113 protein-coding genes, 2 tRNA genes and 4 pseudogenes (1 of these 119 cut by a window edge) are annotated in these 110,764 nt (G+C 70.6%); 64 read left to right on the top strand and 55 right to left on the bottom strand.

Going from position 1 to position 110,764, the window contains the following annotated elements; all coding sequences use genetic code 11:
• On the top strand, window positions 1-1,162 hold the 3' end of the coding sequence (locus tag ABT294_RS06975) for an AfsR/SARP family transcriptional regulator (RefSeq protein ID WP_350804113.1). It extends 2,129 nt beyond the left edge of the window; only the last 1,162 of its 3,291 coding nucleotides appear in the window; its start codon lies off the left edge, out of view; it ends in the stop codon at window positions 1,160-1,162.
• A 37-nt stretch (window positions 1,163-1,199) separates the two neighbouring features.
• Here the strand turns inward: ABT294_RS06975 and ABT294_RS06970 are convergent, their stop codons facing one another.
• On the bottom strand, window positions 1,200-1,919 hold the full coding sequence (locus tag ABT294_RS06970) for a GbsR/MarR family transcriptional regulator (RefSeq protein ID WP_350804112.1): 720 nt from the start codon (window positions 1,917-1,919) through the stop codon (window positions 1,200-1,202).
• A gap of 401 nt (window positions 1,920-2,320) precedes the next feature.
• Between ABT294_RS06970 and ABT294_RS06965 the strand changes: the two genes are divergently transcribed.
• From ABT294_RS06965 to ABT294_RS06905, 13 genes and pseudogenes are all read left to right on the top strand, one after another.
• Window positions 2,321-3,148 carry an oxidoreductase gene (locus tag ABT294_RS06965; protein ID WP_350804111.1) on the top strand — a complete coding sequence of 276 codons (828 nt, stop codon included), beginning with the start codon at window positions 2,321-2,323 and terminating at the stop codon, window positions 3,146-3,148.
• Between the two features lie 43 nt (window positions 3,149-3,191).
• The gene (locus ABT294_RS06960; protein WP_350804110.1) at window positions 3,192-4,085 is read left to right on the top strand and encodes an ABC transporter ATP-binding protein; all 894 of its coding nucleotides are present in this window, start codon (window positions 3,192-3,194) and stop codon (window positions 4,083-4,085) included.
• Window positions 4,082-5,707, top strand: a complete 1,626-nt coding sequence (locus ABT294_RS06955; protein WP_350804108.1) for an ABC transporter permease — start codon at window positions 4,082-4,084, stop codon at window positions 5,705-5,707. The genes ABT294_RS06960 and ABT294_RS06955 overlap by 4 nt, the downstream gene beginning before the upstream one ends.
• Window positions 5,691-5,864, top strand: a pseudogene (locus ABT294_RS06950) (aldo/keto reductase); the annotation flags it as partial. The gene ABT294_RS06955 and the pseudogene ABT294_RS06950, both read left to right, overlap by 17 nt.
• A gap of 331 nt (window positions 5,865-6,195) precedes the next feature.
• Window positions 6,196-6,531: a hypothetical protein gene (locus ABT294_RS06945; protein WP_350804107.1), complete on the top strand. Its 336-nt coding sequence runs from the start codon at window positions 6,196-6,198 to the stop codon at window positions 6,529-6,531.
• Window positions 6,532-7,244: 713 nt separating this feature from the next.
• Window positions 7,245-7,952, top strand: a complete 708-nt coding sequence (locus ABT294_RS06940) for an SdpI family protein (protein WP_350804105.1) — start codon at window positions 7,245-7,247, stop codon at window positions 7,950-7,952.
• Window positions 7,953-8,037: 85 nt separating this feature from the next.
• Entirely contained in the window at window positions 8,038-8,835 is a 798-nt protein-coding gene (locus ABT294_RS06935) for a SigE family RNA polymerase sigma factor (protein ID WP_350804104.1), read from the top strand.
• Between the two features lie 2 nt (window positions 8,836-8,837).
• Window positions 8,838-9,692, top strand: a complete 855-nt coding sequence (locus tag ABT294_RS06930) for a hypothetical protein (RefSeq protein ID WP_350804103.1) — start codon at window positions 8,838-8,840, stop codon at window positions 9,690-9,692.
• Window positions 9,679-10,200: a DUF3995 domain-containing protein gene (locus tag ABT294_RS06925; protein WP_350804102.1), complete on the top strand. Its 522-nt coding sequence runs from the start codon at window positions 9,679-9,681 to the stop codon at window positions 10,198-10,200. The genes ABT294_RS06930 and ABT294_RS06925 overlap by 14 nt, the downstream gene beginning before the upstream one ends.
• A gap of 123 nt (window positions 10,201-10,323) precedes the next feature.
• Window positions 10,324-10,776 carry a GNAT family N-acetyltransferase gene (locus ABT294_RS06920; RefSeq protein WP_350804100.1) on the top strand — a complete coding sequence of 151 codons (453 nt, stop codon included), beginning with the start codon at window positions 10,324-10,326 and terminating at the stop codon, window positions 10,774-10,776.
• Between the two features lie 54 nt (window positions 10,777-10,830).
• Entirely contained in the window at window positions 10,831-13,188 is a 2,358-nt protein-coding gene (locus ABT294_RS06915) for an ATP-binding protein (protein WP_350804099.1), read from the top strand.
• Window positions 13,189-13,419: 231 nt separating this feature from the next.
• Complete coding sequence (locus ABT294_RS06910; RefSeq protein WP_350804098.1) at window positions 13,420-13,767, top strand: VOC family protein; 348 nt, start codon at window positions 13,420-13,422, stop codon at window positions 13,765-13,767.
• A 371-nt stretch (window positions 13,768-14,138) separates the two neighbouring features.
• The gene (locus tag ABT294_RS06905) at window positions 14,139-14,486 is read left to right on the top strand and encodes a DoxX family protein (protein ID WP_350804097.1); all 348 of its coding nucleotides are present in this window, start codon (window positions 14,139-14,141) and stop codon (window positions 14,484-14,486) included.
• A gap of 43 nt (window positions 14,487-14,529) precedes the next feature.
• Here ABT294_RS06905 and ABT294_RS06900 read toward each other — a convergent pair whose 3' ends face one another.
• From ABT294_RS06900 to ABT294_RS06885, 4 genes are all read right to left on the bottom strand, one after another.
• Window positions 14,530-16,485 (bottom strand): outer membrane protein assembly factor BamB family protein, encoded by a 1,956-nt coding sequence (locus tag ABT294_RS06900; protein WP_350804096.1) that lies wholly within the window; start codon window positions 16,483-16,485, stop codon window positions 14,530-14,532.
• 112 nt (window positions 16,486-16,597) lie between these two features.
• Complete coding sequence (locus ABT294_RS06895) at window positions 16,598-17,074, bottom strand: TIGR03618 family F420-dependent PPOX class oxidoreductase (protein ID WP_350804095.1); 477 nt, start codon at window positions 17,072-17,074, stop codon at window positions 16,598-16,600.
• 29 nt (window positions 17,075-17,103) lie between these two features.
• Window positions 17,104-18,555 (bottom strand): DHA2 family efflux MFS transporter permease subunit, encoded by a 1,452-nt coding sequence (locus ABT294_RS06890; RefSeq protein ID WP_350804094.1) that lies wholly within the window; start codon window positions 18,553-18,555, stop codon window positions 17,104-17,106.
• Between the two features lie 74 nt (window positions 18,556-18,629).
• On the bottom strand, window positions 18,630-19,118 hold the full coding sequence (locus ABT294_RS06885) for a MarR family winged helix-turn-helix transcriptional regulator (protein WP_350804093.1): 489 nt from the start codon (window positions 19,116-19,118) through the stop codon (window positions 18,630-18,632).
• Window positions 19,119-19,232: 114 nt separating this feature from the next.
• Between ABT294_RS06885 and ABT294_RS06880 the strand changes: the two genes are divergently transcribed.
• Window positions 19,233-19,769 carry a TetR/AcrR family transcriptional regulator gene (locus ABT294_RS06880; RefSeq protein WP_350804091.1) on the top strand — a complete coding sequence of 179 codons (537 nt, stop codon included), beginning with the start codon at window positions 19,233-19,235 and terminating at the stop codon, window positions 19,767-19,769.
• Window positions 19,770-19,780: 11 nt separating this feature from the next.
• Window positions 19,781-20,137 (top strand): hypothetical protein, encoded by a 357-nt coding sequence (locus tag ABT294_RS06875; RefSeq protein ID WP_350804090.1) that lies wholly within the window; start codon window positions 19,781-19,783, stop codon window positions 20,135-20,137.
• A 23-nt stretch (window positions 20,138-20,160) separates the two neighbouring features.
• Here the strand turns inward: ABT294_RS06875 and ABT294_RS06870 are convergent, their stop codons facing one another.
• The 7 genes from ABT294_RS06870 to ABT294_RS06840 all read right to left on the bottom strand — a co-directional run bounded on the left by ABT294_RS06870 (window position 20,161) and on the right by ABT294_RS06840 (window position 28,027).
• Window positions 20,161-20,835, bottom strand: a complete 675-nt coding sequence (locus ABT294_RS06870; RefSeq protein ID WP_350804089.1) for a hypothetical protein — start codon at window positions 20,833-20,835, stop codon at window positions 20,161-20,163.
• Window positions 20,836-20,941: 106 nt separating this feature from the next.
• A complete protein-coding gene (locus ABT294_RS06865; RefSeq protein ID WP_350804087.1) occupies window positions 20,942-22,366 on the bottom strand; it encodes a DJ-1/PfpI family protein in 1,425 nt (474 codons plus the stop codon).
• A gap of 12 nt (window positions 22,367-22,378) precedes the next feature.
• Window positions 22,379-23,341, bottom strand: a complete 963-nt coding sequence (locus ABT294_RS06860) for a GlxA family transcriptional regulator (protein ID WP_350804086.1) — start codon at window positions 23,339-23,341, stop codon at window positions 22,379-22,381.
• Between the two features lie 162 nt (window positions 23,342-23,503).
• A complete protein-coding gene (locus ABT294_RS06855) occupies window positions 23,504-25,351 on the bottom strand; it encodes a serine hydrolase domain-containing protein (RefSeq protein ID WP_350804085.1) in 1,848 nt (615 codons plus the stop codon).
• 146 nt (window positions 25,352-25,497) lie between these two features.
• Complete coding sequence (locus ABT294_RS06850) at window positions 25,498-25,893, bottom strand: hypothetical protein (RefSeq protein ID WP_350804082.1); 396 nt, start codon at window positions 25,891-25,893, stop codon at window positions 25,498-25,500.
• A 167-nt stretch (window positions 25,894-26,060) separates the two neighbouring features.
• Window positions 26,061-27,728, bottom strand: coding sequence for a CDGSH iron-sulfur domain-containing protein (locus tag ABT294_RS06845; protein WP_350804081.1), 1,668 nt, complete (start codon window positions 27,726-27,728; stop codon window positions 26,061-26,063).
• The gene (locus tag ABT294_RS06840; protein WP_350804080.1) at window positions 27,725-28,027 is read right to left on the bottom strand and encodes an antibiotic biosynthesis monooxygenase family protein; all 303 of its coding nucleotides are present in this window, start codon (window positions 28,025-28,027) and stop codon (window positions 27,725-27,727) included. The genes ABT294_RS06845 and ABT294_RS06840 overlap by 4 nt, the downstream gene beginning before the upstream one ends.
• A gap of 66 nt (window positions 28,028-28,093) precedes the next feature.
• Here ABT294_RS06840 and ABT294_RS06835 point away from each other — a divergent pair, with 66 nt between their 5' ends.
• Both ABT294_RS06835 and ABT294_RS06830 read left to right on the top strand, forming a co-directional pair.
• Window positions 28,094-28,684 (top strand): TetR/AcrR family transcriptional regulator, encoded by a 591-nt coding sequence (locus ABT294_RS06835; protein ID WP_350804079.1) that lies wholly within the window; start codon window positions 28,094-28,096, stop codon window positions 28,682-28,684.
• A pseudogene (locus ABT294_RS06830) lies at window positions 28,642-29,127 on the top strand (class I SAM-dependent methyltransferase); the annotation flags it as partial. The gene ABT294_RS06835 and the pseudogene ABT294_RS06830, both read left to right, overlap by 43 nt.
• Before the next feature lie 381 nt (window positions 29,128-29,508).
• On the opposite strand, the gene ABT294_RS06825 reads toward ABT294_RS06830, so the two are convergent.
• On the bottom strand, window positions 29,509-29,988 hold the full coding sequence (locus tag ABT294_RS06825) for a GNAT family N-acetyltransferase (RefSeq protein WP_350804077.1): 480 nt from the start codon (window positions 29,986-29,988) through the stop codon (window positions 29,509-29,511).
• A gap of 257 nt (window positions 29,989-30,245) precedes the next feature.
• Between ABT294_RS06825 and ABT294_RS06820 the strand changes: the two genes are divergently transcribed.
• Both ABT294_RS06820 and ABT294_RS06815 read left to right on the top strand, forming a co-directional pair.
• Complete coding sequence (locus ABT294_RS06820; protein ID WP_350804075.1) at window positions 30,246-30,767, top strand: flavoprotein; 522 nt, start codon at window positions 30,246-30,248, stop codon at window positions 30,765-30,767.
• A gap of 126 nt (window positions 30,768-30,893) precedes the next feature.
• Entirely contained in the window at window positions 30,894-31,574 is a 681-nt protein-coding gene (locus ABT294_RS06815; protein WP_350804074.1) for a flavin reductase family protein, read from the top strand.
• Here ABT294_RS06815 and ABT294_RS06810 read toward each other — a convergent pair.
• Complete coding sequence (locus tag ABT294_RS06810) at window positions 31,523-32,065, bottom strand: NUDIX domain-containing protein (RefSeq protein WP_350804073.1); 543 nt, start codon at window positions 32,063-32,065, stop codon at window positions 31,523-31,525. The genes ABT294_RS06815 and ABT294_RS06810 overlap by 52 nt on opposite strands.
• Window positions 32,066-32,139: 74 nt before the next feature.
• On the opposite strand from ABT294_RS06810, the gene ABT294_RS06805 reads away from it, so the two are divergent.
• Window positions 32,140-33,249, top strand: coding sequence for a calcium:cation antiporter (locus tag ABT294_RS06805; RefSeq protein ID WP_350804071.1), 1,110 nt, complete (start codon window positions 32,140-32,142; stop codon window positions 33,247-33,249).
• Window positions 33,250-33,321: 72 nt separating this feature from the next.
• Here ABT294_RS06805 and ABT294_RS06800 read toward each other — a convergent pair whose 3' ends face one another.
• Both ABT294_RS06800 and ABT294_RS06795 read right to left on the bottom strand, forming a co-directional pair.
• Window positions 33,322-34,071, bottom strand: a complete 750-nt coding sequence (locus ABT294_RS06800) for an ABC transporter permease (RefSeq protein WP_350804070.1) — start codon at window positions 34,069-34,071, stop codon at window positions 33,322-33,324.
• Window positions 34,052-34,993, bottom strand: coding sequence for an ATP-binding cassette domain-containing protein (locus ABT294_RS06795; RefSeq protein ID WP_350804069.1), 942 nt, complete (start codon window positions 34,991-34,993; stop codon window positions 34,052-34,054). The genes ABT294_RS06800 and ABT294_RS06795 overlap by 20 nt, the downstream gene beginning before the upstream one ends.
• A 489-nt stretch (window positions 34,994-35,482) precedes the next feature.
• Between ABT294_RS06795 and ABT294_RS06790 the strand changes: the two genes are divergently transcribed.
• Window positions 35,483-36,484, top strand: a complete 1,002-nt coding sequence (locus tag ABT294_RS06790; RefSeq protein WP_350804067.1) for a GH25 family lysozyme — start codon at window positions 35,483-35,485, stop codon at window positions 36,482-36,484.
• 42 nt (window positions 36,485-36,526) lie between these two features.
• Entirely contained in the window at window positions 36,527-37,063 is a 537-nt protein-coding gene (locus tag ABT294_RS06785) for a C40 family peptidase (protein WP_350804066.1), read from the top strand.
• 47 nt (window positions 37,064-37,110) lie between these two features.
• On the opposite strand, the gene ABT294_RS06780 is transcribed toward ABT294_RS06785, so the two are convergent.
• Window positions 37,111-37,263 carry a hypothetical protein gene (locus ABT294_RS06780; protein ID WP_350804065.1) on the bottom strand — a complete coding sequence of 51 codons (153 nt, stop codon included), beginning with the start codon at window positions 37,261-37,263 and terminating at the stop codon, window positions 37,111-37,113.
• A 175-nt stretch (window positions 37,264-37,438) separates the two neighbouring features.
• Here ABT294_RS06780 and ABT294_RS06775 point away from each other — a divergent pair, with 175 nt between their 5' ends.
• From ABT294_RS06775 to ABT294_RS06735, 9 genes are all read left to right on the top strand, one after another.
• Window positions 37,439-37,669: a transposase gene (locus tag ABT294_RS06775; RefSeq protein WP_350804064.1), complete on the top strand. Its 231-nt coding sequence runs from the start codon at window positions 37,439-37,441 to the stop codon at window positions 37,667-37,669.
• Between the two features lie 39 nt (window positions 37,670-37,708).
• A tRNA-Thr gene (locus tag ABT294_RS06770) sits at window positions 37,709-37,781 on the top strand.
• A gap of 174 nt (window positions 37,782-37,955) precedes the next feature.
• Window positions 37,956-38,029 (top strand) — tRNA-Met (locus ABT294_RS06765).
• A 71-nt stretch (window positions 38,030-38,100) separates the two neighbouring features.
• Window positions 38,101-38,265: a 50S ribosomal protein L33 gene (gene rpmG, locus ABT294_RS06760; protein WP_019632658.1), complete on the top strand. Its 165-nt coding sequence runs from the start codon at window positions 38,101-38,103 to the stop codon at window positions 38,263-38,265.
• 180 nt (window positions 38,266-38,445) lie between these two features.
• Window positions 38,446-38,895, top strand: a complete 450-nt coding sequence (locus ABT294_RS06755) for a MaoC family dehydratase N-terminal domain-containing protein (RefSeq protein WP_350804062.1) — start codon at window positions 38,446-38,448, stop codon at window positions 38,893-38,895.
• A gap of 1 nt (window position 38,896) precedes the next feature.
• Window positions 38,897-39,325 carry a MaoC family dehydratase gene (locus tag ABT294_RS06750; RefSeq protein ID WP_350804061.1) on the top strand — a complete coding sequence of 143 codons (429 nt, stop codon included), beginning with the start codon at window positions 38,897-38,899 and terminating at the stop codon, window positions 39,323-39,325.
• A 116-nt stretch (window positions 39,326-39,441) separates the two neighbouring features.
• Window positions 39,442-40,473 (top strand): UDP-N-acetylmuramate dehydrogenase, encoded by a 1,032-nt coding sequence (locus tag ABT294_RS06745; RefSeq protein WP_350804058.1) that lies wholly within the window; start codon window positions 39,442-39,444, stop codon window positions 40,471-40,473.
• Window positions 40,474-40,716: 243 nt separating this feature from the next.
• Window positions 40,717-41,283, top strand: coding sequence for a TMEM165/GDT1 family protein (locus ABT294_RS06740; protein ID WP_350804057.1), 567 nt, complete (start codon window positions 40,717-40,719; stop codon window positions 41,281-41,283).
• 179 nt (window positions 41,284-41,462) lie between these two features.
• Window positions 41,463-42,689, top strand: a complete 1,227-nt coding sequence (locus ABT294_RS06735) for an RNA-guided endonuclease InsQ/TnpB family protein (protein WP_350804056.1) — start codon at window positions 41,463-41,465, stop codon at window positions 42,687-42,689.
• Between the two features lie 13 nt (window positions 42,690-42,702).
• On the opposite strand, the gene ABT294_RS06730 is transcribed toward ABT294_RS06735, so the two are convergent.
• A complete protein-coding gene (locus ABT294_RS06730; RefSeq protein WP_350804054.1) occupies window positions 42,703-45,558 on the bottom strand; it encodes an ATP-binding protein in 2,856 nt (951 codons plus the stop codon).
• A 101-nt stretch (window positions 45,559-45,659) separates the two neighbouring features.
• A complete protein-coding gene (locus tag ABT294_RS06725) occupies window positions 45,660-45,806 on the bottom strand; it encodes a hypothetical protein (RefSeq protein ID WP_350804053.1) in 147 nt (48 codons plus the stop codon).
• Between the two features lie 465 nt (window positions 45,807-46,271).
• Between ABT294_RS06725 and deoC the strand changes: the two genes are divergently transcribed.
• The 3 genes from deoC to ABT294_RS06710 all read left to right on the top strand — a co-directional run bounded on the left by deoC (window position 46,272) and on the right by ABT294_RS06710 (window position 49,657).
• Complete coding sequence (gene deoC, locus ABT294_RS06720) at window positions 46,272-47,201, top strand: deoxyribose-phosphate aldolase (RefSeq protein ID WP_350804052.1); 930 nt, start codon at window positions 46,272-46,274, stop codon at window positions 47,199-47,201.
• A gap of 3 nt (window positions 47,202-47,204) precedes the next feature.
• On the top strand, window positions 47,205-48,632 hold the full coding sequence (locus ABT294_RS06715; RefSeq protein WP_350804051.1) for an aldehyde dehydrogenase family protein: 1,428 nt from the start codon (window positions 47,205-47,207) through the stop codon (window positions 48,630-48,632).
• A 179-nt stretch (window positions 48,633-48,811) separates the two neighbouring features.
• Window positions 48,812-49,657, top strand: a complete 846-nt coding sequence (locus tag ABT294_RS06710) for an aldehyde dehydrogenase family protein (protein ID WP_350804050.1) — start codon at window positions 48,812-48,814, stop codon at window positions 49,655-49,657.
• Window positions 49,658-49,701: 44 nt separating this feature from the next.
• On the opposite strand, the gene ABT294_RS06705 is transcribed toward ABT294_RS06710, so the two are convergent.
• Window positions 49,702-51,141, bottom strand: coding sequence for an amidase (locus ABT294_RS06705; RefSeq protein ID WP_350804049.1), 1,440 nt, complete (start codon window positions 51,139-51,141; stop codon window positions 49,702-49,704).
• A 211-nt stretch (window positions 51,142-51,352) separates the two neighbouring features.
• Here ABT294_RS06705 and ABT294_RS06700 point away from each other — a divergent pair, with 211 nt between their 5' ends.
• Window positions 51,353-52,525, top strand: a complete 1,173-nt coding sequence (locus tag ABT294_RS06700; protein WP_350804048.1) for a threonine synthase — start codon at window positions 51,353-51,355, stop codon at window positions 52,523-52,525.
• A 19-nt stretch (window positions 52,526-52,544) separates the two neighbouring features.
• Here ABT294_RS06700 and ABT294_RS06695 read toward each other — a convergent pair whose 3' ends face one another.
• From ABT294_RS06695 to ABT294_RS06685, 3 genes are read right to left on the bottom strand one after another with little or no spacing between them, the layout of a single operon-like run.
• On the bottom strand, window positions 52,545-53,225 hold the full coding sequence (locus ABT294_RS06695; protein ID WP_350804047.1) for a hypothetical protein: 681 nt from the start codon (window positions 53,223-53,225) through the stop codon (window positions 52,545-52,547).
• Window positions 53,222-55,642, bottom strand: coding sequence for an ATP-dependent helicase HrpB (hrpB, locus tag ABT294_RS06690; RefSeq protein ID WP_350804046.1), 2,421 nt, complete (start codon window positions 55,640-55,642; stop codon window positions 53,222-53,224). Before hrpB ends, ABT294_RS06695 begins: the two co-directional genes overlap by 4 nt.
• Window positions 55,629-55,946, bottom strand: coding sequence for an ArsR/SmtB family transcription factor (locus tag ABT294_RS06685; RefSeq protein WP_350804045.1), 318 nt, complete (start codon window positions 55,944-55,946; stop codon window positions 55,629-55,631). Before ABT294_RS06685 ends, hrpB begins: the two co-directional genes overlap by 14 nt.
• 91 nt (window positions 55,947-56,037) lie before the next feature.
• On the opposite strand from ABT294_RS06685, the gene ABT294_RS06680 reads away from it, so the two are divergent.
• Window positions 56,038-57,198, top strand: a complete 1,161-nt coding sequence (locus ABT294_RS06680) for an MFS transporter (protein WP_350804044.1) — start codon at window positions 56,038-56,040, stop codon at window positions 57,196-57,198.
• Between the two features lie 48 nt (window positions 57,199-57,246).
• Window positions 57,247-57,627, top strand: coding sequence for a hypothetical protein (locus ABT294_RS06675; RefSeq protein WP_350804043.1), 381 nt, complete (start codon window positions 57,247-57,249; stop codon window positions 57,625-57,627).
• A 2-nt stretch (window positions 57,628-57,629) separates the two neighbouring features.
• Here the strand turns inward: ABT294_RS06675 and ABT294_RS06670 are convergent, their stop codons facing one another.
• Together ABT294_RS06670 and ABT294_RS06665 are read right to left on the bottom strand one after the other, a co-directional pair.
• Window positions 57,630-58,460, bottom strand: coding sequence for an undecaprenyl-diphosphate phosphatase (locus ABT294_RS06670; RefSeq protein WP_350804042.1), 831 nt, complete (start codon window positions 58,458-58,460; stop codon window positions 57,630-57,632).
• Window positions 58,461-58,558: 98 nt separating this feature from the next.
• On the bottom strand, window positions 58,559-59,371 hold the full coding sequence (locus ABT294_RS06665; RefSeq protein ID WP_350804041.1) for an NAD(P)H-binding protein: 813 nt from the start codon (window positions 59,369-59,371) through the stop codon (window positions 58,559-58,561).
• A gap of 74 nt (window positions 59,372-59,445) precedes the next feature.
• On the opposite strand from ABT294_RS06665, the gene ABT294_RS06660 reads away from it, so the two are divergent.
• The 4 genes from ABT294_RS06660 to lipB all read left to right on the top strand — a co-directional run bounded on the left by ABT294_RS06660 (window position 59,446) and on the right by lipB (window position 61,826).
• A complete protein-coding gene (locus tag ABT294_RS06660; RefSeq protein WP_350804040.1) occupies window positions 59,446-60,366 on the top strand; it encodes an AraC family transcriptional regulator in 921 nt (306 codons plus the stop codon).
• Window positions 60,363-60,878, top strand: coding sequence for an HAD domain-containing protein (locus ABT294_RS06655; RefSeq protein WP_350804038.1), 516 nt, complete (start codon window positions 60,363-60,365; stop codon window positions 60,876-60,878). The genes ABT294_RS06660 and ABT294_RS06655 overlap by 4 nt, the downstream gene beginning before the upstream one ends.
• A gap of 61 nt (window positions 60,879-60,939) precedes the next feature.
• Window positions 60,940-61,122 (top strand): PspC domain-containing protein, encoded by a 183-nt coding sequence (locus ABT294_RS06650; RefSeq protein WP_350804037.1) that lies wholly within the window; start codon window positions 60,940-60,942, stop codon window positions 61,120-61,122.
• Between the two features lie 59 nt (window positions 61,123-61,181).
• Window positions 61,182-61,826 (top strand): lipoyl(octanoyl) transferase LipB, encoded by a 645-nt coding sequence (gene lipB / locus ABT294_RS06645; protein WP_350804036.1) that lies wholly within the window; start codon window positions 61,182-61,184, stop codon window positions 61,824-61,826.
• On the opposite strand, the gene ABT294_RS06640 is transcribed toward lipB, so the two are convergent.
• The 4 genes from ABT294_RS06640 to ABT294_RS06625 all read right to left on the bottom strand — a co-directional run bounded on the left by ABT294_RS06640 (window position 61,823) and on the right by ABT294_RS06625 (window position 65,204).
• Window positions 61,823-63,358 (bottom strand): amino acid permease, encoded by a 1,536-nt coding sequence (locus ABT294_RS06640; RefSeq protein WP_350804035.1) that lies wholly within the window; start codon window positions 63,356-63,358, stop codon window positions 61,823-61,825. The genes lipB and ABT294_RS06640 overlap by 4 nt on opposite strands.
• A gap of 122 nt (window positions 63,359-63,480) precedes the next feature.
• Complete coding sequence (locus tag ABT294_RS06635) at window positions 63,481-64,023, bottom strand: type 1 glutamine amidotransferase domain-containing protein (RefSeq protein WP_350804034.1); 543 nt, start codon at window positions 64,021-64,023, stop codon at window positions 63,481-63,483.
• A gap of 71 nt (window positions 64,024-64,094) precedes the next feature.
• Window positions 64,095-64,724, bottom strand: coding sequence for a Pr6Pr family membrane protein (locus ABT294_RS06630; protein WP_350804033.1), 630 nt, complete (start codon window positions 64,722-64,724; stop codon window positions 64,095-64,097).
• Between the two features lie 126 nt (window positions 64,725-64,850).
• The gene (locus ABT294_RS06625; protein ID WP_350804032.1) at window positions 64,851-65,204 is read right to left on the bottom strand and encodes a ribosomal maturation YjgA family protein; all 354 of its coding nucleotides are present in this window, start codon (window positions 65,202-65,204) and stop codon (window positions 64,851-64,853) included.
• 306 nt (window positions 65,205-65,510) lie between these two features.
• Between ABT294_RS06625 and ABT294_RS06620 the strand changes: the two genes are divergently transcribed.
• The 6 genes from ABT294_RS06620 to ABT294_RS06595 all read left to right on the top strand — a co-directional run bounded on the left by ABT294_RS06620 (window position 65,511) and on the right by ABT294_RS06595 (window position 72,984).
• On the top strand, window positions 65,511-67,151 hold the full coding sequence (locus tag ABT294_RS06620) for an ABC-F family ATP-binding cassette domain-containing protein (RefSeq protein WP_350804031.1): 1,641 nt from the start codon (window positions 65,511-65,513) through the stop codon (window positions 67,149-67,151).
• Window positions 67,152-67,270: 119 nt separating this feature from the next.
• Window positions 67,271-69,082 carry an ABC transporter substrate-binding protein gene (locus ABT294_RS06615; protein ID WP_350804030.1) on the top strand — a complete coding sequence of 604 codons (1,812 nt, stop codon included), beginning with the start codon at window positions 67,271-67,273 and terminating at the stop codon, window positions 69,080-69,082.
• Window positions 69,079-70,134, top strand: a complete 1,056-nt coding sequence (locus ABT294_RS06610) for an ABC transporter permease (RefSeq protein WP_350804029.1) — start codon at window positions 69,079-69,081, stop codon at window positions 70,132-70,134. Before ABT294_RS06615 ends, ABT294_RS06610 begins: the two co-directional genes overlap by 4 nt.
• A complete protein-coding gene (locus ABT294_RS06605; protein WP_350804028.1) occupies window positions 70,131-71,012 on the top strand; it encodes an ABC transporter permease in 882 nt (293 codons plus the stop codon). The genes ABT294_RS06610 and ABT294_RS06605 overlap by 4 nt, the downstream gene beginning before the upstream one ends.
• The gene (locus ABT294_RS06600) at window positions 71,009-71,983 is read left to right on the top strand and encodes an ABC transporter ATP-binding protein (protein ID WP_350804027.1); all 975 of its coding nucleotides are present in this window, start codon (window positions 71,009-71,011) and stop codon (window positions 71,981-71,983) included. Before ABT294_RS06605 ends, ABT294_RS06600 begins: the two co-directional genes overlap by 4 nt.
• Entirely contained in the window at window positions 71,980-72,984 is a 1,005-nt protein-coding gene (locus ABT294_RS06595; RefSeq protein ID WP_502911974.1) for an ABC transporter ATP-binding protein, read from the top strand. The genes ABT294_RS06600 and ABT294_RS06595 overlap by 4 nt, the downstream gene beginning before the upstream one ends.
• A 47-nt stretch (window positions 72,985-73,031) precedes the next feature.
• Here ABT294_RS06595 and ABT294_RS06590 read toward each other — a convergent pair whose 3' ends face one another.
• The gene (locus ABT294_RS06590) at window positions 73,032-73,856 is read right to left on the bottom strand and encodes an NmrA family NAD(P)-binding protein (protein WP_350804026.1); all 825 of its coding nucleotides are present in this window, start codon (window positions 73,854-73,856) and stop codon (window positions 73,032-73,034) included.
• Window positions 73,857-74,011: 155 nt separating this feature from the next.
• Between ABT294_RS06590 and ABT294_RS06585 the strand changes: the two genes are divergently transcribed.
• Window positions 74,012-74,875 (top strand): hypothetical protein, encoded by an 864-nt coding sequence (locus ABT294_RS06585; RefSeq protein ID WP_350804025.1) that lies wholly within the window; start codon window positions 74,012-74,014, stop codon window positions 74,873-74,875.
• Window positions 74,872-75,462: a hypothetical protein gene (locus ABT294_RS06580; RefSeq protein ID WP_350804024.1), complete on the top strand. Its 591-nt coding sequence runs from the start codon at window positions 74,872-74,874 to the stop codon at window positions 75,460-75,462. Before ABT294_RS06585 ends, ABT294_RS06580 begins: the two co-directional genes overlap by 4 nt.
• Here the strand turns inward: ABT294_RS06580 and ABT294_RS06575 are convergent.
• Window positions 75,440-77,035, bottom strand: coding sequence for an amidohydrolase (locus tag ABT294_RS06575; protein ID WP_350804022.1), 1,596 nt, complete (start codon window positions 77,033-77,035; stop codon window positions 75,440-75,442). The genes ABT294_RS06580 and ABT294_RS06575 overlap by 23 nt on opposite strands.
• A 51-nt stretch (window positions 77,036-77,086) precedes the next feature.
• Between ABT294_RS06575 and ABT294_RS06570 the strand changes: the two are divergent.
• Window positions 77,087-77,623 (top strand): annotated as a pseudogene (locus ABT294_RS06570) (TetR/AcrR family transcriptional regulator); the annotation flags it as partial.
• A 30-nt stretch (window positions 77,624-77,653) separates the two neighbouring features.
• On the opposite strand, the gene ABT294_RS06565 reads toward ABT294_RS06570, so the two are convergent.
• Window positions 77,654-78,847, bottom strand: coding sequence for an FAD-dependent monooxygenase (locus ABT294_RS06565; RefSeq protein WP_350804021.1), 1,194 nt, complete (start codon window positions 78,845-78,847; stop codon window positions 77,654-77,656).
• 60 nt (window positions 78,848-78,907) lie between these two features.
• Between ABT294_RS06565 and ABT294_RS06560 the strand changes: the two genes are divergently transcribed.
• The gene (locus ABT294_RS06560) at window positions 78,908-79,474 is read left to right on the top strand and encodes a TetR/AcrR family transcriptional regulator (protein ID WP_350804020.1); all 567 of its coding nucleotides are present in this window, start codon (window positions 78,908-78,910) and stop codon (window positions 79,472-79,474) included.
• Between the two features lie 106 nt (window positions 79,475-79,580).
• Here the strand turns inward: ABT294_RS06560 and ABT294_RS06555 are convergent, their stop codons facing one another.
• Both ABT294_RS06555 and ABT294_RS06550 read right to left on the bottom strand, forming a co-directional pair.
• Window positions 79,581-80,546, bottom strand: a complete 966-nt coding sequence (locus tag ABT294_RS06555; protein WP_350804019.1) for a CU044_5270 family protein — start codon at window positions 80,544-80,546, stop codon at window positions 79,581-79,583.
• Window positions 80,546-81,193 (bottom strand): RNA polymerase sigma factor, encoded by a 648-nt coding sequence (locus ABT294_RS06550; protein ID WP_350804018.1) that lies wholly within the window; start codon window positions 81,191-81,193, stop codon window positions 80,546-80,548. The genes ABT294_RS06555 and ABT294_RS06550 overlap by 1 nt, the downstream gene beginning before the upstream one ends.
• 322 nt (window positions 81,194-81,515) lie before the next feature.
• On the opposite strand from ABT294_RS06550, the gene ABT294_RS06545 reads away from it, so the two are divergent.
• From ABT294_RS06545 to ABT294_RS06535, 3 genes are read left to right on the top strand one after another with little or no spacing between them, the layout of a single operon-like run.
• A complete protein-coding gene (locus tag ABT294_RS06545) occupies window positions 81,516-81,836 on the top strand; it encodes a hypothetical protein (protein ID WP_350804017.1) in 321 nt (106 codons plus the stop codon).
• The gene (locus tag ABT294_RS06540; protein WP_350804016.1) at window positions 81,833-82,423 is read left to right on the top strand and encodes an RNA polymerase sigma factor; all 591 of its coding nucleotides are present in this window, start codon (window positions 81,833-81,835) and stop codon (window positions 82,421-82,423) included. The genes ABT294_RS06545 and ABT294_RS06540 overlap by 4 nt, the downstream gene beginning before the upstream one ends.
• The gene (locus ABT294_RS06535; RefSeq protein ID WP_350804015.1) at window positions 82,420-83,442 is read left to right on the top strand and encodes a CU044_5270 family protein; all 1,023 of its coding nucleotides are present in this window, start codon (window positions 82,420-82,422) and stop codon (window positions 83,440-83,442) included. Before ABT294_RS06540 ends, ABT294_RS06535 begins: the two co-directional genes overlap by 4 nt.
• Window positions 83,443-83,622: 180 nt before the next feature.
• Here the strand turns inward: ABT294_RS06535 and ABT294_RS06530 are convergent, their stop codons facing one another.
• Genes ABT294_RS06530 through ABT294_RS06520 form a run of 3 tightly spaced genes read right to left on the bottom strand, consistent with a single transcriptional unit; the run spans window position 83,623 to window position 85,236 of the window.
• Window positions 83,623-84,261, bottom strand: coding sequence for a maleylpyruvate isomerase N-terminal domain-containing protein (locus ABT294_RS06530; protein ID WP_350804014.1), 639 nt, complete (start codon window positions 84,259-84,261; stop codon window positions 83,623-83,625).
• Between the two features lie 19 nt (window positions 84,262-84,280).
• Window positions 84,281-84,595: a DMT family transporter gene (locus tag ABT294_RS06525; RefSeq protein WP_350804013.1), complete on the bottom strand. Its 315-nt coding sequence runs from the start codon at window positions 84,593-84,595 to the stop codon at window positions 84,281-84,283.
• Window positions 84,592-85,236: an FMN-dependent NADH-azoreductase gene (locus tag ABT294_RS06520; protein ID WP_350804012.1), complete on the bottom strand. Its 645-nt coding sequence runs from the start codon at window positions 85,234-85,236 to the stop codon at window positions 84,592-84,594. The genes ABT294_RS06525 and ABT294_RS06520 overlap by 4 nt, the downstream gene beginning before the upstream one ends.
• Before the next feature lie 75 nt (window positions 85,237-85,311).
• On the opposite strand from ABT294_RS06520, the gene ABT294_RS06515 reads away from it, so the two are divergent.
• Window positions 85,312-85,857, top strand: a complete 546-nt coding sequence (locus ABT294_RS06515; RefSeq protein ID WP_350804011.1) for a TetR/AcrR family transcriptional regulator — start codon at window positions 85,312-85,314, stop codon at window positions 85,855-85,857.
• Window positions 85,858-85,903: 46 nt separating this feature from the next.
• On the opposite strand, the gene ABT294_RS06510 is transcribed toward ABT294_RS06515, so the two are convergent.
• From ABT294_RS06510 to ABT294_RS06490, 5 genes are all read right to left on the bottom strand, one after another.
• Window positions 85,904-86,632 (bottom strand): nucleotidyltransferase domain-containing protein, encoded by a 729-nt coding sequence (locus tag ABT294_RS06510; protein WP_350804010.1) that lies wholly within the window; start codon window positions 86,630-86,632, stop codon window positions 85,904-85,906.
• Window positions 86,633-86,831: 199 nt separating this feature from the next.
• The gene (locus ABT294_RS06505) at window positions 86,832-87,605 is read right to left on the bottom strand and encodes an SDR family NAD(P)-dependent oxidoreductase (RefSeq protein WP_350804009.1); all 774 of its coding nucleotides are present in this window, start codon (window positions 87,603-87,605) and stop codon (window positions 86,832-86,834) included.
• A 94-nt stretch (window positions 87,606-87,699) separates the two neighbouring features.
• Window positions 87,700-88,638 carry a ribose-phosphate diphosphokinase gene (locus ABT294_RS06500; RefSeq protein WP_350804008.1) on the bottom strand — a complete coding sequence of 313 codons (939 nt, stop codon included), beginning with the start codon at window positions 88,636-88,638 and terminating at the stop codon, window positions 87,700-87,702.
• An 18-nt stretch (window positions 88,639-88,656) separates the two neighbouring features.
• On the bottom strand, window positions 88,657-89,118 hold the full coding sequence (locus ABT294_RS06495) for a GNAT family N-acetyltransferase (protein ID WP_350804006.1): 462 nt from the start codon (window positions 89,116-89,118) through the stop codon (window positions 88,657-88,659).
• Complete coding sequence (locus tag ABT294_RS06490; protein WP_350804005.1) at window positions 89,115-89,744, bottom strand: HAD family hydrolase; 630 nt, start codon at window positions 89,742-89,744, stop codon at window positions 89,115-89,117. The genes ABT294_RS06495 and ABT294_RS06490 overlap by 4 nt, the downstream gene beginning before the upstream one ends.
• A gap of 156 nt (window positions 89,745-89,900) precedes the next feature.
• Between ABT294_RS06490 and ABT294_RS06485 the strand changes: the two genes are divergently transcribed.
• Window positions 89,901-91,709: an alkyl/aryl-sulfatase gene (locus ABT294_RS06485; protein WP_350804003.1), complete on the top strand. Its 1,809-nt coding sequence runs from the start codon at window positions 89,901-89,903 to the stop codon at window positions 91,707-91,709.
• 14 nt (window positions 91,710-91,723) lie between these two features.
• Here the strand turns inward: ABT294_RS06485 and ABT294_RS06480 are convergent, their stop codons facing one another.
• Window positions 91,724-93,118: a purine-cytosine permease family protein gene (locus tag ABT294_RS06480; RefSeq protein WP_350804001.1), complete on the bottom strand. Its 1,395-nt coding sequence runs from the start codon at window positions 93,116-93,118 to the stop codon at window positions 91,724-91,726.
• Between the two features lie 188 nt (window positions 93,119-93,306).
• Here ABT294_RS06480 and ABT294_RS06475 point away from each other — a divergent pair, with 188 nt between their 5' ends.
• On the top strand, window positions 93,307-94,692 hold the full coding sequence (locus tag ABT294_RS06475; protein WP_350803999.1) for a sensor histidine kinase: 1,386 nt from the start codon (window positions 93,307-93,309) through the stop codon (window positions 94,690-94,692).
• Here the strand turns inward: ABT294_RS06475 and ABT294_RS06470 are convergent.
• Together ABT294_RS06470 and ABT294_RS06465 are read right to left on the bottom strand one after the other, a co-directional pair.
• The gene (locus ABT294_RS06470) at window positions 94,679-95,611 is read right to left on the bottom strand and encodes a DUF5996 family protein (RefSeq protein ID WP_350803997.1); all 933 of its coding nucleotides are present in this window, start codon (window positions 95,609-95,611) and stop codon (window positions 94,679-94,681) included. The two genes, ABT294_RS06475 and ABT294_RS06470, sit on opposite strands and share 14 nt — an antisense overlap.
• A gap of 174 nt (window positions 95,612-95,785) precedes the next feature.
• Window positions 95,786-95,983 (bottom strand): hypothetical protein, encoded by a 198-nt coding sequence (locus ABT294_RS06465; RefSeq protein ID WP_350803995.1) that lies wholly within the window; start codon window positions 95,981-95,983, stop codon window positions 95,786-95,788.
• A gap of 10 nt (window positions 95,984-95,993) precedes the next feature.
• Between ABT294_RS06465 and ABT294_RS06460 the strand changes: the two genes are divergently transcribed.
• The gene (locus tag ABT294_RS06460) at window positions 95,994-97,073 is read left to right on the top strand and encodes an MFS transporter (RefSeq protein WP_350803994.1); all 1,080 of its coding nucleotides are present in this window, start codon (window positions 95,994-95,996) and stop codon (window positions 97,071-97,073) included.
• A gap of 14 nt (window positions 97,074-97,087) precedes the next feature.
• On the opposite strand, the gene ABT294_RS06455 is transcribed toward ABT294_RS06460, so the two are convergent.
• From ABT294_RS06455 to ABT294_RS06435, 5 genes are read right to left on the bottom strand one after another with little or no spacing between them, the layout of a single operon-like run.
• Window positions 97,088-98,032, bottom strand: a complete 945-nt coding sequence (locus tag ABT294_RS06455) for a DNA polymerase domain-containing protein (RefSeq protein ID WP_350803993.1) — start codon at window positions 98,030-98,032, stop codon at window positions 97,088-97,090.
• A gap of 47 nt (window positions 98,033-98,079) precedes the next feature.
• Window positions 98,080-99,207, bottom strand: a complete 1,128-nt coding sequence (locus ABT294_RS06450; RefSeq protein ID WP_350803991.1) for a substrate-binding domain-containing protein — start codon at window positions 99,205-99,207, stop codon at window positions 98,080-98,082.
• Window positions 99,204-100,247: an ABC transporter permease gene (locus ABT294_RS06445; RefSeq protein ID WP_350803990.1), complete on the bottom strand. Its 1,044-nt coding sequence runs from the start codon at window positions 100,245-100,247 to the stop codon at window positions 99,204-99,206. The genes ABT294_RS06450 and ABT294_RS06445 overlap by 4 nt, the downstream gene beginning before the upstream one ends.
• Window positions 100,247-101,731, bottom strand: coding sequence for a sugar ABC transporter ATP-binding protein (locus ABT294_RS06440; RefSeq protein WP_350803989.1), 1,485 nt, complete (start codon window positions 101,729-101,731; stop codon window positions 100,247-100,249). Before ABT294_RS06440 ends, ABT294_RS06445 begins: the two co-directional genes overlap by 1 nt.
• Window positions 101,728-104,058: an ATP-binding protein gene (locus ABT294_RS06435; RefSeq protein WP_350803988.1), complete on the bottom strand. Its 2,331-nt coding sequence runs from the start codon at window positions 104,056-104,058 to the stop codon at window positions 101,728-101,730. The genes ABT294_RS06440 and ABT294_RS06435 overlap by 4 nt, the downstream gene beginning before the upstream one ends.
• A 206-nt stretch (window positions 104,059-104,264) precedes the next feature.
• On the opposite strand from ABT294_RS06435, the gene ABT294_RS06430 reads away from it, so the two are divergent.
• Entirely contained in the window at window positions 104,265-104,459 is a 195-nt protein-coding gene (locus tag ABT294_RS06430; RefSeq protein ID WP_350803987.1) for a DUF5999 family protein, read from the top strand.
• On the top strand, window positions 104,456-104,977 hold the full coding sequence (locus tag ABT294_RS06425; protein WP_350803986.1) for an ATP-binding protein: 522 nt from the start codon (window positions 104,456-104,458) through the stop codon (window positions 104,975-104,977). The genes ABT294_RS06430 and ABT294_RS06425 overlap by 4 nt, the downstream gene beginning before the upstream one ends.
• Window positions 104,978-105,078: 101 nt before the next feature.
• Here the strand turns inward: ABT294_RS06425 and ABT294_RS06420 are convergent, their stop codons facing one another.
• Window positions 105,079-107,181: an ATP-binding protein gene (locus ABT294_RS06420; protein ID WP_350803985.1), complete on the bottom strand. Its 2,103-nt coding sequence runs from the start codon at window positions 107,179-107,181 to the stop codon at window positions 105,079-105,081.
• A gap of 336 nt (window positions 107,182-107,517) precedes the next feature.
• Window positions 107,518-108,099, bottom strand: coding sequence for an RDD family protein (locus ABT294_RS06415; protein WP_350803983.1), 582 nt, complete (start codon window positions 108,097-108,099; stop codon window positions 107,518-107,520).
• Window positions 108,100-108,400: 301 nt separating this feature from the next.
• On the opposite strand from ABT294_RS06415, the gene ABT294_RS06410 reads away from it, so the two are divergent.
• The gene (locus ABT294_RS06410; RefSeq protein ID WP_350803981.1) at window positions 108,401-108,541 is read left to right on the top strand and encodes a hypothetical protein; all 141 of its coding nucleotides are present in this window, start codon (window positions 108,401-108,403) and stop codon (window positions 108,539-108,541) included.
• 109 nt (window positions 108,542-108,650) lie between these two features.
• On the opposite strand, the gene ABT294_RS50815 is transcribed toward ABT294_RS06410, so the two are convergent.
• Together ABT294_RS50815 and ABT294_RS06400 are read right to left on the bottom strand one after the other, a co-directional pair.
• A complete protein-coding gene (locus ABT294_RS50815; protein WP_502911973.1) occupies window positions 108,651-108,824 on the bottom strand; it encodes a hypothetical protein in 174 nt (57 codons plus the stop codon).
• A 34-nt stretch (window positions 108,825-108,858) separates the two neighbouring features.
• A complete protein-coding gene (locus ABT294_RS06400; protein WP_350803980.1) occupies window positions 108,859-109,113 on the bottom strand; it encodes a hypothetical protein in 255 nt (84 codons plus the stop codon).
• A gap of 107 nt (window positions 109,114-109,220) precedes the next feature.
• On the opposite strand from ABT294_RS06400, the gene ABT294_RS06395 reads away from it, so the two are divergent.
• The gene (locus tag ABT294_RS06395) at window positions 109,221-110,000 is read left to right on the top strand and encodes an alpha/beta fold hydrolase (RefSeq protein WP_350803979.1); all 780 of its coding nucleotides are present in this window, start codon (window positions 109,221-109,223) and stop codon (window positions 109,998-110,000) included.
• 1 nt (window position 110,001) lies between these two features.
• Here the strand turns inward: ABT294_RS06395 and ABT294_RS06390 are convergent, their stop codons facing one another.
• Entirely contained in the window at window positions 110,002-110,403 is a 402-nt protein-coding gene (locus ABT294_RS06390; protein WP_350803977.1) for a hypothetical protein, read from the bottom strand.
• A 238-nt stretch (window positions 110,404-110,641) separates the two neighbouring features.
• Here ABT294_RS06390 and ABT294_RS06385 point away from each other — a divergent pair.
• Window positions 110,642-110,764, top strand: a pseudogene (locus ABT294_RS06385) (helix-turn-helix domain-containing protein); the annotation flags it as partial.

Here is a 110,764-nt window from a genome sequence, read left to right as displayed (position 1 = left end):
GCAGCACGACATCGCCGAGGGGATGCTGCTGTTCAACACCATCGCCACCCATGGCGCGCTGGTCGACGACTCGACCAAGGAGCGGCGCGAGGAGCTCTGGGCGCTTGCCGACCGGCTGCTGAGCCATCCGGAGTCGCCGGGCTTCGGCGGCGCGCTGACCGCGGTCGGGCTGGCCTGCCTGGAAGAGATCGAGGCGTCGCCGACGAGCATCCAGCGGCTGGTCGACGGGCCGGACGTGTGGCTGGCCGGGCTGGCGCGCATGTTCCGGGCCCAGTTCGCCGAGAACGAGGGGCACCTCGACCCGGTTCGCGGCGACGTGACCGCCGCCCTGGAATGCTTCGCCCAGGCGGGCGACCGCTGGGGCCTGGCCAGGGCGCTGCCGCTGCGCGCGCTGCTGCGGCAGTACGACGGCGATCTCGACGGCGCGCTGGCCGACCTGAACGAGGCCAAACGGCTGGCCCGCGAGTTCGGGTCGCTCAGCCTCAGCGACGAGATCTTCATCGACCTGCGCCTGATCGATCTGCACGTGCGGCTCGGCGAGACCGCGGGGGCGGCCGAGATGATCGCCGCGACCCGGGAGCGCGTGCTGCGCTCGGCGTCGCCCGGGATGGCGGTCCTGCTCGACGCGCGGGAGGCCGGCCTGGAGGTGCGGCTCGGTGACCTGGACCGGGCGCGCGAGCTCATCGAGTCGGCCGAGGCCGGGCTGTCCGAGCAACGCCCGTTCGACGGCGGGCAGGCGCTGGTCGGCGCGGTGCGGGGCGCGCTCTGTCTCGAACTCGGCGACGGGCCGGGCGCCGAGGAGGCGCTGCGCCGGGCGTACGCGGCGGGGGTTGCCAGCAAGGACATGCCGATCGTGGCGACGGTGGCGGTGACCGTGGCCGGCCTCGCCGCGTGGTACGGGCGGCACCGGGACGTGGCGGTCATACTCGGCGCGGCGGCCCGCCTACGGGGCGCCCACGACCGCACCGACCCGCAGGTCCGCACGCTGAGTGGCCGCGGCCGGGCCGCGCTCGGCGACGAGCGCTTCGCCGAGGCGTACGAGATCGGCTGGCAACTGGCCGCGCTGGCGGCCCTGACCCGGGCCGATCCGGCACGGCTGCGCCGTACGGCGGACAGCGCCGCACCTCCCGAGCCGGGCGGCGCCCAGGCGGGACGGGCGTAAGCCCGCAGCGCGAGGTCGACGCTCTGCTCCGCGTGGACTACCGCGGTCGGGGCGTAACGTCCCCGGCGTCGGAGAAGGTTTGCCGGTAGTGTTCGGCCGCCTGGGCCATGTCGGCGCTGATGAGGTCGAAGAACCGGCTCGCGGTCTGGAGCCGGATGCCGGCCGGGGTGCGGGCGCCGAGGACGTCGACGCCTTCCCGGACGGTGTCGGCCCACAGCGTCATCGACCGCATGCCCACCAACCACGCCCGGTACCAGACGTCAGCGTCGATGCTGTACCGCTCACGCCGATTGTCGCGCTCGCGCTTGACGAGCCCCACGTGCTCGAGCCATTTGACGCCCTTGGAGATCGACGCGGGGCTGACACGTAGCCGCTCGGTCAGGTCGGCGACGGTCATGTCGCCTGTATCGCTGGTGAACAGGGCGGCCATCACCCTGGCCGCCATCGTCGGTACCCCGCCGAACCTCTCGGTGAGTCTCTCCTCGAGTTCCCGTACCGCTCGGGGGTCGCGCCCGTCGGCATCCGCGGTGGGCGGCGAACCCGATGGCGGATGCGGCCGGCGGCGGGCGCGCCATCCGGTCGCCTGTTGTGCCCGGGCAGCGTGGTAGCCGTGCGGGCCGCCGTTGCGCGCGATCTCGCGGCCGATGGTCGATCTCGGCCGCCCCAGGCGACGGGCGATCTCCGCATAGCTGAGCCCCTCCGTCAGTCCTTCGGCGATCTTGCGGCGGTCCTCGTACGTCAGGTGGCCACCCGGCATGCGTCCTCCCGGCACTCGCGTTCACGCCCGCACAAGTATGCGTCCAGGCGTACGTGAACGCGACAGGCGGCAGGAGTCTGTTGCATTTGCGGGCACCGTCGTTGCGCCAATTATGCCGCTCTGGCCTGCGACAACGACGTTCGCAACTTGCCGAATTCTCAAACGCATCCGTAGCGTTTCCCCGTGCGTGAACGATGGCCGTTCACGCGGAGAGAACCGACATGCCCAGTCACATCCCGCACCCACGCTGCTGGCCGAGCGCAGCACGGAGTGCCCCTTCAATCCTCCTTCAGGACTCGCGCAGTTTCGCGAAGAGAGCCCGCTGAGCCGTCTACGGCGTCCACCGGCTCCCGCTCACCTGGGACGCGTAAACGACATCGAATCTCAAGGAGACCCCTGACATGACTGCCAAGATTTGCCTCGTCACCGGCGCCTCATCCGGCATCGGCCACGCCACCGCACTCGAGCTCCTGCGCGCAGGACACATCGTGTACGGCGCGGCGCGGCGGGTGCACATGATGGAGGCGATCCGCGAAGCGGGAGGTCACGCCCTGCCGATGGACGTGACCAAGGAAGAAGACCTCCAGCGGGTCGTCCATACCGTCCTGGACGAACACCAGCGGATCGACGTCCTGGTGAACAACGCGGGAGCCGTCGTGCACGGCGCGGTCGAGGACACGCCGCTGGAGATGGCGCGAGACGAGTTCGAGGTCAACGTGTTCGCGCCGGCCCGGCTGGTCCAGCTGGTCCTGCCGCAGATGCGCGAGCAGCGATCGGGCACGATCGTCAACGTGTCGTCGATCGGCGGCGAGATCGCCCTGCCGCTCGGCGCCTGGTACTACGCCTCCAAGCACGCCCTGGAGGCGTTCTCCGACACGCTCCGCATGGAGACCCGGCAGTTCGGCATCGACGTCGTCGTCATCCAGCCGGGCATCATCAAGACCGATTTCGAGGCCGGGACCGCGCGGCAACTGCGGGAGATCTCCGGAAGCGGGGCCTACCGGCAGATGGCCGAGGCCATGGCAGGCGCTGCCGAGGCGCCGGTGGGCCACCAGAGCGACCAGGCCACAGACCCCGGCGTCGTCGCGACGGCGATCCGGCAGGCCATCGAGTCGGACCGGCCGGAGACCCGCTACGTCGTGGGCTGGCAGGCCGAGGCTCTCCTGCAGCTCAACAGGTCCCTCCCAGACCGCGAATTCGACGCACGGATCACCGGCTCGCTCAACTGAGCGGGCCGCCGTGCCCAACAAGACCCGCAATTCGGAGAAACCCATGACTCCCGCAATCGCCATTTCCGGGCTCGTCAAGGCCTACGGGCCGGCACGCGCCCTCAACGGGCTGGACCTCACCGTGAACACCGGAGAGGTGCACGGCTTCCTCGGCCCGAACGGGGCGGGCAAGAGCACCACCATCCGCATCCTGCTGGGCCTGATCCGGGCCACCTCCGGCAGCGCCAGGTTGCTGGGCGGCGACCCCTGGGCCGACGCCGTCACGTTGCACCGGCGGCTGGCGTACGTGCCGGGCGATGTCGAGCTGTGGCCCAACCTCACCGGAGGCGAGGCCATCGACGTGCTCGGCCGGCTGCGCGGCGGGCTCGACAACCAGCGCAAGAGCGAGCTGATCGAGCGGTTCGAACTCGATCCGAAGAAGAAGGCGCGGACCTACTCCAAGGGCAACCGCCAGAAGGTCGCCCTCGTCGCCGCCCTCTCCGCCGACGTGGAGCTGCTGATCCTCGACGAACCCACGAGTGGGCTGGACCCGCTGATGGAGGCGGTGTTCCAGCAGGTCGTCGCCGAAGCCAAAGCCGCCGGCCGGACCATCCTGCTGTCCAGTCACATCCTCGCCCAGGTCGAGACCCTCGCCGACCGGATCACCATCATCCGGGACGGAAAGGTCGTGGAGTCGGGGACGCTGGCGCAGATGCGGCACCTGACCCGGACGACGGTCGTGGCCGACACCGCCACCCCGGTCACCGGCCTCGACCAGCTGCCCGGCATCCACAACGCGAAGGTCGAGGGCGGAAGCGTGCGGTTCGGCGTGGACGCCGAACACCTCGACGCCGCCATCCGGCACCTCACCACATTCGGCATCGACTCGCTGGTCAGCCACCCGCCGACGCTCGAGGAGCTCATGCTCCGGCACTACGCGCACAAGGAGGCGGCATGACCACCACGGTTTCCCCGGCGCGCAGCCGTACCGGATCGAGACCGGCGAGCAGCCACCTGACCGGCACCGGCGCCATGGTACGGCTGGCGCTGCGCCGCGACCGGATCAAGCTCACCCTCTGGCTGGTCGCCATCACGGCCCTCGTCCCACGCTTCTACTACGCCGCCGTGAACGCGGTCGTCCCGACGCCTGAGGCGCTGGCCGAAGCCTCGCAGATGATCCGCGCCTCCTTCATGAGAGTGCTCGGCGGCCCCCTGTTCGGCGAGGTCACCACGCAGAGCTACTTCCTCGCCGCCTACTGGGTCGAGTTCCTGCTGGCCGCCGCGATCATGAACTTGATGCTCATGACCCGGCACACCCGGGCGGAAGAGCAGACCGGCCGGGCCGAACTCATCCGAGCGGCCGTCGTGGGCCGGCACGCCCAGCTCACCGGGGCGCTGATCGTCGCCGTGATCAGCAACGCCGCGCTCGCGGTTCTCACCACGGCCGCGACGATCAGCATCGGGTTCCCCGCCGGCAGCGCACTGCTGTTCGGCGCCTCCCTCGCCGCGGTCGGGCTGCTGTTCGCCGGTGTCACCGCGGTCACCGCCCAGGTCACCGAGCACCCCAGAGGCGCCAACGGGCTCGCGGGCATCGTGCTCTTCACCGCGTGGCTGCTTCGCGGCGCGGGAGCGATGCAGAGCCAGGAGGGCGGTCCGCTGTTCTGGCTGTCGCCGATCGGCTGGTCACAGCAGACCCGGGTGCTGGCCGGCGAGCGCTGGTGGCCGCTCGGCCTGTCTGTTCTGCTCGCCGGGCTGCTGATCGCGGGCGCCTACTCCCTGGCGAGCCGCCGGGATCTCGGCGCCTCCCTGGTGGTCCCGCGTCCCGGCCGGGGCTCGGCGCCTTCCTGGCTGCGCTCGCCGTTCACCCTCGCTCTGAGGCTCCAACAGGCGGCCATCCTCGGGTGGGGAGCCGCGTTCCTGGCCATCGGCCTCATCCTGGGCGCCATGACCGGGGGCATGGAGACCACCAATCTCCCCATCTTCTCCGCCGATGCGGACTTCGGGCGGGCCTGGATCAGCCTCATGGTGTTCACCGGGTCCCTCTACACCGGCGTCTTCGCGGTCCTGTCGGTCATCCGGCTCCGGGTGGAGGAGGTGCGCGGCCGTATCGGTTCGGTGCTGGCAGGGCCGACCGGCAGAGCCACGTGGTACTGGTCGTCCCTGCTGGTCACCGCGCTCGCCGTGGTCGTCCTACCGGTGGTGTACGGCACCGCGCTCGGCGTCGGCGCCGCCCTGTCGACCGGCGAACCCGGCCTCGTGGGAGAGGTCGTCTGGGCGAGCCTGATCCGCGCCCCGGAGGTGCTGGTGCTGCTCGCCATCCCCGCCGCGCTGCTCGGACTCGCCCCGCGGGCCATGAACGCGGCCTGGGCCGTGCTCGTGTACAGCGGGTTCATGCAGGTCCTGGGGTCCTACATGAACCTGCCGGGGTGGCTGGTGAACACGTCGGTGCTGTCCCACCTTCCCTGGCACCCGCTGGGGACCTTCGCCCCGGTGGCCACGCTGGTGCTGACGGTGCTCGCCGCGGCGCTGGCGCTCTTCGGCCTGTACGGCCTGCGCCGCCGCGATCTCGCCTCAGGCTAGGCCGGCTCTGGGGATCTCCTCCGCTCAGGTCGCGCTCGCCTGGACCCGGTCACACCGCCGGTGGGTCCATCCCATCCTCGGCGCCCGCCGCCTCGACCAGATCACCGACCCCCTCGCCGCCGTCGACATCGAACTGCCCGATTCGGCGGTACGGCGTCTCGACGAGGTGAGCTCGATCGAACCCGGCTTCCCCTACGACTTCCTGGACTCCACCGCCGAGTTCGCCTACGGCCCGAACGGCCGGCGCACAGACCCGCGCTGACACCTGCTCCACCGCAGGTCGGGCCGTTCGCTTCCTGGCGTCGGCCCCCTTCCGGCAGGCCGGGCAGCTCTCGCCGGCGCGGCTCTGGAGCGTCCTCACGGACGTCGCCGGCTGCGCTCGGCGAGAGATCTTTCTCGTCGCCCTGACTCTTGGTCGATCGTTCTTTACTGTTACCCTCTCACGGAGCTCTGGGGGGTTTGCCCCAAGAATCGACTGAGGGAGAGCTATGCGTACGAAGCTGTTCGTTGCCGCCCTGATCGCCGGGATGGCCACGACGGTTGTCAACGCCCCCGCCGCGAACGCGGACTCGCGCCTGGGATGTGTCACCCACAAGGTCACCATCAAGGGCAGCGACAAGATCCTCAAGGTGCACAACGGCTGCGCCGGGCGGGTCAAGGCCAATGTCCACCAGTCCATGAGCGACTCCGGCTACAAGGAGATCGCCCGTGGCACGACCTATACCTTCCGCGGCGGCAAGTGGCATTACGTCTGCGGCCTGAAGATCTACTACAAGGGCACCCGCTACTACAACAAGATCAGCGGCAACCTCGGCGACTGCTAGGGAACCGGCCCTGCCGCTGATCGGGCAACGGCTCGATCCCGCCCGCCGCTTGCCACGGCTGCCCTCGCCTGGCTACGGCGAGAGATCAAAAGATCATTCCGGTAGGCGCTCTGCACCTTTGGCAGCGGAGATGGGCGGCCTCAGGCTCCGCGAGGTGATCGCGGCAGGCCTGGGGTAGTCGGTGGTTGAGGTGGGCCGGCTCTTCCCGGCGGGGGGAGTGTCCGCAGGAGCGCAGACCTCATGATCCGGCCTACGCGACCCTGCCACACCAACCGAGAGGCCCTTCACCAGCGGAAACGCGATGAGGGGCCTCTCGCGTCGCGTCCGGCCATCCACGGCGAATACGCAGCCAGAGGCTTCCCGGATGCGCCGCCCTTTCGTGTGCGGGTACGTGGCCTGGGCATCGGTGTCGATCAAGATGCCGGGGTACGGGAGGCGCCGCAGGGCCGGCCACGGCGGGTCGCGCGCATGACTTTCGTCATGGTGGCGGGGCTCACGGGACATGACTCGTCTGTGTCGGACGGGGGTATCTCGCCTCGGCCGTCCGAATCTAGGGTCAGAACGACAGCTACCAGGAGCCCGCGCGACGGGAGCGGCGCAGGTCAGAGGTCGTGAGGTGCTGCGCGTTCCTAGGGAGCGCGACCGGTGGAGTGCCTCGGCTTCGCCGAGCCCGCCCTGTCCCGGCCGTCACGCGTGATGGTGGAGGAGGCCCGATGGACAAGGCAGATGAGAACCGTCAGGAGATGGCCGACGTCTCGGCCGTTCGCCCGCCCTGGGCGGGCATCGTCGTCTCTGTTCTGTGCACCATCGCCATGATCGCCATCGCCTGGGCGGTCTGGGACTCGTTGCCGGAGATCGTGACGACTCGGAAGGCGACCGCGACCCGTCCGGGCCTCGACATGCCACGGCTCGTCGTGGCGGGCGCGTTGCCCGTGACCCTGGTCATCATCGGGGCGGCGGTGGCGGGCGAGAGCGTCCTCTTGAGGCGACTGCGCCACCGGATCAACCCCCTACTGGTGGCTTCTCCGAGGTCGCGGGCCAGGTCGGTGAACCTCCTGTTCGTCATGCTCCCCCTGCTGTTCGTCGTACTCCAGACAGGCATTCTCCTCAGGACGGCCGGTTACGACGTCCCCTTGGAGAAGGCCGTCGCGGTCGGCCTCGGCGTGCTGCTGATCGCGGTCGGCAACCTGCTCCCCAAGATCAGCCCGTCACGGATTCCCGCAGGCGCGGCCGGACACCTGGTGCTCGCCTGGCAGCGGTCCCAGCGCGCCGGTGGGCTCGTCATGATGCTCCTGGGCGGCGCCTGCGCGGTGGGGGCCTTCTTCTTCCCGCCCCTGATCGTGGCCGTGGCCTCGGCGTTCGCCGTCACGGCGACCTACCTGCTGATGGCCCTGCTCACCGCGATGAGGATGCGCCCATAGCGCGCCCGCCGGCCAGAGGTACCCGGCGCCCGGCCTAAGGAGTGGGGGACGCAACCTTCCGCCCTGCTCGTGTGTCCTTGGAGGGGTGGAGGATCCGCAGAACGGCTGGACGTCGTTCGAATCATTCGTGGCCACGCGCCTGACGGCGCTGTATCGCTACGCCATGGTCCTGACCGGGGACCGGCACGACGCCGAGGACCTGGTTCAGGAGGCGCTCACCCGGACGGGGGTGCGCTGGCGCAGGGTCGTGCGGGTCAGCGGTGGCACGGTCGTCGGCATGGATCCCTGGTCGCGCCCCTGGGCGGCCAAGGGCTGCGCCAAGGGGGCGACGGTGGGCGGTGAGGCCGACGAGCCTGTCGCGTTCAGCTATCCCGACGTGTTCGTGGTCGATCCCCACAAGGCTGACGGGCTGCGTCAGATCGACGTGGACTCCGGCAGCGTGGTCGCCGAGCGCCCGCTGCCCGAGGGGGTGGGCGTGCGCCCGGCCGGGGCGCAGCGGTGGCAGCTCTGGCTGGCCGCGGCCAACCGTGACACGTTCGCCTGGGTAGTGGACAGCGTGCTCAGGACGGCGGACCGCGCCACCTGGCAGGTCACCGAGGCCAGGCGCGGGCTCCCCACGGCCACCGAGCTGAACTGGGGCGGCCGGATGGAGTCCACCGGGGAGAAGATCGACATGCACCCCCATCTGTACGGGTCGTTGACGATGGGCAACCGGCTCATCGCGTACTCGGCGGTCGACCTCGTTGCGGAGACCGGTTGGCGGTCCGTGGTCTACGACCCGCGCAGCGGCCAGTCGTTCGAGCTGCGGGGCCTCGTCTACGCGGCCGGTGACTGGCTGGTGTGGCCCGACGGCGCGTCCTACCGCCTCGCGCGGGTCCGCTGACCTTGCGGCGACCGTGGACGGTGGGGGCGGCGTTCGCGCTGGTGGTTGCCCCCACCGCGGTCAACCTGGCGGACGGCGGGCTGACCTGGATCTGGACCCCGTCACTGCCCGACCCCGTGCTGCACGCGGTCGCGGAGGCCGGGCTGCTGGACGCGTGGCTGGTGCTCGACCTGCTCGCCGCGTCGGGCGTCCCGGGCGGGCTCGCGGTGGTGGCGCTGGCGGCACGTCGTCCGGCCGCCGCCGCTGCCCTGTTCGCGGTGGTCGCGGTGGTCAGCCTGGCCTTCGGACCGTCGCTCTGGTACGGCCTGACCTACGCGACCGCGCTGGTGCTCCCCGTTATGGGGGAGGCGCCTCACTCTCTTTCGGGAAGTGGTGCCCGGTGTGCGGTGGCTAGCGTCGCAGCCATGGTTGACTTCGCTCGCCCACGGCGCTGGCCGGCGTACGCGGTGGCGGTGCTGTTCCTCGGGTACGCCGCGGGGAAGGCCGCCTTCGCGTTGCAGGCCCGGCTCGGGTTCCCGGGCGGCCCGCCCGTGTCGGCCGCCGAGACCGAAAACTACTTCCTGGACGCGGCCACGGCGCAGTGGTTCGCGACCGCGTCCGGCGTGTTGGGTGCGTGCGTCGCCATCGTCACGGTCACGGCGGTGGGGCGCAGGGTGCCGAGAACGTTGATGCTGCTCGTGCTGGCCGGGATGCTGCTGGCGGTCGGCGGCGGCGCGGGCATCATGATCGTGGACGGGTTCGTCGGCATCGGTGTCGGCTGGCGCTGGTACCACGCGGTTCTCGGGATGGTCGTGATCGGGCTGTTCCTGGAGATGGTCCGGTCCTACGCGGTGGTGACGAAACGTGCCGCGGCCTGATCGGGCGCGGGCGGGCGCGTACGGGGCGGTGATGTGCGCCCTGGCCTACGGGTCGATGAAGCTCGCGCAGGCGCTGGGGGCCAATGCGCTGGCCGACAAGGACCCGCTGCCCTCGCCGCTGCGCGAACGGCTGCTCGCACGTGACCCGCTGTTCGTGACGAGCCACTGGGTGCTGGCAGGCGCCGCGGTGGTCGGTGTCATCGTCGCGCTGGCCACCGTGCGGTCCTGGGGTGCGGCCGTCCCGCGCCGGCTGCTGCTCGCGATCACCTGGACGCTGGGGATTTTCATGATCGCCCGGTCTGTTGGAGTGCTGGGGTTCGGCTTCGTCGGTGACGCGCTGGTGCTGACAGGGGTCCGCCCGGCTCCGGTCGAGCAGGCCGCGCTCGCTCGCGACCTGGCGCGCTGGGATCTGCTGCTATGGTCGCCGTTCTTCCTGCTCTGGGGCTCGTGCTGGACGATGGCGGGCCGGCGGCTCGCCAGGCGCGGCCATCCCGCAGGCCCTGCCTGATGTGGTCGCCCCTTTTGCCGCAGAAGTGGCCATACCAGGGCAGACCACTCGTCCCTAGGCTGTGGCACCCGACCCCCTCGACCGTGGCCGGGAGGGCAGCACGGCACCGCCAGGAGAAACCACATGATCAGCATTTCCAAGCTTCTTCCGTCCGACAGGGCCGTCTGGGAGGAGCTGTTCCGCGGGTACATCGACTTCTACCAGCGCACCGAGCCGGACGCGATGTACGAGCGGGCCTGGCAGGAGTTCCAGGCGGACACGCGCCTGCACGCCCTCGGGGCGCGGCTGGACGGCCGGCTGGTGGGCATCACCCATTTCCTCACCCACGGCAGCACGTCGGCGCCCGACACCGACGTCTGCTACCTACAGGACCTGTTCACCGCCTCGCACGTGCGCGGCAAGGGCGTGGGCCGGGCGCTGATCGAGGCCGTGACCGAATGGGCCCGTGACCGCGGCTGCTACCGGGTCTACTGGAACACCCAGGAGTCGAACGAGACCGCACGCCGCCTGTACGACAAGGTCGCCGACAACCACGGCTTCATCAAGTACCAGATCGAGCTGCCCCGCCCGTCCTGACGCCGAGGACGCCGGCATTTGCCCCGCTGACGTGCGGTATTTAGCCTTGATGTCATGCGCGCATCGACGTCGGCGCAGCACGGGGGTAACCTTCCCGCCGAGTTGACAAGCTTCGTCGGCCGCCGCCGCGAGGTGGCCGAGGTCAAGCGATTGCTGTCCGCGTCGCGCCTGGTGACCTTGACCGGTGTGGGCGGCGCGGGCAAGACGCGGTTGTCCTTGCGGGTGGCGGCCGACGTGCGCCGGGCGTTCTCCGACGGCGTGTGGTACGTGGAACTGGCCGCCCTTGAGGACCAGGCTCTGCTGACGCACACGATCGCGACGGCCCTCGGTGTGCACGACCGCACGGCGCGCTTGCAGGTGCCGGTGCTCGTGGAGTACCTCCAGAGCAAGCAACTGCTGCTGGTTCTGGACAACTGCGAGCATCTGTGCGCCGCGTGTGCGGCGCTCGCGGAAACGTTGCTGCGTGCGACTCCGAATCTGCGGATCCTGGCCACCAGCCGGCAGGCTCTGGGACTGGCCTGCGAGCAGACCTTTCATGTGCCGACCCTGTCGGTCCCGGACGCCGATCAGTTGCCGCCCTGGGAAGCTCTCACTCAGTACGAAGCGGTGAGCCTGTTCGAGGATCGAGCAGCGGCCGTGTACTCGACGTTCAGGCTCACGCCAACCAACTTCGCCACGGTTGTTCGGGTGTGCCAGCAGGTGGACGGCATCCCGCTGGCGATCGAACTGGCGGCGGTACGGGTGCGCGCCTTGTCGCTCGACGAGATCCTCGAACGACTCCAAGACCGTTACCGGCTGCTTACTGTGGGCAATCGGGCGGCCCTTCCCCGGCACCAGACGCTGCGGGCAATGATCGACTGGAGCATGGACCTGTGTTCGGAGCAGGAGCGCCTGCTCTGGGCGCGGTTGTCAATATTCTCGGGGGGCTTCGACCTGCATGCCGCCGAGGCGGTCTGCGCGGGTGACGGCATCAGCGCCGACTCGATCGTCGATCTGGTCGCCTCCCTGGTTGACAAGTCGATCCTGAACATCGAGGAGCACGAAGGGCGGGTGCGCTACCGACTTCTGGAGACGATCCGCCAGTACGGCCAGGATCGGCTGCGGGAGTCCGGCGACGCACAGGCGTTGCACCTACGTCACCGGGACTACTTCGGGCATCTGGTCGAGCAGGCATGGGCGGAGTGGTTCGGTTCGGATCAGGAGCAGTGGCTGCGGAGCCTGCTGTGCGAGCACAGCAACATCCGGGTCGCTCTCGAATACTGCTTCACTGAGCCCGGCGAAGCCGATTACGGACTGAGGATCGCCGGCGCGCTCTGGTACTTCTGGATCGCTACTGGGCTGACGAGTGAGGGACGCCGCTGGCTGGATCGGGGGCTGCGGTTGGCTACCGAACCGAGCGCGTCGCGGGCTCAGGCACTCTGGGTCGACGGCTACCTGTGCATCCTGCAAGAGGACGTCGCGTCCGCCCAATCCATGATCGTGGACTGTCGGCGCCACGGCGAGCAGCTGACCGACGCGCATGCCCTGGCCTGGGCCACCCAGCTCGCCGGGATGACCGCCATGTCGAACGGCGACCTGGTCGAGGCCCACCACCTGCTCGAGGACGCCTTGGCACGGCACACAGCCAACGGAGACCTCATCGGCGCCCTCGACGACCGCTTCTACCTCGTGGCCGTCGCCGCGTTGTCGGACGACTACCACGAGGCGGCCACCGTGTGTGACGAGGCTCTGGCGCTGTGCGCCGCCCACGGCGAACGTTGGTTCAAGTCCTACATGCTCTGGGACCTCGGCCTCGTGGCCTGGCAGATGGGCGATCGTCGACGGGCCGCGGCGTCGGTGCGCGACGCCCTGTGTCTGGCCAGAGTGTTCAACGAACAGTGGGCCATCGGCTTCTGCGTCGAAATGCTGGCCTGGATCGCCGAAGCCGATGGCCAGCATCATCGCGCCGCGCGGTTGCTCGGCGGAGCCGAAAGCATCTGGCAGCGTGTCGGGGCCCCGCTGTTCGGCATGCGCCACCTGAACAGCCGCCACGACGAATGCGTCGAAGTGCTGCGCGACGCACTCGGCGAGCGCACATTCGAGACCCAACTGCGCCATGGCGCCCAGCTGGCGCTCGACCAGGTCATCGCCTGCGCCCTCAAGGAGCGGGAGAACCGCATGCCGGAGCCCGGCGCTCGCCCGGACCTGACGCCGCAGCTCACACGGCGGGAGAACGACGTCGCGAACCTGATCGCCCAGGGTCTCAGCAACAAGGAGATCGCCGCAAAGCTGGTGATCGCGCTGCGCACGGCCGAGGGACACGTCGAGCGCATCCTCTGCAAGCTCGGCTTCACCTCACGCGCGCAGATCGCCGTGTGGGTGGTCGAGTATCGGGATTCCGCAGCCCCCGCCAGCCCGACTGCCCCCGAATGACCCCGGAACGCGGAGCCGAGCCTGATATCTCGGCCGATGATCACCAGGTCGAGCTCTCGAAGGCGGTCGGGGTCGACGATGAGATCGATTTCAACGATCCTCCCTGTGGTCTTCGAACCGGTCGATCAGAAGTTCGGGTTCGTTCATCCGTCACATTCCTCAGCGGAGTCGGGTCATAGCCAATGACCCCACCGGCCCGGTGGATGTGACCAGCGACACAAGGAGAACCTCATGACCGAGGGCATCAAGACGATCATCTATCCGGTCAAGGACCTCGCCACGGCCAAGGCCCTGTACGGGCAGCTGTCGGGAGTGGACCCGTACATGGACCAGCCCTACTACGTCGGATTCAACGTGGCCGGGCAGGACGTCGGCCTCGACCCCCACGGCCACGACAAGGGCATGACCGGCCCCGTCGCGTACTGGCACGTGGAGGACGTCCAGGCGAGCCTGCAGGCACTCCTGGAGGCCGGCGCCGAACAGCTGCAGGACGTCAAGGACGTCGGCGGAGGCAAGCTGATCGCCTCCGTCAGGGACGCGGACGGCAACGTCATCGGCCTCATCCAACCGGCCCGGTAACCGGACCGAAGAGCGGCAGCGCACGACGGACCGAGACCTCCGCCGCCACCTGGCCACCGTGACGTCCCAGGGCGTCGCCCACGGTCGCCGAAGCCCCTGCCCTCTGCGCCCCAGCGCCCCCGCCCAGCTCCGCTCGCACAGATCGTGACCGGCACAACGGGTCCAGCCGCCAACGTGTGCGCTGGACCCGTTCGCCACCCGTGCGCCCCGGACGGCGGTCGCGCCGTCCGGGGCCTCCGAGGGGAGCGAACGGGTCCACCGCTGGGTCACAGGCCGGTCGGGAAGCCGCGCATCGTGAACGCATCGCGGAGCTATCAACCGGGGCTCGCAGGATTGGTGTCACAGGAAAGCGCCAGCTAGGGAGTGTCCCCATGTCCACCACCGCCACCATCGTCACCGTCCTGGCCGCCCTCTGGGTGGGCTTCTCCGCCTACTCCCTCCTTCGCCGCGCCGAGTGGGTCGTGAAGCCGCTGATGGACTACGGCGTCCCCCGCTCGTGGTGGACCTGGCTCGGCGCAGCCAAGGCCGCAGGGTCCGCGGGCCTGTTGGTCGGCCTGTTCGTGCCGGTCGTCGGCGTCCTGGCCGGTATCGGCCTGGTGCTGTACTTCGCCGGAGCCGTCGTCACCGTGCTCCGGGCGCGCTCGTACTCGACCGTCGCCTTCCCCCTGCTGTACATGGGCCCGGTGATCGCCGCCTTGGTGCTGGGATACATCGCCTGACAGCAGCGCGGTTTCTACCAGGGGGCGCTGATCGTCCGGTGCCTTACGGCGTCACCACGGGGCAGCTCGGGTCGAGCCGCACCTTGGCCAGCTCCCGTCCGACGAGGGTCCAGGCGTTGAACGAGCCGGGCTCGAAGTGCAGCTGCGGGTTGGTGTACCACTCGTCGCCCAGCCCCGTGGCCAGCTGCTTGGCTTCGCTGCCCAGCTCGTAGGCGTTGCCGCCGCCGAAGAACGTCTGGGCGAAGACGCGATCCCGGTGGACGGTCAGCTCGCCGTAGCCGGAGAGGGTGCCCCGGTGCTTGATGGTCCTGGTGGCCAGGTCGAGCGCGATCCAGGTGCCGGAGTCGCGCTTGTAGACCGCGTACAGCAGGCCGTCGTGCACCTTGATGTCCTGGAAGGTGCGGTGGTCCGGGATCGGGTCGGTCTGCCAGAGCACCTTGCGCGTCTTCAGGTCGAACGCGGCTATGGAGGCCGCGGTCTTCGTCGGGGTGCCGCCGCCCCCGCCGAGCACGTCACCGCCGAGGTAGACGACGCCGTTGGCCGAATCCAGGCTGAGGCTCATCAGGCTCTCGTCAGGGATGACGCCCTCGTCGACGTCCATCTCCCCGGTGTCGGGGTCCACGATCGACAGTGCGCCGTTGAGCTTGGCGCCGAGCGGGGCGGAGGCGACCAGGAGCTTGTCGGTGACCGGGTCGTACTCGATGTCCCACGGACGCTGCTGGCCATGGCCCAGGTATCCGAGGCTGCGCAACCGGTCGGTCCTGATGTCGATCTCGAGGACCTGGCCGCTGGGGTAGATGGCCGCGTAGATCTTGTTGCCCCGCCGTACCAGGTCCTTGGGCTCGCCCGGCACCCGGAACCGGCGCTTGCCGCCGGTGCGCAGGTCACGGACCTCCATCGAGAAGTGGCCGCCGATGTAGACCGCCCGGTTGGGCACCAGCAGCATGCTCTGCGGGCGCTCCGGTCCTGAGGGCAGGCCGATGTCGATCAGGTCGAAGAAGCGCGCGGCGCCCGTCGAGAGGTCCAGGCGCCACATGCCGCCGCTGCCCGAGAAGCCGACCAGCGTGCCGTCGTCGGTGAGTGCGAGCCTCCTGGTCTCGTCGCCTTCGGAGGGCGGGTCCGCCACCTTGGTGACTCCGCTGTCGCCGGTGCGGTAACGGTAGACCGCGCCGTCGGGACGCGAGGTGCCGTAGACCGTGCCGTCGGCCGCCTCCGTGAGCGCGTCCAACTGGACGGCCTCGACCTTCTTCAGATCGGTGCCGTCCTTGCGGACGTCGATGATGGTCGAGCCGCTGACGGCGAGCACGCGGTCGCCGTGGTCGGCCACCACCCCGATGCCGGTCGGGCCCTGGGCCAGCTCCCTGACCTTCCCGTCGGCCCGGTTGATCGCCATGAGCTTGCCCTTGTCGAGCAGCCCCGCGTACACGGTGGTGGCGTCCGCGGCGACCGCTCTGACGTAGCGCTCACCTGGTGCGAGCACGCCGAAGTTCCGCGCCGCGCCGGTGGCCGGGTCGTACTCCCACACCTTGCCGTCGGGGTAGGTGCCCGCGTACAGCTTGCCGTCCGGGGCCGCCGCGAGACTCCAGACGAAGCCGCCTTTGCGGCCGAAGGAGTACAGGCGTTCGACCTTGCCCGTCGCCGGGTCGAAGCGGTAGAGGTCGGGAACCGGGTAGGTGCCGACGTAGACCTTGCCGCCGGACACCGCCGTCGCCCAGCCGCCCTCCGGCTCGCCGTCCGCCGGGCCGTCCGGGAGGGGCGCGGTGCGGACGACCTTGTCCGTGGCCAGGTCGATCTCGGCCAGGACCGGCGGCTTGAGCCCGCGAGTGACCACGTAGGCGTGGCCCTCGTGTACGGCGGCGCCGACGATCGCCCCGGTGACAGAGGCCGGGCCGAACCGCTCGTAGCCAGGGCCGTCGCAGTTCACCGGAGCCGCCGCCGCGGGCCCGGCGATGAGACAGGTGATCAACGGTGCCAGGGCGAGCAGACGCAGTCGAGACACGGCCACCTCCAGACTCTTCACTCTATTTGGGTCACGACCGTAATCTTCAACAGATCGTATCGTCAACGCTCTCTTCGGATTATGGTCGCGTCCGGTATGTCCGCGGTGATGCTCAAGGGATGTCCAGGGCCGTCCCGTACAGGTGTGAGACGGCGATGGTGATCACGACCCGCTGGTCGGCGACCATCTGCTCGAGGAAGGCGGCCTCGTCGGCGGGGTCGTCGAAGCCGGGCGTCAGGGCCAGCAACCGGTGTCCGACGGCGTCGCCGGGGACACGGCTCGGCTCGGACACCTCGGCCAGCCCTTCGGCGACGGCGTAGGACCATGGGTTGGGGCCGCTGACGTGCAGGGTGGCGCGGGGATTGTCGCGCAGGTGCCGGGCCTTGATCCGGCCGGCGGTGGTGGAGATCCGCAGCAGACGCTCACCGGGGCTCCAGCTGTACGCGACGGTCGACAGGTGAGGGTGGCCGCCGCGCTTCAGGCTGGCCAGCACGCCGAACTTCTGCTCGGAGAGCAGCTGCGACAGTTCCTGCTCGCCCAGGGAACGGGGGGCGGGGCCGGATCCGGGCTTGTTCGCGCTGGTGCGCATTTTCTGCTCTTTCCTCGTAGTAAGGGCTGTCAGGCGACGGGCTCGGGCTGCGGCTCTTCGAGCCGGTCGGCGGAGGTGGGCCGGGCCGGGCGCAGCATGGTGAAGGCGACGACGAAGGCGGCGATCAGCAGCCCGGCGCCGACCGTGAAGGCCAGGTGGTAGCCGCCGGTCAGCGCTTCGGCCCGGCCGCTGCCGCCCGCCAGCAGGCCCTTGGTGCGGGAGGCGGCCAGGGTGGACAGCACCGCGACGCCGGCGGCCATGCCGATCTGCTGGGTGGTGTTGAACAGCCCGGAGGCCAGTCCCGCGTCCTGCTCGCCGGCTCCTGACATGCCGAGCGTGGTCAGCGAGGGCAGGGCCAGCCCGAAGCCCGCGGCGAGCAGCATCACCGGCAGCAGGTCGGTGAGGTAGTCGGCGTGCACCGGCACGCGGGCGAGCAGCGCCAGGACGCCCACCAGGAGCACCAGCCCGGCCAGCAGGACGGCCCGCTCGCCGAAGCGGGCGGACAGCCGGGCCGAGACGCCCAGCGACACCACGCCGATGACCACCGCTGCCGGGAGCATGGCGAGGCCGGTGCCTGTGGCGCCGTAGCCGAGGACGTTCTGCAGGTAGAGGGCGACGAGGATCTGGAAGGAGAACAGCGCGGCGACCATCAGGATCTGCACCAGGTTGGCCCCGGAGACGTTGCGCGAGCGCAGGATCCGCAGCGGCATGAGCGGGGTCGGGGCGGTGGCCTGACGGGCGACGAACGCGGCGAGCAGGACGACGGCCAGAGCGCCGAGGCCGAGGGTGTGCGGGGAGGTCCAGCCGTACTCCTCGACCTTGACGACGGTGTAGATGCCGAGCATCAGTCCGGCCGTGACCAGCAGGGCGCCGATGACGTCGGCTCCGGAGGCGAGGCCGAGGCCGCGGTCGGCGGGCAGCGCGGGGATGCCGAGCGCGAGCGCGGCCAGGCCGATGGGCAGGTTGATGAAGAAGATCCAGTGCCAGGTGAGCGCGTCGGTGAGGAGGCCGCCGAGGACCTGGCCGATGGAGGCGCCGGCGGCGCCGGTGAAGCTGAACACCGCGATCGCCTTGGCCCGTTCGGCGGGCTCGGTGAACAGCGTCACCAGGATGCCGAGGCCGACGGCGGCGGCCATGGCGCTGCCGGCTCCCTGAAGGAACCGGGCGATGATCAGCAGGGCGGGGGCGGTGGCGGCACCGGCGAGGATCGAGGCGCCGGTGAAGACGGCGGTGCCGAGCAGGAACATGCGCTTGCGGCCGATCAGGTCGCCGAGGCGTCCGGCGAGCAGCAGCAGGCTGCCGAAGGCGATCAGGTAGGCGTTGACGACCCAGGTGAGGCCGACGGGGGTGAAGCCGAGGTCGGCCTGGATGGCGGGCATGGCGACGGTGACGATGCTGCCGTCCAGGACGGTCATCAGCACGCCTGTGGCGATCACGCCGAGAGCCAGATGGCGCGAGCGCAGCGCGGAGGGAAGGGACACGGTGGTTCTCCTGTCGGTCAGGACGACAGAAGAACCGTAGCAGATAGTTTTGTTGTAGACGATCCTTTGCGGACCTAGTTTGTGCGCTGCCGGGCTCGCCGGGCCGCCGGGGGATTGTCGGCGGGGACGGCCAGATGCCCGCTGACCAGTCGTTCCATCGCCCGGAGGAGGACCTTGCGCTCCTCCTCCGGCAGAGCCTCCAGCGCCTCCCGGTGTACGCCGTCGACGATCTCCTGGCTCCGCCGGGCCGCCTCGGCGCCCTCGTCGGTGACGGCGATGATGCGGGCCCGCCGGTCGGTGCTGGAGGGCCGGCGCTCGGCCAGCCCGGCCTTCTCCAGGGCGTCGACCGTCACCACCATGGTGGTCTTGTCCATGTCGCCGATCTCGGCGAGCTGGATCTGGGTGCGCTCCTCCTCCAGGGCGTGCACCAGCACGCAGTGCATGCGCGCGGTGAGGCCGATCTCCGCCAGTGCCGCCGCCATCCGCGTGCGCAGCACGTGGCTGGTGTGGTCGAGCAGGTACGACAGGTCCGGTTCGGTGCGGGAGGGTGCCATGGCCGTCATATCGCCAGCATAACCGTCCCTTTGTAGATAATCCGCTAGAGGACTTCGCCGGAGCGGCCCGTTTAGGAACGATCGTTCTTGACTGGTCGTTCCTAAATGCGTTACGGTCCTCACATGGGCCGACCTAGAGGGTTTGACGAGACCGAAGTGGTACAAGCGGCGGCGACGCTGTTCGCGGACCACGCCTATGACGGTGTCTCCATCGACGACCTGGTCGCCCACCTCGGCGTCCATCGCAACAGCCTGTACAAGACGTTCGGCAGCAAGCGGGGGCTGTACATGGCCGCGTTGCGCTGGCATGTGGAGAACCGGGTCCGTCCGCTCGTCGCCGCCATCGGCGGCGCTCACGACGTCGCCGAAGCGGTACGCCGGGCGCTGGCCGTCCAGGAGGGCGGTTCGGGCCTGGATCTGCTGCTGATGGCGGCGGTCGAACGCGCTCCCGTGGACCCGGAGGTCGCCGCCGAGGTTGCCGCAGCCTTGGACGCCCTGGACCAAGCCCTGGCCGCCCGCAGCCTGCCATCGGAGTTGGCCGGCGCGCTGACCTCGGCGCTGCTCGGACTCCGGCTGCGCGGCAGGGCGTCCTCCTCTGCCGGCGACTGCGGGCTGGCGGGCGCCGCCCTGGCGCAGCGACTCGACCACCATCCCTCATAAGGAGTAACGACATGGCACAAGTCCACATCGACGGCGACGCGCTGGTAGTGGTGATAGAGGGGCTGGACAAGCTCTGGGCGCTGAAGAGCCGGCTGACCATTCCCCTGTCCAACGTCCGCGGAGCCACCGACGACCCTGGCATGATCGCCGAGCCCAAGGGCGTCCGCGCCCCTGGTACGCACCTGCCCGGCGTGATCACCGCCGGCACCTTCCACCTCGACGGCGAGCGGGTCTTCTGGGACGTCCAGAATCCGGCCAAGGCCATCGTCATCCAACTGGCCGACGAGCGTTACGCCCGCCTCGTCGTACAGGTCGACGACCCTCGCGCCGCCGTCGCGCTCATCGAAGGCGCCATCTCCCGGCCCTGACCGCGCCCGCCCACTCTTCGTCGCTATTCGGCGGGTAGGTCGTCGGTCCATTCGGTGTCGATGGTCACGTTGCCGTCGGTGTGGACGATCCCTCCGGTGAGCGGTACCCAGGCCGACGTGTTGCGGACCTGCGCGGTGTCCGGGTCGACGACCACCGTGTCGGTGCCGTCGGAGACGGGCACCTGTAGGCGTCGTCCGCCGTCGGCGTCCCCGAGGTCCTGGACTCCCGGTCGTGCGGCGAGTGCCCGATAGGCGGCGGCGCGGACTTCGGGGGAGATCGGCGCCTCGCCGACCAGCGAGACCAGCGACTCCACAGTGGCTCCGTCCTCTTGGGCGTCGTTCAACGGGCCTGCACTGGTGCGCAGGTCGCTGTCGGCGACGGCGGTCCGTAGCCGGGTGTACAGGGCGTTCCCGTCGTCGGGCAGCTGCCGCAGTTCCTCGAAGGTCATCCGCAGCGGTCCGATCATGAACGGCGCGGGCTCGCCGAACTTGACGAGTTTGCCCTCGCCCTTCAGTCCTTCGCCCTTGATCCAGGACTGGCCGTCTCGCCGGTACCAGTACTGCGCTTGCTGCCGGCCGTTCTTGGTCACGGTGATGTGCCAGTAGGTCCCCGAGCCCTCGGGAGTGCGTGCCGCGGTGGTGGCGGCGACCAGCAGGATGTCGGGATCACCCGCCTGTCCGCGCGTCTCGGTCGTCACACTGGTCACCCTCCTGCGGTCGGCTTCTGCTCTTCCTTCGCCGATCCGGGCCGCGCCATTCCCGGCTGGCCGGCCATCGGTGCCCTGCGCCGGTCCGACGTGATCTTCAGTCCAGCCCGCTGTCAGGTGAGTTCTGGTCGGGTCGTGTCGTAGCGCTCGCCGTGCGGCGGCGGAGCAGGCGCGGTAGGACGACGGCGAGCAGGCCGACGCCGACGGAGCCGGCCAGGGCGACGGCGAAGATCGCTGTGGAACGCCAGGGCCAGCTTGCCCCGGACAGACGGAGTTGTCCGATGGGGTATTCGGAGAACTTGGCGGTGGTCCGGGCTGTGGCACCGTCGGCGTGGGCGGCGAGGTCACGGAGCATCGGGTCGAAACCGAACTCGTCGTCGCGTCGTCCGCCGCCAGGCAGTTCCGGTGTGAGACCCCGTCCTGACGCCCAGTTCGCCAGGGCGGACGGCACGTCGCCGCGCACACCCGGAACCACGAACCGGTCCACGCGTGGCACCGCCGTTCCCACCGGCTCGGTGAGCAGGACCGCGCCGTGCCGCGTGGTGACCGTCCCGGTGGGGCTGATCGGGATCGCGCGGGCGCTGAAGGAGACGCCGGAGTAGACCTCGAACGCGGCGGCGGCGTCGATCTCTCCCACTCCGTCCGTCAGCCCGATGCCGATCGTGGGGCGCCACCAAGGGAACGCCGCGTTCAGCGCGTAGGGCAGGTCGGACAGGGCGAGGTGGTTTGGGATGATCGCGGTGGATCCGTCCAGGCTCCAGCCGGGGTAGTGGAGCGCGCTGCCGACGCGCCGCGCCTCCGCCGCGCCCGCGAGCCGCTCGACCAGGCGCAGCGCGCCGACAGTGCCGGACGTGATGCCGGCCGTGGTGGTGATCGTGCCGTCCTCCACATAGCGCTCGCCGCTCTGCCAGCGCACCGCGGGGTGGCTCCGCTTCAGGGAGTCGATGCCGGCCCAGAAGGACGTCGCCCGGCGGTTGTCGAGCACACCAGTGGCCGCGAGGAGTTCCGAGCCCGCGCAGACGCCCAGCAGGCGGGAGCCGTTCCGGGCGCGTGCGGCGATCCACTCACGCAGCGGCTTCTCCGTCGTGCCGGTGGGATCGATGACGGCGGGCACCACCACCACGTCCGGTTCGGGAACGGCGCCGCTCCCGACCTCCTCAAGGGTGTGGTCGGGCAGCAGGTGCAGGCCGCCGGACAGAGGGGACGGGGCTCTGCGGGCCGCGACGGTGTAGACGGCGAACCTTTCCGACCGGGCGAAGACCTCGTACGGGGCGAGAACGTCGGCGGAGACCGAGCCGGCGTTGCTGACCACGATCGCGACAGTGATCCGTCCGCCGGGTATCGCCCTGGGACCCGGCCAGCCCTGGGCGGGCGGGCGCTGGCGATACCCGGGGTAGCTCTGGCCCATCGCGGTCGTGACACCGGCGGCGCCGGTCCCGCCCAGGATGGCGAGGAACACGGCGGCGCCCAGCACGACACGCCCGATCCGGCGCACGACGGACCTGCGGTGGACAGGGGACACGGGAGGCTCCGTTCAGCGCGTGTGCTTGCGAGCCTCGGACGGGGGCATCCCGTACCGGGCGGAGAACAGGCGGCGGAAGTGCCGGACGTCGCGGAAACCGCAGCGGGTTGCCACGGCGTCCACGCCGAGGTCGGTGTCGGCCAGCAGCCTCGACGCCCGTTCCAGGCGCAGCTGCTGCTGGTATTCCAGGGGGGTGATGCCGATCGCCGCGCCGAACGCCCGGCTCAGCCCCCGCGGAGACAGGTGCGCCACGGCGGCCAGCTCGGCGAGGGTGTGCGGGGCGTCCAGGTGCTGGGCGAGATGATCCTGTACGCGATGGACGGCAGGATGCAGATGCGAACGGTGCTGGAGAAACGGACTGATCTGGCTCGCCGAGCCGTTCCGCCGCAGGTAGACCACCAGTTCCCGGGCGACGGCCGCGGCGAGTGCGGGGCCGTGATCGCGTTCCACCAGCGACAGCGCGAGATCGATCCCGGACGAGATCCCCGCGCTGGTGCTCACCGGGCCGTCGTGGACGTACAGCACCCCGTCCTGGACCCGCGCTGCCGGGTATCTCTGCCGCATCGCCTCGATGAGCGACCAGTGGGTGGTGCATCGGCGTCCGTCCAGCAGCCCGGCCTCGCCCAGCGCCGCCGCGCCGCTGCACACCGACGCTATCCGGGCCCCGCAGCGCTCAGCGGTACGCAGCCACCGCGTCACCGAGCCCGGAACCAGCGGCTCGTCCGGCCGAAGCCGGGGCCCCGGTACCAGCACCAGGTCGCCGGGCGCGGTCGGCGGCAGCCCGGCGAACCCGGCCAGCCGCAGCCCCTGCGCAGACACCGCCTCTTCGGCGTCGGACGCGTACTCCAGCCGGTAGCCGGCCCCCAGGTGCGCCGCGGCGTCGAAGACCTGGACCGGACCGCCCAGGTCCAGCAGGTTCACGTCCGGCAGGACCAGGACCACCACCCGGCCCGTGCTCGCCACTCGCTCACTCACGCCGCCCACGCTAGCCCGCCCGCACCAGACCCCGGGAGGGCCGTACGGACCGCGCACCGGACGGATCAGGCACTCGCCGACGCGGGCGGCCGTTCAATACCGGCAGGCGCGAGGACGATCTGCGAGCGTACCTGAGGGTGCCTGCAAACCGGCCAGTCGAGGTCAGGCCCAGCCGTAGGCCGACCTGATGGACGCGGCGATCTCGTTGACCAGGCTCGTGTTGTTGCCGTTGACCAGGACGGCGTACCCGGCCCCCAGCTCGGGGTAGCCCTTGAACACGGACTTGAAGCCGTAGTTCGAGCCGTCGTGGGTGAAGGAGAAGTTCTTCGTCCCGGAACCGGCGATGAAGAAGCCCCGGCCCATACTGGGCTCCGGGCCCGCGCTGAGCAGCGTCCGGACGGAGGCCTTGGTGAGCGGGCCCGCGATGTCGCCGGGCGCGGTCCACGCCTTGTTGAGGTAGCACACGAGTTGGCACAGGTCGAGGACGTTCGTGTAGAGGCCGGCCGCGGCCGACTCCGGGTAGCGGTTCCGCTTGCCGGGGATCACGGCGCCGGTGGCGGTGTGCCCGGCGGCGAGCTCGAACGAGGGCGCCAGCGCGTAGGAACTGGTCTTCATGCCGAGCGGCGCGAACACCTCCTTGTCCATGTACTGGGTCAGCGACATGCCGCTCTGCTGCTCCACCATCCGCTGCAGCAGGACGAATCCGGCGCCGGAGTAGTGGTACTCCGCACCGGGGTCGGTGGTGAGCTCGATCTTCGGCGAGTTGCCCTCGCCGTTCATGACCTGGAGCAGCGAGGGCACGGACGCGGTCGGCCCGTAGCCGGCGAAGCCGCCGCCCGCGCCGGCGTCGAAGCCGGAGCAGGCGTCGGCCGGGGAGGTGGAGCCGCGTCCGATGACGCCGGCCCGGTGCGTCAGCATGCGGTCGATCGTCGGCACCGGCGTCGCCGAGACGCACGAGCGGCGCGACAGGGTCCAGTCGAGGTAGGGGCGGATGTCGTTGGTCAGCGGCTGCTTGAGCGTCTGCATGAGACGCAGCACGCCGACCGAGGTGACGGCCTTGCTGATGGAGGCGGCCTGGAAGCCGGTCTCCGGGTGCGCGGCGGCGCCGGTGTCCGCCTCCAGCCAGCCGTACCCGGTGGACCAGGCGATCTTGTTGCCGACCACCACCGCGACCGCCGCACCCGGCGTCTTCCAGTTGCTCATCCGCTGCCAGATGGTCGAGCCGCCCACCGCGTTCTCGACCTGCCGCACCCGGTCCACGGGCAGTGCCGGCGCCTTGCCGCGCGTGCACAGCGACCAGCCGGCGTTGACCGGCGAGAAGGCCACGTTGTGCAGCTGCCAGCCGTCGGCGGTGAGGCTGTTCATCTGCTTGAAGCACTCGTCGTCGATGCCGCGCACGTGGAACTCGTCCTGCGCGACGACCGCCCACCCGCCCGCGCGGGGGAAGGCGACGCGGGTTATGCGGCGTCCGCCCTGCGTCAGGTTGCGCATCATCTGGTAGCACTCGTCATCGACCGAGCGCGCGTAGAAACCGTTCGTGGCGGCCACCACCCAGCGGTTGCCGCCTGCCGGCGGGAAGGCGACGTCGACGACCTGCTGGCCGGCGCTGTAGCAGGCGAGGATGCGTTGGTGGCACTCGTCGGGGATGTTGCGCGCGGACGCGCCCTTGTCACCGGTGATCACCCACCGGTCGCCGCCTTCGGGCGGAAAGGCCACGCAGTGGATCCGCCAACCCGCCTTGATCAGCTTGCCGAGCTCGGCGAAACACGCGTCGGGAAGGCCTCGGCCGAAATAGCGGCCGTCCTGGGTGACGATGACCCAGCCGTTGGACGGCGTGAACGCGAACGACGTGATGCCGTACGGCGCCAACTCGTTCATCTTCGCGTGCGCCTCGTCGGGGACACGGCGGTTGTAGAAGGGGTAGCTCGCCGCCTGCGCCGGCTGCCCGAAACCCACTGTGGCCAGGCCGGCGGCGGCGCCGGTCAGGGCGAGAAAACGTCTCCGGTCCATACGGGTACTCCTCAGGTCGGCACAGGACGGGCCCCTGCCTGGGGGCGCCGGCGGTCAATGCGGGTCCGCTCGAATCCTGGCAGACGTCCGGAGCGCATGATCCCGGGGTCGCCGGGAACCGGCCTGGCTCCCGGCGACGGTGCGGATCAGACGTGGGTGACCAGGAGAGTCACGCCCGCTTCCCCGCCGCAGTCGACGAAGATGGGGCCGACGCCGTTGCCGATCGTCTCGGCGAGGTTCGCCTTGGCCACGAACCCCTTCGGGTCGTCGTTGACGATGCGGACGTTCTCCAGGATCGACTCGCCGCCGATTCCGCCGATCACGGCGTTCAGCTTCTTGCCTCCGCCGCAGTTGCCGGTGATGGTGATCTCCTCGCCGCGCTTGGCGGTGGGGTTGGGGCTGACCTGGACGACCGCCCTGGCGCCCTTCGGCGGCCGCGGCTGGTGGGCCTCGTCGCTGGCGGACGCGCTGCTGGCGCCCAGTCCGAGCAGCCCGGCCATCAGGCTCGCTCCGACGATCGCGGCGACCGTGCTCTTGTTCATCGTGACTCCTCGGCGTCTTCGTCAGTCCGGTGATCCCCTGTCGTGCCGGGACCTGTCCGGTAGTGGCCGACAGGGGCGCCGCGGGTTCTCGTCCGGCGGGAATGTGGCGCGGATCACAGCCGAGTGTCAGCCGCCAGGAGAGGCGCCCGTCGGGGGGCGTGCGTCGCTCACGGCGGGATCCCCTCAGCGATCCAGCGGGCGAACAGCTCGACGTGCTCGGCGGGCCAGGCGCCGTCGCAGGGCATCTTGCCCTGGCGGAGCTTGTCCAGGATGGCGGCGGCGTGCTGGGTGACGTCCGCGTGCGACCAGAGGTCGAAGGCGAAGGTCATCGACTTGCGGTCCATCTCGCGGAACAGCGGCTTGATGTGGTCGGCGAAGCCGACGGGCTCGTCCGGCGCGGGAAGCTCCACGGGCGCCTGTTCGGCGGGCGGCGCCAGGGCGGAGACGCGCGAGCCGGGCCTGGCCTCGCACACCCACCACCAGCGCGGCACCGGCATGTGCGGCGGCGGGGCTGCGCCGGGCTGCGAGTTCTCCACCGCGATCCGCGAACCCCATTCGATGTAGCCGGCGAACGCGGCGCGGAACTCGGGGTCGGTGGGCAGCCCGGCCTCGTCGGCGGCCCGTCCCATGAGCTGCGCCCAGCGGGCCCGCCACTGCTCGGTCAGCGACTTGCCGGCGTGCTCGCCGATCATGTGGTCGTAGCCGCCGTACCGCTCGGTGTAGAGCCTCGGGCCGCCGAAGGTCTCGGCGAGCCAGGCGGCGACGCGTTCGGGATGGTCCGGGGACATCCGGGCGAACAGCGGCGCGAGCAGGTCGTCCTGCGGGACGTACTTGTCGTAGAAGATCTTCGTCATCCGGGTCAGCGCGGGCAGCCCGCCGGCCCACTCGAAGAGCGTGGGCTCGTCGGACATGGGTGGGTCGCTGAAGCCGACGTAGTAGTGCATGCCGCTGCAGAACGGCTTGTTCCGCGACTGGCCGCACCTGCACAGGCTGTAGTGCTCCCGGGACGTGTCGCCGTCGAGCGGGATGCCACCGGTGATCCGGTACGGGCCGTCCTTGGACACCTCGATCGCGGGTTCGCGTTCCGGGGCGGGGGCGGTCCGGCCGTCGACCGCGTAGCCGAGAGCGCCGGAGGGGCAGGCTCGCGCGGCACGGATGATCTCGTCGGCCCGGCCGCCGCTGGGCGCCACGAACGGCTCCTCGCCCTGCCGGAACACGGTGGGCAGCCGGTCGGTGCAGAACCCCGAGTGGGCGCAGACGCCGCGGTTGTCCAGCACGGTGACCTGTGTGCCCGGGTAGGAGTCCTGGCGGTCGGGCACCCGGCCGGGGTCCTTGGCGCCGCTGAACCCGGCGCGGACGTGGCTGCCGTCGCACAGCGGTTTCGTGGCCGACCGGCCGCATCGGCACAGGGCCATCTGGGGGAAGGCCTGGATCGGCTCGCCGAGCCAGTTGGTGATCTTCGAGGCGTTGGTGACCAGGTACGGGCCGTCGGCCGCGACGTCGATCCGGGCGTCCAGATCGCGCTGGATGTCGGCCAGCGCCGCGATCCGGGCGGCCAGGGCGTCGCTGTCCTCGGCGAACAGGCAGGCCAGGTGCTGTAACGCGGCCGTCGCCTCGATCAGGCCGTCAGGGGCGCCGGGCAGGACGCGCAGCCGGGTGGCGTCCTTGACCAGCTCCCACAGGCGGTCGGCGGGCGGGCCGGTCTCGGTGACGTCCGGCTCGGGCTCGTCGACCGCGGCGGACAGCGGCCGGATCACCGTTTCGGCCAGCGGCTCGCCGGGCGCCAGGTCGCGGTTGAGCAGGCGGGCCCGCGCGAGCAGGCCGGCCATGCTCATCGTCCTGCTCCGAACCGGGCGGTGTAGTGCTTCATCTCCTGGATCTGCGGGAAGAAGGGCTTCACCGCGGCGAAGAACTCGCCGAAGCGGGCGCTGCGGCGGAAGCCCTGCTCGTGCCCTTCCACCGAGTCCCATTCGATCCGTACGGTGTAGTGCTCGGGCTCCTCGACGCCCCGGGCGATCTCGTACGCCAGGCAGTGCGGGTCGTCGTCCAACACGCTCGCCGCGGTCTGGTAGGCCTGCTCGAACTCGTCGGCCCGGGCGGTGGGAACGGTATACCGGATGTATTCGATGACCACGATGGACCTCTTCGATCAGCGGACTTTCGTTACATTACAGCATTGTAATGGAATAGGGGCGAGACCATGACACGTAGGACCGGGCGGGCGCGGGACGCCTCCATCGACGACCGCATCCTGGCCGTCGCCCGGCGCCACCTGTCGGTGTACGGGTACGAGCGGATGTCGCTGGCCGCCGTCGCGCAGGAAGCCGGCACCACCCGTCCCGCCCTCTACCGCAGGTGGCCCGGCAAGGCCGAGCTCGCCGCCGCCGCCGTGGCCACCATGGAGGAGCACGGCCAGGACGCGGCCACCGGCGACCCGTTCGCGGACCTCGTCGCCGAGCTCGTCCATTTCCAGAAGGCGGTGACCAGGCCGGGACGGATGTCGCTGGTCGGCACCATGCTGCAGGAAACCACCACCCCCGACGTGCTCGCCCGCTACCGCGCCCGCGTGATCGCCCCCCGGCGCCGCCGCCTCCACGCCATCCTCGACACGGCCAGGCGGATGGGGCTCATCGACGCCGAGGCCGACCTGGAGATCGCCATCACCCTGTGCACAGGCAGCTGGTACGCCCGCGCCCTCGCCGAGGACGAGCCGCCTGAGCGCTGGCCGCGACGCACCGCCGCGCTCGTGTGGCGAGCCGTGGGCGGCCGCCCTCCGGGCGATCACCCCTGACGGCGGCCGGTTTTCACGGGTTTGGGAGGATCTTGGTCGTGGGATACGACGAGTTGATCGCTGAGGGCCTGACGACGCCGTTCGAAGGCTGGGACTTCGGGGTGTTCCGGGGGCGGCTCACCGAGAAGGCCGACGCCCTGCCGTGGAGTTACGAGCAACTGGTGCGGGAGCGGCTGCCCCAGGTGAGCTCGCTGCTCGACCTCGGCACGGGAGGCGGCGAGCTCCTGGCGTCGCTGGCACCGCTGCCGTCCCGTACGGCGGCGACGGAGGGGTACGAGCCGAACCTGCCGATCGCGCGGCGACGCCTGGAGCCGATGGGCGTCGAGGTGGCCGAGGTCGGCGACGACGACGCGCTCCCGTTCGCCGACGGCTCGTTCGAGCTGGTCGTCGACCGGCACGAGTCCTACGATCCGCGGGAGGTCCGGCGGGTCCTGACCCGCGACGGCGTCTTCGTCACCCAGCAGGTCGGCGGACGCGACCTCGAAGAGGTCAACCAGGCCCTGGGCGCGCCCCCGCACACCTACCGCGACTGGACCCTGTCGACCGCCGCGGCCGAGCTCACCGACGCCGGGTTCGAGATCACCTGGCAGGACGAGGCCCGGGTACCGGCCGCGTTCCACGACATCGGGGCGCTCGTGCTGTTCCTGCGGATCACTTCCTGGCAGGTGCCGGACTTCGCCCCCGACCGGTACGCCGACCGCCTGCGCGCCCTGCACGAGGAGATGGAGCGGGGACACCCACTGGAAGTGACCTACCACCGCTTCGCCCTGCTGGCCCACCCACGCAGACCACCCACCCGCGAAGCGCTGTGGCCGGCCGTCGGGTCAGGAATCGACCGGCCTGCTGAGGCGGACGCCCTCTTCCTGGTAGCCCAGGGACGCGTAGAAGCGGCGGGCTCTGGCATTGGCCGCCCCGGTTTCCAGCCCGACCCGTGCGCGTCCGCGACTCCTCGCCCAGGCCTCCGCGGCTTCGACGAGCTGCTTCCCTATCCCGCGCCCTTCATGGCGTGAGGAGACGGCCAGCTCGCCGATGTAGCCGTCGAGCTCGCCCGTGAAGTGCGCCTGCTCCGTGACGCTGACGAAGCCGACGATCTCGCCGGACAGTTCCGCGACGAAGACGGCGGCCCCGCCAGTGCCGGACCGGGTGACAGAGTGCTCGACCCAGCCGTGCACGACCCTGGCGACTGCCTCGGGGGTGCGCCAAGACGCCACACCTTCGGTCAGCCGAGGTGCCAAGGCCGCGACGGCGTCGCGGTCCGCCGGGGAATAGGAGCGGACGGTGACCGGCAGGGGAACGTCATCCATGGGGCAAGGATGGCACTCGGATCAGCCTCGAAAAAAGCCCGACTTCCAGCGGCGGAGCGCTCGCGCCCGCCTCGGCGTGCCTGGTCGGAGGTGGGGCGGCGGCACCCTGCACGCCTGCCTGGTCGGAGGCGGGGCGGCGGCAGCCTGACGGCGCTTTCGGGGCTCGACCAGCCGAGGGCGCTCGGCTAGGACGTGGGCCCCGGCTCCGGTACGTTGCCTGGCAGGGCCAGTGCTTTCGGAGATGCGTGGGAGGGGCAGTGATCGGCGAAACCCTCTACGTCGTCGTGTGCGCCGCCTGGCCGGCCGGCGACGTCGGGCGGCTCGTCGGCATGGCGCAGGACGAGGGCTGGGAGGTGCAGGTCGTCGCCACGCCTGCCGCGCTGGACTTCGTCGACGTCGCGGAGCTGGAGAGGCAGACCGGGCGTCCCGTCCGCAGTCGGTACCGCAAGCCGGACGAGCCGAAACCGCCCCGAGCCGACGCGATCGTCGTGGCTCCGGCCACGTTCAACACGGTCAACAAGTTCGCCCAGGGGATCGCCGATACCTACGCGCTCGGGGTGCTGGCCGAGGCGCCGGGGCTGGGCATCCCGGTCGTGGTGCTGCCGTGCGTGAACAGCGCGCTCGCCGCGCGCGGGGCCTACCGGCGGAGCGTGGCGGAACTGCGCGCCGACGGTGTCCGCGTGCTGGCGGACCTGGGGCCGCTCGCCGAGGATGCCCCCGCCGACGCCTTCCCGTGGAAGCGCGCGCTCACAGAACTCGCCGAACTCCTCGATCGATGACGACCGAGGCGCGCGGCGAGTGATGGCGTGCGGTAGGCGGGGAAGCGCTGGCGTGAGGTGGGCGGGGGAGCGAGACGTCCGAATGCCGCCAGCGCGGCGACGTCACCAGCGGCGAAGGTGAGCCCTGTGACTACTACGATTCCTACGCACACGCGGATTGAACCCAACATCCTCTACTTCGGCACCCCCGTGGTGCTCATCTCCTCGTCGAACGAGGACGGATCCCCCAACCTGGCCCCGATGTCGTCGGCTTTCTGGCTCGGCTGGCGGGCGATGCTGGGCCTCGGGTCGAGGTCCAAGAGCGCCCAGAACATGCTCAGGACGCGCGAGTGCGTGCTGAACCTGCCGTCCGACGTGATGGCCCCGGAGGTGGACCGGCTGGCGTTGACCACCGGGGCCGATCCGGTGCCTGCCCGCAAGGAGGAGCGCGGGTACCGGTTCGTGGCGGACAAGTTCGGGCGGGCCGGGTTGACTCCGGTGCCGTCCGAGACGGTGGCGGCGCCGAGGGTGGCCGAGTGCCCGGTGAGCATGGAGGCGGTCGTCGAGGCCGTGCACGGGCTGGCGGAGGACGACGAGGCGCAGCGCGGCGGGATCGTCGTCTTCGAGGTGCGGGTGACGCGGGTGTTCGTGCACGAGGAGATCCGGATGGCGGGCACGTCCGACCGGATCGATCCGGACGTGTGGCGGCCGCTCATCATGAGCTTCCAGAAGCTGTACGGGCTCAGGCCGCGGCAGGTGCACCCGTCGACTCTCGCTCAGATCCCCGAAGGGTGGTACCGGGGGCCGGACATCGAGAGGTCGCGGTAGGCGATCAGCCAGATGTGCCGGGCGCAGCGCCGCTCGATCTCCTCACGGGTCAGCCAGGCGGCGTGGGTGGTCTCCGACTCGGGCGGCGGCGCGGTGGGGGCGCCCGGCCCCGCCAGCCGCGCCTGGAACAGCACCATGTACGTGAGCGCGCCGTACCTGTAGTCGGACGGAGCCGGGCCGGCCAGTTCGATCCGCTGCCACGCGAAGACGTCCAAATCGGACGGCGCGAGCCGCAGCCCGGTCTCCTCCGCCAGTTCGCGCGCGGCGGCTTCGACGGGGGTTTCACCAGGTTCGAGGTGACCGCCCGGAAGGTCCCAGTCACGCCCATGGTGATCCATGCGCGTCAGCAACGTCCTGCCCATGCTGTCCTGGACGAAGGCGAAGGCCGAGGTCGTCTGTTCGAGCGGCGGGAGGGTGTCGGCGCGGATGACGTCCAGACGATGGGGAACAGGGATCCACGGCACCGTGCTGGTGGCGATGATACGAGTCACAAGAACAGGATATTTCGTGATTAATCGTTACATTAGGCATGATCGGAGGTGCCCCCCGCTGCCGGCGCGAGAGATTGGGTAACACGCTGTACATCATTCGTAACGTACTGAAGCGTTGGACTTTCGTCGTTCCCCTGCTCGCCCTGGCCACCCTGGGGCTGGCGTGGGGCCGTCAGCTGCCCGGCGTGGTGGTCGTCCTGGTGGCGCTGCTGCTGGCCGGGGCGGTGCTGGCCGCCGTGCATCACGCCGAGGTCATCGCCCACCGGGTGGGCGAGCCGTTCGGGTCGCTCGTGCTGGCCGTCGCCGTCACCGTGATCGAGGTGGCGCTGATCGTCAGCCTGATGGTCTCCGGCGGCGATCAGACCGCCTCGCTGGCCCGCGACACGGTGTTCGCCGCCGTGATGATCACCTGCAACGGCATCGTCGGCCTGTCACTGCTCACCGGGACGCTCCGACGGCGCGTCGCGGTGTTCAACGCCGAGGGCAGCGGCGGCGCGCTGGCCACCGTGGCGACGCTGAGCACGCTCAGCCTCGCGCTGCCCACGTTCACGACGAGCGCGCGGGGCCCGGCCTTCTCACCCGCTCAACTCGGCTTCGCCGCCGTCGTGTCGCTCGCGCTCTACGGCCTGTTCGTGCTCACCCAGACCGTCCGGCACCGCGACTACTTCCTGCCTGTCACCCCCGAGGGCGCCGAGCAGGCCCCCGCGGAGCACGCCCCCAAGCCCGAGACGAGCACCGCGATGGCCAGCCTCGGACTGCTGCTGACGGCGCTCGTCGCGGTCGTGGGGCTGGCCAAGGTCGAGTCGCCGGTGATCGAGGCCGCGGTGTCGTCCGCCGGGCTGCCGCAGGCCGTGGTCGGCGTGGTGATCGCGCTGCTGGTGCTGCTGCCCGAGACCATCGCCGCCGTCAGGGCCGCCAGACGCGACCAGGTCCAGATCAGCCTCAACCTGGCGCTCGGCTCGGCGATGGCCAGCATCGGGCTGACCATCCCGGCCATCGCGGTGGCGTCGATCTGGTTGGAAGGCCCGCTGCTGCTCGGGCTCGGCGCCACCCACCTGGTGCTGCTGGGGCTGACCTTCGTGGTCACCACTCTCACCGTCGTGCCCGGACGGGCGACGCTGTTGCAGAGCGGAGTCCACCTGGTGCTGTTCGCCGCGTTCCTGTTCCTCGCGATCAGCCCGTGACGTCCTTACCCGCCCGGAGGCCCCCGACGGCGATCACGAACTGACGCCCGGCGGCACCTCCTTCGGCAGCGGTCAGCGGACGACGCCCTGCTTCATGGCCCGGTTGCCGAAGAACAGGCCCAGGCCGGCGATCACGGCCGTGGCGACCGTCCCGTACAGGACCGACAGGTCGGTGAGGTCGCCCGCGAACAGGGAGCGCTGCGCGTCGACGATGTAGGAGATCGGGTTCAGGTAGCCGACCACCCGCAGCCACCCGGGGCCCGAGTCCATCGGGAGCAGGACGCCGGAGAGCAGCAGCAACGGGAACAGCAGAGCCTGGGTGACGAGGTAGAACAGCGTGCCGTCGGGCGCCGACCTGATCGCCAGGACGAAGGAGAACGCGCCCAGCCCCACCCCGAAGACGGTCAGCAGGGCCAGCCCCGCCAGGACGCCCGCCGGGTAGAGGCGGAAGCCGAGCGGCAGCGCCAGCAGGACGATGAGCACCGCCTGGCAGAGGAGGACCGCCATCTCCTTCAGCGTCCTGCCCACCAGCATGGCGGTGCGGTTCAGCGGGGTGACCAGAATGCGCTCCATCGAGCCGCCGATCAGCTCGACCAGCAGCGAGTAACCCGCCGCCATCGGCCCCGACAGGCACATCATGACCAGGATGCCCGGCACGAACCACTGCCACGACGAGCCCACCGCCCCGTCGAGCAGCGACCCGAACAGGAACAGGAACAGCAGCGGCTGGCCCATCTGGAAGAGCAGGCCCAGGGGCTCGCGGAGGGACGGGGTGAGCTCGCGGGTGAGAACGGTGGCGGTGTCACGCAGGAATGTCGTCATCGGTAAGGCTTCTCCCGGTCAGTGTGAGGAAGACGTCGTCGAGGGTGGGACGGGTGGTCTCGGCGGTGGCGGCCTTGACGCCCGCCTGCTCCAGCGCCCGCAGGTACTCGGGGAGGGCCGCGGCGGCGTTGGGCACCCGGAACCGGACGGTCGTGCCGTCCGGCTCGGCGTCGGCCAGCCGGGCGGCGGTGGCGGCCTCCTGCACGGTCGTGGTGGTGACCGTGATGTGGTCGCCCGCCAGGTCGTTCTTGAGCTGCTCGGCGGTGCCGTCGGCGATGATCCGGCCGTTGTCGATGATCACCACCCGTTCGGCCATGCTGTCGGCTTCCTCCAGGTAGTGGGTGGTCAGGAAGAGCGTGGTGCCGTACGTCTCGCGCAGCCGCAGGATGTGCGACCAGATGTCGGCGCGGCTCTTGGGGTCGAGGCCGGTGGAGGGCTCGTCCAGGAAGAGCAGGTCGGGGCGGTGGATGAGGCCGAGCGCGATGTCGAGGCGGCGGCGCTGGCCGCCTGACAGCGTCCCGGGCTTGCGGGCGGCCAAGGGGGCGAGGTCGAGCAGGTCGAGCAGTTCGTCGGCGCGTCCGGCTGCCTGCCGGGCGGTCAGCCCGTAGCAGCGGCCCTGGGTGACGAGCTCGTCGCGGACGCGGAAGTTCTCGCCCGCGCTGTTCTTCTGGCCGACGTAGCCGATGCGGCCGCGCACGCCGCCGGGGTCGCGGCGGACGTCCCGCCCGGCGACCAGGGCGGTGCCGGACGTCGCGGGCAGCAGGGTGGTGAGCATGCGCAGCGTGGTGGACTTTCCCGCGCCGTTCGGGCCGAGGAACGCGACGAGCTGGCCGCGCTCCACGTCCAGGTCGATGCCGCGGACGGCGTCGACGGTGACCTTCTTGGCTTTGAAGACTCGGGTGAGTCCCCGGGTGTGGATCATGCTTGGTCTCCTCCGGGCATGGCGAAGAAACCCCAGGTCGGGGGCTCGGTCGAGGATGCGCATCATCTTGTGCAGCCGAGAGCCGGTTTGGCAAACGCGAACGTTGCCTTCACAAACGGCTCTGACCTGCGAAAACGTCGTCGGCCGCGGCCCCTCGTGAAAGCCGGTTTTCGGGCCCTGAGATGCGGGTTTCCGAGGTTCTCGCGAATATTTCCGCGCCCCGCTCCGGACGACGCGGCGCGCGCACGCCGATCGTGCCGCCCGACCGGCTAAGGCGGCCCGAGGACATGGACGGCAGGGAGCGTCGCCGAGGGCTGCCAGGCGGCGGCATGGAATCCATTCGGTGACTTGCTCGGGTGACGCCGTGCGACGGAATGGGTGGCGGGGCGGAGCCGCTCGGGTGGGAATTGTGCGCCGCTTTTGGCAACTCGAAAAACGCGGATTTATCAGGACTTGCCACTTTGTGCGGTACTCCGCGATGATCCCCGCGTGAAAAGTCTTTTACTTGGCGCGGTGGTGGCGGCCGTCGGGCTGGCCGGAACCGCGGAGGCAGCCGACGGCCTCGCCGGGGTGGACGTCAGCAACTGGACCGGCGACGTCGACTGGGGGAGCGTGGCGTCCGGGGGAGGGAAATTCGCCTTCGTGCAGGCCACGGAGGGAAACACCTACCGAAATCAGCGCTTCGACGCGCAGTTCTCCGGCGCCGCGGCGGCGGGAATTCCGCGCGGCGCCTACCATTTCGCCCAACCGCACGAGACGGATGGAGGCGCCCAGGCGGAGTACTTCGTCCAGAACGGCGGAAACTGGACCGGCGACGGGCAGACTCTGCCGGGAGTGCTCGACCTCGAGGACAATCCGTACAAGGACCGGAACGGCAAGAACAACTGCTACGGCCTGTCACCCGAGGACATGGTCACCTGGGTCGGCGACTTCACCAAGAAGTACTGGCAGCGCACCGGGCGGCGGGCGATCATCTACACCACCACCAGCTGGTGGCGGACCTGCACGGGCGACTCCGCCAAGTTCGGCGCCAACCCGCTGTGGCTGGCGCACTGGGGCGCCGATCCGGGCGAGCTGCCCAAGGGGTGGGACCGGTACACGTTCTGGCAGTCGGCCGAGAAGGGCACGCTGGCAGGCGGTCAGAACGCGTTCAACGGCACCGAGTCGGAGCTGGCGGAGCTGGTCAACCCGCCGGCCGAGGCGACGATCTCCGGCGCGGCCAGGAGCAGGAAGACCTACGCGGTCACCATCACCAACACCGGCCCCCACCCGCTCACCCGCATCAAGGTGTCGGGCCGCGCGTACGGCGGGCAGCGCGTGGTCAAGGCCCCCGGCTGCGACTTCAGCGGGACGGCGGTGCGCTGCGAGGTCGCCGAGCTGCGACGCGGTCAGAAGGTCACCTTCACCTTCACGACCAACCCCAGGGCGAAGGGGACGGTGGGCATGCGCTTCACGATCGGTTCCGTGGAACTCACTCTTAAAGGCCGATAAGGCAGGATAACTACCGTCATATTGCTCGAACGGGGGAGCAACATGCCGAGGAAACGCTGGAGAGCGGTCGCGCTCGTCCTGCTGGCCACCCTGCTGGTCATCGTGCCGGTCGTCACCGCGTCCGGGCCGCTCCATCCGTACGGGCAGATCGTGCGGATCGCCTACGAGATCGAGCGGCACGGCGTCGTGTACTCCTGGGGCGGCGGCCACGCCGAGACCCCGGGCCCCTCGACCGGCACCTGCCTGGGCTATCGCGGCAGCATCCTGCCCTGCCCGGCCGCGCGCACCCGTGGACTCGACTGCTCGGGCTTCACCAGGTGGGTGTACGCGCAGGCCCTCGGCGAGGACGTGCTCGGCCCCGGCAACACCGACGACCACCTGCGCAGGCTGCGCCGGGTCACCTCCGCCCTGCCGGGCGACCTCGTCTTCTTCGGAAAGATCACGAACGGGTCTGTCAGCACTCACCATGTGGGGATCTATCTGGGCGGCGGGAAGATGATGGACGCGCCCGAGACCGGGGCCGTGGTGCGCGTCGACGACATCTGGCGGAAAGACTTCGCGGGCTTCTACCGGTACTGAGAAGGCACCCGCGGCGGCCTTCCCTGCCCTTCAGAGGCGCCCGAAGATCAGGCGCCGTCCTCCGCCCGATGGTGGTGGATCCCGGCGCACAGCTTGGTGACGAACGTGGTGATCGCGCACGCCCGGGCCCGGTCCAACCGCTGCCCGGAGGCGGCGAGTTCGTTCATCAGGACGGCGAGACGGCGCGCGTCACCGCGCATGGCCCGGTGCGTGATGCGGAGGCCGAGCAGGTTGGGGCCATCGTGGCGCTCCTCCCGTGAGATGCCACCAGGGTGCGCGTCGCGTCTTGCGCCGTTCTTGGTGCTGACTTGGTATGGCCTGTAACGCCTGTGGCGCAGCGAAAATTGAGAGACCCGAGGGCTACTCTGTGCCGCTATGGACAGGCGATGGGTCGGCGTCGACGGCTTCGAGGTGGTGCCCGCCGTGTGGGGCGGGCGTCAGGTGCTTCGGGTGCGCAGGAACGGGCGGCTGGTGGCCGACTGCTTCTCCGTCGCGGAGGTGGCCCGCCACCTCGACCTGGCCGATCTCTGCGAGGTGATCCAGCTGCCCGTCAGGCGGACTTGGGCCGATCCAGTAGGGGCTCGCGGGAGTTCGCATCATCGCTGAGTGCCGTGTATGGTTACACCTGTCCGCGAGGGCGGGCAGGCCCCTATAGCTCAGTCGGCAGAGCGTCTCCATGGTAAGGAGAAGGTCAACGGTTCGATTCCGTTTGGGGGCTCAGAGCAAGTCCAAGCCTCACCGGAACGTCTTCGGTGGGGCTTTCGTTTTTGATTTCAGTGATTGGGTGTTCCTGAGGCATACTGGGAACGCTCGTCGCCCGATCAGGTGAGTTACGAATGTGCTCCCGGCGTCGGGTATCCTCTACGAGGCCGGGTTCTTTCGTCCGGCCCCAGGCGGAGTAGCTCAGTCAGGCAGAGCAAACGGCTCATAATCGTTGTGTCGCCGGTTCAAGTCCGGCCTCCGCTACTGCCCACTCCCAGGTCACATGGCCTGGGTACGGGCATGTCCCAGTCCCGAACGTAGAAAGGCACTCCCAAGTGGCTGCCACCGACGTTAGGCCGAAGATCACGCTGGCCTGCCAGGAGTGCAAGCACCGCAACTACATCACGCGGAAGAACCGGCGCAACGACCCGGATCGGCTTGAGCTGAAGAAGTACTGCCCCAACTGCCGCTGCCACCGCGCGCACCGCGAGACCCGCTAGTTCTCGCCGGGCAGCACTCCTGCCTTCACCTGTCGCAACAACCGGTGTCCCCTTGTGGGCGCCGGTTTGTCGCGTCTGTGGCCCTTCGGCAAAGTCGTCGTCATGGCGGCGACAGCCGAACCTTGTTCTGTTAGCGTCTGCCTCATCGGCGATGCGAGGGAGCATTGAAGGGAGCACTGAATGGCCTTGAACCGCGACTTCATCGGGCGCCGCTACGCGTCCAGCGCCCCTTATGAGGTCAGCCGGGTGAAGATCAGGGAGTTCGCGACCGCGATCTGCGACGACAACCCGGTGTTCCGCGACAGGGAGGCCGCCCAGGCGGCCGGGCACCCCGACGTGGTCGCCCCACCGACCTTCCCCATCGTGTTCAGCCTGCAGAGCGGTGGCGAGGCGCTGATGGATCCCGAACTGGGGCTGAACTTCGCCATGGTCGTCCACGGCGAGCAGCGCTTCGAGTACGTCCGGCCGATCTACGCGGGCGACGAACTGGTCACCACCGCGACGATCACCGACATCCGCAGCGCCGGGCGGAACGAGCTGCTGACGATCAGGAGCGACATCTCCACGGTCGCGGGCGAGCCGGTCTGCGTGACGTACAACACGATCGTCGAGCGCGGAGGGGCCGGCTGAGATGACTGCCACGGTCAAGTACGACGAGGTCGAGGCGGGGCAGGAGCTCCCGACGGCCGAGTACGGCGTCCGCAGGCTCAACCTGGTGATGTACGCGGGCGCGTCCGGAGACTTCAACCAGATCCACTGGAACGAGCGGTTCGCCAAGATGGTCGGCCTGCCGGACGTGATCGCGCACGGCATGTACACGATGGCGCAGGGCGGCCGGTTCGTCACCGACTGGGCGGGCGATCCGGCCGCGGTCGTCGACTACGGCGTGCGGTTCTCCTCGATGGTGGTGGTCCCCGACGACGACCAGGGCGCGACGATCACGATCAGCGGCGTCGTGGAGGAGAAGCTCGAGGACAAGCGGGTGGTCGTCGCGCTGACGGCCCGCTCGGGCGACGCCAGGGTGCTGTCGAAGGCCCGCGCGGTGGTCCAGCTCGCCTGACCCCGCTGTCAGGGAGGGCGCGGTGGCCACGGCTGGGAGCACGCCACCGCGCACCTGCCTGAGCACGTCGGGCGCGCGTCGCCGAGTACGGTGGGCGGCTCATAAGCTTGTGCCCCATGGAGATCCTCGCGCCGTACACCACGTTGGGGCTGGGCGGCCCCGCCCGCGACTTCGCCGAAGCAGGCACCGCGGAGCAGCTCGTCTCCCTGGTCGCCGAGGCTGACCGGCAGGCCGCCCGCACGCTGGTGCTCGGCGGCGGCAGCAACCTGGTGCTGGCCGACGAGGGGTTCGACGGGCAGGTCTTCAGGGTCGCCACCGAGGGCGTCTCGGTCGCGCGTGACGGCGAGCAGGTGGTGGTCACGGTCGAGGCCGGCGAGGACTGGGACGCGCTGGTGGCCCGGTCCGTCGAGGAGGGCTGGTCCGGCATCGAGTGCATGTCCGGCATTCCCGGCTTGGTGGGCTCGACGCCGATCCAGAACGTCGGCGCGTACGGCCAGGACGTGTCGCAGACCATCAGGTGCGTGCGCGCCTACGACCGCCGCACCAGGCAGGTGGTCGACCTGGAGGCCAGGCAGTGCGGCTTCTCCTACCGCGACAGCGCCTTCAAGCGGGACCTGTCACGGCACGTGGTGCTGGGCGTCACCTACGCGCTGGAGATCTCGGGCCTGTCCGGGCCGATCGCGTACAAGGAGTTGGCCGGGCGGCTCGGCGTCGAGCTGGGCGCCCGCGTCCCCCTGGAAGCGGCCAGAGAGGCGGTCCTGGGGCTGCGCAGGGGCAAGGGCATGGTCCTCGACCCCGCCGACCCCGACACCCGAAGCGCCGGGTCGTTCTTCACCAACCCGGTCCTCACCGCGGCGCAGGCCGAAGACCTGGAGGCGCACGCGCCGGGCTTCCCCCGCTGGGCGCAGCCCGACGGCATGCTCAAGGTGCCGGCGGCCTGGTTGATCGAGCAGGCGGGCTACCCCAAGGGCTACGAACGCGGCCCGGTCCGCATCTCCACCAAGCACACCCTCGCCCTGACCAACCCCACGGGCACGGCCACGACCGCCGACCTGCTGGCCCTGGCCAGGGAGGTACGCGACGGGGTGCTGGAGAAGTTCGGCGTCACGCTGGTCAACGAGCCGGTCATGGTGGGCTGCGCCCTTTGAGGGGGGCCCTGGAATAACCGCTCGCGAGGGCCTGTTATGGTCCTCTGGAAACACCGAAGGGGAGTAGTCCCAATCGCGTGATCGACACACTGGCGCGTTCTCGCGCCCGGTCGCGCGGGCCTCGCAACAGGCGGACGAGACCTTCGGCCTGGCAGTCATCGAACAAAGACGCTGCCGGGCCGAAGTCGTGCCCGCGAAACTCCCCCGGCACTCGCTTTCGGTCCGGTCGCGCGGAAGAGGACCGTGGAAGCGTTCTGGATCAGTCTGGCCGTCATCTTCGTGGCGGAGCTTGGTGACAAGAGCCAGCTCATGGCGATGACGTTCGCCACCCGCTTCAAAATGTGGCCGGTGCTGGCCGGCATCACGATCGCGACGACCGTCGTCCACCTGGTCAGCGTGGCCGTGGGCGGGCTCATCGGCGACGCGTTGCCCACCACCGCCATCTCCATCGTGGCCGGCATCGCCTTCCTCGCCTTCGCGCTGTGGACGCTGCGCGGCGACGAGCTGAGCGACGAGGAGGCGGGCAAGGCCCAGCGCACCACCAGGAACGCGCTGATCGCGGTGACCGTGGCGTTCTTCCTGAGCGAGCTGGGCGACAAGACCATGCTCGCCACGATCACGCTGGCGACCCAGCACGGCTGGCTGGGCACCTGGATCGGCTCCACCGTCGGCATGGTGGCGGCCGACGCGCTCGCCATCCTCGTCGGACGTCTGCTGGGCAAGCACCTGCCTGAGAAGGTCATCCGCTACGGTGCCGCGGCCGCGTTCGCGATCTTCGGCGTCATCCTGCTGGTCGAGGCGCTCGTCTGACGGAACTCGCGTCGATCACCATGGCCTCCGGAGGAAGCCCGGTCCTTCAGGGCCGGGAGGTATCCGGACCCCGCGAGGGTTGTCCCGGCGGAGCCGGGACAACCCAGGGTGCGAAGCACATAACCTCACCTTCTCCCTTTTCGCTTACGGATCTTTCTGTGCTGCGGCAAGATACGAACGTGCGTACGGCGTACAAGGTGCGGGTCTACCCCACCCCCGGACAGGCTGCGGTGCTGAATCGCACGTTCGGCTGCGTACGTCTGGTGTGGAACAAGACGCTGGCGTGGCGACTCCACCGCTACCGCGCCGACGGGGCCAAGACGTCCTACGCGCAGAGCGACCGGTATCTGACCGAGTTGAAGCGTGACCCCGAGTTCGGGTTTCTGTTCGAGGTCTCCTGTGTGCCGTTGCAGCAGACGTTGCGGCACCAGTACGCGGCGTTCGTGAACTTCTTCGCCGGACGCGCCCGCTATCCCCGGTTCAAGTCCCGGCACGGCAAGCAGTCGGCGACCTACACCCGCTCGGCGTTCCGCTGGAAGGACGGGCGGCTGTTCCTGGCGAAGATGGACGCGCCGGTCGCGTTCGTATGGTCCTGGCCCGAGGCGGACCCTGCCACGCTGAACCCGACGACGGTGACCGTCTCCCGCGACCCCGATGGCCGCTGGCATGCCTCCCTCGCCGTCGACACCGGCGACGAGGCCGCGGTCGAGACCGCTGGCGAAGGCGGGCAGGTCCCGGCCACCGGCTCGGCGGTCGGGGTGGATCTGGGCGTCAAGGACTTCGCGGTGCTGTCCACGGGGGAGCGCATCGCCAATGCGCGCCTTCTGGATCGCAAGGCGAAGAATCTGGCGCGCTATCAGCGGCGCATGGCCCGTAAACAGCGCGGCTCGAGCAACAGGATCAAGGCGAGGGCGAAGGTTGCCCGCGCGCACACCAAGGTCCGTGACGCCCGCGCCGACTTCCTGCACAAGACCAGCGCCCGCCTGGTACGCGAGCACCACCTGATCGTGATCGAGGACCTGGCCGTGCCGAACATGGTCCGCAACCGCAACCTGGCGCGGGTCATCTCCGACTGCGGATGGGGCGAGTTCCGGCGCCAACTGCAGTACAAGAGCGCCAAGCACGGGCGGCACCTGATCGTGATCGACCGCTGGTACCCCTCCAGCAAGACCTGCTCGGCGTGCGGGCACCTGCTCGCCGAACTCTCGCTCGACACCCGGACGTGGCCATGCCCGTCCTGCGGCACCCGGCACGACCGGGACATCAACGCCGCCAAGAACATTCTGGCCGCTGGTCAAGCGGTGTCCGCCTGTGGAGCTGACGTGAGACATTCCGGGCCCTCCCGGGTGCGGTCGGCTGTGAAGCAGGAAACCTCACTCGCGAGGGTGGGAATCCCCCTCCTTTAGGAGGGAGAGGAAGTCAAAGAGACAGCAGCGACAACCGGTGCGCGGCCGCCGCGGCCTCACCGCGACTGGTGACCCCCAGCTTGGCGAGGATGTTCGAGACGTGCACGCTCACGGTCTTGACCGAGATGAACAGCTCGGACGCGATGTCGCGGTTGGTGCGGCCCAGCGTCACCAGCCGCAGCACCTCCAGCTCGCGCGGGGTGAGCAGCTCGGGGACCTCCTGCTGGTGGTGGGTGACGCCGACGCGGCGCGAGAGCGCCTCGATCTCGTCCACCAGCGGGGCCGCGCGCAGGGCGGCGGCCAGCGGGTGCGCCACCCTGAGCCGGGTGGCGGCGCCGTCGCGGTCGCCCGCCAGCGCCCTCGCCTCCGCCGCCCGCAGCAGCGCCTTGGCCTGGTTGTGCGGACGGTTGAGCCGCTCCCAGGAGCTCGCCGCGCCGTCGAAGTCGCCCGAGAAGGACAGCTGGTACGCCGCCGCGACCGGCCCGCTCACCTTCAGACCCGCCGCCAGCCCGGTGGCCTGCTCGCGCAGCGCCCTGGCGCGCGCGGGCTCGACCGCCCCGGCGGCGTCGCAGACGGTCCTGAGCAGGGAGAGCATCCGCCAGCCCAGCATCGCCTTGGGCGACTGGGACGGGCGCGACAGGAAGCCCTCGGCCACCGCGAGCGCCGAGCCGGGCTCGCCCTTGTTCAGGTGCCAGCTGATGCGCAGGCGGGTGTTGTTCGTGATGTCCTGTAGGAAGTCCTCCGGACGCTCCTTGAGCACCCCGACCTCGCCCATGATGGCCTCGACCAGCTCCAGCTCGCCCCTCGCCAGGGAGATGTCGGCGCGCAGCCTGAGCAGGTGGCGCCGGGTGCGCAGGACGGGCCCGAAGGTGAGCGCCCGCTCGATGGTGTCGAGCGCCTCGTCCCAGCGGCCGATCGCCTCCAGGGTCTCGGCCCTGTTGTTGAGGATGAACACGCCGTTGAGGCGGATCCGGCCGTACTTCTTGGCCTTCTTCCACCCCTCCTCGCTCAGCTCGAGCGCCTCCTCCCAGCGGCCCAGGTCGCTCAGCGCGTCGATGTTGTTGCCGATGGCCCGGGTGATCAGCCTGCCGGAGCCTTCCAGGCGTCCCAGCTCCAGGGCGCGCAGGTTGGTGGCGAGGGTGCTCTCGGTGTCGCCGTCGATCGAGTGGCCGAGTGCGAGGTTGAGCAGCAGGTCGCCTTCGAGGCACCTGTCGCCCAGCTCCCTGGCCAGGCGCAGGCCCTCCTCGACGAGCCGGGTGCCCTCGTCCACGTCGCCGGAGAGCATCAGGTGCTGGGCCATCGGCATGATGACCTCCGCGCGGTCCAGGTTCGGCTCCGGGACGAGGCGCAGGGCGTGCCGGAATTCCTCGACGACCCCCATCCGGCCCTTGTAGATCTTGAGGTTGGCCCAGCGGACGACCAGCTTGGCCACCCGTTCCGGCTCGCGGGTCTCGTCCAGCTCGGAGACGGCCGCCTTGACGAACTTCAGGCCCTTGTCCAGCTCGCCGCCCGCCAGCGCGGCCTCGCTGGCCCGCTCGAGCACGGACGTGTGGTCGGCGCCGATGCGATCCGCCGCGTCCGGGACCCGGTCCCAGAGCATGAGGACGCGTTCGAGCAGCGGGATCGCCTCGGTGTACGCGAACGCCTTGAACGACTTCTGCGCGGCGTCCCAGGCGGCGATCAGCGCCCAGAGGTCGTTGCGCGCGCCGTACCAGTGGTGGGCCAGCTCGACCGCGGCGCGGCCTGGCGGCACCAGGGTGCGGTCGCGGGAGATCTCCTCGGCGTACCTGGCGTGCAGGCGCTGGTGCTCGCCGGGCAGCAGCTCGTCGTGGACGGCCTCGCGGATCAGGGAGTGGCGGAAGGCGTAGGCGCGGCTGTCGGCGATCTGCAGCACGTTGCCCGCGATGGCGGGACGCAGCGCCGACTCCAGCTCGATGTCCGACAGCCCGCTCACGGCGGCGAGCAGGGCGTGGCCGACGCGGATGCCGCCCGCGGCGGCGATGCGCAGCACCCGCTGGGTCTCCTCGGGCAGCCGCTCGACCGCGCCGAGGATCAGATCCTGCATGGACTCGGGGAAGGCGCAGTCCTCGCCGCTGTCGAGCAGCGCCTCGACGAACAGCGGGATGCCCTCGCTGCGCTCGTAGACCTTCTGCACCTTGGCGTAGTCGGGCGCGCTGCCGAGGATGCCGGCCATCTGCTGGGCGACCTCGTCCTGCGACAGGCGGGGGAGGTCCAGCCTGAGCACGCCGTTGACCCGTCCGAGCTCGGCGAGCACCGGCCGGAGCGGGTGCTGTCTGTGCAGGTCGTCGGAGCGGTAGGTCATCACGATCAGCACCTGCGGGACCCGCAGGTTGCGGCTGAGGAAGGCGATCAGGTCGCGGCTGGACCTGTCGGCCCAGTGGATGTCCTCGATGAGCAGGACGGTGGGGCGGCTCTCGGCCAGCCGTTCGAGCAGTGTCAGGAACTGCTCGAAGAGCCTGGCCCTGCCGGTGTCGGTCTCGCCGTCGCCGCTGGGCTCGCCGAACTCGGGCAGCAGCCGCGCGAGGTCGCGCTCGGCGCCCTCGGGCAGCAGGGCGGCGATCCTGGCCGGGCCCTGGTCTCTGACGAGCTGCCGGAGAGCGGCCGTGAACGGCGCGTAGGCGAGGCCCTCGGTCGACAGCTCCACGCAGCCGCCGAACAGCACCTGGGCGCCGTCGGACGTGACCTGTTCCGCGAAACGCTGCACCAGTCTGGTCTTGCCGACTCCGGCCTCGCCGCCCAGGAGGACGGCCGTGGCGCTGCCCTTGCGGGCCTCGTCGAACGCTTCGAAGAGGGTCGAGAGTTCCTCTTCCCGCCCGACGAAGACGGGACTCACAGCACGTCCCAGCATGTCGTCCAGCATGTCATGCCCTATGAGTAGCTTTCGACGGGTTTACGGAGGTACAGAGGCCCGGCCGCGAGGGAGGATGCGGCCGGGCTCTCGTGGGGTGGTCATGAGGAGCGGCGCTTGCCGAAGACCGAGCGGCGCTCGGACTTGTTGGACCGCTCGGCCTCCCGTACTCGCCGGTGCTGGGCGGCCGCCTGACGCAGCTCGTGCGCGTGACTCTTCATGAGCTCGTACTCGATCTCGGGGTTCACTTCTTCTCCTGAAATTTCGTGCTACTTGCTGACATGTTTAAGACTCGCCCTAAGGCCCACCCCGCCACATCGGACGGATGCCCTATCTCGGAAGGGCGATCGGCCTAGGACTACCTAGGGCGGGGATACCGGGCGCCTTAGGACGCCTCAGCGGAGCGGTAGGGCACTAGGGATGCGCCGCATCGCCGCAGGTCAGCGGCTTCCTGGACGGCTCGTCCAGTTCCGCCCTCGTAGAGCCGCGATCCGGTGCCCTCACGGGACCCTGGAAGGGTGGTACACCGACCTGAGCTGAGCGTTCGGCCTGCGGGCCCGCTCCGTCCCCGTCCAGGACGGGCCGATCGGCGGCCTCGGGGCGGGGGCGCCGCCGGTCGGCGTGCCGGAGCGCGTGACACGGCACGTCGCAGCAGCTCAGCGATCGGTTTGGACGTAGCCTCCCCGGTCGGCGATGCTGTGGGGGTGTCAACTGTGACTACCTCGCTCGCGGACGTCGCCACGTCGAACGCGACATTGCGAGCTTTCCTGCATGGTCTGCCCGGTGTTGATCGGGTGGGCGCGGATCAGCGGGCGGCGATGCTGGGCAGCCGTTCGATCAAGACGACGGCCAAGGCCGAGGCGATCGATCTGGCGATTTCGATGGTGGATCTGACGACGTTGGAGGGTGCTGACACGCCGGGCAAGGTGCGGGCGTTGTGTGCCAAGGCGGTGCACACCGATGTGGGTGCGCCCAGCGCGGCGGCGGTGTGCGTGTATCCGGATCTGGTGGAGGTGGCCGTCGGGGCGGTGGCGGGCTCTGGGGTGCGGGTGGCGTCGGTGGCCACGGCGTTCCCGTCGGGTCGGTCGTCGCTGGAGGTGAAGGTGGCCGACACGGCGCTGGCGGTGGCGGCGGGCGCGGACGAGATCGACATGGTGATCGATCGGGGCGCGCTGTTGTCGGGGGACTACCTGAAGGTGTGGCAGGAGGTCGTCGCGGTGAAGGCGGCCTGTGGGGGCGCGCATCTGAAGGTGATCCTGGAGACCGGTGAGCTGGCGACCTACGACAACGTGCGGCGGGCCTCGTGGCTGGCGATGGCGGCGGGGGCGGATTTCATCAAGACCTCGACGGGGAAGGTCTCTCCGGCGGCGACGTTGCCGGTGACGCTGGTGATGTTGGAGGCGGTGCGTGACTTCCGGGAGGTGACGGGCCGTCAGGTGGGGGTCAAGCCGGCGGGCGGGATCCGGACGACGAAGGACGCGATCAAGTATCTGGTGCTCGTCAACGAGACCGTGGGCGGTGACTGGCTGTCGGCTGAGTGGTTCCGGCTGGGCGCGTCGTCGTTGTTGAACGATCTGCTGATGCAGCGGCAGAAGCTGGCCACCGGCCGGTATGCGGGCCCCGACTATTTCACCGTGGATTAGAGGATGATGTTCGAATACGCTCCGGCGCCGGAGTCGCGCGAGATCGTCGATGTGCGGTCGTCGTATGGGTTGTTCATCGGTGGCGAGTTCGTCGAGGGGTCTGGCCCGTCGTTCAAGACGATCAATCCGGCTACCGAGGAGACGCTGGCCGAGGTTGCCACCGCGTCCGATGAGGATGTGGATCGGGCGGTGCGGGCGGCGGGTAAGGCGTTTGAGACGTGGAGTGTGCTGCCGGGGGCGGAGCGGGCCAAGTACCTGTTCCGGATCGCCCGGTTGGTGCAGGAGCGCTCTCGTGAGCTGGCGGTGTTGGAGTCGCTGGACAACGGTAAGCCGATTCGTGAGTCGCGGGATGTGGATGTGCCGTTGGTGGCGGCGCATTTCTTCTATTACGCGGGCTGGGCGGACAAGCTGGGGTATGCGGGGTTCGGGGCGGATCCGCGGCCGTTGGGGGTGGCCGGGCAGGTGATTCCGTGGAATTTCCCGTTGTTGATGCTGGCGTGGAAGATCGCGCCGGCGTTGGCGTGCGGGAACACGGTGGTGCTCAAGCCGGCCGAGACGACGCCGTTGACGGCGTTGTTGTTCGCTGACATCTGCGTGCAGGCGGGGTTGCCGGCGGGGGTGGTGAACATCGTGACCGGCGCGGGGGCGACAGGTGCGGCGGTAACAGGCCATCCAGGGGTGGCCAAGGTGGCGTTCACCGGTTCCACCGAGGTCGGCCGGCTGATCGCCCGGCAGGTGGCCGGCACGGGTAAGAAGCTCACGCTGGAGCTGGGGGGTAAGGCGGCGAACATCGTCTTCGACGATGCCGCCCTGGACCAGGCGGTCGAGGGGATCGTCAACGGCATTTTCTTCAACCAGGGGCACGTCTGCTGTGCGGGTTCCAGGTTGTTGGTGCAGGAGTCGATCCAGGAGGAGTTGCTGGGGGCGTTGCGGCGGCGGCTGTCGACGTTGCGGCTGGGTGACCCGCTGGACAAGAACACCGATATCGGGGCGATCAACTCGGCCGAGCAGCTGGCCAGGATTCGTTCGCTGAGTGAGGTGGGTGAGGCGGAGGGGGCCGAGCGGTGGTCGCCGGCGTGTGAGTTGCCGCAGCGGGGGTTCTGGTTCCCGCCGACGGTGTTCACGGGGGTGGCGCAGTCGCATCGGATCGCTCGGGAGGAGATTTTCGGGCCGGTGTTGTCGGTGTTGTCGTTCCGTACGCCGGCTGAGGCGGTGGAGAAGGCCAACAACACTCCGTATGGGTTGTCGGCGGGTGTGTGGACGGAGAAGGGGTCGCGCATCTTGTGGATGGCCGACCGGTTGCGGGCGGGGGTGGTGTGGGCCAACACGTTCAACCGGTTCGACCCGGCCTCGCCGTTCGGCGGGTACAAGGAGTCCGGGTACGGCCGCGAGGGCGGCCTGCACGGTCTGGAGGCCTACCTTGATGTGTGAGCACCGCCGTACGCCGCGCAGGAGGCGGCGGGCGCAGGCCACCCGCGGTCACGCGTTCGCCCGAGCCGGCCGGCCCGTGCGCACCGGCTGGTACGCCCACCGCTGCGGCGTGAGCCGATGCGGGCAGATCTTCGCGCCGGTCCAGATGTCGCAGGAGACCATGTGGAGGGGGCGCGGCGATGAGTAGGCTGCCTGTTCGCAAGACCTACAAGCTGTTCATCGGCGGGGCGTTCCCACGCTCTGAGAGCGGGAGGTCGTACGCCGTGACCTCGCCCAAGGGCGACTTCCTCGCCAACGCGTCGCGGGCCTCGCGCAAGGACGCCCGCGACGCCGTCGTGGCCGCCCGCAAGGCGTTCCCCGGCTGGTCGGGCGCGACCGCCTACAACCGCGGCCAGATCCTCTACCGCGTGGCCGAGATGCTGGAGGGCCGCCGCGCCCAGTTCGTCGAGGAGCTCGGCGTCGGCAAGAAGGCGGCGCAGGAGGCGGTCGACGCGACGATCGACCGGCTGGTCTGGTACGCGGGCTGGTCCGACAAGGTCTCCGCGGTGCGCGGCACGCCCAACCCGGTGGCGGGCCCGTACTTCAACCTGTCCTCGCCGGAGGCGACGGGTGTGGTCGCCGTGATCGCCCCCGCCGACCCGCTGCTCGGCCTGGTCTCGGTGGTGGCGCCGGTGATCGTGACGGGCAACACCTGCGTGGTGGTGGCCTCGGAGCCGTCCCCGCTGCCGTCGATCACCCTCGCCGAGGTGCTGGCCACGTCCGACCTGCCGGGCGGGGTGGTCAACATCCTGACCGGGCAGCAGGCGGAGCTGGCGCCGTGGCTGGCGTCCCACATGGACGTCAACGGCCTGGACCTCACCGGGGTGGCGGACCCCGACCTCGCCCTGCGCTGCGAGCAGGACGCCGCCGAGAACCTCAAGCGGGTGCTGCGCCCGTCGGACGTCGACTGGTCCGCCGACCCCGGCGTGGGGCGGATGACCCGCTTCCTGGAGATCAAGACCGTCTGGCATCCTCTCGGCATCTAGGCCCGGCCCGGCGAGAGGCTACGCGCGGCCCCGCCGGGTGCGGGTCAGTACGAGAAGCCTGGCGGCCTGATCAGGGGGTGGGCCGACTGCAGTTGGGCGGCGAGGCCCAACAGGTGCGGCTCGCCGCCGGGCGGCGCCACGAGCTGCACGCCGATCGGCAGGCCGCTGGAGTGGGTCGCGATGGGCACCGTCATCGCGGGCCAGCCGCACATGTTCCACGGGCCTGCCGCGGGGGCGTACCTGACGTTCGCCAGCACGTTCCTGACCAGGCCGCGCTCGCCCCAGCGGTCCGCAGGCGGCGGGATCGCCGCCAGGACGGGCGTGATGAGGACGTCCGCGTCGCCGAACCACCGGTCGGCGCCGAAGTCCTGCCAGCGCCTGCGGCCCCGGGCGCCGTCGAAGCCCAGCCGGGCCAGCGTGTGTCCGGCGCGGGCGAGGGCGCGGCTGCGCCGCTCCAGGCGCCGCCCGTCGAGGCCGTCAGCGGCTTCGGACGCCCGAGCCAGCCAGGTCGCGATCGTGGCGGGGCCGAGCCAGGCGGGCAGGCGGCCGTGCTCCACGACCGTGTGCCCGGCGACCCTGAGCGTCTCGGCCGCGCCGCGGACCGCCGCCCGGAACTCCCCGTCCATCGGCAGGCCGGCGGGCAGCGGCTGCGGGGCGTAGGCCACGCGCAGGTCGAACGGTACGGGGCTGTCGTGGGGCGGCGGCGGCTCCCAGATCTGGTCGTCGTCCGCCCAGATCGAGCGGAGCATGGGCGGGCGCGGCTCGTGCCGCCTGCCGCCGCGCCACGCCTCGGCCAGCGCCGGGTCGGCGGCCAGCACCGACAGCATCAGCGACAGGTCGGCGGCGGTGGCGGCCAGCGGGCCGTTCTCCGACAGCCCGCGCCAGTCGTCCGACGGCGGCGGGACCAGGCCCGCGCCCGGCTTGATCGCGAGCACGCCGCAGCACGCGCCGGGGATGCGCAGCGAGCCCATGCCGTCGTTGCCGAGCGCCACGGGCACCATGCCCGCCGCGACGGCCGCCGCGCTGCCGGAGGAGGAGCCGCCCGCGGTGCGGCCGGCGTCCCAGGGGTTGCGGACGGTGCCGTACGCGCTGTCGCCGAACGCCACCAGGCCCAGCTCGGGCAGGTTCGTCAGGCCGACCACCACCGCGCCCGCGGCCCGCAGACGGGCCACCGTCTCGTGGTCCCCGGCCGCTGGGACGTCGTCCGTGGCGGCCGAGCCGACGCGGGTGGACTCGCCGGCCACCTCCAGGTTGTCCTTGACCGCGACGGGGACGCCCGCGAGCGGCAGGTCGGCCAGGTCAGCACGTTGCTGCACGGCCCGCGCCTCGTCCAGGGCGGCGGCTCTGACCGCGCGGAACGCCCCCACCCTGGGGTCGCGCTCGGCGATCACGCCGAGGTGCTGCTCGACGACGGTCTCGGCCGCGACCACGCCCTGCCGGACGGCCGCCGCGATCTCGATGGCGGACCTGCCTGCCCACAACATGCCTTGAGTGTGCAGCTTTCCCGCCCCCACCGGGAGACCCGAAATGCCCTGAAGGTCTGCGAAGCGGGGTTCGAGCGGGGGGATGCCGCCGGGCGGTCAGGAGGGCGGGGAGGGGGCGGGTGCGCGGCTGAGGGAATGCTGCCGGGCGGTCGGGAGGGCGGGGTGGGCTTCTAGGTGGCCTGTGGGGGCTGTTTAGGGTCGGAGGGTGGATGTGGAATCTCTTGCGATCGGCCAGCGCTCACTCGGCGACCCCCTGGCCGTCTTTCCGTTGTGGCCGCCGTTGACCCGTGGCTGCCCCGAGACCAGCACCGACGACCTCGCCTACCCGGTCGAGGTCGACTACGACTACTCCCGGGTGCCGCGCGAGCTGTTCGAGCAGCCGCCGGGGCCGGACATCGCGCGGTGGGCGCCGCTGCTGCCGCCGTTGCACGCCCCGACGCTGGGCGAGGGCGGCACGCCGCTGCTGGAGCTGGGCGACGGCGTCCACATCAAGGACGAGTCGCGCAACCCCACCTGGTCGCACAAGGACCGGTTGAACCGGGTCACCGTCAGCGCCGCCGTCGGAGCAGGGGCGCCGGGCGTGGTGGTGGCGTCCTCGGGGAACCATGCCGCCTCGGCCGCCGCGTACGCGGCTCGCGCCGGTCTGCCCGCGATCGTGCTGGCCTCGGCCGAGTCGCCGCGTGCGGTGCAGTCGTTCGTCCGGGCGTTCGGGGCGAAGGTGCTGACCGTGCCGACGGAGGCCCGGTGGCCGCTGATGCGCCAGATCGTGGACCGGCTCGGCTACCACCCGGTCAGCAACCTGACCGTCACCCACACCGGGCATCCGTTCGGGGCCGAGGGGTACAAGACCATCGCGTACGAGCTGTTCGCGCAGCTCGGGAGGGTTCCCGCGGCCGTGTTCGCGCCGACCGGCTACGCGGAGCTGCTCTACGGCGTGTGGAAGGGCTTCACGGAGCTGCGCCGGCTCGGGGTGGCCGACGACGCGCCGCGGATGTTCTCCTGCGAACCCGCCGCCGGCGGGCCGAACGCGCGGGCCGTCGGCACGGCCGTCCCCGCCGCGGTCGTCGAGGTCGGGGCCACGGACGCGTACGGGATCAGCTGCTCGGTGGGCGGGCACCGGGGCGTGCGGGCGGTCCGCGACAGCGGCGGCGACGCCCTCCTGGTCACCGACGGCGAGCTGCGCGAGGCCCAGCGGGACCTTGCCCGTCACGGGCTGTGGCAGGAGTTGTCGGGCGCGGCCGGGCTGGCGGCCTATCGCAGGCTGGGCCGCGCGTTCGACGGCCCCGTGGTGTGCGTGGGCACGTCGAGCGGCTTCAAGGACGTCGGCGTGGGCGACGAGCCGATCGAGGTCCTGACGTCCCCGACCCTGGACGACGTGCTCTGATCCCGAACATCTCAGTGGCTCAGGAGTGCAGCCAGACGCGGAGCGGGCCGGTCGTGGTGAAGCCCTGGCGCACGGCGGGTTCGGGGTCGGACTCGTAGCCGACCAGGTGGTGGCCGGGGAAGAGGGCTGCGGCCTGGGCGATCGTGCCCTGCCAGGCGCTGTCGAGGTCGCAGCCGTCCGCGAAGACGTTGGAGACGCCGATCAGGCGGCCGGTGCTGTTGAGGACGCTGCCGCAGACGATCCCGCCGTCGCGCCTGCCCGCCAGGACGGTCGCCTCGGCCAGCAGGGACGCCGGGAACAGCCCCTGGGTCTCGCCGTCGAAGCAGGCCTGCTCCCATTCGCGCAGCGCTTCCGGCGTGCGGACCACCTCCCAGCCGACGGCACCGCCGGCGCCCTTGGCCTCGGGTGTGGCGGGGCGGTGGATCCAGCGGGCGTCGAACAGGACGTGGAAGCCGTGGGACGTCAGGTCGAGGGTGGCGAAGCTGTCCTTGACCGACGCGCCGGGCCCCGGGTCGATGCCGTCGAGGACGTCCGCGGCGGTGGCGTCAGGGGTGAGGGTCACGGCGTCGGGATAGTACGGCGGGGTCCGGCGCGGGTTCGTCCAGGCGCGGGACGTGAAGCGGCCGGGGAGGCCGTGCGCCCGGCACATCGCGTCGCACCACGCGGCGTTGTTGCGGGCCGCTTCGAGCACGTACGTCATTGTTTCCTTTTCACCCGGTTCGTGGGGACGGCCGTGAGCGGATCTTCCGGCCAGGGATGCTTCGGGTACCGGCCGCGCAGTTCCGCACGGACGGCGCGGTAGCCGTCGCGCCAGAACGACGCCAGGTCGGCCGTGACCGCCACCGGGCGGCCCGCGGGGGAGAGCAGGTGCACCAGCAACGGGACGCCCGCGATCTGGGGCGCCTCGTCCCAGCCGAACAGCTCCTGCAGCTTGACGGCGAGCACCGGCTGCTCGCCCGAGTAGTCGACGCGCACCCGCGACCCGCTGGGGACCTCGACGCGTTCCGGCGCGACCGCGTCCAGCCGCTCGCTCCACGGGACGAGCCGTTTCAGCGCGGCTGCGACGTCGATCCGCTCCAGGTCGGCGCGGCGGCGGGCCCTGGAGAGCTCGGGCTCCAGCCACTGGTCCGCCAGGTCGACGAGGGCGTCCATCGGGGGCCAGGGGGCGCCGAGGGCGCGATGGCAGAAGGCCAGCCGGTCGCGTACCGCCTTCGCCTCTTTCGTCCAGGTCAGGACGTCCTCGGTGCGCAGGCCGTGCAGGAGGGCGTCGCGCACGTCCGCGTCGGGGAGCGGCGTGGACGACAGCTCGATCGCGCCCAGCCGCTCGACCACCCGCGCGGAGACGTCCCCGCGCCGCTCGCCCGGCGGCACCCGCCAGGTGACCTCCTCCTCGGTCGTGACGGGGAACGCCAGCCTCGCGGTCTCCTCGTCGATCACGACGGCCTGCCGGACGCGCGCCGAGGCCGCCCCCGTGGGACGGTCCGCGACGGCGACGGCCAGCCAGTGGGCCCGCGCGAGCTTCGACCCCTCCCCGAGCTGCGCCGCGGTGCCGGACGCCATCAGGTACCCGCCGCCGCGCCGCCGGGCCACCCGCTCGGGGAACGCCAGCGCCACCGCCAGCCCCGCCAGCGCGTCATCGCCCAGCGTCGCGGACCGCAGGTTCGCCACGCCCGGCTCCGAGATGGGCGCGCGGCCTCCCGGCGTGGTTCTGGACAGGCGGGCGACCTCCTGGCGCCAGCGGGCGGCGAAGGCGTCGCCGCCCCGGCGGGCCGCCCGCCAGACCTCCACCAGGTCGTCGCCCGCCTCGCGGGGAAGCTGGTCGGACAGCAGGGCGACCACCTCGGCGGCCCGGGGCCCGAGGTCGATCAGCGCCCTCGCCAGCCGCGGGTGGACGCCGAGCCGCGCCATGCTCCTGCCCCGGGCCGTCACCCGGTGCGAGTCGACGGCGCCGAGGCCGCGCAGGGTCCGGGTGGCCGCGGCCATCGCGGCCGCCGGGGGCGGGTCGAGCAGGGCCAGGGCGGCGACGTCGCGGACACCCCAGCAGGCCGTCTGCAGGGCGAAGGACGTCAGGTCGGCGAGGGCGATCTCCGGCCTCGGATGGTCGGCCAGGCGCTCGTGTTCGGCCGCCGACCAGCAGCGGTAGACGGTTCCCTGCGCCTCGCGGCCCGCCCGCCCGGCGCGCTGGACGGCGGCGGCCTTGGAGACGCGGACGGTCGTGAGCGAGCCGAGGCCGCGGGCGTGGTCGGTGCGCGGCTCGCGGGCCAGGCCGGAGTCGACCACCACGCGCACCCCGGGGACGGTCAGGCTCGACTCGGCGACCGACGTGGCCAGCACCACCCTGCGCGCGGCGCCGGGCGACAGGACGGCGTCCTGGACGCGGGCCGGGGCCTGGCCGTGTACCTGGAGGACCTCGACGCCGTCGAGCATCCCGGCCACCCTGGCGATCTCGCCCACGCCGGGCAGGAAGCAGAGCACGTCCCCGTCGCGTTCGGCCAGCGCGCGGCGTACCACCTGCGCCACGTGGGCCAGCAGGGCCGGATCGACGCGCAGCCCGTGCGGCGGCGCGGCAGGGCGCGCGGGCGGCGCCCACACGGTCTCGACGGGGTGCGGGACGCCGGACGCGCGCACGATCGGCGCGTCGCCGAGCAGCCGGGACCAGGGGGCGGCGTCGGCGGTGGCCGAGGTGGCCAGGAGGCGGAGGTCTGGCCGGAGCGTGTCGCGGACGTCCAGGAGGAAGGCGAGGGCGGTGTCGGCGTCCAGGTGCCGCTCGTGGCACTCGTCGAGCATGACCACCTCGACCCCGGACAGTTCCTGGTCGCGTTGCAGGCGCTGGAGGAGGACGCCGGTGGTGACGACCTCCACCATCGGGTTCGCCCCGGTGTGCCGCTCGCCGCGGATGGTGTAGCTCACCCCCATCCGCCGGGCCGCGGCGCGCACCGCGAGCCGTCGCGGCTCCGCCACCAGGACGCGCAGCCCGGCCTCCGCCAGGGCGAGCGGCACGACGGTGGTCTTGCCGCTGCCGGGTGGCGCGGTCAGCACGGCCGTGCCGTGCCGTTCCAGGCTGTCGAGCAGCTCCGGCAGGACGTGACGGACGGGCAGCGGCTCAGGCGTTGACATGCGCCGCGGACAGCACGGAGTCGATCAGGCCGGGGAAGCGGGCGTCGAGGTCCTCGCGGCGCAGGCTCATGATCTTCAGCCTGCCTTCCTGCCTGGTCAGGACGACGCCGGCCTCGCGCAGCGTCCGGTAGTGGTGCGAGGCGGTGGACTTGTGGACGCCCAGCTCGTCGCCGGCGGTGGAACAGGACATCTCCCCGTGGACGGCCAGCCGGGTGACGATCTCCAGTCGCACCGGGTCGGACAGCGCGCGCAGAACCTCGGTGAGCTGGATGTCTTCGGTGGCCGGATGCGGCAGCAGGCGCATGCTTCGAGCCTACCTCCGTTCTATTGTTTGACAACAATCAAATCGTACGCCAGTTTGATGAGCGACACACTGAAGACCCTCGGAGGGTTCCTTGACTACGCGGCTCTACCCCCTGGCGTTGGGAAACTTCGCCGTCGGTACGGGGATGTTCGTCACCGCCGGGCTGCTGCCGCCGATCTCCCGGGATCTCGGCATCTCCCCTTCGGCCGCCGGGCAGCTCATGACCGTCTTCGCGCTGGCCTACGCGGTCCTTTCGCCCGTGCTCGCCGCGGTGACCGCGCGCCTGTCGCGCAAGCGGTTACTGCTGCTCGCGCTGGCCGTCTTCGTCGCAGGCAACACGCTGACCGCGCTCGCGCCCACGTACCCCCTGGTCATGGCCACCCGGGTGGTCGCGGCGGCGGGGGCGGCCATGTTCACGCCGACCGCGTCCGGCGTGGCCACCGCGCTGACCTCGCCCGAGCGCCGAGGGCGCGCGCTGGCGCTGGTGATGGGCGGGCTGACCGTGGCGTCCGCGATCGGTGTGCCGCTCGGCACCTGGCTGGGCGGCGCGTCGGGCTGGCGGACCACGATCTGGCTGGTGGTCGCGCTCGGCGTACTGGGGTTCGCGGGCGTGGCGGCCGTGGTGCCCGATGTCAGGATCGCCGCCACGGGAGGGCTCGCCGAGCGGCTCGCCCCCCTGGCCGACCGGCGGGTGCTGGCGGTGCTGACCACGCAGTTCCTCTTCTTCGCCGCCGGGTTCACCGCCTACACCTACATCGGCTCGCTGTTCGACCTGCCGCTGCCCGCCGTGCTGTGGGCGTGGGGGCTGGGCGGCATCGTCGGCAACCAGCTCGGCGGACGGCTCACCGACACGTACGGGCCGCGGCGGATGGTGCTGATCGGGCTGGCCGCGTCGACGGTGTTCATGGGGCTCATCCCCGTCGCGAACCTGGCGCTGCCCGTGGCCCTGGTGTGGGCGTTCCTGTGGGGCGTGCTCGGCTGGCTGATCGCGCCCGCGCAGCAGTACAGGACGGTCGCCGCGGTGCCGGGCAACGTGCCGATCGGGCTCGGCCTGCTCGCCTCCGCGCAGTACTTGGGGCTGTTCGTGGCGGGCATCACGGGTGGGCTCGCGCTCGACCGGTACGGCAGGGCCGGCGTGATCGTCCTGGCGACGGCCCTCGGCGTGGTGGCGGTGCTGTTCACGGTCGCGACCTACCGGCCGGTCGCGGAGGAGGTTGAGAGCCCGTCCAGGGAGAGTTCGCCGGTCAGGTAGCGGCACGACCGGCCACGCCTCGGGGATCTTTGGTCCAGAATGGCCGACGTGTCCGATCAGACAGACCCCCGCGACGAGCCCGCCCCCTTCGGCGCCGTCGTCTTTCTCACCGCGGCCTCAGCCGTGGCGATCATCGCGTTCGCGAGCCTGCTGAGTGACCCGCCGGGGCTCAAGCTGTTGCTCCTCGGCCCCGTCGCGCTGGTGGTGTTCGAGGTGGTGACCAACGAGGTCTGGTGGAAGCGCTGGTGGGGGGCGATCCCGGGCGCGGTGGCCGGGCTGGCGGTCTACTTCGAGGGCCGCGACATGCTCACCGACGTCATGACCGACACCTGGGCCCACCCGATCGCGTACGTGGCGGCCTGGACGCTGTTCGCGGTCGTCTTCGCCCTCGCCAGCCGCTACCCGCGCACCTCCTTCTCGGCCGGTTGAGGTCAGCCCTGGGCCGGGATCCAGCCGAGGCTGACCGAGAGGATGACGAACAGGCCCAGGACGATCCGGTAGACGACGAACCAGGTGAAGCGGTGGTGGCTGATGTACTTCAGGAACCAGGCCACCGCCGCGTACCCGACCACGAACGAGATGACCGTCGCCACGATCGTCGGGCCCCAGGCGGGGGACTGGCCCTCGCCGATCTTGGCGACTTCCAGCAGGCCCGACGCCAGCACGGCCGGGATGGCCAGCAGGAACGAGTACTTGGCGGCGTCCTCTCGGCGGTAGTCGAGCAGGAGGCCCGCCGTGATGGTGCCGCCCGAGCGGGAGACGCCGGGGATCAGCGCCAGCGACTCGGCGAAGCCGTAGACGATGGCGTGGGTGGCGCTGAGGTGCTTCTCCAGCGTCAGCTTGTTGCGCGCGGTGCGGTCGGCCCACCACAGGATGATGGCGAAGACCACCAGCGTGGTGCCCACCAGGCGAAGGTCGCGGAAGACGGTCTCGATCTGGTCCTTGAGCAGCAGGCCGAGGACGCCGATCGGGAGGGTGCCGATGATGACGTACCAGCCCATCCGGGCGGCCCAGTGCCCGCGCAGGGACGGGGTCCACAGGGAGCGGGTCCAGGTGGAGATGATCTCCCAGATCTCTTTCCTGAAGTAGATGAGGACGGCCGCCTCGGTGCCGAGCTGGATCACGGCGGTGAAGGCCGCGCCGGGGTCCGGCCAGTGCAGGAACGCCGAGACCACCCGGATGTGGGCGCTGGAGGAGATGGGCAGGAACTCCGTAAGCCCCTGGATGAGCCCCAGCACCACCGCTTCGAGCCAGCCGATCACGTGGACACCTTCCGGAAAAGCCTGCGGAGTGACGAGGTGAGGCTAGCGGAAACGAGGGCCGAGCAGATGCTCGCGTGGGGTCGCAGGGGCTCTGGGGGTTACGGGCGGGCCCAGGCTTCGGCGTTCGCTCTGGCGTAGTCGGCGAAGTCGCGGGCGGGCCTTCCCAGCGCCTGCTGGACGCCGTCGGACAGGTGGGCGTTGCGGCCGTCGAGGACCTCGGCGAACAGCCCGTTCAGCGCCTCCACCTCCTCCTCCGGCACGCCGTGCGCGATCGCGGCCTCGGCGTACTGCTCGGCCGTGACCGGCACGTACGTGACCCGCCTGCCGGTCGCCCTGGACAGCTCGGCCGCGACGTCCGTGAAGGTCAGCAGCCTGGGCCCGGTCAGCTCGTAGAGCCGGCCCGCGTGCCCGTCGCGGGTCAGGGCCGCCACCGCGACGTCGGCGATGTCGTCCACGTCGACGAACGGCTCGGCCACGTCCGCGACGGGCAGCGCGATGACGCCCTCCAGCACCGCCTCCAGCAGGTAGCCCTCGCTGAAGTTCTGCATGAACCAGCCGCAGCGGACGATCGTCCAGTCGAGCCCGGACGCCTGCACGATCCGCTCGCTCGCCTCGGCCTGCGGCTCGCCCCTGCCCGACAGCAGGACCAGCCGCTTGACGCCGCAGCGGACGGCGAGCGCGGTGAGCGCCTCGATGTCCTCCACCGCGCCGGGGAAGGCCAGGTCGGGGTAGTAGGACACGTAGACGGCCTCGACGCCCTCCAGGGCGGGCGCCCAGGTCGCCCGGTCCGTCCAGTCGAAGCCCGGTTCGGCGGAGCGGGACCCGATGCGCACGGGAACGTCGAGAGCGGCGAGCCTGTCAGCCACACGGCGGCCGGTCTTGCCCGTGCCGCCCAGCACCAAAGTTGTCATGCCTCTAGTAAGCCGTCATACCGTGAGACTATCCATGCTTGAGGAGCGCAATCTCATATGCAATCGTCTAACACATGGACCAGTTGGCTGCCCTCCTCGACGGCCCACGAGCCCGCGGGGCCTTCCTGCTCCGCTCGCTCCTCGACCCGCCCTGGTCGCTGCGCATCCAGGACGAGGCCCCGCTCACGCTGGTGGCGATGGTGCGCGGCGAGGCGTGGATCGTCCCGGAATCGGGCGAGCCCGTGCCGCTGCTCCCCGGGGAGGTGGCGGTGCTGCGCGGGCCCGAGCCGTACACGGTGGCGGACGAGCCCGGCACGTCCCCGCAGATCGTCATCCATCCCGGCCAGCGCTGCACCACGCTCGACGGCCAGTCGATCTACCAGGCGATGGACCTGGGCGTCCGCACCTGGGGCAACAGTCCGGAGGGCGCCACCGTCATGATCACCGGCACCTACCAACTGGAGGGCGAGGTCAGCAGGAGGCTGCTCGAAGCGCTGCCGCCGCTGCTCGTCCAGCCGGGCGGCACCATCATCTCGCTGCTCGGCGCCGAGGTCGGCAAGGACGAACCGGGCCAGGAAGCGGTCCTCGACCGGCTGCTCGACCTGCTGCTCATCTCCGTGCTGCGCTCCTGGTTCGCCACCCACGACGCTCCCGCCTGGTACCGCGCGCAGAGCGACCCGGTGGTCGGCAAGGCCATGCGGATGCTGCACAACAACCCCGCGCACCCGTGGACCGTCGCCACCCTCGCCGCCGAGGTCGGCGTCTCGCGGGCGTCGCTGGCCAGGCGCTTCACCGACCTGGTGGGCGAGCCGCCGATGTCCTTCCTCACCGACTGGCGGCTGGCCCTCGCCGCCGACCTGCTGCGCGAGCCCGACGCCACGGTCGGCTCGGTCGCCAGGCAGGTCGGCTACGCCAGCCCGTACGCGCTCAGCGCCGCCTTCAAACGGGTGCGCGGGATCAGCCCGCAGGAGCACCGCACGGGAGCGGCACGGTGAAACCGCTCCTGCTCGTCGACGTCGACGGCGTCCTGAACCCGATGGGACGTCCGACGCCCGACTTCAGGCGCTACGAGTGCAGCATCGACGGGACCGCCTACACCGTCCACCTGAACCCCCGGCACGGCACCAGGCTGCTGGAACTGGCCGTGGAGACCGGTTCGGAGCTGGTCTGGGCGACCACCTGGGAGGAGCACGCCAACGAGTGGATCGCGCCCCGCCTCGGCCTGCCCGCCCTCCCGGTCGTGCGCATGGGGCCGTTCGAGCCGAGCGGGCGCGGCGAGATGTTCAAGACGCCGTACGTGGCCGCCTACGTGGCAGCGCTCGGGCGCAGGCCGTTCGTCTGGTTCGACGACCAGGTCTGGCTGGAGGACGAGGAGTATCTCAGGGGCCATCAGGGTCTGGACGACTTCCTGCTCGTCCACGTCGACCCGCGACGCGGCCTGACCAGCGAACACCTCGCCAGAGCCAGGGAGTGGCTGACCCTGTCAGGGTTTTCTCGGGGTCCCTGACGGGATACCGACGGCCTGCCTGCCCGTTCTCCAGGTAGGTGCGATTCACTGGAGGGAAACCATGTACCGCTCACGAGAGCATCGGATGCTGGCAGGAGTCTGCGGCGGTCTCGCCGACAGGATGGGCCTGCCGCCGACGCTCGTCCGGATCATCTGGCTGATCCTCTCGCTCCTCCCCGGCCCGATGTGGGTCGTCTACGTCGTGATGTGGATCCTCATCCCGGAGGAGCCGAAGCGCTACTGATCCACCGCCTGGTGAACCTGCGTGCGCTCATGCCCGGAGGGGGTTCTATCCTCGAAGGCATGAGGGCAAGGCCGCTGACGCTCATCCAGGACGAACTCGTCGACTACGACAAGGCGATGGAGCGCATGACCGACCTGGTCGGTCAGCGCCAGCGCGACGAGCGTCCCGACACTCTCTGGCTGCTGAGCCACCCGTCGATCTACACGGTCGGCCGCCGCACGCCGGTCGACCACCTGCCCGACCCCGCGCGCGGCATTCCCGTCATGGAGACCGGACGCGGGGGGCAGCTCACCTACCACGGCCCCGGCCAGCTCGTCGGCTACCTCATCGTCAAGCTCGGCGAGGAGGAGGGCATCGTCGACTACGTCCGCGAGGTCGAGCTCCGGCTGGTCGAGGCGCTCGGCAGGCTCGGCCTTCCGGCCGAGCGCCGCGACACCCCGCCCGGCTCGGAGCTGCTGACGGGCGTGTGGACGTCCGAGACCCGCCGCAAGATCATCTCGATCGGGATGAGGCAGAGCCGTGGCGTCACGAGCCACGGCTTCGCCCTCAACGTCGACGGCGACCTGGAGCCCTGGCACTGGGCGATCGCCTGCGGCATGCCCGACGTGGACATGACCTCGCTCAGGCGCGAGCTCGACGGCCGCGCGGACGTGTCCATGGACGACGTCCGCCCGGTCGTGGCCGCCGCCTTCGAGGCGTCCTAGCCGATGGGCACCTCGTCGACGTCGACCGTACGGCGGGGGCCGGTGAACCAGTGCCTGGCCGACAACGCCCACCACAGGGCGATGCCGATCAGCACGACGCCGACGAGGATCGGCGCGTAGTTCACGTCCGTCCAGGCGAAGTTCTTGTTGCCGGGGATGGCCGAGGGCTTGAGCGGCAGGATGAAGTAGATGGAGACGATGATGATCTCCGCGCAGGCGATCCACCCCATGACCCGATACTTCCTGCCCAGCGTCCACGGGCCGGGTTCGAACCTGTCACCCATCTTCAGCCTGAGCCAGATCGGGATCAGGAACGCCAGATAGAGGCCGACGACCGCGATCGACACCACCGCGTAGAACGCCACCGGGGTGGTCTGCCCGGCGGGCGCGTACAGCGCGGGCAGCGTGATCAGCGCGGCCACCACGCAGCCCGCGATGATCGCGTTGACCGGGGTGCGGTTGCGGTCCACCTTCGACCACAGCCGCCAGCCGGGCACCGCGCCGTCGCGGGAGAACGCGTACGTCATCCGCGACATCGAGGTTACGCAGCTCATGCCGCAGAAGAACTGGCCGATCGTGGAGATCGCGAAGATCGCCGTCGCCAGGGGAGAGGACAGCGCGGTCTCGAAGATGGCGCCGACGAAGCCGCCCTGCTTGTTGATCTCGTCCACGTCGGTGGCGGCGAACAGGAACGCCAGCAGCAGGATCCAGCCGCCGATCGCCGAGTAGAAGATCGACTGCCAGAGGCCGCGCGCGGCCGTCCGCGCCGCGCCCTGCGTCTCCTCCGAGACGTGCGCGCACGCGTCGAAGCCGGTGATCGTGTACTGGGTGAGCAGGAAGCCGAGCGGGAGCACGTAGAACCAGAACGGCAGCCCGCTGTCGCCGTTGCCGAACCCGGAGTTGTTGATCGTGTCGGTGAAGACGAAGCCGACCGTCTGGTGCTTGCTCGGCGCGAAGACCAGGATGGCCACCACGATCGCGGCCCCCGCCACGTGCCACCAGACCGACACGTTCTGGAGCAGCGAGATGAGCCGGTGGCTGTAGATGTTGATCAGCGCGTGCAGCACCAGGATGATCACGAACAGCAGGAACGCCTGCGAGAGCGTCGCCTCCCAGGCCCCGCCGGTCAGCCGGTTGATGGTGATGTTGAGGAAGGTGGCGCAGCCGTAGTCGACGGACGCCGTGACCGCGATGAGGCCGATCAGGTTGAGCCAGCCGGTGAACCAGCCGTGCACCGGCTTGCCCATGGTGGCGGCCCACCAGTAGATGCCGCCGGCGGTCGGGTACGCGGAGACCAGCTCCGACATGCAGAAACCGATGATCAGGATGAACAGGGAGATCAGCGGCCAACCCCATGAGATGGCGATGGGGCCGCCGTTGTTCCAGGCTTGACCGAAGGTGGTGAAGCAGCCGGCGAGGATCGAGATGATGGAGAAGGAGATGGCGAAGTTGGAGAAGCCGCTCCAGGTTCTCGCCAGCTCCTGCTTATAGCCGAGCTCGGCGAGCCGCCTGGAATCCTCTTCTGTTGTCATGAGATCTCCCTGTTGACGCGGAGCACTCAGTAATTGGTCCAGGTTTAGACCAATTCGTTCCGCGTGACAAGGTGTGACAGGGTAATTTTGCGCCTGTCAGGACCACAGAGAGCGTGTGGTTGTCAGTGGCTGAAGGCGTCGATCATGGCCTGGTCGAACGCCTTGAGGTCGTCTGGTTTGCGGCTGGTGACCAGGGTGTTCGGGCCGCTCGTGCAGATCGTCACCTCCCTGTCGACCCAGGTGGCGCCCGCGTTGCGGAGGTCCGTCTGAAGGCTGGGCCAGGAGGTGACCGTGCGGTCGCGCACCACGTTCGCCTCGATCAGGGTCCACGGCGCGTGGCAGATGGCCGCCACCGGCTTGCCCGCGTCGAAGAAGTCGCGGACGAAGCGCACCGCCTGTGGCTGGGTGCGCAGGAAGTCGGGGTTGGCGACGCCGCCCGGCAGCACGAGCCCGTCGAACTCGGACGCCGAGGCGTGGTCGACCGTGGCGTCCACGGCGAAGCGGTCGGCCTTGTCGAGGTGGTTGAAGGCCTGGATCTGGCCGGGCTCGGTGGAGATCAGCATCGGCGTGCCGCCCGCCTGCTTGATCGCCTTCCACGGTTCGGTCAGCTCGACCTGCTCCACCCCTTCCGGGGCGACGAGAAAGGCGATGGTCTTGCCGTTCATCAGGGCTCCCCCCTTCTGAGTGGTGCCTCCACCTGCCCCTATCCGGCTCGGCCCGATGTATGCGGTAGGAGTCAGGCGGCGACCTGCGCCGGGGTCGTGAGGCGGGCGGTGAGGTGGTGGAGGGCGATCAGGAGGTAGCCCACGACGACGAAGCCCGCCACGAGCCCGAGCGCCGCCAGCGTGAAGCCCGACCAGCCCAGCCGGTCCACGTTCAGGAACGGGTAGACGTACCGCCGGGCCGTCGTCTCGGGCAGCAGCGACGCTCTGATCAGCACGAACGCGCCGTACACCAGCGGGAACGCCAGCCACCTGGCCGGGTCGGCCCAGCGGGGGCGGCGCGTCCTGTCGAACGCCAGCCAGTCGACCAGCGCCATGACCGGTGTCACGTAGTGCAGCAGGAAGTTGCCCACCTGCCGGACTCCGCCGCCGAGCAGCGGCAGCGGGTTCGCGCCCCGCATCAGGAAGAAGTGCGCGACCAGCCCGGTGATCACGAGGTAGAGCGTGACGGCTCCCTTGAGCGTGGGGGACGTCCTGAGCGTGCCCGGGGTGTCGCGCCCCAGCAGCCGCCAGCCGTAGTAGAGCGCAAGGATGAGGTTGCTCTGGCCGGTGAAGTACATCCACGGGGTGCGGAGCGAGATCCCGAGGCAGACAAGCCCTACGACAGCCGCACAGACCAGCAGTAACCGCCAGATCGTCCGCATTGCGCCACCCTACTGGCGCTCAGCGGCGAGTGGGGCGGACTTCAGGAGGGTGGACGGGCGGGCGGGCGAGCAGGAGGCTTCAGGAAGGTGGTCGGGCGGGCGTGTAATGGCGAGTGGGGCGGGGGGTCAGGAGGGTGGTCGGGCGGGGCTGAAGCGGGCGTGCAGGGCGCAGGCCGCGGCGGCGCCGACGGCGTACCAGAACAGGTCCGGCGGGTTGAACGTGCTGCCCAGCAGCGGGCGTAGCACCGCGGGGATCTCGCCGAGCTGGGCGAACTCGATCGCCCAGCTCAGCCCGGCCGCCAACAGCGCGGCGACCACTGGCCGGACATGTCGCCAGGCGAGAACGATAAGCGCATAAATCAGGACTGTGTACAGCGCGTCACCGGCGTACTTCGCCACCGGCCCGTCCCACAGCGCCCGGACGCCGAGCCCGGCCACCACGGTGAGGGCGGCGACGACGAGAACCGGCAGACGCGACACGCCGCCCACCGTAGCGCCACCGGCAAGACCCACGGGCACCGCCACGGGGAAGGCCCACTGGCACCACCACGGGGAAGGCACACCGGCACCGCCACGGGGAAGGCACGCCGGCACCGCCACGGGGAAGGCACGCCGGCACCGCCACCGGGAAGGCCCGTCGGCAGCGCCACGGGGGAGACTCTCCGGCGGCGTTCCTGGGAAGGGCCGCCAGTAGCGTCACGGAGGGCCGCCGGTGGCGCCACCCAGGGGAGGCGCGCGCCGCCATCAGTGAAAAGGCGTTGCCCGTCCCGGCTAGCATCGGCGTACATGAGCGCGACCATGGTGGTGAAGGATCTGGGGGCCGGTCACGGCGAGCGGGTCCTGTTCTCGGGCCTCGACCTGGTGATCAGTCCTGGCGACGTCATCGGCCTGGTGGGCGCCAACGGCGCGGGCAAGTCGACGCTGCTGCGCCTGCTGGCCGGGCTGGACCAGGCGGAACAGGGCGCGGTGCGGCTGAGCCCGGCGACGGCCACGGTGGGCCACCTCCCCCAGGAGCCCGAGCGCAGGCCGGGCGAGACCGTCAGCAGGTTCCTCGCCAGGCGCACCGGCGTCGCGCGGGCCCAGGAGGAGCTCGACGCCGCCACCGAGGCGCTGGTCGAGCAGCGGCAGGGCGCTGACGACGCCTACAGCACGGCGCTGGAGCGGTGGCTCGCGCTGGGCGGCGCCGACCTGGCCGAGCGGGCCGAGGAGGTGGCGGCCGAGCTGGGGCTGTCCGTCGATCTGGAGCAGCCGATGACCTCGCTGTCGGGCGGCCAGGCGGCCCGCGCGGGCCTGGCGTCGCTGCTGCTCAGCCGCTACGACCTGTTCCTGCTGGACGAGCCCACCAACGACCTGGACCTCGACGGCCTGGAGCGGCTGGAGCGGTTCGTCACCGGCCTGCGCGCGGGCACGGTGCTGGTCAGCCACGACCGCGAGTTCCTGGCCAGGACGGTCACCGGCGTCCTCGAACTGGACCTGGCCCAGCAGCAGATCAGGCTGTACGGCGGCGGCTACCAGTCCTACCTGGAGGAGCGCGAGGTGGCCAGGCGGCACGCCCGCGAGCAGTACGAGCAGTACGCCGAGACCCGCTCCCAGCTGGAGACCCGCGCCCGCACCCAGCGCGCCTGGATGGAGAAGGGCGTGCGGAACGCCCGGCGCAAGGCGTCCGACAACGACAAGATCGGGCGCAACATGCGGGTCGAGACGACGGAGAAGCAGGCCGCCAAGGCCCGGCAGACGGAGAAGCTGATCGAGCGGCTGGACGTGGTGGAGGAGCCGCGCAAGGAGTGGGAGCTGCGCATGGAGATCGCGGCGGCGCCGCGTTCCGGCGCGGTGGTGGCGACCATGCGCGGCGCGGTGGCCAGGCGCGGGTCGTTCACGCTCGGCCCCGTCGACCTGGAGATCGGCTGGGCCGAAAGGGTGGCGATCACCGGGGCGAACGGCTCGGGCAAGACCACGCTGCTGGCCGCGATGCTCGGCCGGGCCCCGCTGGAGGAGGGGCACGCGGTACTCGGCCCGGGGGTCGTGGTGGGCGAGGTGGACCAGGCCAGGGGGCTGTTCGAGGGCGACGAGCCGCTGCTCGACGCGTTCTGCGCGCAGGCGCCCGGCCTGCTGCCCGCCGACGTGCGGACGCTGCTGGCCAAGTTCGGGCTGAAGGCCGCGCATGTGCTGCGTCCGGCCTCGACGCTCTCGCCCGGCGAGCGCACCCGTGCGGCGCTGGCGTTGTTGCAGGCCAAAGGGGTGAACCTGCTGGTGTTGGACGAGCCGACGAACCATCTCGACCTGCCCGCGATCGAGCAGCTGGAGTCGGCGCTGGCGGGTTACCCCGGCACGCTCCTGCTCGTCACGCACGACCGGCGGATGCTCGACGCGGTGCGGGTCGATCGGCGGCTGCGGGTGGACAACGGGCAGGTCTCGGACGATGCCTGAAAATTTACACCGCAGAAAGAAACGAGAGTGAAACAATTTTCCGTCACTCGTTGACACGCGGTCTTCCTATGGTGTGCCTTTCTCTACACAGGAAACCCCCGCCTGAAGGTGAGGCACTTATGAGGAAATGGTTCGCGCGCCTGGCGGTACTGGGCGTCGCGCTATTAGTAGCAGGTCAGGGCCAGGCCGCCCTGGCTCAGGAGCCCTCAGCGGGGAAGAAGATCGTCCGTGTCGGCACGACGCAGGCCGTCGACCACATGAACCCGTTTCTGGCGGTTCGTCTGGTCTCGACGTCGATCCACCGCTGGATGTACGGGTTCCTGACGGTTCCCGACCCCAAGACCCTGCAGCCCAGCCCGGACCTGGCCGAGTCGTGGACCACGTCCCCCGACGGGCTCACCTGGACGTTCAAGATCCGTAACACCAAGTGGTCCGACGGCCAGCCGGTCACCGCTGAGGACGCGGCCTGGACGTTCAACAAGATCATGACCGACGACGCCGCGAAGACCGCCAACGGCCCGTCCGTCGAGAACTTCGAGAGCGTCACGGCCAACGGCCAGGACCTGGTCATCAAGACCAAGGCCCCGCAGGCGTCCATGCTCGACAACCCCGTCCCGATCATGCCCAAGCACGTCTGGGAGAAGGTCACGGACCTCGCCAGCTACGAGGGCGACGTCTACCCGACGGTGTCGAGCGGCCCGTACATCGCGGTCGAGCACAAGAAGGACCAGTACGTCAAGCTCAAGGCCAACCCGAACTACTGGCGGGGCAAGCCCAAGATCGACGAGCTGCAGGTCATCTTCTACGACAACCCCGCGGCCTCGATCGTCGGCCTGAAGAAGGGCGAGATCGACCTCATCGGCCGGCTGTACCCGCCGGACTTCGAGGCACTCAAGGGCGCCCCCAACGTCGTGCAGTGGAACCAGCAGGGCCGCCGCGCCGCGTACCTGCAGATCAACCACGGCGCCACCACCACCGACAACAAGCCGATCGGTGACGGGCACCCCGCGCTGAAGGACCCGAAGGTGCGGCAGGCGCTGCACTTCGCGATCGACAAGCAGAAGCTCGTGACCGAGACGCAGGGCGGCCTGGCCAAGCCGGCCGACGGCTCGATCATCCCGCCGATGTACAAGGACTTCTTCTGGGAGGCCACCGGCGACGAGAAGGTCACCTACGACCCGGCCAAGGCCAACAAGATCCTCGACGACGCGGGCTACAAGAAGGGCGCCGACGGCATCCGGACGATGCCCGACGGCAAGAAGAAGCTCGAGTTCCGCTTCGCCATCCACACCGACACCCCGATCGAGGACAAGCTCGCCGAGTACCTGACGGGCTTCTTCAAGGAGATCGGCATCACGCTGACCACCCAGAAGCTCGACTCCAGCAAGTTCACCGAGCAGACGGGCGTCACGGCGCTGTTCGACATCGCGATCAGCGGCTGGTCGGTCAACCCCGACCCCGAGGAGGTCCTGGCGACGCACCTGTGCAGCCGCAGGCCCACTCCGTCGGGCGAGGGCGGCGGCACCGAGTCGTTCTACTGCGACCCGACCTTCGAGAAGCTCTACCAGGAGCAGCTCAAGGAGCTCGACAGGCCCAAGCGCGCCGAGATCATCAAGAAGATGGAAGAGCGCCTCTACACCGACGCTCCGGTCATCGCCCTCTACTACCCGAACGACCTGGAGGGGTACCGCAAGGACCGGATCACCAGCATCACCTCGATCCCCGAGGGCGACGGCCTGCTGTACGGCGGTAGCGGCTACTGGCCGTTCTACACCGTGGACGCGGTCGCGACCTCGTCCGGCGGGTCCGGCAGCGGCGGCGGCTCCAACACCGGCGTCATCGTCGGCGTGGTCGGCGGCGTGGTGGTCATCGGCCTCGTGGTGTTCTTCCTGAGCAGGCGGCGCAAGGGCGTCGCGGACGAGCGCGAATGACAACACCGCTCGAAGCAGTGGAACCCGCCGCCGCGCAGGCGGCGGGTTCCGGCGATGAGCGCCCCACCCACCGAGGCACGCTGCGGTACGCGCTGTCCAAGGCCGGTGGGGCGCTGCTCAGCATCGCCATGGTGATCGTCGGGACGTTCTTCGTGTTCCGCCTGCTGCCGGGAGACCCGGTGCGCACCCTCGCGCAGGGCCGCAACATGACCCCGCAGCAGCTCGACCTGGAGCGGCACCGGCTCGGCCTGGACAAGCCGCTGATCGAGCAGTTCTTCGACTTCGTCGGCAGGACCCTCCGGCTCGACCTCGGCACCTCCTACGAGTACAAGCGTCCCGTCCTCGACCTGATCGGCGATCGGCTGCCCGCCACGCTGCTGCTCGCGGGCGTGGGCCTGGTCATCGCGGTCAGCCTCGGCCTCTGGCAGGGCACGCGGGCGGGCTGGCGGCCCGGCAGCCGCTTCGACCGCTTCTCGACCGGCGTCTCGCTGGTGCTCTGGTCCGTGCCGACGTTCTGGCTGGGCCTGCTGCTGCTCATGGTGTTCGCCGCGGGCATCGGCCCGATCCCCGGCATCTTCCCCACCAGGGGCATCGAGAGCGTGGACGCGCCCGACGGCTTCGCCTACGTCCTGGACGTGGGCGTGCACATGGTGCTCCCCTGCCTGACCCTGGTGGGCGTGGTCTACGCCCAGTACCTGCTGGTCATGCGCTCGTCCCTGCTGGAGGAGGTGAGCCAGGACTATGTGACCGTCGCCCGGGCCAAGGGCCTGCGCGACGACGAGGTGCGGCGCCGCCACGCGATTCCCAACGCGCTGCTGCCCACGGTGACGCTGGTCTTCATGCGCATCGGCTTCGTGGTCGGCGGCGCGGTCACCGTGGAGGCCATCTACAGCTGGCCCGGCCTCGGGCAGCTGTTCTACAGGGCGATCAAGGTGCCTGACTTCGCGCTCATGCAGGGCACGTTCATGCTGATCACCGTGTCGGTGATCCTCATGAACACGCTGGCCGACGTGGTCTACCACGTCCTTGACCCGAGGGTGAGGTCGGCATGACCAGTGTCGCCTGGACCCGAAGGCGGCTGGCGTTCGGCCGCTTCTGGAAGGACTTCCTCCGGCACCGGGGCGGGGTCGTCGGGCTGGCGGTGCTCGTCGTGGCGGTGGTGCTCGCGCTCGTCGCCCCGCTGTTCATCGACGAGAGCGTGACCAGCGTGGTGAACGGCACGAGCGACAGCATGTCGGCGCCGAGCGCCGGCAACCCGTTCGGCACCGACGAGTCGGGCCGGTCGATCCTGCTGCTGGCCTGGTGGGGCTCGCGCACCTCGCTGCTCATCGGTTTCCTCGCCGCGCTGCTCAGCATCGTGATCGGCACGGTCATCGGCATCGCCGCCGGGCACTTCCGCGGCTGGCTGGGCGCGACGCTCATGCGGATCACCGACTGGTTCCTCGTCCTGCCCTCGCTGGTGACGGCGCTGGTGCTCGCGGCCATCCTGGGCGGCAGCACGCTCACGATCATCATGGCGATCGGCGTGACGACCTGGCCCTCGACGGCCCGGCTGATCAGGGCGCAGGCGCTGGCCGTGGAGGCCAGGCCGTACATCGAGCGGTCGAAGGCGCTCGGGGCGGGGCACTGGCACATCACGACCAGGCACGTCCTGCCCAACGTGGCGCCGCTGCTGCTGGCCAGCACCACGCTGGAGGTGGCGAGCGCCATCGTCACCGAGTCGACGCTGGCGTTCCTCGGCGTCAGCGCCAACAAGACGTCGTGGGGCACCATGCTGCGCGGCTCCTACGACTGGAACGCGGCCACCAACGGCGCGTGGTGGTACATCCTGATCCCCGGTCTGTGCATCCTCGCGGTCGTCATGGCGTTCACGCTGTGCGGCCGGGCGCTGGAGGCCGTGCTCAATCCGCGACTCCGGAGGGCGGCATGAGTCTTCTAGAACTGGACGACGTCAGCGTCACCTACCGCATCGCCTCGGGCGAGGTGCCCGCCGTGCGCGGGGTCTCGCTCAAGCTGGACGCGGGGTCGGCGCTCGGGGTCGCCGGCGAGTCGGGATCCGGCAAGTCGACGCTGGCCATGGCGCTGCTGCGGCTGCTGCCACGCGACGCCCGCGTCGGCGGCCGGATCGTGCTCGACGGCGAGGACGTCCTCGCCATGAAGTGGGGACGGCTGCGGGCGGTGCGCTGGGCGGAGGCGTCGATCGTCTTCCAGGGCGCCCAGCACGGCCTGAACCCGGTGCGCAGGATCGGCGACCAGATCGCCGAGCCGCTGCTCGTGCACGGCCTGGCCAAGCAGGAAGGGGCCCGCAAGCGCGTCGGCGAGCTGCTGGAACAGGTCGGCCTGCCCACCTGGCGGGCCCGCAGCTACCCGCACGAGCTGTCGGGCGGGCAGCGCCAGCGCGTGATGATCGCGATGGCGCTCGCCTGCTCGCCGCGACTGATCATCGCGGACGAGCCGACCACCGCGCTCGACGTGATGGTGCAGGCGCAGGTCCTGACGCTGATCAAGGAACTGGTCGCCGAGCAGGACATCTCCCTGATCATGATCTCGCACGACCTGTCGGTGCTGGCGGACGTGTGCGACCAGCTCGCCGTCATGTACGCGGGCCGCGTCGTCGAGAACGGCCCGTCCCGCGAGGTGTTCCACGACGCCAAGCACCCCTACAGCAGGGCGCTGGCAGCGGCCTTCCCCACGGTGGGCGACCCGGTCTCGCGGCTCGCGCCCAAGGGGCTCGGCGGCGACCCGCCCGACCCCATGCAGCTGCCGACCGGCTGCTCGTTCCACCCGCGCTGCCCGGTGGCTCTGGAGGAGTGCGCGACACTGGCCGTGGACCTGTGGCCGGCGGGCGACAGCCGTACCGCCGCATGCGTCCACGTCCGGGCTAAGGAGGAGGCGTCGTGACCGAGACGCAGACGTCCGCGGAGGCCAGTACGACGTCCCGCGCCGCTTTGCTGGAGGCGCGCGACCTGCGGGTGGAGTTCCCCTCGCGCGGGCGGCGCGCCCGCGCGGTCGACGGCGTGAACCTGGCGGTCGGCGAGGGGGAGATCGTCGCGCTGGTCGGCGAGTCCGGCTGCGGCAAGACGACGCTCGCCCGGACCCTGCTCGGGCTCGAACGCCCCACCTCCGGCTCCGTGCTGTACGGCGGGACCCCGCTGAACTACAGCTCCAAGGCGCTGCGGGCCTACCGGAGAGAGGTGCAGCTCGTCCTACAGGACCCGACGGGCTCGCTCAACCCCCGGCACACCGTCTACGAGGCGGTCGCCGAGGGCCCGCGCATCCACGGCCTGCCCGACGAGGCGGAGATCGTCTCCTCGGCCCTGTCCAGGGCCGGGCTCCGGCCGCCCGAGCGGTTCTTCCTGCGCTACCCGCACGAGCTGTCGGGCGGGCAGCGGCAGCGGGTGGTGATCGCCGGGGCGCTGGCGCTCAACCCCAAGGTGCTGATCGCCGACGAGCCGGTGGCCTCGCTCGACGCCTCCGTCCGCGGCGAGATCCTGGCGCTGATGCTGAAGCTGCGCGACGAACTGGGCCTGGGGGCCCTGGTCGTCACGCACGACCTGGGGCTGGCCTGGAACATCGCCGACCGGGTGGCGGTGATGTACCTGGGCAGGATCGTCGAGTCCGGGCCTGTCGAGCAGGTGCTGACCGCGCCGCGGCACCCGTACACGCAGGCCCTGATGTCGGTGCTGCCCGAGTCGCCGGAGCGGGTGGTGCTGACGGGCGAGCCGCCCGACCCGACGCGGATTCCCGGCGGCTGCCGCTTCCACGCCCGCTGCCAGGTGCTGGCCTCGGGCCGGGCCGCCGAGGCGGGGATCGACGGCAGGTGCCGGTCGGAGGCGCTCGACATCCTGCCCGCGGTGGCCGACGCCCAGGCGGCCTGCTACTACGCGCAGCACACGGCCTGACAGGCTGGTGGAGGCGGTTGCGCCGCCTCCACCAGCCCTTTCGGGGTTCAGGCGCGGAAGGCGTCGGCGTGCTCGGCCGCCCACTGGGCGAACGAGCGCGCCGGGCGGCCGGTGACCTGCTCGACCGTCGGGACGACGGTGTAGCCGACCTCGGGCGTGTTGCCGAGGGCGTTGATGAGGAACTCGATGGTCTGCTCGCCCATGCCGTCGCCGCTCCACTTGGCGCGGGCCTCGTCCGGGGTGAGCTCGACGAACGTGATCTCGCTGCCGATCGCCTCGCCGAGGATGCGGACCTTCTCCGCGGTGGTGATCGCCTCAGGGCCCGTCAGCGTGTACGTCCTACCTGCGTGGCCGTCGGAGGTCAGGACGGCGGCGGCGACGGCCGCGATGTCGCTCTCGTGGACCATGGCGCTGAGCCTCCCGCCGAACGGCTCCCTGATCACGCCCTCCGTTCTGATCGACTGGGCCCACCACTGCAGCGTGTTCGACATGAACTCGACCGGGTTGAGCAGCGTCCACTCCAGGCTGGTCGCGGCCAGCGCCTGCTCCAGCGGGCCGTCCGCGCGCCCGCCCAGCACGGTGATCTTGCGGACGCCCGACCTGACGGCCAGCTCCACGATCTTGTCGCCGTGCTGGAGGGGCGCGTAGTCGTCGCCGGCGAAGTTGATCAGGTGGGCCGCGGTGACGCCGTGGAAGGCGGCCTCCAGGGTCTCGGGGGCGGCGATGTCGCCCGCGACGACCTCGACGCCTTCCGGCAGGCCGGCCTTGGCCGGGTTCCTGGTCAGGGCGCGGACGTGGTGGCCCGCCTTGACCAGTTCGTCCACCACGAGGCGGCCGACGGTTCCGGTGGCACCGGTGACGAGGATGGTCATGGTTGGCTCCTTCTTTCGGAACGGAACGTTCTGCTCCTATAGTAGCAGAACGGAACGCTTCATTCCAACAAGTTGGGTCGCCAACCGTGAGTCATTGGTCCTTTGCGTATGGTTAGGTAATCTTTGACTGATCGCGCCGGGAGTGGAGTAAAGGGTTGTCAAGTTTCGGCTGGCGTCATTCGCTGTTCGCGCCCGCGGTGGCCCTGGTGGTCTCGGCGTTGTTACTGGTCGCAGGGGCGGTGGAGTGGCTGCTCAAGTCCGTGGGGGCGACCACGGCTCCCCGGGCGGCCGAGCTCGTGGTCACGCTCATCATCGCGGTCTTCCTGACGGCCGTCCTGAGGATCGCGCGGGCCGTCCCCGACCTCCAGCGCGAGAGCGCCGCGACCAAGCGCGCCAGGGCGAACATCAAGGCGGTCAAACCGTCGCAGGACACGCTGGTGGGGCGGCGGCTGGTGCTGTTCCAGGAGGCGGCCGACGCCGGGAACGACTGCGAGGCGGTGCTGAGCGCCCGGTCCGCCCTGGACGACGGCGAGATGACCAACAAGCACCACCTCGACCACGCGCTCATCTGGGCCCTGCCGGTGTTCGGCTTCATCGGCACCGCGCTGACGATGGCCGCCATGGTCACCTCGTTCTCGGAGGGACTCGGCGACGACGGCGACCCCTCCAGGCTGATGACCGCGCTGAAGGCGCAGGTGCTGCCCGAGCTGGCGTCCGCGTTCGGCGTCACGCTGATCGCGCTGTTCCTGAGCGTGCTCGCGTTCGGTGCGATGGCGCTGGTCGAGCGGGCGGAGCGGGAGGCCGTCGGCGCCGCGGACGAGATCTTCCTGATCTACGTCGCGCGCCTGCCGGCGAAGCAGGCGGCTCCCGCCATGAACGGGCTGGCCCAGGAGCTGGCCGTGTCCCGGGGCCGCACCGAGGAGCTCGTCAAGGGCCTGGACGCGCTACGCACCGCCGTGGAGCGGCTGAGCGCAGTGGAGAGCAGGCCGCAGCGGTACACGCTGGTGAGAGAGCAGTGAGGAAGCGTTCCGCCAGGGCTTTCGCCCCGCCGCTCGACCTCCGCTTCATCGACCTGTTCATGGCGATCATCCTCGCGCTGTCGTTCGTCGCGATCATGCTGACCGTCGTGGCGCGGATGCTCCCCACCGCCGACTCGACGCGTCCCGCGCGCAGGGAGAGCGTGGCCGAGCTGAAGCGGCAGCTCGAAGCGGCCGTCGCGGCCCAGCAGCAGGCCCAGGCCCAGCTGGACGTCGCGCAGGCGCAGGCCGCCGAGCAGTCCTCCTTCGGCCTGCCCTGGTGGCTGATCGGAGGCTGCGCCCTGCTCGGCCTGCTCGCCGTGTTCCTGACCTGGCGGGTCCGCCTGCGCAGGAACGGCGACCTGCCGCGGCTGCGCAGCTGGCTGCTCGTCACTCTGGTCATCGCGGCCGTCACCTGGGCGATCAGGTCGCAGAGCGACGGCCAGGGGTACCTGCTGCTCGCCGAGATCCCCTGGTGGGCCGCCGACGCCCTGTGCCTCGGGCTCATGCTGGTCGCGTACGTGCTGGTGTCCCACATTCAGACCAGCCGCACCACGCTCGCCGAGCTCAGGACGCGCTCGGCCCGCTGACCCGCTCGCCGCCCAGCCAGGTGCCGAGGACGGGGATGTGCCGCAGGCTCAGCGGGTCGGCCGTCCGCGGGTCCGCGCCGAGCCACACCAGGTCGGCGTCCATCCCCACGGCCAGCGAGCCGCGCCGCTGCTCGGCGAAGGCCTGGTAGGCGACGCCCCAGGTGTAGGCGCGCAGCGCGTCCTCCACGGTGAGGCGTTCGGCCGGGGTCCACGACTCGGAGCCGTCCACGGTCTGCCTGGTGGTCGCGATCTGGATGCCGAGCAGCGGCAGGTGCGAGCTGACCGGCCAGTCGCTGCCGAACGAGAGCGTGGCGCCGCCGCGCCGCAGCGTCTCCATCGGGTACTGCAGGTCGGCCCGTTCGCGGCCGAGCCGCGGCACGGTCAGCTCGGTCTGCAGCGGGTCGAGCTGCGCCCAGAGCGGCTCGAAGTTCGCGATCACCCCGAGCTCGGCGAAGCGCGGCAGGTCGGCGGGGTCCACGAGCTGCGTGTGCGCGACGACCGGCCGCCGGTCCCAGGCCCTGTTCCGCCGCACGGCCAGCTCCACCGCGTCGAGCGCGGCCCGGATGCCGCGGTCGCCGATGGCGTGGATGTGCACCTGGAAGCCGTCGGCGTCGACGGCCACCACCGCTTCGGCCAGCGCCTCCGGCGCCCACACGGGCATGCCGCACGAGTGCGGGGCGTCCTCGTAGGGGGCGAGCATGTCGGCCGTCCCGCCCTCGATGACGCCGTCGGCGAAGAACTTCACGGTGTTGGCGGTGACGAGCCCTCCCACCCGGTCGCGCTGGGCGAGGAAGACCGGCCGCTGGTCACGCCAGGTATCGGGGTCGGCGCGCAGGCCCAGGTTGGCCCGGAACCGCAGCGCCCCGCGCCGGTCCGCCTCCAGGTACGCCTCGACCATGGACGGTTCGACCCAGGCGTCCTGCACCCAGGTGATCCCGGCCGACGCCATCGCCCTGCCCGCCTCGGCCAGCCCCTCGACCAGCTCGTCGAGCGACTTGGCGGGGACCAGATCGAGCACCAGGTCGCAGGCGTGCCACTCCCTGAGCGTCCCCATGGGGGTGCCGTCCGGCCGCCGGACGATCCAGCCGAGCCGCGGGTCGGGCGTGTCCGGGCCGATGCCGGCACGCTCCAGCGCGGCGGTGTTGCACCAGAGCGTGTGATAGTCGTACGCCCGCAGCACCACCGGACGGTCGGGCACCGCCTCGTCCAGCCAGCGCGCGTCGAACTCGCCGGCGGGGGTGAGCGCCGGGTCGTAGCTGCCTCCGACGATCCACTCCAGCTCGGGGTGCTCGCCGGCGTACCGGCCCACGGCGGCGACGATCTCCTCGACCGAGGCGCACTCCTTGATCTGCGGCCCCTGCGCCTCCAGGCCGCCGTACAGCGGGTGGGCGTGGCCGTCGCCGAAGGCGGGCATGAGGAAGCCGCCTTCCAGGTCCACCACCTGGCCGTCGGCCTGGTCCAGCGCGTCCTGGCCGAGCGCGGTGATCCGGCCGCCGGAGACGGCCAGCGCGTCCGTGACGGCGGCGCCCGTCCAGATCGTCCCTCCGGTGAACAGCACCTGCTTCCCCTCCATAAACTAAGGGCGTTAGTTTTGCGACGTGACGGTACCTTCCCGCGCGCGAGAATGGAAGGCATGGGCAGACCGCGACAGCCGATCCTCAGCAGGGAGCGCATCTTCGCCGAGGCGCTGGCGCTGGTCGACGGCGAGGGCCCCGGCTCTCTGACCCTGACCCGGCTGGCCACGCGGCTCGGCGTGCGCGCCGCGTCCCTCTACAACCACGTCTCCGGACGTGACGAGATCGTCGAGGGCATCCGGGGGCTGGTCGTCTCCGAGATGGACGTCGAGGCGCTCGACGGGCGCGAGTGGCGCGAGGCGCTGGCGGTCTGGGCGCGGTCCTACCTGGCGGCCTTCGCCCGGCACCCGAACACGATCGGGTTGCTGGCCACGACGACGATCAGGTCGCCGCTGACGCTGGAGATGTACGAGCGGGCCGTCGCGCTGCTGGAGCGCGCGGGCTGGCCGGGGGATCGGGTGGTGGCCGTGTTCACCGCGATCGAGTCGTTCGCGATCGGGTCCGCGCTGGACCTGGTCGCGCCGGCCGTCATGATCGATCCGGGTGGGGCCGAGGTTCCGCGGCTGTCGTCGGCGCTCTCGGCCGGGCGTCCCCGGCGGGCCGAGGAGACGTTCGAGCTAGGCCTGGCTGCGCTCCTGGAGGGGCTGGTAGTCCTTCAGCGTGATGGCGGTGGCGGCCCGGTGGATGGCCCCGGCGATGCGGTCGATCATCTTGTCGCGTCCGGGCAGGTGGGGGAGCAGCTTGATCATCTTGAGCTGGAACCAGATGGCCGCGCGTGAGGCGATGACCATGCCCTTGACGTTCGCGGGGCCGAGCTGCTGGTTGGCGTCCACGAACGCGCGCATCTCGCGCTCGTAGCCGTCGAACCCGCCGCCGGCCGCCAGCTCGCCCGCCAGCACGTACGCGCCGACCAGGGCCAGGCTGGTGCCCTGCCCGGACGCCGGTGACGCGCAGTAGGCCGCGTCGCCCACCAGCACGACCCGCCCGCTCGACCAGCGGTCCATGTGGATCTGGGTGAGCGAGTCGAAGTAGAAGTCCTTGGCGTCGCGCACGGCGTCGAGCAGCGCGGGCACCTCCCACTCCACCCCCGCCATGGCCTCGGCGAGCAGTTCCTTCTGCCGCTCGGTGTCGCGGAAGTCGTAGGAGAGCGGCTTCGACGACCACATGAACAGCGCCTTGGCGTTGCCGTCCTGGCGGGTGCTGTAGACGTTCGCGGTGCGGCCGGGCGCGGCGTGCACGGCCTCCTCGCGGTCGAGCCCGAGGTGGTTGGGGACGGTGCAGATCGAGATGTAGTAGCCGAGGTCGCGGGCGAACCTGGACTCCTCGCCGAAGACCAGCCGCCGGGTGTTGGAGTGCACGCCGTCGGCCCCGATGACCAGGTCGAACCGGCGCGGCGCGGACCGCTCGAACGTCACGGTGCCGTCCTCGGAGATGCCGGTGATCGAGTCGTCGAAGAGGTACTCGACGTCGTCGCGGGTGAGGTCGTAGAGGATCTCGTTCAGGTCGCCGCGCATGATCTCGGCGTCGTCGCTGTCGCGCCCGCCGAACAGGTCGGCGTCCATGGTCGCGACCCGCCTGCCGGAGCCGTCGTAGTGGGTGGCGATGCGCATGTCGGTGCTGCGGGCCCTGATCGCGTCCAGGACGCCCATGCGCTCGGCCACGTCGAGGGCGGCGCCGCGCACGTCCACCTTGTAGCCGCCCTCGCGGATCGCGGGCGCCCGCTCGACCACGGTCGGGGTGAAGCCGTAGCGCTTGAGCCAGTACGCCGTCGCGGTGCCGGCGATGCTCGCGCCGGAGATCAGAATGTCCATGCCGAGAACTGTACAAACGTCTTAGAACTTTGTCTAGGACGATTGTGCTACTGTTGGGACATGGGAAATCGAGAGGATCTGCTTGCCGGAGCGAAGCGCTGCCTGATCGAGAAGGGCTACTCGCGGACGACCGCACGCGACATCGCGACCGCGTCAGGGGTGAGCCTGGCGGCCATCGGCTACCACTTCAGGTCGAAGGACGCGCTCATCAACGAGGCGCTGATCGAGGTGATGCGCGAGTGGGGGGTGGACCTGGGCGCCACGCTGGCCGCCGAGGCGAAGCCCGACGCCACCCCGCTGGAGCGCTTCGAGGGCGCGTGGGACCGGGTGACGGAGTCGTTCGACCGCCTGCGCCCGCTCTGGACCACGCAGTTCGAGGTGCTCGGGCAGATCGACCACATCCCGGACATCCGCGCGCAGCTCTTCGGCGCGCTGAAGGAGGCGAAGGTGGGCTTGGCGGAGCTGTTCGAGGGCGTCGATCCGGAGGCGGAGCCCGAGCGGGCCCGCCTGGTCGGCTCCTTCTACCAGGCCATGCTGACAGGGCTGCTCGCGCAGTGGCTGGTCGATCCGGAGACGGCGCTGACGGGCCGCGAGGTGGCCGCGGCGCTGCGCATGATCAGGGCCTAGCGAGCAGGGGCGGGGGCCTGCGCGACCCGCCCCGCAGTCGCACAACTACTTCGGCTGATCGGCAGCCGGTGCGCTGCCCTCGTCTCGGGCAGGGCCAGCGCTCCGGCTACGGGACTTCGCCAGCTTGGTCGACGATGCCGGTGGCCACCTGAGCCACGGAGAGGATCACCTCACCCTTGGGCAATTCGCCGTACGGGGATGACGTCGATCCGCCGAGGTAGACGGTGCGACCCCCGAGCAGGACGTAGGTGTTGGGGTCGATGATGACTTCCTTGCGCATCCCCTCGTTGTCCGTGTAGATCCCGATTCCTTCTCTCCCCAACAGATCGCGCACGTTCTCCACAGCAACGCCGTCCAGCCGCGAGAGGACGGTGTAGAGAGCAGCGCGCAGGCGAGCCGGCGGAGCGCCTTCCTGAAGGATGATCAGGATCTGACCGAAGACCGCCCGTGCCTCGGGCAAGGAGATCTCACTCGTGTCCCTTTTCAGGCGCTCCAACAGGGCGGACGGCTCCAAGGGGAGCGAGCGCAGGTAGGCGGGGTCGAACCGTAGACGGGGATCTTCCCCGCCTTGACGCCTCGTGATCTTCTCGCTGCCTTCGTTCCGCCGGGCTCTCTCCTTACCGTCACCCCGAGTCCACATCTCTTCGGTGTGCCGCGATCCGGTCTCGCCTCCTCTGTTCGGCGACGCGGCTGACTTGGTCGATCGGTAGAAGTCCCTTTTGGCGTAGACCCACTGATCGTCTCGCGGGTAGACGTCCGGCTGCCCCGCCGCCGCCGCCGTCGCGCGCTTGGCCAGGGTCTCGGCGTTCGCCGGGGGCAGCCACGCCGGGGCGCTTGCGGTTCCCTTCCCCTGGGGGTCCGTAGCGAGGTTCTGCACTACCGTGACGCCTGCCGCGATCGTGACGCCGAGGACGCCGACGGCGGCCACGCGCACCATCGTGCGGGGGAGCCGGCGGGACTGTGGCTTCGGAGCCATCGCGGCGAGCATCCGCCGTCGGGCGCCGTGAAGATCGCTTTCTTCGCTCCGCCGTACCTCTGACCGCAGGTCGCGGACCATGTCCAAATCGTTCATCAGGCCTCCTCGATAACGTCGATCGGATTGCTACCGCCCAGTGCGTGGGCGATCTTGCGGCGGGCGCGGGACAGCCGCGACCGCACGGTGCCGAGGGGCACACCCAGCGCCTGTGCCGTCTCCCCGTAACTGAGGTCGCCCCAGGCGATCAGCAGCAGGACGTCGCGCTCGCCTCGCCCCAGCTTGGCCAGGGCGGCCGCGAGCCGTTCCCGGGTCGCCGAGGCGGAGAGCCGGGCGACCACCCGCTCGTCGAAGGCCACCGCCACAGGGTCCTCGCCGGTTCTGGCGAGCGCCCGGTACCCGCGTACCTCCGCCCTTCGGTGGGTGCCGATGATGTTCGTGGTGATGCCGTACAGCCACGGCAACGCGTCCGATCGGTCGAAGGCGTACCTGCGCCGCTTCTCGAACGCCCTGGTGAAAGTCTCGGCCACCACGTCCTCCGCATGGTCAGGACCGAGGCGGCGGACGACGTAGCGGTGCAGTACGGCGGCATGCCGGTCGAACAGCTCGGCGAAACGTTCCGGCTCGCTCAGCGACGCTCTGATGACCGCCGAGTCCTCCATCGGCACCGGTGTTTCGAGCGGAACCTCAGCCGGGGCCGGTCTTGATACGTCCGCCCAGGACGGCGCGTCCGCTGGAACCGGCATGTCGGCCACCGCTGAACCCTCCGCCGGGTCGGCTCCACGCGTATGATCGCGTTTTCGCTGCTGCACGGACCCCGCCATGTGGAGCGTCCGGCCCGTCATGGGCGATTGCTCGTGTGGAATGGATGTCACGACGGTACTTATCCGGATGCGGGGGAAAGGTTCCAATCCACGGCGCGGCTGTCGGCCCGGCGGATACGGGACGTGAACGGATTGGCCATGCGCTCGCCGCGAGCCGTATGAGGCGTTCCCTCAGCTCAGGCCATGTGGCTGGAGAATGTGCACCCTGCTCCCTCCACCTGGCCAGCAGGAACGAGGCTCCGGAGTGACGCAGCTCATGCGGGTGCCAACGGCTGAGCTTCGCTTTGCGAGACGGCCGAAGAGCACGCACGTCAGGCGAAGCCAGGCCGAGGCGATGACCTGTGTGGAAGACATTTTCGGCAGGCACCGGCTTCTCTGCGTGTCGATCAGGTTCAGGAGCCTGCAACAAGCCTGTGACCTGCCGCTTCAGGATGGAAACGGCTCATTGCGTTGTGTTCACGCCTCGCGCGTCTCGGATCTGATCATTTGTGGTGACCCGCCGACCGGACAGCAGCGCGCGGTCGGTGAGAACCCGATCCGCTCCATCGGGAAAGAACAGGCATGACACAACCGCACCCGGCGGAGACAGTCGAGGCGAATGACGCCGAACTCATCCGCCGGTCACATGACGACCCGGAAGAGTTCGCAGGGGTGTTCGACCGCTACATCGAGCAGATCCACCAGTTCATCGCCAAGCGTCTCGGCACCCAGGCGGCCGACGACATCGCGGCGGAGACGTTCCTGACCGCCTTTCGTACTCGCGCCTCCTACGACCTCGCCCGGCAGTTCGCCGGCCCATGGCTCTACGGCATCGCGACCAACCTCATCGCCAAGCACCGGCGCGGCGAGGAGCGGTTCCTGCGCGCGCTGAGCCGTACCGGCCTGAGCCCGTCGCCCGAGCCGATGGCCGACAGGGTGGTCGGCCGCGTCGCCGCGCAGGAGGAGGACCGCCGGCTCGCGGGGGCGCTGGCAGGCATGTCCTCAGGCGATCGTGACGTGCTGCTGTTGGTGGCGTGGGGCGATCTGGCCTACGAGGAGGTCGCGGCGGTGCTCGGTGTGCCGATCGGCACCGTCCGCTCCCGCCTGCACCGAGCGCGCAAGAAGGCAAAGGCCGCCTTCGGCGGCACCGATCCGACGAGAGAGGTCGCATGATGGACGAGTTCAAGCAGTTCCTCGAAAACACCCCGGTGATCACGCGCGAGGCGAAGGACGCGGCCAGGACCCGGCTCCTGCGGGCGATGCACGAACCGATCCCCGCACCCGTGACACGGCGGACATTTCGCATCCCTCGTCTGACCTGGCGGCTCGGGATGGCCGCCGCGGCCGCAGCGGCCGTCGTCGTCGGCTTCGGCGTGGTGCTCGGTGACAACCCACCGGCCGCGGCCAGCGTCCAAGAGCTTGGCGAGCGAGCCGCCCAAACAGCCGAACGCGATCCGTACGCCGCAAACAAGGGGACACCCTCAACCGGCCAGTGGATGTACGTGAAGGAGTCGCTCGCCCCGCTGCGCGCCGAGCCGCGGCCCGAGGTGGACCTCAACAAGCGTGAGACCCTCGAACTGTGGTACAGCCTGGACGGCAAGAAGGTCGCGATGGACGACGGCACGGGCAAGATGGTCACCGAGGCGGTCAGCCCTGGCCTTACCGATGCCGACCTGGCCAAGGCACCCGTCACACCCGAGGAGGTGCTCGCCAGGATCAAGAGGGCCGTCGCCGAGGTTCCGGCCTCACCGTGGAACCAGAACGCCTCCGAGCAGGAGCGCGTCTTCAAGACGATCCTCGATCTGATGGGCGGCCAACCGCTCGCCTCCGAGGTCCGCGCCGCGTTGTTCCGCGCGCTGCCGAAGATGGAAGGCGTCTCGGTCAAGCAGGACGCCGTCGACGCGGCGGGGCGCCACGGCGTCGCGTTCGCCTACACCGGAGCGCAGGAGCGCTTTGAGATCATCATCGACGCCGGGGACTACCGGTTCCTCGGCGCCTACGCCGAGAACGTCGCCGACTGGCAATTCCCTCCCGCCGCGAAGCCGGGCACGACCGTCCCGCAGGCGAAGCCGGGCACGACCGCCCCGCCCCTTCCCAGCGGGATGACCGGAACCGTGAAGGCCGGGGCTCCCGTGTTGTGGAGCGCACAGCTGGAGACCAAGGTCGTCGGCAAGCCGGGTGACCACTCCTAGGAACAGCCGCTCCTTCGAGCAACGACCTTCACCAGGACTACCCCGGCACCACCAGCGGCATGACCGACGAACAGCATGCCCAGGCGACCGCCCGAGCGGCCGCGCCCTGACCGGCGCGGCCGCCTCTACCCGCCCCTGACGGAATCGGCTATTCACCGACTGTGATCAAGCGATGTGGCACTAGAAGGCGCTGATGGTGGCGGGGGCCCGCTCGGCTCTGCTCAGCGTGCGGATCACCGCCGTCGCGCCGTGCCGGTGCACGGCCAGCTGGGCCAGCAGCTCGACGACCGGGTTCACGACCTCCGGCGGCAGCTCGGGCGTCGCGAGGCCCACGCTGGCCGCGAGATCGTCGGAGTGCACGACCAGCTCCATCAGCCGGGTCAGCAGGAAGTCGTCGAACCGTAGCGACCAGCCCGACGAGGGGATGTGGACGACCCGGTCCTCCGGCTGGTCGGGCACCTCCGTACGCTGGCGGTCGAGCAGCTCCGCGGTCCTGGCCGCCAGCGCCGCGGCGCCGTCGGTCGCCGCGGCCTCGCTGACGCGCCTGATGCCCACGTTGCTCTCGTGGTCGAGCCCCGCCTGCACCCACGGCGACCTGGTGTAGTGCTCGATCAGGGAGATCGGCTCCTGCTTCACGTCGCTCTCCGGCAGCACGCCGTCGACGCGGACGAGCTGGAAGGCGAGATGCCCCGCCAGGCCCGCGACGCTGAACTCGGTCAGCGCGCTCGGCTTGTTCCAGGCGGCGGCGACCGCGGGATGGTTCAGCAGCTCCACCGCCGAGCCGGCGGCGACCAGATAGAGCTTCCTGATCTCTCCCATTCGCGCCCTTTCCCCGATATCAGGTGGTAAGCCGCGCCAACACTACTCCTCCCAAAATCAGCGACAACGCGGCCACCCTTCCCACCGACACGGGGTCGTCGTTGAGGACGATGCCCAGCGTGATCGCGCCGACGGCGCCGATTCCGGTGAACACGGCGTACGCGGTGCCGACCGGCAGCGTGTTCATCGCCTGCGACAGCAGCCACACCGCCGCGGCCATCAGCACCAGGCAGATCAGCGTCGGCACCGGCCTGGTGAAGTTCTGCGTCGGCTTGATGCTCTGCGACCAGGCCACCTCGACCAGCCCGGCCAGCACGAGGACGAGCCAGCTCACCCGGCCACCTCCGTCGCCAACCGCTCCAGCGCCGCCGCCAGCGACTCCTCGTGCTTGCCGCGCAGGTGCGCGAGCGCGGGGTCGAGCAGGGAGTTGACCAGCTCGGCGTGGACGAACACGACATCCTCCACCGCGAAGTGGCCCTTGAAGAAGTCGCGCAGGAAGCTCTCCTGGTGGTCCATCGGCTCGCGGGGCGTGCCGGGGCCGTACGCGCCGCCCCTGGCGCTGGTCACCACGAACGACCGGCCCTTCAGCGACATCTTGGGAAAGGTGATCTGGTCCAGCCACGCCTTGAGCGAGGACGGGATGGAGAAGTTGTACATCGGCGTGCCGATGAGGATCACGTCCGCCGCCACCACCTCGTCGAGCAGCGGCTCCACGATCGACCACGCGCGCTCACGGGCCGGCGTGCGCACGGCCTCGCGGTAGCGGGAGATGTCGCGGATCTCGTGTTCCAGGATGTGGTCGCACAGCTCCGTCCACGCCTCGTCGATGTGCGGGACGGGGTCGGCGGCCAGGTCGCGGTAGACGTAGCCGCCTGAGGGGTTCGCCGCGCGCCAGGTCTCCGCGTAGACGGCCGACAGCCGGCGTGAGAACGACGCGCGGCGCGCGCTGGCGTCCAGGTGCAGCAGGTTGCTCATGAGGTCTCCAGAGTTAAGCGGACACTGCGTCCATTTAAGCATATCCGGACGCAATGTCCACATAGACTGTTGAGCGTGGAGAGAGCAGACGCCGCGCGCAACCGCGCCAGGATCCTCGAGGCCGCCGCCGAGCTGTTCGCGGCCCGGCCCGCGCAGGACGTGACGATGGACGACATCGCCAAGGCGGCCGGAGTCGGCCGGGGCACGCTCTACCGCCGCTACCCCGACCGGGCGTCCATCGCCGTCGCCCTGCTCGACGAGCACGAGCGGGCCCTACAGGAGAAACTGATGCGCGGCGACCCTCCCCTCGGCCCCGGCGCCCCTCCGGCCGAGCGCCTCACCGCCTTCTACGCCGCCATGGTCGAGCTGCTGGACGGCCACGCCCACCTGGTGCTGGGCGCCGAGGTCGGGCGCTCGCGGTTCGAGACCGGCGCGTACGGGTTCTGGCGCGCGCACGTCCGCTCGCTGCTCGTCGCCGCCGGCACCCCCGCCCCCGACGCGCTGGTGGACGCCCTGCTCGCCCCGCTCGCGCCCGAGGTGTACGGCTACCAGCGGCACGACCTCGGCCTCACCCCCGCCCAGATCGCCGAAGGGCTTTCGAGACTCGCCGGAGCCCTGTGAGTGACGTCAGCGCCCGGCGAGGCCGGTGGGAGTTCCGTGCGTGTGGTCAGCGCAGGGCGTGCTTGGCGGCCGTCCTGACGAAGGCGCGGGCCAGCTTCGCCCGCCGGAACCGGCTCAGCGCCGGACGCGGCAGGCCGTACCGCCGGGCCCGGATGTCCGCCACGACCAGCGGCGGCGCGTCCAGCTCCGCGAGCACGTCCAGCGCCTCCCGCTTGGTGATCAGCCGTCCGTCCCGCAAGGTGACCGTCGCCCTGGCCACCGTCAGGAGGCCGAGGTCCACCCAGATGTCGGTGAGCCAGTGCCGCCGGCCGTGCGTGTTCGCCAGCCAGAACTCCTCCAGGTCGGTCCGGACGAACGTGACCAGCTCCTCGTCGGAGACCGGCGGCAGCAGCTCACCGGGAGGCGGGCCGTACAGCTCCAGAGCGCCCGCGTGCAGCTCGCGCCGGGTGACCGGGGTGACCGGACGCTGGAAGAGATGATCGTGCGCCCAGGTCACGTGCTCGGCCTTCAGGTCGGCCAGCTCGGCCTCCGGCAGGTAGGAGCAGTGCAGGTGCTCCGCGAGCGGCAGGTCCAGTGCCCCGTGCAGGTGCTTCAGCCGTTTCCACTCCTCGCGGTTGATCGGACGTTCCACGACGGCGATCAGGTCGAGGTCGCTGCGGCCCGGCTGGTAGTCGCCCGCCGCGAGCGAGCCGTGCGCCCAGAGCGCGACCAGGGGCACCGCGGGGACGATGTCGTCGAGGAAACGCGTCAGCAGAAGATCAGTTGCCCCGTGCATGATTGAACTATGATCCACTGTCGGCTCCAGCGAAAGGTGGCCCCGGCAAACCGGCCCAACGAGCATGGAACCGGCTCCCCCTAGACCGCACCGCGGCACCCTCCGTACGATGGCGTGGGTTCTCTTCGGGCGGTGGAGTGAGTTCTCTCCGGGTGGTGGTGTGGGTCCTCTTTGGGCGGTGGTGCGGTCCGCGGCGTGGTCACAATGCGTGGCCTCCCGCCACCTGGAGGACCTGTCCGGTGATCCAGCGGGCCTGGTGCGAGGCGAGGAACACGACGGCGTCGGCGATGTCGCCCGGCTCGCCCGCCCGGCCCATCGGGACGATCGAACGGACATGTTCCAGCAGGTCGGCGTCCATCCACCCGGTCTGAACCGGGCCAGGGGCCACCGCGTTGACCCGGATACCCGCCGCGGCCAGGTCGAGCGCGGCCCCACGCGTGAGACCCTCCAAGGCCGCCTTGGACGTCCCGTAGCCGATCTGGCCGGGGAACGCGCGGGCGGCGTCCGTGGAGATGTTCACCACGCACCGGGACGTCGCCGTCGAGGGCCGCCGTGCCAGCTCGGAGATGAGCAGGGCCGGGGCGATCGCGTTGACCTCGTAGTGGCGGCGCAGCCCGCCGGCGTCCAGCGCGTCGATCGTGTCCGGCGACTCGCAGTGCGCGGCGTTGTTCACCAGGACGTCGACCGGCCCCAGCTGCCGTTCGACCTCGTCGAGCAGGTGCCGCGCCGCGTCCGGCTCCCGGAGATCACCCTGGACGGCGACGCCGCCGAGCTCGGCGGCCAGCGTCGCCGCCGCCTCTGCGGCGGGGGTGAGGTGCTCCCACGTGACGCCGGAAGGAGGCGGCGCCTCGGTGAAGTAGTGGACCGCCACGCGGGCTCCCTCAGCTGAGAACGCCCGCGCGATCGCCGCGCCGATCCCGCCACTCCCGCCGGTGACAAGGACGATCTGGTTCGCGAGTCTCGTATCGGCCATCGCACGAGCATGGCAAGCATCGAGCCGCCCGTTCAAACCCATTCCCCGACCGGCGGAGGCCCATCGACGTGCCGGAGGGCCGGATGCGGGGGTGTCAGAGGGTGCCGAAGAGGGCGCTCACGGACTCGCCGTCGTGGATGCGGCGCATCGCCTCGGCGAGGGCGGGGGCGATCGACAGGACCGTGAGTTTGTCGCTCGGCTTCGGCGACGGCACGGTATTCGTGCAGACGATCTCCTCGACCTCCGGCATCGCGCTGAGTCGTTCCACGGCGCCGTCGGCGAACAGGCCGTGCGTGCAGGCGACGCGCACCGAGTTCACGCCGCGCTCGCGGAGCCGGTCGAGCAGTTCGATGACCGTGCTGCCCTTGGCGATCTCGTCGTCCAGGATGATCACGTCCTTGCCCGCGACGTCGCCGATCACCGAGCTGATCACCACGCGGTCGTCGCTGAAGCGCTGCTTGGCGCCCATCGCGACCTCCGTGCCGAGCAGCCGCGCGAAGTGCGCGGCCTCCTTGGCGTTGCCCAGGTCGGGGGAGACCACGACCGCGTTCGACAGGTCGTACCGGCGGAAGTGCCCGGCCAGCTCGCGCAGCGCGTGCAGGTGGTCGACCGGGACGCTGAAGAAGCCGTGCACCTGGGGCGAGTGCAGCGTCATGGCGAGCACCCGGCTGGCCCCCGCGGCCACCATCAGGTCGGCCACCAGCCGCGCGCCGATGGAGATGCGCGGGGCGTCCTTCTTGTCCGAACGTGCGTAGGCGTAGTGCGGGAGAACCACGGTGGTGCGGGCGGCTGAGGCCCCGCGCGCCGCGTCGAGCATGAGCAGCAGTTCGACCAGATGCTCCTGGACGGGCGGCACCAGCGGCTGGATCAGGAAGACGTCGCGCTCCCGGCAGTTGGCCTCGAGCTGCACTTCGAGCACGTCGTTCGCGAAGCGGTTGACCTGGACCGGGTGGAGCGGGGTGCCCAGATGGGCGCAGATCTCCTCAGCCAGGCGGGGGTGGGCGGTGCCGGAAAAAACCGTGATGTCTCGCACGATTCCCAGAGGATATCTTCACGGGCTGACGTACTGATGCACCAGGGCTGGCTCGCCCGCGGCGTTGAGCCAGCGGGCGCGGGCGCTGCCGACCCGGCGCCAGCCCTGCCGCTCGTAGAAGGCGATGGCCGCGCCGCCCTCGTCGGAGACCTCCAGGGTGAGCGGCGTGCCGGCGGCGGCGAGGACCGTGTCGAGCAGGGCGGCGGCGAGCCCGCTCCCACGGGCTGCGGGGGTGACGAAGAGCCTGGTCACGGCCGTGCCGGCGAGCCCGACGTGCCCCAGTACGACGCCGTCGTCGATCGCCACCCACGCGCCGGTGAGGTCGTCGGGGGAGAGCCACCCGTGCGGGTCGTCGGGCCAGTCCACCGGGTAGCGGTCGGCGGCCTGGACCTCGGCCAGCGCCCGCACGCAGGCGTCGAGGTCGGCGCCGGTTCTGGGACGGATCACGGTCGTGTCGGCGTCGGTTTCGGGACGGATCATGACTCGAGGAGTTCCGGGGTCAGCGCGTCGAGGCCGGGCAGGACACGCCAGGCCAGCGCCAGGGCGTCCGGGTCCGGCGGGTAGCGGTGGTGCGGGACGGCGATGACCCGCATCCCGGCGGCGTGCGCCGAGCGCAGGCCGTTGCTGGAGTCCTCCACGGCCACGCACTCCTCAGGGTCGACGCCCAGCCGGGACGCCGCCTCCAGGTACCCGTCGGGGGCCGGCTTGCCGCGGGGCACCTCCTCGGTGGAGACGGTGGCCGTGAACGCGTCGCGCAGGCCGGCGGCGTCGAGGACCACGTCGATCAGGGCGCGGGGTGAGGAGCTCGCCAGGCCGAGGGGGAAGCGCCCGGACAACCGCCTGACCGTCTCCCGCGCACCCTCCAGCAGCGGCAGTTCGTGCCGGTAGCGCTCGGCCATCTGCTCGATCACGCCGCCGGCTATCTCGTCCGGGGGCAGCCGGACTCCGAGTTCGTGCAGGTAGGCCGCCCATTCCTGGGTGCTCATGCCCATCAGCCTGGACTGCGTGTCGGGCTGCCAGGTGCCGCCGTGGTCGGCGACGAAGGCGCGCCGCACCTCCTCCCAGACCGGTTCCGAGTCGACGAGCACTCCGTCGAGGTCGAACACGCACGCTTCCACGTCAGTCCCCCAAGCGATCAGCGGGCATCCAGCCAATCACATCGCGGCCACCGCGCCCGCCAAATCCTCCTATTGCTGGATAAATGGGGTAAAGCGTGCGGCATCTGACCGTGCTGGGGATGGTTTGCGGGAATGCACCTAGGCATGGCCGACCTTCCACTCCACGACCACGCCCAGTCCGAGGGGGCCGCCGACGCGGACCGCGGATTCGTCGCGAAACTCAGCCCTGCGGTGGTCAAGGACGCCGACGGCAGGGTCATCTGGGACAACGACGCCTACGCCTTCCTGGAACAGGAGTGCCCGGCCACCGCCCATCCCGGCCTGTGGCGGCAGAGCCGGCTGCACGCCCGGCAGGGCCTGTACGAGGTGGCCGACGGGATCTACCAGGTGCGCGGCCTGGACCTGTCGAACATGACCCTCGTCGAGGGCGACACCGGCGTCATCGTGATCGACCCGCTGATCTCCACCGAATGCGCCGCCGCCGCGCTCAGGCTGTACCGCGACCACCGGGGCGAGCGCCCGGTCACCGGCGTCATCTACACCCACTCCCACGTCGACCACTTCGGCGGCGTCCGCGGCGTCACGGGCGGCGGCGTGCCGATCCTCGCGCCCGCCGGCTTCCTGGAGCACGCGTTGTCGCGGAACGTGTACGCCGGGCCCGCGATGACCCGCCGCTCCGTCTACCTGTACGGCCCCGCCCTGCCGCGCTCGCCCGAGGGCCAGATCGGCACCGGCCTCGGCCTGACCCGCTCGACCGGAACGGTCTCGCTGATCGTGCCCACGCTCGACATCACCCGTACCGGTCAGGAGGAGACGATCGACGGGGTCCGCATCGTCTTCCAGTTGACGCCCGGCGGCGAGGCGCCGTCCGAGCTGAACTTCTTCTTCCCGGAGCGGCGGGCCCTGTGCGTGGCGGAGAACGTCACCCACAACCAGCACAGCCTGCTCAGCCTGCGCGGCGGGCCCGTCGGCGACGCCCGCGGGTGGGCGCGCCACCTGACGGAGGTCATCACGCTGTTCGCCGGCAGCGCGGACGTCGCCTTCGCCTCGCACCACTGGCCCACGTGGGGCGCGGAGAACGTGGTCCGTTTCCTGTCGCGGCAGCGGGACCTGTACGCCTACCTGCACGACCAGACGCTGCGCCTGATGAACAAGGGCCTGACGGGGACGGAGATCGCCGAGGCGGTCCGGCTGCCTCCCGGGCTGGAGGAGTCCTGGCACACGCGCGGCCACCGCGGCTCGGTCGGCCACAACGTCAAGGCCATCTACCAGCGCTACCTGGGCTGGTTCGACGGCAACCCGGCGCACCTGTGGGAGCACCCGCCGAGGGACCGGGCGATCCGATACGTCAAGTGTCTGGGCGGCGGAGGCGCCGTCGTCGCCCTCGCCAGGCGCTACATCGCGGAGAACGACCTGCGCTTCGCCGTCGAACTGCTCAACCACGCGGTCTTCGCGGACGAGGGCAACAAGGAGGCCCGCGACCTGCTCGCCGAGGTCTACACCCGGCTCGGGCACGGCTCGGAGAACGGCACGTGGCGCAACCTCTACCTGATGGGCGCGCTGGAACTGACCGACGGCATCGTGCCCGCCGACATCGACACCGGCTCGCCCGACCTGGTCGCCGCGCTCAGCGTGCCGCAGATCTTCGACTCGATCGCCATCAGGATCGACGGCCCCAGGGCGTGGCACGAGCGCCTGTCCATCGACTGGCACCTGACCGACCTGGGAGAGCGCTACCGCACCACGCTGTCGAACGGCGCGCTCATCCAGCAGGCCGACCCACCCGAGCAGGACGTGGACCTCACGCTCAGGCTCACCAAGGCCCAGTTCCTCGGCCTGCTGACCGGCAAGGGAGTCGAGGGCGTCGACCGGGAGGGCGACACGGGAGTGCTGCGGCGGTTGGTGGCCGTCCTCGACAACCCCGTGCCGGACTTCGCGATCGTGACGCCCTGATCCGCCGGACCGCCCTACCGGCGCCTCATTGTGAACGCCTCGTAGAGCAGGCCCGCCAGCAGCATCGCGACCACCACGCCGATGTTGGCGGCGCCGAAGGTCCCGGCCTTCAGCTCGTCGCTCATCAGGAAGCCGACCACCTTGGCGATGTTCTGGTCCGTCGAGGTGATCAGCCCGATCCCCACGATCGAGGCCGCCACCAGCGAGACCAGGCCCGCCCAGTTGACGGCCGGGGCGCCGGGACGCAGCAGCCGCTCGTCGTAGCCGTGCCCGCCCGCGCGCAGCCGCCACATGTCCACGAGGAAGATGGCGACCCAGGCCGCCATCACCACGCCGATGATCGCCAGGAACGCCTGGAACGTCCCGAGGAAGCTGGACGACACGAACAGCAGGTAGTAGCCGCCGAGCAGCATCAGCGCGCCGTCCACGAGCACGGCGTAGTGCCGCTTGATCGGCACGCCGAGCGCCAGCATCGACAGCCCGGAGGAGTAAATGTCCATGATCGCCCCGGCCAGGAAGCCGCCGATGGCGGTCAGCAGGTAGGGGAGCAGGAACCAGGTCGGCAGCGCGCCGGCCAGCGCGCCCACCGGGTCGGCGCCCGCCGCGTCCGCCAGCCCGGGGTCGCCGCCCGCGAGCAGCACGCCGAACACGAGCAGCACCATGGGCGGCACCGCCCCGCCCAGCGTCGTCCACAGCGCCACCCTGGACGGCCTGGCTTCCACCGGCAGGTAGCGGGAGTAGTCGGCGCCGCAGTTCACCCAGCCGAGGCCGAGCAGTGTCATCGCGAAGATGATCCCGCCGACCCAGCCGCCGGGGCCCGCCGTGGTCTTCAGCGCGGTGCCGAGCTTCGGCGCCATCAGCACCAGGTAGACGACGGTCAGCACCACGAACGCGTACGTCAGGTACCGCTGCACCACCATGATCAGGGCGTGCCCGTACACGCCGATCGCGATCGTGACCAGCGTGGCGAGGGCGAAGCACACCGCCGTGGCCGTCGTGTGCGGGATGCCGGGCGCGAACCGTCCCAGGATCGCCGCGCCGCCCTGCGCCGACAGCGTGACGAGGACGATCTCCCAGCCGACGTTGGACACGTACGACAGCACGGCCGGCAGCTTGTTGCCCTGGTAACCGAACGGCGCCCGCCCGAGCGTCATCGTCGGCACGCCCGACCGCGCGCCCGCGACGGCGACCAGCCCGACCAGCCCGAACGAGAGCAGGTAGCCGATCGCGCCGGTGAGGATCGCCGGGACGACGCCGAGCCCGAGACCCACCACGTAGATCCCGAAGGCCACCCCGAACAGCGACAGGTTGGAGCCCGCCCACGGCCAGAACAGATCCGCCGGCCTGCCGCGCCGCTCCGCGAGGGGAACCGCGTTGATGCCGTTCTGCTCCACGGTCACCGTGTCCATGATCGGACGTTAACACCAGATTCGCCGAATCTGGATCGCGGGTACGCCACGCGCTGAGCAGCCTCCACGTCCGGGTCTCGCCCGGCGGCAGCCCCGCCCAGCCCCTGGGCCGCCGCAGAGCAAACCCGGACAGGCTGTGACGCGGAACTCACGATGGGTAGGTGCACACCTAGTGATACGGGGGATGGATGGTGAAACGGTTCCGGATTCTTCCTCGCTCGATCCGGGCGCGTCTGACCACGATCGCGACCCTCGTCGCGACGCTGGTCTTCACCTCAGTGTCCGTCATCGTCCTCGTGACCGTGCCCGCCAACCTGCGCGGCACCGTCGGCGACAGGGTGGAGCTGGCCGTGCGCCGGACCGCGAGCAAGGCCGAGGTGGGTGACCTACCTCGCACCCTCCCGCTCGCGGCACGCGTGCGGCTGCTGCAGGTCGTCTCCGCCGACGGCAAGGTCGTCGCGTCCAGCGCCACGACGGACGACAGCAAACGGCTCACCGACTTCACCCCGCGTGCACCCGAGGTCGTCTACACCGCCGAGCGCACGCTGCCCGAACAGCCCGACTCCGAGACGTCGTACCTGGTCAAAGCCATCCAGGTGCGGTCTCCCACGGGGCCTGTCGTCGTCTACGGCGCGGCCTCGCTCGCGGACGTCAACACGGCGCTCGAGTGGCTCTACGTCCTGACCTTCCTGGGGACGCCCGCGATGCTGCTCATCGTCGCGGGAATCACCTGGACCGTGGTCGACCACGCGCTGCGGCCCGTGGAGCGGATCCGTGCCAACCTGGTCGAGGTCTCCGGCCGCGACCTGTCGCGCAGGGTGCCGGTCAGCGACATCGGCGACGAGTTCACCGAGCTGGCCCGCACCATCAACGCCACCCTCGACCGGCTGGAGCGCTCCGCCGAGATGCAGCGCAGGTTCGTCGCCGACGCCTCGCACGAGCTGCGCAGCCCCATCTCGGCGCTGCAGACCGAGTTCGAGTTCGCCAGCGCCTACCCCGACGAGACCGACTGGCCCGAGACGGGCGCCAAGGCCCTGGCCGCCATCGGGCGTCTCACCCAGATCATCGACGAGCTGCTCATGCTGGCCAGACTGGAGGCGGGCACCGTTCTGCCCCGCACGGCCGTGGACCTCAGCCGCCTCGCGGACGAGCAGGCGAGGCGGCGTGTGCGGGCCCGCGTGCCGGTCATCGCCAACGTGGTCGACCACGCCCCGGTGTTCGGCTCGCCGCTGCAGCTGGAGAGGTTGATGACCAACCTGATCGACAACGCCACCAGGCACGCCAACAGCCGGGTGGACGTCCAGGTGCGGGTCGACGGTGAGGCCGGCGAGGTGATCCTCACCGTCACCGACGACGGCTCCGGCATCGCCCCCGAGGACCGGGAACGGGTGTTCCAGCGGTTCGTCCGCCTGGACGAGAGCCGGGCCAGGGACAAGGGCGGCAGCGGGCTCGGCCTGACCCTGTGCAAGGAGATCGTCACGTCCCACGGCGGCACGCTCACGATCACCGACCACCGGCCGGGCGCCCAGTTCGTCGCCCGCCTGCCGCTCTACAAGGGGCCTACGGCTCCATGAGGAACGGGTCGGTGACTCCGTGCGGGCTGGACAGGCCCCGCTCGTCGCACGTGGTCAGCGTCGCGCCCGCGTGGTAGGCGCTGTCGAGGAAGCCCAGCACGGTCGCGACCGGCTCCTCGGCGGCCCGGACGTCGTCGTACCGGAGAACCGCCAGGTGGCTGCCCCGCGACGGCAGCCAGGCCGCCCCGTCGGGCCACAGCGGCTCCTTCGCCAGGCCCTGCGGCTCGGGGGCGGTGTAGGAGTAGAACGCCGGCCAGGGGCGTTCCTGGTCGCCGAACCAGAATCCCGCGCTGATGACCTCCCAGCTGTAGGCCTCCCTGGTCACCGGGTCGACCTCCTGGGCCGCTCCGACGACGCGGCCGGTGAAGCGGGTGACCGCGATGTCGAAGGTGTGCCAGAAATGGTGGACGGGGCTGGTCTTGCCGCAGAAGTCCGCCGCGTAGCGGTCCAGCACCTGGGCCACCTGGGAGAGCACCTGCCAGTAGCGGGTGACCAGGACCGGGTCGTAGTGGGCGTGGTGGGTGTCGTCGGCGAACGGGGTCGGGTCGGCCAGGTCGAACGGCACCGCCCTGATCTCCAGATTTATCCCGAAATGGTGGAGGATTTCGAAGAGCTGGGTGTAGAAGGACGCCACCGACTGCCCGGCCAGGCCGAACTCCGCCGACCTGCCGTCGAGCACGTCCACGACCAGGCGGTGGCGGACGAGGTCGAAGTCGATGCAGAACAGCGGCATGCCGTCCAGGCCGCCCATGGGGCGGGTGGTCAGGCCGCGTCCCGTCAGGTGGAAGGGGACGTTCCACCAGTGGTTGCGCCGGTTGCTCGCCGCCAGCCGCACCTTGCCCACGATCTGCGCGAAGCGGTGCATGGTCTCCTTCGTCTCGAGCCAGCCCTCGTACGGCATGGGCGGAAACAACTCCACGACAGCCCCCTCCAGTGCCTCATCCTGCGCAGATCGTAGCAATTCACTCACACTGTGTGCAGGGCGGGTGGGCCCTGCACGCTCATGGGACTGGCGGCTGCAGGGGTGCTGCCGCCGATCCCTTCGGATCGCCGCCGGTGCCCGACCGTCGCAGCCAGGTGCCCGGAACGGCCATTATGGTCCGAAAGCTGCCAGACCGCGGTAACCGGCGAATGCTTGGCTCTTCCACAGCAATGAGAATGACCATTCTGAGACGGAAGCCATGCCTATAACCACCATTTCCGCCGGCACCGAAGAATCGCCGCGTCGATCAGCGCTGATAAACTGGCTCGCCGTCGTCTCGGTGATGACGGGAATATTCTCGATAGTCACCGCCGAGATCATGCCGATAGGCCTGCTGACCTCCATCGGATCCGATTTCCAGATCTCCGACGGCACGGCGGGCTGGATGATGACGCTGCCGGGAATCGTGGCCGCGATCGCGGCTCCGCTCGTCACCGTCGCGGCCGGGCGGCTCGACCGCCGCCTCGCCCTGTGCGCCCTGATGGCCCTGCTGGCACTGGCCGACCTCCTCGCCGCCGTCGCCCCGGCCTACTGGGTCATGCTGGTCGCCAGGATCCTGGTCGGGCTGACCATCGGCGGCTTCTGGTCCATCGGGGCCAGTCTCGCCGTACGGCTGGTGGGGGAGAAGTCGGCCGGCAGGGCGACGGCGGTGATCTTCTCCGCCGTCCCGCTGGGCTCCGTCCTCGGAGTGCCCGCCGGCACCCTGATCGGGCATCTGGCCGGCTGGCGGTCGGCGTTCGCCGCCGTCGGCATCCTGACCGTCGTGGCGCTGGTCGCACTGGTCGCGCTGTTGCCGCCGCTGCCTCCCGAGGAGCCGCTTCGCCCGCGCGTGTTCGGCGAACTGCTCCGTCGCACCGGCGTCCGGGTGGCGCTCCTCGTGACCTTCCTCATCGTCCTCGCCCACTTCGGGACGTACACCTACGTCACCCCGTTTCTCCAGCACGTCACCCACGTGGACCCCGGCCTGGTCAGCGTCCTGCTGCTGGCGTACGGCGCCGCCGGCATCGTCGGCAACTTCGTCGCGGGCTGGACGATCTCCCGCAGCCTCCGCGCCACCCTCACGACCAGCGCAGCCATGATCGCCGCCGCTACCCTGCTGCTTCCGCTGGTCGGAGACTGGGACGCGGGCGCGATCGGGCTGCTCGTCGTCTGGGGGATCGGCTACGGCGCCGTCCCGGTGTGCTCCCAGACCTGGTTCTCCCGATCGGCGCCCCACGCCCAGGAGGCCGCCACGACGCTGTTCACCTCGTCCTTCCAGGCGACCCTCTCCTTGGGGGCGCTCCTCGGTGGCGTCGTGGTGGACGCCTCCTCCACCTCGGCCGTCATGCTCTGCGGCGGCGCGACCGCCACCCTCATGGCGCTGACGACGTGGGCTGCCGGCAGGCCGGCGCGTCGCTGACGCTCGTCCGGCGGCTATTCGTCGCGGCGGGCGCGGGCGCGGCGTTTGCCCTCGTGCATGGCCTGGACTCGGGCGATCGGGATCGTGTGCCCTTCCTCGATCAGGTCGGCCGGCAGCTGCTGCGGTTCGGGCATCAGCTCCGCCCAGGGGTCGCCGTCGGCCAGCAGCCGGGGCGCGGTGCGGATGGTGAAGTCGGACGGCACGACCCGGTCGAGATCCTCCCAGGCCACCGGGAAGGAGACCGGGGCGTCCGGCCGGATGCGGGGGCTGTAGGCGGCGGCCACCGTCGCCCCGCCCGCCCGGGTCGAGTCGAGGAACACCTTGCCGTCGCGGTCCTCGCGGATGAACGCGGTGGTGGCGATCACCGGGTCGACGCGCTCGGCGCGCGCGGCCAGGGCGCGGGTGGCGGCGGCCAGGTCGTCCATCGCGATTCCGGCCACCACCGGCACGAACACGTGGACGCCCTTCGCCCCGCTGGTCTTGACCGCGCCGGACAGCCCGGCGTCGTCGAGGGCCTGGCGGACCAGGTGGGCGGCCTGGACGACCTGCGGGAAAGCGCCCCCCTCCGGAGGGTCGAGGTCGAGGATGAGATGCGTGGGATGGTCTCCGCGGACCAGCGCCGGGTGGTACTCGACGGCTCGCTGGTTGGCGAACCAGAGCAGGGTCCGGCGGTCGTCGCACAGGGCGTACGACACCTGGCGGCGCGAGGCCTCCGCCCAGACGGAGACCGTCCGCACCCAGGAAGGGGCGTATTTGGGGACGTTCTTCTGCATGAACGGCGCCTGGCCCGGCCGGACGCGGATCACCGACAGCGCCCGGCCGCTCAGGGCCGGGATGATGCGGTCACGGACGGCGTCAAGGTAGTCGACCAGATCCCGCTTCGTCGCGTTCGCCCCGTCGAACAGCGGCTGGTCGAGATTGGTCAGCGAGACACCGTCCCGGTTCTCATCGCTGGTCACCCGCCCCACGATGCCGACGTCCCGGCGCGAGGTCAACATCCCGGCCGCTACCCGCCGGGTCGCCAGATCCGCATGTAGGCGGCACGGTAGCCGGGAGGGTCCCATGACCTGGTGTCGTCCACGTTCGCGACCGTGGTCAGGTGCACCGGCGGGACGTAGCCGCTCGGGGGCCGGGCGGCGAACGCGCGGTTGAACTCGTCCACGATCTGGCTGCCCTGCGCGCCCAGCGGCTCGGGGACGGTCGCCGCCTGGAACTGCCGATCCCTGACGCGCTCGAACGCCGACGGGTCGCCGTCACCGGCGCCGATCGAGAAGGGCGCCCCGCCGCCCTGCCTGCCCGCCGCGCGCAGAGCCGGGGCGGCGTCGGCGAAGTACAGGTCGTTGATGGCGGCCGAGTGGGTCCACCGGTCGCCGAAGCGCGACAGGAGCGAGGAGACGGCGTCCGGTGTGCGGCTGCCCGCGTCCGGAATCGGGATGTTCTGGTACGAGAGCAGCTTGACGCCGGAGCAGCTCGCCAGGGTCCTCTTGATCAATTGTGACTTGTTCTCCGCGAAGGGGACCGACGAGTCGGTGAAGAGGACGACCCCGGCGTTCCCGCCGGACTCGGCGATGATCCAGTACGCGCTGATCCGCGCGACGTCCTCCACCCGGGTGGTGACGTTGGTGAACAGTCTCGGGCTCGGCCCCGGCGTCCTGGTCGCGTGCCAGCCGACGAGCGGGATGCGCGCGTCGTTGGCCTGCTCGACCTGCTGGGCCGTGGACTCCGGGTCGAACCCGGCGAGGACGATGCCCGACGGACGCAGGGCGAGGGCCTGGCCGAAGGCCGCCCGGATCCCGGCGGGCGTGCCCTGGCCGTCGATCACCCGGACGTTCCAGCCGACGGACCGTGCGGCCTCCTGCACGCCGTTGGCCGTGCCGGCGACACCGGGGTTGGTCATGGTCTCCGCGACGAACACGATGCGCTTGCCGGACACCGCCCGCGGCCCGGTCGTGGGACCGGCCCAGGCCACGGCCCGCTCGGCATGCGCGACGGCCCGCTTCGCCGCGTCCAGGACGCCGGGGCACGGGCTCGCCGCCCGGCCCGCCACCAGGACGGGCGACCGCGAGCAGCCACAGGCCAGCGCGGCGGCGACGGCCAGGGTCGCCGCGGCGCGCGAGAAGCGGGCGGGAGTCACGCGTCCCCCCTCGCGGCGTCGCCGGAAGGTTCCGGCTCTCGGCGGGGAGGGCCGGCGCGCAGCCGACGCCGCGCCGAGTAGCCGACGAGCCCGACCGCGACGAGCAGGGTGAGGCCGTTGAACAGCGGAGTCACCCAGAAGTCCGCCCCCAGCTGGCCGAGGCCCGACAGCCCGATCGCGAGGATGGCGACCGCGACGACGGTGCCGAGTGGGTTGGCCCGGCCGGGCCTGATCGCGGTGGAGCCGAGCAGCGCGGCGACGAACGCCGGCAGCAGGTAGTCGAGCCCGACGCTCGGGTTGCCGATCTGCTGCTGCGCGGCCAGCAGCACCCCCGCGAAGCCGGTGACCAGCCCCGAGCCCACGAAGGCGTAGCCGACGTACCGGCGGGTCGGGATGCCGATCAGGTCGGCGGCGCGCGGGTTCGAGCCGATGACGTAGAGGTAGCGGCCGAGGGGAAGGCGTTCGAGCACCACCCAGAGCACCCCGGCGAGCGCGAGGACGTAGCAGGCGGGCGCGGGCAGGCCAAGGATCATCGAGTCCGACAGGCCGGTGAAGCCCGCCGGAAGGCCCCCAGGGCCGGGGACGATCCGGGCGCCCTTGGTCACCCAGCCCGTGAGGGCGTACATGACGCTGCCGGTGCCGAGGGTGGCGATGAACGAGTCGATCCGCGCGAACTCGACGAGCAGGCCGTTGACCACCCCGGCGAGCGCCCCGCCCGCGACCACGCCGGCGCAGGCCAGCGGCCACGGCCAGCCGGCGACGACGATGAGCTCCAGCGTCATGACGTGCCCGAGCCCGAGGCCGTACCCGATGGACAGGTCGAACTTCCCCGTGGCGATGGGGATCATCGCGCCCAGCGCGAGGACCGCGATGATCGAATGGGTCGCCAGGATCAGCCGCAGGTTGTCCAGCGTGGGGAAGGTGCCGGGCAGGACGAGCGAGAACACGACGACCAGGACGGCGGCCAGGGCCAGCAGCCCGTAGTCGCCGATGAGCCGGCCCGCGGTGTGCCGCCGCCGGCGCGGGAGCCCTGTGGCCATCAGCGGCTCGTCCCGGTGACGGCGCGGGCGAGGCCGCCGGCGGTGAGGGCGGCTCCGGCCAGTTCGGCGGTCACCGTCCCCCGCGTGAGGACGAGGGCGCGGTCGCACACGTTCACGACCTCCTCGAAGTCGGCGGAGACGAGGACGGCTGCCAGGCCGCCCGCCAGGGCGTCGTCGAGGAGCCGGTAGATCTCCGGTTTGGCGCCGACGTCGACGCCGGCCGTCGGCTCCTCCAGGATGAGCACGTGCCGGTCCGCCCCTAGCCAGCGGCCGATCATGACCTTCTGCTGGTTCCCGCCCGACAGGCCGGCGAACGTGGCCTCGGTGTCAGGAGGACGGACTCCGAAGCGCGCGACGAGCGCCGCCGCCTCCGCGCGTTCCCCGCTCGGCCGGATCCAGCTCAGCGGCGACAAGCCGCGTGTCCTGGGGTTCGCCAGGAGGTTCTCCCGGACGTTGAGATCGGGGGCGGCGCCCTCCTCCTGCCGGTCGCTCGGCACCAGGCCGACGCCCGCGTCCACGGCCGCCGACACCGTCCTCGGGTGGTAGGGCCGCCCGTCGAGCAGCATCCGGCCGGCGAGGACGGGGTGCGCGCCCGCCAGCGCGCGTCCGAGGTCCACGTGCCCGGCACCGGTGAGGCCGACGAGACCGACGGCCTCGCCGGCCCGCAGGTCGAGGTCCACCGGACCGGCCTGCCAGGTGCGCACCCCCGCCAGGCTCAGCACGACCCGCCCCGGGGCGCGTACCGGGCGCCGGTGGACCACCGGCTCGCGCCCGACGATGTCGCGCACGAGGCGGGCGGCGCGGCCTCCGGTGAGGGGCCCCAGGCTGACGAGCCGCCCGTCGCGCAGCACCGCGACGCTGTCGGCGATCTCGCGCACCTCGTCGAGGCGGTGGCTCACGTACACGATCCCGTGCCCCCGGTCACGCAGCGCGCGCAGCACGTAGAACAGGCGGGCGCAGTCGGCGGCGGGCAGGCTCGCGGTCGGCTCGTCGAGGACGATCACCTCGGCGTCGCAGGCCAGCGCCCGGGCGATGGCGACGAGCGACCGCTCGGCCCGCGTGAGGTCGGCGACCCGCCCGTCGGGGTCGAGGCGGACGGCGAGCGGTTCGAGCGCCCGCTCGCAGCGCTCGCGCACCCGCCGCCAGGAGATGAGGCCGCCGCGCCGCTGGTAGCCGGTGCCGAGGGCGACGTTCTCCGCGACGGTCATCCAGTCGACGAGGCCGAGGTCCTGGTGGATGAACGACATGCGGCGCGAGGCGGCCCGGCTGCCCAGCGGGTGGCCGGCCACCGCCACCTCGCCCTGGTCGGCCTGGAGGACGCCGGCCAGGATCTTGATCAGGGTGGACTTGCCGGCGCCGTTCTGCCCGAGCAGTGCGAGGATGCCGCCGCGGCGGAGGTCGAGATCGACCCCTTCCAACGCGGTGGTGCCGCCGAATCGCTTGCCCACCCCGTGGATATGGACAAGCGGGACAGGCGCGTTCACGGGCCCCTCCGCGGGGCTCGGCCATCGGCTCGTCCGGCGCCGCTCCAGGCCGAGACGATCTGCGAGCGCGAGCTGAAGCTCAGCTTGCGCAGGATGTTCTCCACATGGCCTTCGGCGGTGCGCTGGGCGATCACCAGGGTCTCCGCGATCTCCCTGTTGCTCATCCCCTGCGCGACCAGCTCGGCGATCTCGCGCTCCCTGGTGGTCAGGAGGGACGCGACGTCCGATTCCGGCTGGAACTCCTCGGTGCCGGCCGCCGTCCCCTCCTCCAGCGCGTACGCGACCGCATGGTCGAGCGGGAGCTCCGAGCCGCGCTGGAAGGCCGCGGCGAACTCCTCGTCTCCGAGGTTCTGCCGCAGGTGGGCCTCGCACCGGTCGTGGAAGCCGGCCAGATGGCCGAGCCCCGACAGGGACGTGCCGATCGACCGCCACACCGTGTGCGCGGACCCCAGCAGCTGGGCGGCCCGCTCGTCGTTCTTCTCGTCGGCCAGGACCCAGGCGAGCCCCTCCAGGCACTGCGCGATGCCCAGGTGGTCGTGGGAGCGCAGCTTGGTGCGTAGGGCGTCGCGGATCATGGCGATCGCCGTTTCCGGATCGCCCCGCCGCCACCGGTCGAGGGCCGCGATCCACAGCGCGTACGAGACGGACCACTCCGCGTTCTCACGCCGGGACGTGTCCAGGACGTCCCCGCAGAGCGCCGCGGATCGCGGGCTGCCCATGAAGACGGCGGCCATGGCCAGCTGGAAGAGCGCGACCCAGGCCTGGCCCTGGTTGTCGAGCGCGCGGCGCCTGGCCAGCGCCTCCTCCAGGAGGGTGAACGCGCGTTCGAAGTTCCCCGCGATCAGTGCGGCGAAGCCGGTGATGTGGATCGCGCCGGCGAGCTGGGCCGGGTCGTCGAGCCGTTCCGCCAGCTCGTGGCACTCGTCCAGGAGTGGTTTCGCGGCGACGCAGTCGCCTCCCAGCAGGACGAGCCACGCGTCGACCCACAGGGCCTTGGCCCGCCTGGCGCTCGCCTCGGGCGCCATCGCCAGCGCCCGATCCAGCCAGTGGCGGCCCTCGCTCGGGGACGTCCACGAGAGCCGGTGGCTCCACATCGCGGCGGCGATCTCCAGGGCGGCCCACGCCTCGCCCGGTTCCGCCAGGCTGAACTCCAGGGCGGCCCGCACGTTGGCCTGCTCCTGGTGCAGCCGGACGAGCCAGTCCATCTGGTGCCGGCCGAACCACTCGGCCTCGGCCCTGGCGGCCAGGTCGCGGCACCAGTCGCGATGCCGCAGCCGGAGCGCGGTCCGCCGGCCGGATTCGACGAGCTTCTCGTCCCCGTACTGGCGCAGCGTCTCCAGCATCTCGTAGCGGACGTCGACGTCCTGGTCCTTCCGCAGCAGGATCGACTTGTCGACCAGGTCCGAGAGCCCTTCGAAGACGTCCAGCGGGTCGATGCCGTCACCCGAGCACACCAGCTCCGCCGCTTCCAGGGCGCAGCCGCCGGAGAAGACCGACAGTCGTTGCCACAGCGTCCGCTCCGCGGGCGAGCACAGGTCATAACTCCAGTCGACCAGCGCACGCAGCGTCCGCTGGCGCGGCATCGCGGCCGCGCTTCCCTTGGTCAACAGCCGGAACCGGTCGTTCAGCCGGTCGAGGATCTGCTCCACCGACAGGGCCCGCATGCGCACCGCCGCGAGCTCGATGGCCAGCGGAATGCCGTCGAGCCGCCGGCACAGCCGCGCCACCGCCAGGCTGTTGTCGGCGTCGACCGTGAAACCCGGCACGACGGCCGCCACCCGGTCCGCGAACAGGTTCACCGCCTCGTTGTATGCTTCGGCGCCCGTGAGCGCGATCTCGTCCTCCTCCGGCACCGTCAGCGGCGGCACGTCGAGGAGGTGCTCGCCCGCGACGTGCAGGGGCTGCCGGCTGGTCGCCAGGATGCGCAGCTCGGGCGCCGCGCCGAGGAGCTTGCCGGCCAGTACGGCGCACTCGGGCAGCAGGTGCTCGCAGTTGTCGAGCACCAGGAGCGTCTGCTCGTCCCGCAGGTGGTCGCAGAGGGCCGCAAGGTCCGGCCGGTGGCAGTCGATCGTCTCCGCGACCGTCTCCGCGAGCAGCTCTCCGGCCGCCAGCGGGGCCAGGTCGACCAGCCACACGCCGTCGGGGAAGGACCTGGACATCTCCGTGGCGACCCGCAGCGCCAGCCGGGTCTTGCCCACGCCGCCGACCCCGGTCAGCGTCACCATCCGGCCAGCAGCAAGCAGGCGCTTGGCCTCGGTCAACTCTTGCCGGCGCCCCACGAAACTCGTCAACTCGACTGGCAGGTTCCCCGCATGCCGTCGTGTCATGGCCCCCATGGCATTTTCAGGCTAACCCATCCGCTTCCGCCGAGCCTGATGGGCTTTCTGACCAGGTCATACGTAGGTCAACGGACTACCTACGTAGGTAGGAATGGGTACCCATACGGGCGTTTATCCCCTCCCCTGGTCGGCACCCCCACACGCATGCTGGAGTACGTCAGCAAGGAACCGCGAGGACTCGAGGGAGCGAGACGATGTGCAGGCACCAGCCTCAGTGCCCACCCGCGTACGCCTCCGACCGCGACGCCGCCAGCCTGGTGGCCTTCCACCCGGAACAGGGGTGGGGGCTGCTCTGCAACGGCGTGGTGGTCTTCGAGGACACCGGCGAGCTCCTGCCTGACGGACGCACCATCGCCGCCCACCGCGATCATTACGGACGAGCAGCATGAACTCTTACTCCGCATCCGCCGTCCTGGTTCAGGACGTCGCCCGCCGGAGCGACCGGCGGGACAAGGCATTCTCCGGCTACGAGTTCTGGGACCGGCTCAAGACCGGCTTCCAGCGCTTCAACGCGCCCTGGGAGGAGCCCGACGAGCAGGTGTCCTCCTGGTCCTTCGCCGACAGGGCCTCCTCAGTGCCCCGCGCCCGGCGCATCACCCGCTCCCGGCTGGCCGCCTGGGGGCTCGACGACCGGGTCGAGGCCGCTGAGCTGCTGATCAGTGAGCTGGTCACCAACGCGCTGAGCCACGCGCGCGGGCCGTACCGGCTGACCCTGTCCGCCACCGACGGCCTGCTGCGCTGCGAGGTCTCGGACGCCGACCCCACGCCGCCGCATGTCGACCACGCCGACCTGGACGACGAGCACGGCCGCGGCATGGCCGTGCTGGATCTGCTGGCGTGCTGCTGGGGCAGCGAGCCGACGTCCGAGGGAAAGACCGTCTGGTTCGAACTTCCCGCGCACTGCTGACCCCCGTACCCGACAGGAATTGTTCAACAATGCGCCGGATACAGCTCAGTAAACCTCGCAAAACCCCTACCAAGAGCACCGACCAGGACCTGCGGACCCCGTCAGGGCGCCGCCTGCCCTACTGAGGCCTGCCCTGTTGAGGCCTGCGCGACCACGCGTACCGGGCCCAGCTTCGCCCCCTCCCGGAACGCCGCCGCGAACGCCCGGTTCCCCAGCGCGCGGCGGGCCTGCTCCACGCAGCGCTCGTGCCACACCGCGTGGTACGACAGCCGGGTCGGCGAAGCGTCCGCCGACTGCCACAGCATGTGCGCCGCGCCCAGCAGCGTGGCGGCCCGCTCATGGTCCCCACGGTCGCCGGCGGTCCACGCCAGCACCTCCAAGCACTGCGTGAGGCACCATCGGTCGTTGACCTCGCCCGTGAACGCGGCGGCCTCCTGCACCAGCGCCTCGGCCCGGCGGCACTGGCCCAGGTTCCACAGCGCGATGCCGAGCGCCAGCTGGGCGTACCCGCGCGTCACCAGCGCGTGATGAACATCGCACAGCGCCAGAAGCTCCTCGCCGTACGCCGCGGCCAGGTCCGGGTGACCGACCGAGCCGTACGCGGCCGAGTAGTAGAGGTTGAACATGACGCCGCCGATGTCGCCGGCGGCCCGGTGGAGAGCGAGTGACTGCTCCAGGAGCGCGAAGCCGCGCTCAGGGTCGCCGGTGGAGAACGCGGCCACACCCGACGTCCGGATGGCGAACGGCAGGGCGACCTGGTCGTCCGTCTGCCGGACGATGGCGTGACACTCCTCCAGCCTCGGCGTCGCCGCCTCCACGTCGCCCTGGCGGAGGGCGAGCATGGAGTACACCCACAGCGCCCTCGCGCGCCTCGCGCTCGCCTCCCGTACCTGCTCCAGGCCACGCTCCAGCCAGTACCGGCCCTCGGTGAGCGAACCGGACAGCAGCCAGAAAGACCACATCGCCGACGCGGTCTCCAGGCCCGCGCGAGCCAGGCGCCTGTCACTCAGGCACAGCTCCAGCGCGACGCGCACGTTGGGCAGCTCGCGCTGCATGAGCTGGTAACGCTCCAGCTGGTCGGGGACGATCTCGACGATCCGGTTCCGGTCCACCAGCCGCCGGTAGTGGTCGATGTAGCGCTGGTGCAGCTCCCGCTCCTCGCGGGCCGCCAGCTGCGCGCCACCGTACTCGCGGATGCTCTCCAGCATGCGATACCTGAGCCCGTCCTCGCGCCGCTCACCGATCAGGACGGACTTGTCCACCAGCCCGGTCACCAGGTCGATCACCTCGATCTGGTCGATCCCCTCGCCGGAGCACACCGCCTCGCAGGCGCCCAGGTCGGCCCCGCAGGCGAACATCGACAGCCGCGCCCACAGCCGCTGCTCCGCCGGTGAGCACAGGCGGAAGCTCCACTCCATGGTCGCGCGCAGCGTCTGATGACGGGGGTACGCGGCACGGTGTCCGGCCTCCAGCACCTCCAAGCGCTCGTCCAACTCGCGCATCAGCTGTTCCAGCGGCACCGTGCGCAGCCGCGCCGCGGCCAGCTCGATCGCCAGCGGGAGCCCGTCCAGACGCTGGGCCAGCCGCGCGACACACGCCGCGTTGCCCCTTTCCAGGCAGAAGCCGGGACACACGCCCGCCGCCCGCTCCACGAACAGGCGCACGGCGTCGTGCCTGGCGATGTCACGGACGGGGAGGCCGGGCTCCGGCACCGGCAGCGACGGGACCGCCAGCACCTGCTCGCCGTACACCCCCAGCGTCTGCCTGCTGGTCGCCAGGATCCGCAGCTGAGGGGAGCGCCGCAGCAGCCGGTCCACGAAGTCGGCGCACTCTTCCAGCAGGTGCTCGCAGTTGTCCAGGACGAGCAGCATCCGCTTGTCCGACAGGTAGTTCACGAGCAGCGCCATCGGCTCGGAGCCCGCGCCGCGCAGGCCCAGCGCCGCGGCGACGGTCGGCTCCAGCAGGTCGCCTTCCTCCAGGGCGGCCAGCTCGACGATCTCCACGCCGTCCCTGAAGGTGCCGCGGAGGGTTTCCGCGAGCCGGAGCGCCAGCCGGCTCTTGCCGACGCCGCCCGTGCCGGTCAGGGTCAGCAACCGCGACCGGGACAGCACTTTCCTGGCCGCGGCCACCTCGTGCCTGCGCCCGACGAAACTGGACACGTCCGTCAGCGGATCGGTCCTCGGCATCTCCGCCGTTCGAGTCATGGGAGGCCCCCGCGTCGTCCGGGACGGTGAGCCACAGGACCGGCCGCCGCCGGCAGCCCGCACGTGTTCGACGCCATCACAGTCATGAGAACTCCACCAGCTCAGGCCCGGGCGGTACCACACCACCAAGACAGAGCCGACAAAACCCAGATTAAGCCCAGACCGATTTCACCGCACGGGTGCCGTCGCGAACGGCCCGCCCCTATGCTGCTCCCCGGACGAGGAGGCGAGCGCGTGAAGAGCAGGATGCGAACGCTCCGGATCGGCGCCTTCCTCCTGCCCGCCGGCTCGATCGAGCTGCCTGACTTCCAGATCACGCACCAGGACTGAGCACGGCTACCGCGCGACCAGCACGGAGACGAGCACGACGGTGGTGAACAGCGCGACGAGGGCGCCCAGGCCGACCAGGAACCCCCTCCAACCGGGGCCGTCGAGATCGACCACGACGGTTCCGGCCACCACGTCATGCAGGCATCGGCGTTTCGAGTCGCCGAAGATCCACAGCGCGTCGATCAGGCTGAGCGCCACCCCGAGATAGGGAACCACCCCCAGGGCGGGGTGGACGAGCGCGCGAACACCCGCAAGGCGCAGGCCCGGCGGCTCTCCAGTCGTGCTGGACACCACCTTCAGGCGGCACAGTCGCTTGCCGAGCGTCTGACCCCACAGCGCGTGCTGTAACCAGAAGTAGACGGCGAACAGGACGTCCACCGCGACCGTGAGCGGCCACTGCGCATCGCCTGCGTAGGGGTTGAGTAAACCCATCAGACCCGACGTGTCGGATTCCTCGGAACCGTAGACCATCGACACCGGTAAGGCCGCCACGTAAAAGATGAGACTGTCGATGAGGAAAGCCGCAAAACGATGACGTCTCGCGGCTAGGGCCGGGGTGGCCGCCAGAGGTTGGGGGGTGATCGTCATGCGGGCCAGTGTGCCGGACGGCACTGACACCCGAAACCAGAGCGCCGGCGGAGCCCGCGCGACCTTGGTCCATTGATTTCCGCACGAGAAATCACCAGAATTTCCTCGTGACCCGTGTTGAAACAGTGCTCACATGAGTTTGCACACCGCCTCCATGGCGGTGGCGTACATCGCTCTCGCCTTGTCCTGCGGAAGCGTGGGGCTCGCCGGGTACATTCTGACGACCCGACGCATACCTCGATTTCTTGGCAGGCGTAACGCACGGGTCGGGGCGGTCCGGTTCGGATGGGCGCAGATACTCATGGCGATATTCGGAGCCTCGATCACCATGCCGCGCATCCTGGAGTGGCCGCCGTTGCCGTGGCTCGTCTCCAGCGCCTTCGGGCTCTGCGCCATCGGCGGGTACCTGGCGCTCGTGCTGAGTTCCCCGGCCCGGCGATGACCTCGACGGGGCCGTCCGCTTTCTAGCCCGCGTCCGCGACGGGGCCGTCCGCTTTCTGGCCCGCGTCCGCGGTGGGGGAGCGGCGCGCGCCGCTCCAGCGAGGGGCTCGCTAGTGGAAGCGGGCGACGAAGCGGCGCTGCCAGGGGGTCTCCACGGCGCGTGCCACGTAGTGCTTCCGGACGTACGCGACCGCCTCGTCGTTCGGCAGGGTCGCCTGAGCCCCCGCCCGCGGACGAGCCGGCCCGAGGGCAGCCGCAGCACGCCGGGCATCGCCGGATCCCATATCGGCCGTGCTGACCGGGATAGGGACGTCTGGGCTAACCGCGGCGGCGCAGCAGCACCGTGGCGAGCCAGACAACGGTGGGCAGTAGAAGCAGCACCAGGACGACGCCGCCGCCGACGAGGGTTGCGGCATCGCCCGGTTGGAAGAGGTGCGCGTCATCGATGTCCACCCTGCAAACGCTATCGGCAACGCGGAGACGGCGCCGCGCCGCATCACCCTGCGCGCCCGGCTCACCCTGATCTACGGCGATCTGTTGCAACACCGGGCCCGAACGTGACTTGCGCACCATGGGTCGTCACCACCCCGTCCTCAAGGGTGTCGCCTACGTGTGTCCGATCTCGCGGGCTTGTCGGTGGCGTTCTGTAGCGTCGGAGGTCGCCGAACGAAGGGATCGCCATGGCCACGGCGACGTCACGCGACGGCACGAAGATCGGGTTCGAACAGGTGGGATCGGGGCCCACGCTCGTACTGGTCGACGCGGCAGGTGGGTTCCGCGGGTTCGGGCCCATGGGTTCACTCGCGGAACGCCTCGCCGACAGGTTCACGGTGGTGACCTACGACAGGCGCGGGCGTGGCGAGAGCGGCGACACGCTGCCGTACGCGGTGGAACGAGAAGTAGAGGACCTTGCGGCCGTGATCACGGCGGGCGGAGGGCCCGCGTTCGTCCACGGGTTCTCCTCCGGGGCGGCCCTGGCCCTGCTCGGAGCGGCGGCTGGGCTGCCGATCTCGATGCTCTCGCTCCTCGAACCACCGATCGCCCTCGACCAGCCGCCACTGGAAGGCGACCTCGCAGCCGAGATCGACGAACTCGTCGCCGCCGGTCGCCGGGCCGACGCGGTCGAGCACTTCCACAAAGGCATCGGCGTACCCGCCGAGATGGTCGCGGGGATGCGGCAGGCCCCCTTCTTCCCGATGTTGGAGGGCATCGCACACACGCTCGCCTACGACGCTCGGATAACCCCGGCCGTCTCCCTCGCCACACTCCGGTTCGTCACGGTGCCCGCCCTGGTCGTCAACAGCGAGTCCAGCGACGACCGCCTGCGAGGCTGGGCCGCGGACGTGGCGACGGCTCTTCCTCAGGGGCGTCACCTGCCCCTGGCAGGCGAGTGGCACGGCGTGTCCGACGACGTACTGGCCCCCGCGCTGGCCGATTTCTTCGGCGGCGGAGCCGCCTGAATCAGCCCTCATAAGGAAGTCGTGAGGCCAGTACCTCCGCATCCGGATAGAGCAGCAATAGTTTGTCTAGAACCTCTTGCATGGCCGTCTCCACCTCCCACCATGTGCTGTCCAGTGCGCGTACTGCCAGGTCGACACGTGCGCCATCCGCACCATGAGCGATCAGCTCGCCGTCTACGAGCTGAGTATCGTTCCCGAGCAGGACGATGAGCTGACCCGTACCTACTAGGGAGTCGCCTGTGGTCTCGAAGATCTCCTGATAGCGGGAGCTGATCAGTTCGTGTGTCACCAGTCGCCATCGGTAACCATCGATCACCTGGCCCAGGGACGCGAGAAGTTCGGAGAGTGTGACAAGGCCGTCATCGCGCCAGCATCGAAAGGTCAGGGCGCGCGGCTCTTTCATTGGACGGCTGCCTTTCGGATGGGTTCAGCTGATTGGCCGAGGCTGGACTCTTCTGTGGTCTGAGGCAACTCGTGAGATCGTCCCCTCCCCTGTGGGGGACATCCAACTGCCCGACCTTCAGGGCCCTCGCCTACTCGGGCCCGTCCAAAGGGAATGGCACCCGAGGGCGCAAAGCGCACATGACCCTACCTTCTCTCTTTCGCTTACGGATCTTTCTGTGCTGCGGCAGAATGCGATCGTGCGTACGGCGTACAAGGGTGCGGGTTTACCCCACTCCCGAACAGGCTGCGGTGCTGAATCGCACGTTCGGCTGCGTACGCCTGGTGTGGAACAAGACGCTGGCGTGGCGGCAGCACCGCTA

This window comes from Nonomuraea sp. NPDC000554, assembly GCF_040300065.1.
GTDB lineage: Bacteria > Actinomycetota > Actinomycetes > Streptosporangiales > Streptosporangiaceae > Nonomuraea.
This window is presented reverse-complemented; position numbering and strand designations above follow the sequence as displayed.

Coding starts and splice junctions, on each gene's coding strand:
- ABT294_RS06970 (WP_350804112.1), bottom strand. CDS start 1,919: ATGCCGGGTGGCCACCTGACGTACGAGGACCGCCGCAAGATCGCCGAA.
- ABT294_RS06965 (WP_350804111.1), top strand. CDS start 2,321: ATGACTGCCAAGATTTGCCTCGTCACCGGCGCCTCATCCGGCATCGGC.
- ABT294_RS06960 (WP_350804110.1), top strand. CDS start 3,192: ATGACTCCCGCAATCGCCATTTCCGGGCTCGTCAAGGCCTACGGGCCG.
- ABT294_RS06955 (WP_350804108.1), top strand. CDS start 4,082: ATGACCACCACGGTTTCCCCGGCGCGCAGCCGTACCGGATCGAGACCG.
- ABT294_RS06945 (WP_350804107.1), top strand. CDS start 6,196: ATGCGTACGAAGCTGTTCGTTGCCGCCCTGATCGCCGGGATGGCCACG.
- ABT294_RS06940 (WP_350804105.1), top strand. CDS start 7,245: ATGGACAAGGCAGATGAGAACCGTCAGGAGATGGCCGACGTCTCGGCC.
- ABT294_RS06920 (WP_350804100.1), top strand. CDS start 10,324: ATGATCAGCATTTCCAAGCTTCTTCCGTCCGACAGGGCCGTCTGGGAG.
- ABT294_RS06915 (WP_350804099.1), top strand. CDS start 10,831: ATGCGCGCATCGACGTCGGCGCAGCACGGGGGTAACCTTCCCGCCGAG.
- ABT294_RS06910 (WP_350804098.1), top strand. CDS start 13,420: ATGACCGAGGGCATCAAGACGATCATCTATCCGGTCAAGGACCTCGCC.
- ABT294_RS06905 (WP_350804097.1), top strand. CDS start 14,139: ATGTCCACCACCGCCACCATCGTCACCGTCCTGGCCGCCCTCTGGGTG.
- ABT294_RS06895 (WP_350804095.1), bottom strand. CDS start 17,074: ATGCGCACCAGCGCGAACAAGCCCGGATCCGGCCCCGCCCCCCGTTCC.
- ABT294_RS06885 (WP_350804093.1), bottom strand. CDS start 19,118: ATGACGGCCATGGCACCCTCCCGCACCGAACCGGACCTGTCGTACCTG.
- ABT294_RS06880 (WP_350804091.1), top strand. CDS start 19,233: ATGGGCCGACCTAGAGGGTTTGACGAGACCGAAGTGGTACAAGCGGCG.
- ABT294_RS06875 (WP_350804090.1), top strand. CDS start 19,781: ATGGCACAAGTCCACATCGACGGCGACGCGCTGGTAGTGGTGATAGAG.
- ABT294_RS06855 (WP_350804085.1), bottom strand. CDS start 25,351: ATGGACCGGAGACGTTTTCTCGCCCTGACCGGCGCCGCCGCCGGCCTG.
- ABT294_RS06850 (WP_350804082.1), bottom strand. CDS start 25,893: ATGAACAAGAGCACGGTCGCCGCGATCGTCGGAGCGAGCCTGATGGCC.
- ABT294_RS06845 (WP_350804081.1), bottom strand. CDS start 27,728: ATGAGCATGGCCGGCCTGCTCGCGCGGGCCCGCCTGCTCAACCGCGAC.
- ABT294_RS06835 (WP_350804079.1), top strand. CDS start 28,094: ATGACACGTAGGACCGGGCGGGCGCGGGACGCCTCCATCGACGACCGC.
- ABT294_RS06825 (WP_350804077.1), bottom strand. CDS start 29,988: ATGGATGACGTTCCCCTGCCGGTCACCGTCCGCTCCTATTCCCCGGCG.
- ABT294_RS06800 (WP_350804070.1), bottom strand. CDS start 34,071: ATGACGACATTCCTGCGTGACACCGCCACCGTTCTCACCCGCGAGCTC.
- ABT294_RS06795 (WP_350804069.1), bottom strand. CDS start 34,993: ATGATCCACACCCGGGGACTCACCCGAGTCTTCAAAGCCAAGAAGGTC.
- ABT294_RS06785 (WP_350804066.1), top strand. CDS start 36,527: ATGCCGAGGAAACGCTGGAGAGCGGTCGCGCTCGTCCTGCTGGCCACC.
- ABT294_RS06780 (WP_350804065.1), bottom strand. CDS start 37,263: ATGCGCGGTGACGCGCGCCGTCTCGCCGTCCTGATGAACGAACTCGCC.
- ABT294_RS06775 (WP_350804064.1), top strand. CDS start 37,439: ATGGACAGGCGATGGGTCGGCGTCGACGGCTTCGAGGTGGTGCCCGCC.
- ABT294_RS06755 (WP_350804062.1), top strand. CDS start 38,446: ATGGCCTTGAACCGCGACTTCATCGGGCGCCGCTACGCGTCCAGCGCC.
- ABT294_RS06750 (WP_350804061.1), top strand. CDS start 38,897: ATGACTGCCACGGTCAAGTACGACGAGGTCGAGGCGGGGCAGGAGCTC.
- ABT294_RS06745 (WP_350804058.1), top strand. CDS start 39,442: ATGGAGATCCTCGCGCCGTACACCACGTTGGGGCTGGGCGGCCCCGCC.
- ABT294_RS06730 (WP_350804054.1), bottom strand. CDS start 45,558: ATGCTGGGACGTGCTGTGAGTCCCGTCTTCGTCGGGCGGGAAGAGGAA.
- ABT294_RS06715 (WP_350804051.1), top strand. CDS start 47,205: ATGATGTTCGAATACGCTCCGGCGCCGGAGTCGCGCGAGATCGTCGAT.
- ABT294_RS06710 (WP_350804050.1), top strand. CDS start 48,812: ATGAGTAGGCTGCCTGTTCGCAAGACCTACAAGCTGTTCATCGGCGGG.
- ABT294_RS06705 (WP_350804049.1), bottom strand. CDS start 51,141: ATGTTGTGGGCAGGCAGGTCCGCCATCGAGATCGCGGCGGCCGTCCGG.
- ABT294_RS06695 (WP_350804047.1), bottom strand. CDS start 53,225: ATGACGTACGTGCTCGAAGCGGCCCGCAACAACGCCGCGTGGTGCGAC.
- hrpB (WP_350804046.1), bottom strand. CDS start 55,642: ATGTCAACGCCTGAGCCGCTGCCCGTCCGTCACGTCCTGCCGGAGCTG.
- ABT294_RS06685 (WP_350804045.1), bottom strand. CDS start 55,946: ATGCGCCTGCTGCCGCATCCGGCCACCGAAGACATCCAGCTCACCGAG.
- ABT294_RS06665 (WP_350804041.1), bottom strand. CDS start 59,371: ATGACAACTTTGGTGCTGGGCGGCACGGGCAAGACCGGCCGCCGTGTG.
- ABT294_RS06660 (WP_350804040.1), top strand. CDS start 59,446: ATGGACCAGTTGGCTGCCCTCCTCGACGGCCCACGAGCCCGCGGGGCC.
- ABT294_RS06650 (WP_350804037.1), top strand. CDS start 60,940: ATGTACCGCTCACGAGAGCATCGGATGCTGGCAGGAGTCTGCGGCGGT.
- lipB (WP_350804036.1), top strand. CDS start 61,182: ATGAGGGCAAGGCCGCTGACGCTCATCCAGGACGAACTCGTCGACTAC.
- ABT294_RS06640 (WP_350804035.1), bottom strand. CDS start 63,358: ATGACAACAGAAGAGGATTCCAGGCGGCTCGCCGAGCTCGGCTATAAG.
- ABT294_RS06635 (WP_350804034.1), bottom strand. CDS start 64,023: ATGAACGGCAAGACCATCGCCTTTCTCGTCGCCCCGGAAGGGGTGGAG.
- ABT294_RS06630 (WP_350804033.1), bottom strand. CDS start 64,724: ATGCGGACGATCTGGCGGTTACTGCTGGTCTGTGCGGCTGTCGTAGGG.
- ABT294_RS06620 (WP_350804031.1), top strand. CDS start 65,511: ATGAGCGCGACCATGGTGGTGAAGGATCTGGGGGCCGGTCACGGCGAG.
- ABT294_RS06615 (WP_350804030.1), top strand. CDS start 67,271: ATGAGGAAATGGTTCGCGCGCCTGGCGGTACTGGGCGTCGCGCTATTA.
- ABT294_RS06610 (WP_350804029.1), top strand. CDS start 69,079: ATGACAACACCGCTCGAAGCAGTGGAACCCGCCGCCGCGCAGGCGGCG.
- ABT294_RS06605 (WP_350804028.1), top strand. CDS start 70,131: ATGACCAGTGTCGCCTGGACCCGAAGGCGGCTGGCGTTCGGCCGCTTC.
- ABT294_RS06600 (WP_350804027.1), top strand. CDS start 71,009: ATGAGTCTTCTAGAACTGGACGACGTCAGCGTCACCTACCGCATCGCC.
- ABT294_RS06590 (WP_350804026.1), bottom strand. CDS start 73,856: ATGACCATCCTCGTCACCGGTGCCACCGGAACCGTCGGCCGCCTCGTG.
- ABT294_RS06575 (WP_350804022.1), bottom strand. CDS start 77,035: ATGGAGGGGAAGCAGGTGCTGTTCACCGGAGGGACGATCTGGACGGGC.
- ABT294_RS06565 (WP_350804021.1), bottom strand. CDS start 78,847: ATGGACATTCTGATCTCCGGCGCGAGCATCGCCGGCACCGCGACGGCG.
- ABT294_RS06560 (WP_350804020.1), top strand. CDS start 78,908: ATGGGAAATCGAGAGGATCTGCTTGCCGGAGCGAAGCGCTGCCTGATC.
- ABT294_RS06555 (WP_350804019.1), bottom strand. CDS start 80,546: ATGAACGATTTGGACATGGTCCGCGACCTGCGGTCAGAGGTACGGCGG.
- ABT294_RS06550 (WP_350804018.1), bottom strand. CDS start 81,193: ATGCCGGTTCCAGCGGACGCGCCGTCCTGGGCGGACGTATCAAGACCG.
- ABT294_RS06540 (WP_350804016.1), top strand. CDS start 81,833: ATGACACAACCGCACCCGGCGGAGACAGTCGAGGCGAATGACGCCGAA.
- ABT294_RS06535 (WP_350804015.1), top strand. CDS start 82,420: ATGATGGACGAGTTCAAGCAGTTCCTCGAAAACACCCCGGTGATCACG.
- ABT294_RS06530 (WP_350804014.1), bottom strand. CDS start 84,261: ATGGGAGAGATCAGGAAGCTCTATCTGGTCGCCGCCGGCTCGGCGGTG.
- ABT294_RS06520 (WP_350804012.1), bottom strand. CDS start 85,236: ATGAGCAACCTGCTGCACCTGGACGCCAGCGCGCGCCGCGCGTCGTTC.
- ABT294_RS06510 (WP_350804010.1), bottom strand. CDS start 86,632: ATGCACGGGGCAACTGATCTTCTGCTGACGCGTTTCCTCGACGACATC.
- ABT294_RS06505 (WP_350804009.1), bottom strand. CDS start 87,605: ATGGCCGATACGAGACTCGCGAACCAGATCGTCCTTGTCACCGGCGGG.
- ABT294_RS06495 (WP_350804006.1), bottom strand. CDS start 89,118: ATGATCCGTCCCGAAACCGACGCCGACACGACCGTGATCCGTCCCAGA.
- ABT294_RS06485 (WP_350804003.1), top strand. CDS start 89,901: ATGGCCGACCTTCCACTCCACGACCACGCCCAGTCCGAGGGGGCCGCC.
- ABT294_RS06480 (WP_350804001.1), bottom strand. CDS start 93,118: ATGGACACGGTGACCGTGGAGCAGAACGGCATCAACGCGGTTCCCCTC.
- ABT294_RS06475 (WP_350803999.1), top strand. CDS start 93,307: ATGGTGAAACGGTTCCGGATTCTTCCTCGCTCGATCCGGGCGCGTCTG.
- ABT294_RS06460 (WP_350803994.1), top strand. CDS start 95,994: ATGCCGATAGGCCTGCTGACCTCCATCGGATCCGATTTCCAGATCTCC.
- ABT294_RS06445 (WP_350803990.1), bottom strand. CDS start 100,247: ATGGCCACAGGGCTCCCGCGCCGGCGGCGGCACACCGCGGGCCGGCTC.
- ABT294_RS06435 (WP_350803988.1), bottom strand. CDS start 104,058: ATGACACGACGGCATGCGGGGAACCTGCCAGTCGAGTTGACGAGTTTC.
- ABT294_RS06430 (WP_350803987.1), top strand. CDS start 104,265: ATGTGCAGGCACCAGCCTCAGTGCCCACCCGCGTACGCCTCCGACCGC.
- ABT294_RS06425 (WP_350803986.1), top strand. CDS start 104,456: ATGAACTCTTACTCCGCATCCGCCGTCCTGGTTCAGGACGTCGCCCGC.
- ABT294_RS06420 (WP_350803985.1), bottom strand. CDS start 107,181: ATGACTCGAACGGCGGAGATGCCGAGGACCGATCCGCTGACGGACGTG.
- ABT294_RS06415 (WP_350803983.1), bottom strand. CDS start 108,099: ATGACGATCACCCCCCAACCTCTGGCGGCCACCCCGGCCCTAGCCGCG.
- ABT294_RS06410 (WP_350803981.1), top strand. CDS start 108,401: ATGGCGATATTCGGAGCCTCGATCACCATGCCGCGCATCCTGGAGTGG.
- ABT294_RS50815 (WP_502911973.1), bottom strand. CDS start 108,824: ATGGGATCCGGCGATGCCCGGCGTGCTGCGGCTGCCCTCGGGCCGGCT.
- ABT294_RS06400 (WP_350803980.1), bottom strand. CDS start 109,113: ATGGTGCGCAAGTCACGTTCGGGCCCGGTGTTGCAACAGATCGCCGTA.
- ABT294_RS06395 (WP_350803979.1), top strand. CDS start 109,221: ATGGCCACGGCGACGTCACGCGACGGCACGAAGATCGGGTTCGAACAG.
- ABT294_RS06390 (WP_350803977.1), bottom strand. CDS start 110,403: ATGAAAGAGCCGCGCGCCCTGACCTTTCGATGCTGGCGCGATGACGGC.